General features: G+C 62.1%; 110 protein-coding genes and 4 pseudogenes (1 of these 114 cut by a window edge). 44 read left to right on the forward strand and 70 right to left on the reverse strand.

Features of this window, described 5'->3' with window-relative positions; translation table 11 throughout:
* The 12 genes from GGI60_RS10050 to GGI60_RS10105 all read right to left on the reverse strand — a co-directional run.
* Window positions 1-2284, reverse strand: the 5' portion of a protein-coding gene (locus GGI60_RS10050) for a bifunctional [glutamine synthetase] adenylyltransferase/[glutamine synthetase]-adenylyl-L-tyrosine phosphorylase (RefSeq protein WP_183915272.1). The gene continues 674 nt to the left of window position 1, outside the view; 2284 of the gene's 2958 nt are visible here — the first part of the coding sequence; its start codon is at window positions 2282-2284; its stop codon lies off the left edge, out of view.
* Window positions 2285-2420: 136 nt separating this feature from the next.
* Window positions 2421-3833 carry a sensor histidine kinase gene (locus GGI60_RS10055; RefSeq protein ID WP_183915274.1) on the reverse strand — a complete coding sequence of 471 codons (1413 nt, stop codon included), beginning with the start codon at window positions 3831-3833 and terminating at the stop codon, window positions 2421-2423.
* On the reverse strand, window positions 3830-4585 hold the full coding sequence (locus GGI60_RS10060) for a response regulator transcription factor (RefSeq protein WP_409527254.1): 756 nt from the start codon (window positions 4583-4585) through the stop codon (window positions 3830-3832). The genes GGI60_RS10055 and GGI60_RS10060 overlap by 4 nt, the downstream gene beginning before the upstream one ends.
* Window positions 4586-4651: 66 nt before the next feature.
* On the reverse strand, window positions 4652-6238 hold the full coding sequence (locus GGI60_RS10065) for a Do family serine endopeptidase (RefSeq protein WP_183915278.1): 1587 nt from the start codon (window positions 6236-6238) through the stop codon (window positions 4652-4654).
* 207 nt (window positions 6239-6445) lie between these two features.
* The gene (locus GGI60_RS10070) at window positions 6446-6943 is read right to left on the reverse strand and encodes a cytochrome c-type biogenesis protein CcmH (protein WP_183915281.1); all 498 of its coding nucleotides are present in this window, start codon (window positions 6941-6943) and stop codon (window positions 6446-6448) included.
* Window positions 6944-7131: 188 nt separating this feature from the next.
* Complete coding sequence (locus GGI60_RS10075) at window positions 7132-9126, reverse strand: heme lyase CcmF/NrfE family subunit (RefSeq protein ID WP_183915282.1); 1995 nt, start codon at window positions 9124-9126, stop codon at window positions 7132-7134.
* Complete coding sequence (gene ccmE, locus GGI60_RS10080) at window positions 9123-9584, reverse strand: cytochrome c maturation protein CcmE (RefSeq protein WP_183915284.1); 462 nt, start codon at window positions 9582-9584, stop codon at window positions 9123-9125. The genes GGI60_RS10075 and ccmE overlap by 4 nt, the downstream gene beginning before the upstream one ends.
* Window positions 9581-10711, reverse strand: coding sequence for a c-type cytochrome biogenesis protein CcmI (ccmI, locus tag GGI60_RS10085; RefSeq protein ID WP_183915286.1), 1131 nt, complete (start codon window positions 10709-10711; stop codon window positions 9581-9583). Before ccmI ends, ccmE begins: the two co-directional genes overlap by 4 nt.
* Before the next feature lie 201 nt (window positions 10712-10912).
* Window positions 10913-11338 carry a hypothetical protein gene (locus tag GGI60_RS10090; protein WP_183915288.1) on the reverse strand — a complete coding sequence of 142 codons (426 nt, stop codon included), beginning with the start codon at window positions 11336-11338 and terminating at the stop codon, window positions 10913-10915.
* Between the two features lie 118 nt (window positions 11339-11456).
* Window positions 11457-12860 (reverse strand): sensor histidine kinase, encoded by a 1404-nt coding sequence (locus GGI60_RS10095; RefSeq protein WP_012483204.1) that lies wholly within the window; start codon window positions 12858-12860, stop codon window positions 11457-11459.
* A complete protein-coding gene (locus tag GGI60_RS10100; RefSeq protein WP_064682001.1) occupies window positions 12850-13521 on the reverse strand; it encodes a response regulator transcription factor in 672 nt (223 codons plus the stop codon). Before GGI60_RS10100 ends, GGI60_RS10095 begins: the two co-directional genes overlap by 11 nt.
* Before the next feature lie 54 nt (window positions 13522-13575).
* Entirely contained in the window at window positions 13576-13824 is a 249-nt protein-coding gene (locus tag GGI60_RS10105) for a hypothetical protein (protein ID WP_004670343.1), read from the reverse strand.
* A 337-nt stretch (window positions 13825-14161) separates the two neighbouring features.
* Here GGI60_RS10105 and GGI60_RS10110 point away from each other — a divergent pair, with 337 nt between their 5' ends.
* On the forward strand, window positions 14162-15385 hold the full coding sequence (locus tag GGI60_RS10110) for an MFS transporter (protein ID WP_183915290.1): 1224 nt from the start codon (window positions 14162-14164) through the stop codon (window positions 15383-15385).
* Between the two features lie 199 nt (window positions 15386-15584).
* Here GGI60_RS10110 and GGI60_RS10115 read toward each other — a convergent pair whose 3' ends face one another.
* Both GGI60_RS10115 and GGI60_RS10120 read right to left on the reverse strand, forming a co-directional pair.
* On the reverse strand, window positions 15585-15890 hold the full coding sequence (locus tag GGI60_RS10115) for a Dabb family protein (RefSeq protein WP_183915292.1): 306 nt from the start codon (window positions 15888-15890) through the stop codon (window positions 15585-15587).
* Window positions 15891-15923: 33 nt separating this feature from the next.
* Window positions 15924-16597, reverse strand: a pseudogene (locus GGI60_RS10120) (hypothetical protein); the annotation flags it as partial.
* A 156-nt stretch (window positions 16598-16753) separates the two neighbouring features.
* Between GGI60_RS10120 and GGI60_RS10125 the strand changes: the two are divergent.
* Window positions 16754-16915: a hypothetical protein gene (locus GGI60_RS10125; protein ID WP_183915498.1), complete on the forward strand. Its 162-nt coding sequence runs from the start codon at window positions 16754-16756 to the stop codon at window positions 16913-16915.
* 9 nt (window positions 16916-16924) lie between these two features.
* Here the strand turns inward: GGI60_RS10125 and GGI60_RS10130 are convergent, their stop codons facing one another.
* The 4 genes from GGI60_RS10130 to GGI60_RS10145 form a co-directional block, all read right to left on the reverse strand.
* Window positions 16925-17485, reverse strand: coding sequence for a TetR/AcrR family transcriptional regulator (locus tag GGI60_RS10130; RefSeq protein ID WP_183915296.1), 561 nt, complete (start codon window positions 17483-17485; stop codon window positions 16925-16927).
* Window positions 17486-17505: 20 nt separating this feature from the next.
* Window positions 17506-17967: a DUF1348 family protein gene (locus tag GGI60_RS10135; protein ID WP_183915298.1), complete on the reverse strand. Its 462-nt coding sequence runs from the start codon at window positions 17965-17967 to the stop codon at window positions 17506-17508.
* 79 nt (window positions 17968-18046) lie between these two features.
* Window positions 18047-18973 (reverse strand): pyridoxamine 5'-phosphate oxidase family protein, encoded by a 927-nt coding sequence (locus tag GGI60_RS10140; RefSeq protein ID WP_183915300.1) that lies wholly within the window; start codon window positions 18971-18973, stop codon window positions 18047-18049.
* A gap of 43 nt (window positions 18974-19016) precedes the next feature.
* On the reverse strand, window positions 19017-19628 hold the full coding sequence (locus GGI60_RS10145) for a glutathione S-transferase family protein (protein WP_183915302.1): 612 nt from the start codon (window positions 19626-19628) through the stop codon (window positions 19017-19019).
* 152 nt (window positions 19629-19780) lie between these two features.
* Between GGI60_RS10145 and GGI60_RS10150 the strand changes: the two genes are divergently transcribed.
* Complete coding sequence (locus GGI60_RS10150) at window positions 19781-20674, forward strand: LysR family transcriptional regulator (protein ID WP_183915304.1); 894 nt, start codon at window positions 19781-19783, stop codon at window positions 20672-20674.
* A gap of 3 nt (window positions 20675-20677) precedes the next feature.
* Here the strand turns inward: GGI60_RS10150 and GGI60_RS10155 are convergent, their stop codons facing one another.
* Both GGI60_RS10155 and GGI60_RS10160 read right to left on the reverse strand, forming a co-directional pair.
* Window positions 20678-21046 carry a DUF983 domain-containing protein gene (locus GGI60_RS10155; RefSeq protein WP_183915306.1) on the reverse strand — a complete coding sequence of 123 codons (369 nt, stop codon included), beginning with the start codon at window positions 21044-21046 and terminating at the stop codon, window positions 20678-20680.
* A 212-nt stretch (window positions 21047-21258) separates the two neighbouring features.
* Complete coding sequence (locus GGI60_RS10160) at window positions 21259-22662, reverse strand: PLP-dependent aminotransferase family protein (RefSeq protein WP_183934458.1); 1404 nt, start codon at window positions 22660-22662, stop codon at window positions 21259-21261.
* Window positions 22663-22881: 219 nt separating this feature from the next.
* Between GGI60_RS10160 and GGI60_RS10165 the strand changes: the two genes are divergently transcribed.
* The gene (locus GGI60_RS10165; protein WP_183915310.1) at window positions 22882-23787 is read left to right on the forward strand and encodes a S1C family serine protease; all 906 of its coding nucleotides are present in this window, start codon (window positions 22882-22884) and stop codon (window positions 23785-23787) included.
* 103 nt (window positions 23788-23890) lie between these two features.
* On the opposite strand, the gene GGI60_RS10170 is transcribed toward GGI60_RS10165, so the two are convergent.
* The 4 genes from GGI60_RS10170 to groES (GGI60_RS10185) are packed head-to-tail and all read right to left on the reverse strand — an operon-like array spanning window position 23891 to window position 26517.
* Window positions 23891-24055 carry a hypothetical protein gene (locus GGI60_RS10170; RefSeq protein WP_183915312.1) on the reverse strand — a complete coding sequence of 55 codons (165 nt, stop codon included), beginning with the start codon at window positions 24053-24055 and terminating at the stop codon, window positions 23891-23893.
* 3 nt (window positions 24056-24058) lie between these two features.
* Window positions 24059-24457 carry a hypothetical protein gene (locus tag GGI60_RS10175; protein ID WP_183915314.1) on the reverse strand — a complete coding sequence of 133 codons (399 nt, stop codon included), beginning with the start codon at window positions 24455-24457 and terminating at the stop codon, window positions 24059-24061.
* Between the two features lie 60 nt (window positions 24458-24517).
* Window positions 24518-26152: a chaperonin GroEL gene (gene groL / locus GGI60_RS10180; protein WP_183915316.1), complete on the reverse strand. Its 1635-nt coding sequence runs from the start codon at window positions 26150-26152 to the stop codon at window positions 24518-24520.
* 47 nt (window positions 26153-26199) lie between these two features.
* Entirely contained in the window at window positions 26200-26517 is a 318-nt protein-coding gene (gene groES / locus GGI60_RS10185; RefSeq protein WP_183915318.1) for a co-chaperone GroES, read from the reverse strand.
* 501 nt (window positions 26518-27018) lie between these two features.
* Here groES (GGI60_RS10185) and GGI60_RS10190 point away from each other — a divergent pair.
* From GGI60_RS10190 to GGI60_RS10225, 9 genes and pseudogenes are all read left to right on the forward strand, one after another.
* Window positions 27019-27282, forward strand: coding sequence for a hypothetical protein (locus GGI60_RS10190; RefSeq protein ID WP_183915320.1), 264 nt, complete (start codon window positions 27019-27021; stop codon window positions 27280-27282).
* On the forward strand, window positions 27279-27617 hold the full coding sequence (locus GGI60_RS31930; RefSeq protein ID WP_183942376.1) for a hypothetical protein: 339 nt from the start codon (window positions 27279-27281) through the stop codon (window positions 27615-27617). Before GGI60_RS10190 ends, GGI60_RS31930 begins: the two co-directional genes overlap by 4 nt.
* Before the next feature lie 313 nt (window positions 27618-27930).
* Entirely contained in the window at window positions 27931-28206 is a 276-nt protein-coding gene (locus GGI60_RS10195) for a DUF1488 domain-containing protein (protein WP_183915321.1), read from the forward strand.
* A gap of 28 nt (window positions 28207-28234) precedes the next feature.
* Window positions 28235-29077 (forward strand): transglutaminase family protein, encoded by an 843-nt coding sequence (locus GGI60_RS10200; RefSeq protein ID WP_183915323.1) that lies wholly within the window; start codon window positions 28235-28237, stop codon window positions 29075-29077.
* A 354-nt stretch (window positions 29078-29431) separates the two neighbouring features.
* Window positions 29432-29812 (forward strand): VOC family protein, encoded by a 381-nt coding sequence (locus GGI60_RS10205; RefSeq protein WP_183915325.1) that lies wholly within the window; start codon window positions 29432-29434, stop codon window positions 29810-29812.
* A 39-nt stretch (window positions 29813-29851) separates the two neighbouring features.
* Window positions 29852-30013, forward strand: a pseudogene (locus tag GGI60_RS10210) (MFS transporter); the annotation flags it as partial.
* A 75-nt stretch (window positions 30014-30088) separates the two neighbouring features.
* Window positions 30089-30506, forward strand: a pseudogene (locus tag GGI60_RS10215) (hypothetical protein).
* A 38-nt stretch (window positions 30507-30544) separates the two neighbouring features.
* The gene (locus tag GGI60_RS10220) at window positions 30545-30691 is read left to right on the forward strand and encodes a hypothetical protein (RefSeq protein WP_170961464.1); all 147 of its coding nucleotides are present in this window, start codon (window positions 30545-30547) and stop codon (window positions 30689-30691) included.
* Window positions 30692-30981: 290 nt separating this feature from the next.
* On the forward strand, window positions 30982-32034 hold the full coding sequence (locus GGI60_RS10225) for a fatty acid desaturase (protein ID WP_183915484.1): 1053 nt from the start codon (window positions 30982-30984) through the stop codon (window positions 32032-32034).
* Window positions 32035-32187: 153 nt separating this feature from the next.
* Here GGI60_RS10225 and GGI60_RS10230 read toward each other — a convergent pair whose 3' ends face one another.
* Entirely contained in the window at window positions 32188-33102 is a 915-nt protein-coding gene (locus GGI60_RS10230) for an SDR family oxidoreductase (RefSeq protein WP_183915329.1), read from the reverse strand.
* 90 nt (window positions 33103-33192) lie between these two features.
* Here GGI60_RS10230 and GGI60_RS10235 point away from each other — a divergent pair, with 90 nt between their 5' ends.
* Window positions 33193-33753 carry a TetR family transcriptional regulator gene (locus GGI60_RS10235; RefSeq protein ID WP_183915331.1) on the forward strand — a complete coding sequence of 187 codons (561 nt, stop codon included), beginning with the start codon at window positions 33193-33195 and terminating at the stop codon, window positions 33751-33753.
* Window positions 33754-33759: 6 nt separating this feature from the next.
* Here GGI60_RS10235 and GGI60_RS10240 read toward each other — a convergent pair whose 3' ends face one another.
* The gene (locus GGI60_RS10240; RefSeq protein WP_183915333.1) at window positions 33760-34236 is read right to left on the reverse strand and encodes a YcgN family cysteine cluster protein; all 477 of its coding nucleotides are present in this window, start codon (window positions 34234-34236) and stop codon (window positions 33760-33762) included.
* Window positions 34237-34451: 215 nt separating this feature from the next.
* On the opposite strand from GGI60_RS10240, the gene GGI60_RS10245 reads away from it, so the two are divergent.
* The 3 genes from GGI60_RS10245 (at window position 34452) to GGI60_RS10255 (ending at window position 37923) form a co-directional block, all read left to right on the forward strand.
* Window positions 34452-36635 (forward strand): transglycosylase domain-containing protein, encoded by a 2184-nt coding sequence (locus GGI60_RS10245; protein WP_183915335.1) that lies wholly within the window; start codon window positions 34452-34454, stop codon window positions 36633-36635.
* A 159-nt stretch (window positions 36636-36794) separates the two neighbouring features.
* Window positions 36795-37382 carry a DUF1214 domain-containing protein gene (locus GGI60_RS10250; RefSeq protein ID WP_183915337.1) on the forward strand — a complete coding sequence of 196 codons (588 nt, stop codon included), beginning with the start codon at window positions 36795-36797 and terminating at the stop codon, window positions 37380-37382.
* Complete coding sequence (locus tag GGI60_RS10255) at window positions 37375-37923, forward strand: DUF1254 domain-containing protein (RefSeq protein ID WP_183915339.1); 549 nt, start codon at window positions 37375-37377, stop codon at window positions 37921-37923. Before GGI60_RS10250 ends, GGI60_RS10255 begins: the two co-directional genes overlap by 8 nt.
* Window positions 37924-37936: 13 nt before the next feature.
* Here the strand turns inward: GGI60_RS10255 and GGI60_RS10260 are convergent, their stop codons facing one another.
* Window positions 37937-38104, reverse strand: coding sequence for a hypothetical protein (locus tag GGI60_RS10260; protein ID WP_170964763.1), 168 nt, complete (start codon window positions 38102-38104; stop codon window positions 37937-37939).
* A gap of 982 nt (window positions 38105-39086) precedes the next feature.
* On the opposite strand from GGI60_RS10260, the gene GGI60_RS10265 reads away from it, so the two are divergent.
* Window positions 39087-40133: a DUF2336 domain-containing protein gene (locus tag GGI60_RS10265; protein ID WP_183915341.1), complete on the forward strand. Its 1047-nt coding sequence runs from the start codon at window positions 39087-39089 to the stop codon at window positions 40131-40133.
* Here the strand turns inward: GGI60_RS10265 and GGI60_RS10270 are convergent.
* From GGI60_RS10270 to GGI60_RS10285, 4 genes are all read right to left on the reverse strand, one after another.
* A complete protein-coding gene (locus GGI60_RS10270; RefSeq protein ID WP_010033104.1) occupies window positions 40125-40475 on the reverse strand; it encodes a DUF1491 family protein in 351 nt (116 codons plus the stop codon). The genes GGI60_RS10265 and GGI60_RS10270 overlap by 9 nt on opposite strands.
* 60 nt (window positions 40476-40535) lie before the next feature.
* Entirely contained in the window at window positions 40536-41984 is a 1449-nt protein-coding gene (locus tag GGI60_RS10275; protein WP_183915343.1) for a methyl-accepting chemotaxis protein, read from the reverse strand.
* A 132-nt stretch (window positions 41985-42116) separates the two neighbouring features.
* The gene (locus GGI60_RS10280) at window positions 42117-43070 is read right to left on the reverse strand and encodes a peptidoglycan-binding protein (RefSeq protein ID WP_183915345.1); all 954 of its coding nucleotides are present in this window, start codon (window positions 43068-43070) and stop codon (window positions 42117-42119) included.
* Window positions 43042-44583, reverse strand: coding sequence for a sensor histidine kinase (locus GGI60_RS10285; RefSeq protein WP_183915347.1), 1542 nt, complete (start codon window positions 44581-44583; stop codon window positions 43042-43044). The genes GGI60_RS10280 and GGI60_RS10285 overlap by 29 nt, the downstream gene beginning before the upstream one ends.
* Before the next feature lie 452 nt (window positions 44584-45035).
* Between GGI60_RS10285 and GGI60_RS10290 the strand changes: the two genes are divergently transcribed.
* Both GGI60_RS10290 and GGI60_RS10295 read left to right on the forward strand, forming a co-directional pair.
* On the forward strand, window positions 45036-45530 hold the full coding sequence (locus GGI60_RS10290) for a DUF5330 domain-containing protein (RefSeq protein WP_183915349.1): 495 nt from the start codon (window positions 45036-45038) through the stop codon (window positions 45528-45530).
* 419 nt (window positions 45531-45949) lie between these two features.
* Complete coding sequence (locus GGI60_RS10295) at window positions 45950-46372, forward strand: SufE family protein (RefSeq protein WP_064682317.1); 423 nt, start codon at window positions 45950-45952, stop codon at window positions 46370-46372.
* A gap of 366 nt (window positions 46373-46738) precedes the next feature.
* On the opposite strand, the gene GGI60_RS10300 is transcribed toward GGI60_RS10295, so the two are convergent.
* The 9 genes from GGI60_RS10300 to GGI60_RS10340 form a co-directional block, all read right to left on the reverse strand.
* A complete protein-coding gene (locus GGI60_RS10300) occupies window positions 46739-47170 on the reverse strand; it encodes a MucR family transcriptional regulator (RefSeq protein WP_010060045.1) in 432 nt (143 codons plus the stop codon).
* Window positions 47171-47610: 440 nt separating this feature from the next.
* Entirely contained in the window at window positions 47611-47943 is a 333-nt protein-coding gene (gene mnhG, locus GGI60_RS10305) for a monovalent cation/H(+) antiporter subunit G (protein WP_183915351.1), read from the reverse strand.
* Complete coding sequence (locus tag GGI60_RS10310) at window positions 47940-48293, reverse strand: cation:proton antiporter (RefSeq protein ID WP_183915353.1); 354 nt, start codon at window positions 48291-48293, stop codon at window positions 47940-47942. The genes mnhG and GGI60_RS10310 overlap by 4 nt, the downstream gene beginning before the upstream one ends.
* Window positions 48290-48763 carry a Na+/H+ antiporter subunit E gene (locus GGI60_RS10315; RefSeq protein WP_183915355.1) on the reverse strand — a complete coding sequence of 158 codons (474 nt, stop codon included), beginning with the start codon at window positions 48761-48763 and terminating at the stop codon, window positions 48290-48292. The genes GGI60_RS10310 and GGI60_RS10315 overlap by 4 nt, the downstream gene beginning before the upstream one ends.
* Window positions 48760-50310 (reverse strand): Na+/H+ antiporter subunit D, encoded by a 1551-nt coding sequence (locus GGI60_RS10320; RefSeq protein WP_183915356.1) that lies wholly within the window; start codon window positions 50308-50310, stop codon window positions 48760-48762. Before GGI60_RS10320 ends, GGI60_RS10315 begins: the two co-directional genes overlap by 4 nt.
* 264 nt (window positions 50311-50574) lie before the next feature.
* Window positions 50575-50952: a Na+/H+ antiporter subunit C gene (locus GGI60_RS10325; protein WP_183915358.1), complete on the reverse strand. Its 378-nt coding sequence runs from the start codon at window positions 50950-50952 to the stop codon at window positions 50575-50577.
* Window positions 50952-51392: a Na+/H+ antiporter subunit B gene (locus GGI60_RS10330; protein WP_183915360.1), complete on the reverse strand. Its 441-nt coding sequence runs from the start codon at window positions 51390-51392 to the stop codon at window positions 50952-50954. The genes GGI60_RS10325 and GGI60_RS10330 overlap by 1 nt, the downstream gene beginning before the upstream one ends.
* A 4-nt stretch (window positions 51393-51396) precedes the next feature.
* On the reverse strand, window positions 51397-53763 hold the full coding sequence (locus tag GGI60_RS10335) for a putative monovalent cation/H+ antiporter subunit A (protein ID WP_183915362.1): 2367 nt from the start codon (window positions 53761-53763) through the stop codon (window positions 51397-51399).
* Between the two features lie 127 nt (window positions 53764-53890).
* Window positions 53891-54106, reverse strand: coding sequence for a hypothetical protein (locus GGI60_RS10340; protein ID WP_183915364.1), 216 nt, complete (start codon window positions 54104-54106; stop codon window positions 53891-53893).
* Window positions 54107-54292: 186 nt separating this feature from the next.
* Here GGI60_RS10340 and msrB point away from each other — a divergent pair, with 186 nt between their 5' ends.
* From msrB to GGI60_RS10355, 3 genes and pseudogenes are all read left to right on the forward strand, one after another.
* Window positions 54293-54706 (forward strand): peptide-methionine (R)-S-oxide reductase MsrB, encoded by a 414-nt coding sequence (msrB, locus tag GGI60_RS10345; RefSeq protein ID WP_183915366.1) that lies wholly within the window; start codon window positions 54293-54295, stop codon window positions 54704-54706.
* Window positions 54707-54759: 53 nt separating this feature from the next.
* Window positions 54760-55292: pseudogene (locus tag GGI60_RS10350) on the forward strand (GNAT family N-acetyltransferase).
* A 403-nt stretch (window positions 55293-55695) separates the two neighbouring features.
* Window positions 55696-55995, forward strand: a complete 300-nt coding sequence (locus GGI60_RS10355) for a DUF982 domain-containing protein (protein ID WP_183915486.1) — start codon at window positions 55696-55698, stop codon at window positions 55993-55995.
* A gap of 53 nt (window positions 55996-56048) precedes the next feature.
* Here the strand turns inward: GGI60_RS10355 and GGI60_RS10360 are convergent, their stop codons facing one another.
* The 8 genes from GGI60_RS10360 to GGI60_RS10395 form a co-directional block, all read right to left on the reverse strand.
* A complete protein-coding gene (locus GGI60_RS10360; protein WP_246720353.1) occupies window positions 56049-56276 on the reverse strand; it encodes an SPW repeat protein in 228 nt (75 codons plus the stop codon).
* Between the two features lie 695 nt (window positions 56277-56971).
* Window positions 56972-58807 (reverse strand): ATP-dependent zinc metalloprotease FtsH, encoded by a 1836-nt coding sequence (ftsH, locus tag GGI60_RS10365; RefSeq protein ID WP_183915368.1) that lies wholly within the window; start codon window positions 58805-58807, stop codon window positions 56972-56974.
* Window positions 58808-58821: 14 nt separating this feature from the next.
* Complete coding sequence (locus tag GGI60_RS10370; RefSeq protein WP_183915370.1) at window positions 58822-60207, reverse strand: DegQ family serine endoprotease; 1386 nt, start codon at window positions 60205-60207, stop codon at window positions 58822-58824.
* Between the two features lie 87 nt (window positions 60208-60294).
* Window positions 60295-60660 carry an SPW repeat protein gene (locus tag GGI60_RS10375; protein WP_183915488.1) on the reverse strand — a complete coding sequence of 122 codons (366 nt, stop codon included), beginning with the start codon at window positions 60658-60660 and terminating at the stop codon, window positions 60295-60297.
* Between the two features lie 31 nt (window positions 60661-60691).
* The gene (locus GGI60_RS10380) at window positions 60692-60877 is read right to left on the reverse strand and encodes a hypothetical protein (RefSeq protein ID WP_246720354.1); all 186 of its coding nucleotides are present in this window, start codon (window positions 60875-60877) and stop codon (window positions 60692-60694) included.
* Between the two features lie 112 nt (window positions 60878-60989).
* On the reverse strand, window positions 60990-61736 hold the full coding sequence (locus GGI60_RS10385) for an NADH dehydrogenase ubiquinone Fe-S protein 4 (RefSeq protein WP_183915372.1): 747 nt from the start codon (window positions 61734-61736) through the stop codon (window positions 60990-60992).
* A 70-nt stretch (window positions 61737-61806) separates the two neighbouring features.
* The gene (locus GGI60_RS10390; protein ID WP_183915374.1) at window positions 61807-62316 is read right to left on the reverse strand and encodes an Hsp20/alpha crystallin family protein; all 510 of its coding nucleotides are present in this window, start codon (window positions 62314-62316) and stop codon (window positions 61807-61809) included.
* A 90-nt stretch (window positions 62317-62406) separates the two neighbouring features.
* Window positions 62407-62880 (reverse strand): Hsp20 family protein, encoded by a 474-nt coding sequence (locus GGI60_RS10395; RefSeq protein ID WP_183915492.1) that lies wholly within the window; start codon window positions 62878-62880, stop codon window positions 62407-62409.
* Between the two features lie 215 nt (window positions 62881-63095).
* Between GGI60_RS10395 and GGI60_RS10400 the strand changes: the two genes are divergently transcribed.
* Window positions 63096-63317: a hypothetical protein gene (locus tag GGI60_RS10400; protein ID WP_183915376.1), complete on the forward strand. Its 222-nt coding sequence runs from the start codon at window positions 63096-63098 to the stop codon at window positions 63315-63317.
* Between the two features lie 38 nt (window positions 63318-63355).
* Here the strand turns inward: GGI60_RS10400 and GGI60_RS10405 are convergent, their stop codons facing one another.
* The 5 genes from GGI60_RS10405 to groES (GGI60_RS10425) form a co-directional block, all read right to left on the reverse strand.
* Complete coding sequence (locus GGI60_RS10405) at window positions 63356-65566, reverse strand: amylo-alpha-1,6-glucosidase (RefSeq protein WP_183915378.1); 2211 nt, start codon at window positions 65564-65566, stop codon at window positions 63356-63358.
* A gap of 15 nt (window positions 65567-65581) precedes the next feature.
* Window positions 65582-66676: a glycosyltransferase family 4 protein gene (locus tag GGI60_RS10410; protein WP_183915380.1), complete on the reverse strand. Its 1095-nt coding sequence runs from the start codon at window positions 66674-66676 to the stop codon at window positions 65582-65584.
* 84 nt (window positions 66677-66760) lie between these two features.
* On the reverse strand, window positions 66761-67180 hold the full coding sequence (locus tag GGI60_RS10415; RefSeq protein ID WP_183934459.1) for a hypothetical protein: 420 nt from the start codon (window positions 67178-67180) through the stop codon (window positions 66761-66763).
* A 94-nt stretch (window positions 67181-67274) separates the two neighbouring features.
* Window positions 67275-68903: a chaperonin GroEL gene (gene groL / locus GGI60_RS10420; RefSeq protein WP_183915382.1), complete on the reverse strand. Its 1629-nt coding sequence runs from the start codon at window positions 68901-68903 to the stop codon at window positions 67275-67277.
* Window positions 68904-68955: 52 nt separating this feature from the next.
* Window positions 68956-69270, reverse strand: coding sequence for a co-chaperone GroES (groES, locus tag GGI60_RS10425; RefSeq protein WP_064706626.1), 315 nt, complete (start codon window positions 69268-69270; stop codon window positions 68956-68958).
* A gap of 279 nt (window positions 69271-69549) precedes the next feature.
* Between groES (GGI60_RS10425) and GGI60_RS10430 the strand changes: the two genes are divergently transcribed.
* Complete coding sequence (locus GGI60_RS10430; protein WP_183915384.1) at window positions 69550-69822, forward strand: usg protein; 273 nt, start codon at window positions 69550-69552, stop codon at window positions 69820-69822.
* A gap of 50 nt (window positions 69823-69872) precedes the next feature.
* On the opposite strand, the gene GGI60_RS10435 is transcribed toward GGI60_RS10430, so the two are convergent.
* The 4 genes from GGI60_RS10435 to GGI60_RS10450 all read right to left on the reverse strand — a co-directional run bounded on the left by GGI60_RS10435 (window position 69873) and on the right by GGI60_RS10450 (window position 72648).
* Window positions 69873-70571, reverse strand: a complete 699-nt coding sequence (locus GGI60_RS10435) for a pentapeptide repeat-containing protein (RefSeq protein WP_183915385.1) — start codon at window positions 70569-70571, stop codon at window positions 69873-69875.
* A 183-nt stretch (window positions 70572-70754) separates the two neighbouring features.
* Entirely contained in the window at window positions 70755-71291 is a 537-nt protein-coding gene (locus tag GGI60_RS10440) for a GNAT family N-acetyltransferase (RefSeq protein ID WP_183915387.1), read from the reverse strand.
* A 112-nt stretch (window positions 71292-71403) separates the two neighbouring features.
* A complete protein-coding gene (gene trhA / locus GGI60_RS10445; protein WP_183915389.1) occupies window positions 71404-72072 on the reverse strand; it encodes a PAQR family membrane homeostasis protein TrhA in 669 nt (222 codons plus the stop codon).
* 156 nt (window positions 72073-72228) lie between these two features.
* Window positions 72229-72648: a universal stress protein gene (locus GGI60_RS10450; protein ID WP_183915392.1), complete on the reverse strand. Its 420-nt coding sequence runs from the start codon at window positions 72646-72648 to the stop codon at window positions 72229-72231.
* A 216-nt stretch (window positions 72649-72864) separates the two neighbouring features.
* On the opposite strand from GGI60_RS10450, the gene GGI60_RS10455 reads away from it, so the two are divergent.
* On the forward strand, window positions 72865-73818 hold the full coding sequence (locus GGI60_RS10455; protein WP_183915394.1) for a VOC family protein: 954 nt from the start codon (window positions 72865-72867) through the stop codon (window positions 73816-73818).
* A gap of 7 nt (window positions 73819-73825) precedes the next feature.
* Here GGI60_RS10455 and GGI60_RS10460 read toward each other — a convergent pair whose 3' ends face one another.
* The gene (locus GGI60_RS10460; RefSeq protein ID WP_183915396.1) at window positions 73826-74209 is read right to left on the reverse strand and encodes a hypothetical protein; all 384 of its coding nucleotides are present in this window, start codon (window positions 74207-74209) and stop codon (window positions 73826-73828) included.
* 216 nt (window positions 74210-74425) lie between these two features.
* Here GGI60_RS10460 and GGI60_RS10465 point away from each other — a divergent pair, with 216 nt between their 5' ends.
* Window positions 74426-75592, forward strand: a complete 1167-nt coding sequence (locus GGI60_RS10465) for an AI-2E family transporter (protein ID WP_183915398.1) — start codon at window positions 74426-74428, stop codon at window positions 75590-75592.
* An 18-nt stretch (window positions 75593-75610) separates the two neighbouring features.
* The gene (locus GGI60_RS10470; RefSeq protein WP_183915400.1) at window positions 75611-76903 is read left to right on the forward strand and encodes an NAD(P)/FAD-dependent oxidoreductase; all 1293 of its coding nucleotides are present in this window, start codon (window positions 75611-75613) and stop codon (window positions 76901-76903) included.
* A 76-nt stretch (window positions 76904-76979) separates the two neighbouring features.
* Here GGI60_RS10470 and GGI60_RS10475 read toward each other — a convergent pair whose 3' ends face one another.
* Both GGI60_RS10475 and GGI60_RS10480 read right to left on the reverse strand, forming a co-directional pair.
* Window positions 76980-77768 (reverse strand): polysaccharide deacetylase family protein, encoded by a 789-nt coding sequence (locus GGI60_RS10475; RefSeq protein WP_183915402.1) that lies wholly within the window; start codon window positions 77766-77768, stop codon window positions 76980-76982.
* 91 nt (window positions 77769-77859) lie between these two features.
* On the reverse strand, window positions 77860-78249 hold the full coding sequence (locus GGI60_RS10480) for a DUF930 domain-containing protein (RefSeq protein ID WP_183915405.1): 390 nt from the start codon (window positions 78247-78249) through the stop codon (window positions 77860-77862).
* 235 nt (window positions 78250-78484) lie between these two features.
* Here GGI60_RS10480 and GGI60_RS10485 point away from each other — a divergent pair, with 235 nt between their 5' ends.
* Window positions 78485-80593, forward strand: a complete 2109-nt coding sequence (locus GGI60_RS10485; RefSeq protein WP_183915407.1) for a S9 family peptidase — start codon at window positions 78485-78487, stop codon at window positions 80591-80593.
* A gap of 43 nt (window positions 80594-80636) precedes the next feature.
* Complete coding sequence (locus GGI60_RS10490; RefSeq protein ID WP_183915408.1) at window positions 80637-81158, forward strand: DUF1697 domain-containing protein; 522 nt, start codon at window positions 80637-80639, stop codon at window positions 81156-81158.
* Here the strand turns inward: GGI60_RS10490 and GGI60_RS10495 are convergent.
* Entirely contained in the window at window positions 81155-81832 is a 678-nt protein-coding gene (locus GGI60_RS10495; protein WP_183915410.1) for a TetR/AcrR family transcriptional regulator, read from the reverse strand. The genes GGI60_RS10490 and GGI60_RS10495 overlap by 4 nt on opposite strands.
* 222 nt (window positions 81833-82054) lie before the next feature.
* On the opposite strand from GGI60_RS10495, the gene GGI60_RS10500 reads away from it, so the two are divergent.
* Window positions 82055-83002, forward strand: coding sequence for a homocysteine S-methyltransferase family protein (locus GGI60_RS10500; protein WP_183915412.1), 948 nt, complete (start codon window positions 82055-82057; stop codon window positions 83000-83002).
* 264 nt (window positions 83003-83266) lie between these two features.
* Here the strand turns inward: GGI60_RS10500 and GGI60_RS10505 are convergent, their stop codons facing one another.
* On the reverse strand, window positions 83267-84721 hold the full coding sequence (locus GGI60_RS10505; RefSeq protein ID WP_183915414.1) for an MFS transporter: 1455 nt from the start codon (window positions 84719-84721) through the stop codon (window positions 83267-83269).
* A gap of 236 nt (window positions 84722-84957) precedes the next feature.
* On the opposite strand from GGI60_RS10505, the gene GGI60_RS10510 reads away from it, so the two are divergent.
* Together GGI60_RS10510 and GGI60_RS10515 are read left to right on the forward strand one after the other, a co-directional pair.
* A complete protein-coding gene (locus GGI60_RS10510) occupies window positions 84958-86460 on the forward strand; it encodes a YdiU family protein (protein ID WP_183915494.1) in 1503 nt (500 codons plus the stop codon).
* A 176-nt stretch (window positions 86461-86636) separates the two neighbouring features.
* Window positions 86637-88976 (forward strand): glucose/quinate/shikimate family membrane-bound PQQ-dependent dehydrogenase, encoded by a 2340-nt coding sequence (locus tag GGI60_RS10515; protein ID WP_183915416.1) that lies wholly within the window; start codon window positions 86637-86639, stop codon window positions 88974-88976.
* A gap of 463 nt (window positions 88977-89439) precedes the next feature.
* Here the strand turns inward: GGI60_RS10515 and bla are convergent, their stop codons facing one another.
* The 3 genes from bla to dmeR all read right to left on the reverse strand — a co-directional run bounded on the left by bla (window position 89440) and on the right by dmeR (window position 91713).
* Window positions 89440-90330: a class A beta-lactamase gene (bla, locus tag GGI60_RS10520; protein ID WP_183915418.1), complete on the reverse strand. Its 891-nt coding sequence runs from the start codon at window positions 90328-90330 to the stop codon at window positions 89440-89442.
* Window positions 90331-90418: 88 nt separating this feature from the next.
* Window positions 90419-91423: a CDF family Co(II)/Ni(II) efflux transporter DmeF gene (gene dmeF / locus GGI60_RS10525; protein ID WP_183915420.1), complete on the reverse strand. Its 1005-nt coding sequence runs from the start codon at window positions 91421-91423 to the stop codon at window positions 90419-90421.
* A gap of 17 nt (window positions 91424-91440) precedes the next feature.
* On the reverse strand, window positions 91441-91713 hold the full coding sequence (gene dmeR / locus GGI60_RS10530; RefSeq protein WP_183915422.1) for a Ni(II)/Co(II)-sensing transcriptional repressor DmeR: 273 nt from the start codon (window positions 91711-91713) through the stop codon (window positions 91441-91443).
* Window positions 91714-91992: 279 nt separating this feature from the next.
* Here dmeR and GGI60_RS10535 point away from each other — a divergent pair, with 279 nt between their 5' ends.
* Both GGI60_RS10535 and GGI60_RS10540 read left to right on the forward strand, forming a co-directional pair.
* Window positions 91993-92487, forward strand: a complete 495-nt coding sequence (locus GGI60_RS10535; RefSeq protein ID WP_183915424.1) for a GNAT family N-acetyltransferase — start codon at window positions 91993-91995, stop codon at window positions 92485-92487.
* A gap of 167 nt (window positions 92488-92654) precedes the next feature.
* A complete protein-coding gene (locus tag GGI60_RS10540; protein ID WP_183915426.1) occupies window positions 92655-93284 on the forward strand; it encodes a glutathione S-transferase family protein in 630 nt (209 codons plus the stop codon).
* Window positions 93285-93354: 70 nt separating this feature from the next.
* On the opposite strand, the gene GGI60_RS10545 is transcribed toward GGI60_RS10540, so the two are convergent.
* The 3 genes from GGI60_RS10545 to GGI60_RS10555 all read right to left on the reverse strand — a co-directional run bounded on the left by GGI60_RS10545 (window position 93355) and on the right by GGI60_RS10555 (window position 96010).
* The gene (locus GGI60_RS10545) at window positions 93355-94269 is read right to left on the reverse strand and encodes a c-type cytochrome (RefSeq protein ID WP_183915428.1); all 915 of its coding nucleotides are present in this window, start codon (window positions 94267-94269) and stop codon (window positions 93355-93357) included.
* A 222-nt stretch (window positions 94270-94491) separates the two neighbouring features.
* Window positions 94492-94932 (reverse strand): c-type cytochrome, encoded by a 441-nt coding sequence (locus GGI60_RS10550; protein ID WP_183915430.1) that lies wholly within the window; start codon window positions 94930-94932, stop codon window positions 94492-94494.
* A gap of 196 nt (window positions 94933-95128) precedes the next feature.
* Window positions 95129-96010: a LysR family transcriptional regulator gene (locus GGI60_RS10555; RefSeq protein WP_183915432.1), complete on the reverse strand. Its 882-nt coding sequence runs from the start codon at window positions 96008-96010 to the stop codon at window positions 95129-95131.
* 96 nt (window positions 96011-96106) lie between these two features.
* On the opposite strand from GGI60_RS10555, the gene GGI60_RS10560 reads away from it, so the two are divergent.
* A complete protein-coding gene (locus tag GGI60_RS10560) occupies window positions 96107-96775 on the forward strand; it encodes a DsbA family protein (protein WP_183915434.1) in 669 nt (222 codons plus the stop codon).
* 247 nt (window positions 96776-97022) lie between these two features.
* Window positions 97023-97928 (forward strand): MBL fold metallo-hydrolase, encoded by a 906-nt coding sequence (locus GGI60_RS10565; protein ID WP_183915436.1) that lies wholly within the window; start codon window positions 97023-97025, stop codon window positions 97926-97928.
* An 83-nt stretch (window positions 97929-98011) separates the two neighbouring features.
* On the opposite strand, the gene GGI60_RS10570 is transcribed toward GGI60_RS10565, so the two are convergent.
* The gene (locus GGI60_RS10570) at window positions 98012-99046 is read right to left on the reverse strand and encodes a LacI family DNA-binding transcriptional regulator (protein ID WP_183915437.1); all 1035 of its coding nucleotides are present in this window, start codon (window positions 99044-99046) and stop codon (window positions 98012-98014) included.
* Between the two features lie 160 nt (window positions 99047-99206).
* Here GGI60_RS10570 and GGI60_RS10575 point away from each other — a divergent pair, with 160 nt between their 5' ends.
* From GGI60_RS10575 to GGI60_RS10600, 6 genes are all read left to right on the forward strand, one after another.
* Window positions 99207-100781 carry a sugar ABC transporter ATP-binding protein gene (locus GGI60_RS10575; RefSeq protein WP_183915439.1) on the forward strand — a complete coding sequence of 525 codons (1575 nt, stop codon included), beginning with the start codon at window positions 99207-99209 and terminating at the stop codon, window positions 100779-100781.
* Window positions 100781-101791: an ABC transporter permease gene (locus tag GGI60_RS10580; protein ID WP_183915441.1), complete on the forward strand. Its 1011-nt coding sequence runs from the start codon at window positions 100781-100783 to the stop codon at window positions 101789-101791. The genes GGI60_RS10575 and GGI60_RS10580 overlap by 1 nt, the downstream gene beginning before the upstream one ends.
* A 101-nt stretch (window positions 101792-101892) precedes the next feature.
* Window positions 101893-102816 (forward strand): sugar ABC transporter substrate-binding protein, encoded by a 924-nt coding sequence (locus tag GGI60_RS10585; protein WP_183915443.1) that lies wholly within the window; start codon window positions 101893-101895, stop codon window positions 102814-102816.
* Between the two features lie 107 nt (window positions 102817-102923).
* A complete protein-coding gene (locus tag GGI60_RS10590; protein WP_183915446.1) occupies window positions 102924-103928 on the forward strand; it encodes a Gfo/Idh/MocA family oxidoreductase in 1005 nt (334 codons plus the stop codon).
* Window positions 103925-104884, forward strand: coding sequence for a sugar phosphate isomerase/epimerase family protein (locus tag GGI60_RS10595; protein WP_183915448.1), 960 nt, complete (start codon window positions 103925-103927; stop codon window positions 104882-104884). The genes GGI60_RS10590 and GGI60_RS10595 overlap by 4 nt, the downstream gene beginning before the upstream one ends.
* A gap of 103 nt (window positions 104885-104987) precedes the next feature.
* On the forward strand, window positions 104988-105272 hold the full coding sequence (locus GGI60_RS10600; protein WP_183915496.1) for a MurR/RpiR family transcriptional regulator: 285 nt from the start codon (window positions 104988-104990) through the stop codon (window positions 105270-105272).
* Between the two features lie 52 nt (window positions 105273-105324).
* Here the strand turns inward: GGI60_RS10600 and GGI60_RS10605 are convergent, their stop codons facing one another.
* On the reverse strand, window positions 105325-105960 hold the full coding sequence (locus tag GGI60_RS10605; protein WP_183915450.1) for a LysE family translocator: 636 nt from the start codon (window positions 105958-105960) through the stop codon (window positions 105325-105327).
* 130 nt (window positions 105961-106090) lie between these two features.
* On the opposite strand from GGI60_RS10605, the gene GGI60_RS10610 reads away from it, so the two are divergent.
* Window positions 106091-106783, forward strand: a complete 693-nt coding sequence (locus tag GGI60_RS10610; protein WP_183915452.1) for a YafY family protein — start codon at window positions 106091-106093, stop codon at window positions 106781-106783.
* Window positions 106784-107115: the final 332 nt, after the last annotated feature.

The raw sequence follows: 107115 nt of genomic DNA on the forward strand, positions 1-107115 counted from the left end.
TCGGCGCCGACAAGGCGGCGATCAGCCTCTGGGTAATGCGGGTGAAGTAGCGCGTCGCGTCGAGCGGCTTCGGCCCGTCGGATTCGGAGGCGGCGTCGTCATAATCATAGAGCAGGATCAGATCGATATCGGAACCCGCTGTCAGCTCGAAGCTGCCGAGCTTGCCCATGCCTGCGATGGCGATGCGGCCGCCGGGATAGTCGCCGTGCGCGGCCCGCATCTCGGTTGTCACGGCATCGAGTGCGGCGGCGATGATCAGATCGGCGAGATGGGTGAAGGCGCGGGCGGCCATTGCGCCATTGATGGCGCCGGTGAGCAGGCGGATGCCGATCAGGAAGCGCTGTTCGGCGGCAAAGATGCGCAGCCGGTCGAGCACCTCCTCGTAATGGCGTGCCTGGACGAGCGAGCCCTGCAGCCGCTCGCCGAGATAATCGCGCGTCGGCAGCTCGGCCATCAGGGCGGGATCGAGCATGCCGTCGAAGACATGCGGCTTGGCGGCGATCACCTCGGCCAGCCGCGGTGCCGAGGACATGATGTTGACGATCAGCGACAGGAGCGCCGGATTGCTGCCGAGCAGCGAGAAGAGCTGAATGCCGGCGGGAAGGCCGGAGATGAAACTGTCGAAACGCAGCAGCGCCTCGTCGGCGCGCCTGCTTTCGCCGAAGACGCGCAGGAGCTCCGGCGCCAGCTCCGTCAGTCTCTCCCGCGCTTCCACCGATTGCGTCGCGCGGTAGCGGCCGTAATGCCAAGTGCGGATGATGCGGGAAATGTCGGACGGTCTGGTGAAACCGAGCTTCTTCAAGGTCTTGAGCGTATCCGGGTCATCGCCCTGGCCGGTGAAGACGAGGTTTCCGGTTTCGGCGGAAAGCCTGCTCTCCTGCTCGAAGAGGCGGGCATAGCGCCGCTCCACCGTCTTCAGCACGCCGACCAACCGTTCGGAAAAGCTCGGCGTGTCGGTAAAGCCCATCATGAAGGCGATGCGCTTGAGGTCGGCGTCGGTCTCCGGCAGCAGGTGGGTCTGCTCGTCGCGCACCATCTGGATGCGATGCTCGACGTCACGCAGGAACCAATAGGCCTCCGTCAATTCGTCGCGGGTCTCGGCGTCGATCCACTTCGCCTTGGTGAGCTCGCCGAGCGTCTCCTCCGTCGACCGGCCGCGCAGCGCCGGCATGCGGCCGCCGGCTATCAGCTGCTGGGTCTGTACGAAGAATTCGATCTCGCGGATGCCGCCGCGCCCGAGCTTGACATTATGGCCCTTGACCGCGATGGCGCCATGCCCCTTGTGCGCGTGGATCTGCCGCTTGATCGAATGGATATCGGCGATCGCCGCGTAATCGAGATACTTGCGGAAGACGAAAGGCGAAAGCCCGCGCAGGAACTCGCCGCCGGCCACAAGGTCGCCGGCCACGGCGCGCGCCTTGATGAAGGCCGCCCGCTCCCAGTTCTGGCCCCTGCCCTCATAATAGATCATCGCCGCGTCGACCGGAATCGCCAGCGGCGTCGAGCCGGGATCGGGGCGCAATCGCAAATCGCTGCGGAAGACGTAACCATCGGCCGTGCGCTCCTGCAGGATGCGCACCAGCCGGCGCATCATCCTCGGGAACACCTCGATGGCGTCATCGGGGTCGGGCACGATGCCGGCCTGTTCGTCGAAAAAGACGACGAGATCGATGTCGGAGGAATAGTTGAGCTCGCAAGCGCCGAGTTTGCCCATGCCGAGCACGATCAGCCCCGAGCCCTCGCTCGGCTTCGCCGGATCCCGCAGCCTGACCTTTCCGCCCTCATGCGCTGCCAGCAGCAGATGGTCGATTGCAGCGGCGACAGAGGCTTCGGCGAGCTCGCTTAGCCAGGCGGTCGTGGCCCGGCCGTCGACGATGCGCGAGAGATCGGCGAGCGCTACGAGAAAGGCGGCCTTGCGCTTGATGATGCGCAGCCTGCTCATCACCGCCGATTCCGCCGGCGCGGCCCCTTCGCCGTCCGGCCGCCAGCAGTCCCGCGCCTCGGCGATCAACGCTTCGATCTGTGGCTCCAGGGGTTGGGTGATGGCGCCGGCGAGGATGGCCGGGTCGAGATTGACGATTTCGCGCAGGTAGGGCGACAGCGTCAGCACGGCGGAGATGAAATCGCGCAGTGGCCCTTCGCCCTTCAGCATCGCAGCGACCGACGGCTCGCTTTTGCCGGCCTGCTGAAGATCGCTCAGCGCCAGCTTCAACTCCGTCTGGCTCAACGGACGCAGCAGCCCTTCGGCGACGTCCTTGAGGCCATGCGTCGATTTCGTCAGCATACGCTCTCCCTGGCATTGGAGCGGACGGAAAGGCCGGCAGAATCGCAGGCCCGCCTCCTCGATCGGGATTAAACTAGGGTCTCGGCGCCAAACCGCCAATATGCGATTCAACCGATCGTGTTTACACACGGGCCGTTCAGGCAGCCTTGGCCGGGAAGATCATGCTGACGGTCAGTCCGCGCTGTTCCGGCTTGTCGGGATTGGTATCGGAGAGTTCCAGCCGGCCGTTGTGCAGTTCCATCACCGCCTCCACCAGTGAAAGCCCCAGCCCCGTGCCCGGTTTCGAGCGGCTTTCGTCGAGGCGAACGAAGCGCTTTACCACGTCGTCGCGCCGATCGGCCGGCACGCCCGGCCCGTGGTCGGCCACCGACAGGCAGACGCCGTCCGGGCGGCGGGCAAGCTTCAGCGATACCTCACCCGCCCCTTCCGTATCGGAGGAATATTTGATCGCATTGTCGAGCAGATTGAAAATCGCCTGGCCAATCAGCTCGCGATTTCCCTGCACCTCGATCCCGGGTTCGACGCTGGCGCTCAAGCCAAGCCCGGCCTCTTCCGCCGCCGGCTCGTAAAGTTCGGCGCTGTCGGAAACGATGGCCGACAGCTCGACCGGCGACATCTCGGCTGCGACCGAGCCCGCCTCGACGCGGGAGATCATCAGCAGCGCGTTGAAGGTGCGGATCAGTTGGTCGGATTCGGAAATGATGCCTTCGAGGGCGACGCGCCGCGTATCGACATCGCTCATGTCGAGTGCATCGGCCGCCTTGTTGCGCAGCCGTGTCAGCGGAGTCTTGAGATCGTGGGCGATGTTGTCAGAGACCTGCCGCAGGCCTTCGTTCAGCTTCTCGATGCGCTCCAGCATGGTATTTAATGACATCGAAAGCCTGTCGAACTCATCGCCGGAGCCGCCGACCGGCAGACGCTGCGACAGGTCGCCGGCCATGATCTTCTTGCTCGCATCCGACATGCGGTCGATGCGCTTCAGCGCATTGCGGCCGATGGCGAACCAGATGATGATCGCGCCGAGCCCCATGATCGCCAGCGCCACCATCAGCGCCTGACGCACCAGCAGGCGGAAACGTTCGGGATCGCCGAGGTCGCGGCCGATCAGGATCCGCAAGCCGTTGTCGAGAACGAAGATATTGGCGATCGCCCGATGACGGCGCTCGACACCACCGCCGTCGGTATAACGCTGATAGGCGAAGGGCGCGGAGGTCCAGCCGACCTCCTCGAAGACGCCCGGTTGCACCGAGGCGACATTGCCGGCGAGAATATCGCCCGAGGGGCCGGCGATGATATAGAGATTGGCGCCCGGCTGGCGGGCGCGCCGCTCCATCGTGCGCAGCAGAAGGTTCATGCCGCCGGTGTCATAAGCGCGCTGCACCTGCTCCACCTCCTGCTTGACGGCATCGCGGATCTGGCCGGTCAGCAGTCGTTCCGACATCGCCGTCACATAGAAGACGAGGGTCGCGGCGCAGATGGCGAAAAGCAGGATATAGAGTGCCGAGAGGCGGACTGCTGTGGACTTGAAGAGAACCCTGAAGCGGCTCATCCCTCGTCCTTGATCATATACCCCGCACCCCGGATGGTTTTCAGGAGCGGCTGGCTGAAGTCCTTCTCGATCTTCGAGCGCAGGCGTGAGACATGGACGTCGATGACGTTGGTCTGCGGGTCGAAGTGATAGTCCCAGACGTTTTCGAGCAGCATGGTGCGGGTCACCACCTGGCCGGCATTCTTCATCAAATATTCGAGCAGGCGGAATTCGCGCGGCTGCAGCGGGATTTCCTTGCCGCCGCGGCGCACTTCGTGGGAAAGCCGGTCGAGTTCGAGATCGCCGACGCGATAGATAACGTCCTGCTCCGGTGTGCCCTTGCGGCGGCCGAGCACCTCGACACGCGCCAGCAATTCGCTGAAGGCATAAGGCTTCGGCAGGTAATCGTCGCCGCCGGCACGAAGGCCGGTCACCCGGTCGTCGACCTGGCCGAGAGCGGAGAGGATGAGCACCGGCGTATGAATGCCCTTGCGGCGCAGCTCGCTGATGACGGAGAGCCCGTCGCGGCGCGGCAGCATGCGGTCGATGACGATGACGTCATAGGTATTTTCCGATCCCATGAACAGGCCGCTCTCGCCGTCGCTGGCGTGGTCGGCGACAATGCCCGCCTCGCGAAAGGCTTTCGTGAGGTAGGCCGCGGCTTCGAGATCATCTTCGATGATGAGAATCTTCATGCGGCCGACATTACCCGCCGGCTGCGTTTCGGCAAGGCTCAAAGCATCTGGCTGCGGAGCGGCGCTCATCGCGATCATCCTTCAAAGATCAGAACAATCGAGCCGTGCGGAGTTTCCTCCGCACGGCTCCCGTTTTTTCGAGGATCAGCCCTGGCCGTTGATCGGCAGGGCGACGAAACGGCTTCCTTCGCTCGACTGGATCTGGAAGAGCGCCCGAGTGCGGCCGTCCTTCTTGGCCTGGTTCAGAACCTTGACGACATCAGCAGGGGTGGAGACTTCCTGGTTGTTGACCGAGGTGATCTTCTCGCCTTCCTTGATGCCCTTGTCGGCGGCGTCGGAGTCCGGGTCGATGCCGGTGATCGCCAGGCCCTTGCCGTCATCCGACGGACCGACCGTCAGGCCGAGATCGGCGAGCGCCTTCTCGGACGCCGGCGCCTCGGGCTGCTGCGGCTGGTTGTTGTCATCGGCGGACGCATCCTTCTGGTCGGCCGGCAGCGTGCCGAGTTCGACGGTCAGGGACTGCGCCTTGCCGGCGCGCCAGACCGAAAGCTCGGCCTTGCTGCCCGGCTGCATCGCACCGATGCGGCGGCTGAGGTCACGCGCATCCTTGATCGTTTCACCGTTCAGGGCGGTGACGACGTCGCCGGCCTTCATGCCGGCCTTGTCGCCCGGCGATCCGGCCTGCGGGGCGACGACCAGGGCGCCGCTCGGCTCGGAAAGGCCGATGGATTCGGCGATATCCTTGGTCACCGGCTGGATCTGGACACCCAGCCAGCCGCGCGATACCTGGCCGTCCTTCATCAGATCGGCAACGACATCCTTGGCGGTCGAAGCCGGAATGGCGAAGGCGATGCCGACGCTGCCGCCGGACGGCGAGAAAATCGCGGTATTGATGCCGACGACTTCGCCGCTGAGGTTGAAGGTCGGACCGCCTGAGTTGCCGCGGTTCACGGCGGCATCCACCTGCAGGTAATCGTCATAGGGACCGGAGCCGATATCGCGGCCGCGGGCCGAGACGATGCCGGCGGTGACCGTGCCGCCGAGGCCGAAGGGGTTGCCGACGGCGACGACCCAGTCGCCGACGCGGACATTGTTGTCGTCGGCCCAGTTGACATAGGTGAACTTCTTGCCCTTGCCGTCGACCTTCAGGACAGCGAGGTCGGTGCGCGGATCCTTGCCGATCAGCTTGGCATCGAGTTCGGTGCCGTCATTCATAACGGCGACGAAGGCCTGCCCGTCGGAAACGACGTGGTTGTTGGTGACGATGTAGCCGTCCTCGGAAATGAAGAAACCGGAGCCCTGAGCGACCGGACGCAGACGGCCCTTGCCGGGACCATTCGGATTGCCCGGACCGTTCTGGCCGAAGCGCCGCTGGTGGCCCTGCTGGTCGTTCGGATCCTGGCCGAACTGACGGAAGAAGCGCTTCAGCGGATGATCATCAGGCAGGTCGTCAAAGCCGCGGCCATTGAAATCGAAGGCGAAGCCGTCATTGTTGTCGGCGACGGGATTGACGCGGTTTTCGACGCGAACAGACACGACGGCGGGCGAAACGGCATCGACGACATTGGCGAAGCTCGGAACAGCAGGCGCCTGAACTTTGACGGCTTCGGCATAAGACCGGGTGATTTCGAGCGGAACGCCGGTTGCGAGCACAGCGGCTGCGATACCGGCAACGGTAGAAGCCTTGAGCACGGTGGCGAGGGACGGACGTCCGTTGAAATTCTTCAGCATTGGAGCACCTTCTCTTGTTCTTAAATCTTCAGTCCGGCAGCGCCGGATCAGTCGATGCATCAAGATATAGGATGGCGCACCTTACTGCGAACTGTCCGGCCAATGAAAAATTCGTAATGATTGGAATGTTTCTGTCGGTTACTGCGCCCGGCGGTTCCCTGGAGTGTCCAAAGGATGCGGAATTATTCATCCCGGCTCGACGGGTTGTTAATTCTTCATAAGCTCGTTCAGCCTCGCCTGTTCTTCCGCCGTCAGCTTGCTTCCCGTCGGCTTGCCAGCCCACCGGCGCGCAAAGACCAGCAGCGACAGTCCGCCGGCGAGCACCAGCAGCGCCGGGGCGCCCCAGAGCAATACGGTCTTCATGCTGAACCGCGGCTTCAGTAGCACGAATTCGCCGTAGCGCGAGACGATATAGTTCAGCACTTCCTCGTCGCTGTCGCCGTCCTTGATGCGCTCGCGCACCAAGAGGCGCAGGTCTTTGGCCAGTTCGGCATTGGAATCATCAATCGACTGGTTCTGGCAGACCATGCAGCGCAGTTCGGCCGAAAGAGTGCGGGCACGCGCCTCAAGCGCCGGATCGGCCAGCACTTCGTCGGGATTGACGGCGAAGGCGGAGAAGGGCGTGAAGAGGATGAAGAGAATGATGAGGAGTCGTGAGAGAACGGACGATATATTGGGTGTACGCCAAGCTTCTCTTCCCCTCATTCCTGTGTCCTCAGGGCTTCGCCCGAGGGATGTCACAGGAATCCAGCCACGGCGCGTCCGCGCCGTGAATGAAAGTATACCGCCACTCAACGAGTCTCCTGCGCCCAAGTCCCTGGACGCGCTGGATTCCTGTGACGATCCTCGGGTCAAGCCCGAGGACAGGAATGAGGAGAAGGAGGAGGCGCCCGTCATTCTGCCGGCTCCATCGCAGGCTGCGCGGGTTTTGCCTTCGCCTTCCTGCGCGGGGCGCCGACGCGCAGGCGGCGGTCGGAGAGCGAGACGAGGCCGCCGGCGGCCATGATCAGGGCGCCGCCCCAGATGCACAGGATGAACGGTTTCCACCAGATGCGCACGACAATGCCGCCGTCCGTCGTGGTGTCCCCCAAGGAAACATAGAGCTGGCTGAGGCCGAAGGTCAGGATGCCGGCCTCGGTCGTCGGCATCTGCCGGGCTGTATAGAGGCGCTTGGCCGACCAGGTGTCGGCAACCGCAACCCCGGCGCGCCGGATGGTGAAGTGGCCGCGCTCCTCGCTATAGTTGGGCCCCCTCGCCGGCCGCATGCCGTCGAACGCAAGGCTGTAACCACCGGCATCGACCGTCTGGCCCGGCTTCATCTCGACGACATGCTCGCTCTGGAAGGTGGTGACGGCGACGATGCCGAGCACGCTGACGCCGAGCCCGGCATGGGCAAGGGCGGTACCGAAGGCCGAGCGCGGCAGACCGGCAAGCCTGCGCCAGGCGATGCTTCCGGCTACTTTGCCGATGCCGGCGCGATACCAGAGATCGGCAATGGCGCCGAAGATGAGGAACAACCCGGCCGCCAGCCCGAGCACCGAGAGCACCGGCCCGCCATGCTGGATATAGAACAGGATTACTGCGGCGGCGAAAGCCAGAGCTGCGACGATGTAGAGCCGCTGCAGGGCGCCGAGCAGATCGCCGCGCTTCCAGGCAAGCTGCGGCCCGAACGGCACGATGACGAGCAGCGGCGCCATCAGCAGGCTGAAGGTCAGGTTGAAGAAGGGCGGCCCGACCGAGATCTTGTCTCCGGTCAGCGTCTCCAGCAGCAGCGGATAGAGCGTGCCGGTCAGCACCGTGCCGCAGGCGACCGTCAGGATCAGATTGTTGAGGACGAGCGCGCCCTCGCGCGAGATCGGCGCAAACAGCCCGCCGGCCGAGAGCTTCGGCGCGCGGAAGGCAAACAGCGACAGCGCGCCGCCGATGAAGATCAGCAGGATGCAGAGGATGAAGACGCCGCGGGAGGGATCGCTGGCAAAGGCATGCACCGAGGTCAGCACGCCGGAGCGCACCAGGAAGGTGCCCATCAGAGACAGCGAAAAGGTCAAGATGGCGAGCAGCACCGTCCAGATCTTCAGCGCCTCGCGCTTTTCCATGACCAGCGCCGAATGCAGAAGCGCGGTGCCGGCGAGCCACGGCATGAAGGAGGCGTTCTCGACCGGGTCCCAGAACCACCAGCCGCCCCAGCCGAGCTCGTAATAGGCCCAGTAGGAGCCCATGGCGATGCCGAGCGTCAGACAGGTCCAAGCAGCCAGCGTCCACGGTCGGACCCAGCGCGCCCAGGCGGCGTCGATCCTGCCTTCAAGCAGGGCTGCGACGGCAAAGGAGAAGCAGACGGAAAAGCCGACATAGCCGAGATAGAGCAGCGGCGGGTGGATCGCGAGACCCATATCCTGCAGCACCGGATTGAGATCGCGGCCTTCGGCCGGCGCCGGATCGAGCCGCAGGAAGGGATTGGAGGTCAAAAGGATGAACAGGGTGAAGGCGAGCGAGATCCAGGCCTGTACGGCAAGCACATTGGCCTTCAGCGTCTCCGGCAGGTTGCCGCCGAAGATCGCGACCAGTGCGCTGAACAGCGCCAGGATCAACAGCCAGAGCATCATCGATCCCTCGTGATTGCCCCAGACGCCGGAATATTTGTAGATCAGCGGCACCAGCGAATGCGAATTCTCCCAGACGTTCTCGACCGAGAAGTCGGAGACGACATGGGCATAGGTCAGCACGGCGAAGGCAAAGGCGACAAGCGCAAACATCGCCAGCGAGCCTGATGTCGCCACATCCATCATCGCCCGGTCATGGCGGCGGGCACCGATGACAGGCACGATCGAGACGATCAGCGCCGTCGCCAGCGCCAGCACCAGGGCGTAATGACCGATCTCGATGATCATGGCGTCCCCTTCGCTTCCTGGCCTTCCTGCCACAGGCCCTGCGCCTTCAGCTTGTCGGCCACTTCCCTCGGCATATAGGTCTCGTCATGCTTGGCGAGCACGGTGTCGGCGACAAAGACGTTGCCGCCTGAGGCAAACATGCCTTCGGTGACGACCCCCTGCCCTTCGCGGAAGAGATCGGGAAGGATGCCGGTATATTTGACCTTCACGGCATTGGCGCTCCCGTCGGTGACGGAAAATTCCACCGTCGAGCCGGCACCACGCACGACGCTGCCTGCGCCCACCAAGCCGCCGAGCCGGATGCGGGTCTCCGGCGCCACCGGGGTCTTCGCCAGATCCGCCGGCATGTAGAAATAGGCGACCGACTGGCTGAAGGCAAACATCACCAACAGCACCGCCGCGATGATGAAACCCATCCCGCCCGCGATCACCGCAAGGCGCTTCTGCTTGCGCGTCATTGCGTCATTCCCTCCGTGGCTATGCCAAGTTCCCTGGCAAGAGCCAGCAAATGACGGCCCTGTTCACCCGCCGGCGGAAAAGCCGCAAGCCCGCGCTTCAGGGCGTCGGCTGCGCGATCCTTATCGTTCAATACGGCGTAGGAGCGGACGAGCCGCATCCATCCCTCGAAATTGTTGGGATCGGCATTCAGCTTGGCGTCGAGGCTTTCGACCATGCCGCGGATCATCTGCTGCCGATCGCCGGCGCTCATGTTTTCGGCCGCCGCCATGTCTTCCGACGTTGGGCCGCCAGACGCCGAAGGCTGGGCAGCCGCGCCGCCGTTCTTGGCGATATGTTCATTGACCAGCGGCAGCCAGGGCGCATCGGCAGGCGATTGCTGCGCCAGCGCTTCGAAGGCTCGGCGCGCCTCGTCGGCCCGTCCCGCCTGCTCCATGCTGAGGGCGACATAGAAACGGGCACGCGGATTGTCGGGTTCCAGCGTCAGCGACTGTTCCAGCGCCTGGCGTGCCTCGTCGGTCACCACGCCGTCGGAGACCGCCATCAGCGTCTCGGCAAGCCCGTCGAGCCTGATCGGGCTCGGGCCGAGAAGCCGGATCGCATTGCGGTAGGCGACCAGCGCATCATTGACCCGCATCGTGCGGACATAGATCGGCGCCAGCACATCCCAGCCCTTGCCGTCATCGGGATTCTCGGCCAGATGCCGTTCCGCCTTGGCAATCAGCATCGCCACGTCATTGCCGGGGTTTTCCAGCCGCGCTTCCAGCGGCTGCGCGGGCAGATCCGGCCTGCCCGTCGTCAAGTAAAGACAGAGCCCGAGGACCGGCAGGATCAGAAGAACGAAGGCTTCGGTGACACGGTGATGTCGTGCGGGTTTCGGCATCGTCTCCGGTTCACCGGCAGCAACGGCGATCAGCCGCCGGCCGATTTCGGCCCTGGCGTAATCGGCCTCTTCCGGTGTGATCAGCCCGCCGGCAAGATCGCGGTCGAGTTCGCGCAGCTGGTCGCGATAGACCGCCGCCTCGCCGGCGCGGCTGTTCCCCGCCGCCTTCGCGCCACGCAGAAGAGGGTAAAGCAGAATGACGGCGACGGCTGCCGTCAGAACGGCAACGAGAATCCAGAACAGCATAGCGGCCCAAATACGTGAAGCGCGCGCCCATTCCAACTGCCAAAGCCGGAATGACGAAGATTTGAGGCTATTCGCCACAATTCAGCAGGCTTAAAGCGCGTCGCATCCAATTTAATCCATGCGACGCGCTTTCGCTCTTTGTTTTTATGCCTGTCGTTGTCCGGGAACCGCTGCACACTTCCGGGCGACATGCATCAGACCTTAACCGAGCGGCGACCAGCTGCCGTCGTCATTGCGGCAGGCAGCGCCTCGCGCCACGGTGTCCTTGCCGTCGACCGTCAGCGTATGGGTATATTGCCGGCAATTCTGCGAGCCGACCTGGTAGGGTGCTGCCGCCACCACCTTGCCGGTGACCGCCTTGCCGCTCCAGACGACGGGCTGGCCGGCGGCTGTCCCTTCCAGCGCCCGGTATTCCGCCTCGAGCGCCCTTTGCTTGTCGCTGTCGCTCAAGCTGACGCCGCTACGGCCGACAATCCCGCCCTGCAGCGCGGTGATGAAGGCGGCCGATGCCGACGGTTTGCTGGAAAAAATGCCGCGCGAAGCAGCGCTCTTCGTCGTCGTGCAGCCGGTGAGCGCGACGGTAAGAAGCAAAATGGAAACGATCATGCCTTGCGAGCGTAGAATCATTGCGTCGAACCACGATCAGAGGTCAATTTCAGCCGATCGAAGTGCAGCGTCCCCGTGTCAGCATTAAGGCAAAGCATGCTATACATTTGCCACTATCCTTGTGACATCAAGCAGTTGGTCATGCAACATCCTTTGTGACGCCAGGCAGGATAAGCTTCGCCTTCAGCCCGCCCCATTCACCCCGGGACAGCTCCAGCCGGCCCTGGTATTCGTTGGAAATCTCGGTGACGATCGACAGGCCGAGCCCGGTTCCGGGCTTGCTTTCGTCGAGCCTGCGGCCGCGCTTCAGCGCCTCGCGGATCTGGTCGGGCTCCAATCCCGGCCCGTCGTCCTCGACGGCGAGCTCCACCCAATGACGGCGCGCGCTCGCCTCTGCACCCTTGACGTCCTCGCCGGCCTCGACGGCCGAAAGCCGGACCCTGCTCTTGGCGAATCGCGCCGCATTTTCCAGGAGATTGCCGACCGTCTCCTCGAGATCCTGCTGCTCCATGGCGACGGCGAGATGCGGCGGCGAGACGACGAGATCGAATTCGGTGTCGACATTCAGGCGGCGCATGACGCGCACCAGCCGTTCGAGTGCCGGCTCGGCATCGGTGCGGGCGAGCACGGATTCGCGCTGCGCGGCGATGCGGGCCCGGTTGAGATAGGACTGCACCTGCCCCTGCATCGATTCCGCCTGGCTGCGCACCAATTCGCCATGGGATTTTTCCAGCACACGCGCCTCGTTCAAAAGCACGGCGATCGGCGTCTTCAGCGAATGGGCGAGATTGCCGACCTGCATGCGCGCCCGCTCGACGATGCGGCGGTTGCTGTCGATCAGTGCGTTGACCTCGTTGGCAAGCGGCAAGATCTCGCGCGGGAAGTCACCCTTCAGCTGCTCGCTCTCGCCGGCGCGGATGCGCTCCAGGGCGGCGCGCGCCTTGTCGAGCGGCTTCAGGCCGTAGAGAATCGCCAGCGCATTGACGATCAGGCTGCCGACGCCGAAACCGGCGAGCGCCAGATAAAGACTATGGGAAAAGGTGCGCACATCGTCCTCGACGACGTCGACATTGCCGGTGACGCGGAAGCGCGCCGCCCGTCCGTCGGTATCGAGCACCACTTCGGTTTCGGCGACCTGCACGCGGTTTCCGGAGGCATCCGTCACCTGATAATAACGCTCGTAATTCTTGTCGAAGGGCGCCTCGACGACGGAGGGAACCGGAATGAGCGCCGAGCCGAGCGAAGGCGAGACCAGCGGCGCTGTCGTATAGGTGCCGAGCGGCTCCACCACCCAGTACCAGCCGGTCTTCGGCTGGGCAAAGCGCAGGTCGCCGAGCTGCGGACTGCCGCTCAACGCCCCCTGATCGCCGATCGTCACCGAATTGATGACGTTATAGAGCTGCGCCCGCAAGAGATCCTGGAAGCCACGTTCGGCGCTCTTGCGGTAAAGCGTCGAGATCAGCAGGCCGATCACCACCAGCGCCACCGTCGACCAGACCGTGGTCAGCAGCAGCACACGTGCAGTGAGCGACTTAATTCGCATGTTTCGGCGCTTGGATGCGGTAGCCGAGACCGCGCACTGTTTCGATCAAGTCGACGCCCATCTTCTTGCGCAGACGGCCGACGAAAACCTCGATCGTATTGGAATCGCGGTCGAAATCCTGATCGTACATGTGCTCGACCAGTTCGGTGCGCGAGACGACCTCTCCCATGTGATGCATGAGATAGGCGAGCAGGCGATATTCGTGCGAGGTCAGCTTCAGCGCCGTGCCGTTGACCGTCGCCTTGGAGGATTTGGTGTCGAGCCGGACCGGCCCGCAGACAATCTCGGAGGAAGCATGCCCGGCAGCGCGCCGGATCAGCGCCCGGATGCGCGCCAGAACTTCCTCGACATGGAAAGGCTTGGTGACGTAATCGTCGGCGCCGGCGTCGATGCCGGCGACCTTGTCGCTCCAGCGGTCGCGCGCCGTCAGGATCAAAACCGGCATGCCGCGGCCGGCACCGCGCCATTTTTCGAGCACGGTGACGCCGTCCATCTCCGGCAGGCCGATATCGAGGATGATGGCGTCATAGGGTTCGGTATCGCCGAGGAAATGTCCCTCCTCGCCGTCGAACGCCTGGTCGACGACATAACCGGCCTCCTTCAGCGTGTCGGTTAGCTGCCGGTTCAGGTTGACGTCGTCTTCGATTACCAGGATGCGCATCGGTCCGCCTTCGTCCGCTTCAAATCGATCATGTTCTGAATAGACCGATTCCGCCTACATCGGAACCTTTACCGTCACCTTGCGTGGACGTTGGCCGTTGCCCGACACCAGAACGGTGATGATGCAACTATCGCCCACCGGTTGCACCGACAGGAGCTGGCCGCCTGTCTGCTCGACGACCTGGGCTGCGGCTGCGCTGCAATCGCCTGCCACGCGCAGGACGAGGGTGCCCGCGCCGTCCGATGAGGGCGCCGATGCCACCAGCCCGGCGGCCACTACTGCGACGCTCAGAGGAAAGGCCATGTGTTATGCTTTCAAGGGTAGTTCCAACTTGCTGCGACTATGTACTCACGTGACCTGAATGGCAAATGAATGCGCTGTAATACAGGGTGTTTAGAACCGTTCTCGACTGCTGGCGACAGCCGGTGTCAGCTGCCGAAAACCGATGCCGCAGCGGCCTTCGGCGGCCTTCTGCACACGGAATAGAAGTCTTCGGCCCAGACACACACGGCAGGCTGGGCGGGGACGCTCGGGTCAAGCCACGCGCGGCGGGCTGCCGGAAATTACAATCGCAGCTTTTACCGGCAGATTGAAACTGTTATGTGCTTGCGGCTCCCGCATTCAGGCCATTTCAGCACCAATGCCAAACTCCCTCCGCTTCCGCTCGGCGCAGACGGTCTTCGTGCTCGCCATCACCCAGCTGATCGGCTGGGGTACGACCTTCGACATGCTCGGAGTGATGGGCCGCATCGTGGCGCCCGATCTTGGCATGGCGAACGAGATGGCGTTTGCCGGCCTGACGATCATGATGTTGGTCAGCGCCATCGTCGGCCCGGCGACCGGCCGCTGGCTTGGCCGTTACGGCGCCGCCCGGGTGCTTTCGGCGGCTTCCCTGACCTTTGCCCTCGGCCTCTGCCTGCTGGCAGTCGCCAACGGCATCATCCTCTACGCCGCCGCCTGGATCGTGATCGGCATCGGCGGCGCGCTCGGCCTGTCGGCGCCCGCCTATACCGCCGTCGTCGAGCGCGAAGGGATGAACGGCAAGCGCGTCATCGCCGCCCTGATGCTGTTCACCGGGCTTTCGAGCGCCATCTTCTGGCCGGTCCTCAGCCTGCTCAACGAAGCCGTCGGCTGGCGCCTCACCTTCCTCATCTGCGCAGGCCTGCAATTTTTCATCTGCCTGCCGCTCCATCTTTTCGCCCTGCCGAAGCCGATCGCGGCCCATGTCGACGGCGGCGCGGCCGAAATTGCGCCGGTGCCACTGTCGAAGGCGGCCGGGCGCAAGGCCTTCCTGCTGATCGCCGCGACGACGACCATCACCACCTTCATCACCTTCGGCATCTCGCCCTCGCTGCTCGAGATCTTCCGCCAGTCCGGCGCCGCGCCGGCCTTGGCGCTGCAGCTCGGCTCGGCCCGCGGCGTCCTCGGCATTTCGGCGCGCTTCCTCGACATGCTGCTCGGCCGGCGCGGCAACCCCATCCTCAGCGCCGCCATGGGCATCGGCCTGATGCTGATAAGCTTCCTGATGATGCTGGCCGCCGGTCCGTCGACGCCGTTGCTCGTCACCTTCGTTGTGCTCTACGGCTTCGGCTCCGGCGTCATGACCGTCGCCCGCGCGCTTCTGCCGCTCGCTTTGTTTTCGCCGCGCGAGTTCGGCCTGCAATCGGCCCGGCTGTCGCTGCCGCAGAACCTCGCCAATGCGATCGCCCCGGTCGTCTTCACCGCCATCCTCGACCGCGCCGGCACCGGCCCGGCGCTTTTCGCCGCCGCCGCTCTCGCGGCCTTGTCGCTGACCTTCGTGCTGATGCTGATGGCGCTGCTGCGCGGCGCGCGGGCAGCGCAGCCGAGCCCGGCCGTTTCATGAGGTCTGGAAAGGACGCCGCCTGGCGCTGACGAGTGAACTGTCGCGTTTGACGAATCTTTTAAATCGTTTGCCGCCGATTTTTCGAAAGTTGGGTCCGGTGGCTCACGGCTGAATTCAACATCCGGCGCCGCGAGTCCGGAAAGCTGCTTATCCCTTTGAAATTTTAGCGAACATTGGCCGGCAGCCGACGCCTGCCGATTCAGAGCGGCCGCGTCACCGCTGCGCGGCTGTCGTAGTCCGCAGCGATGCGTTTTTCCCGCAGCGGCCGCACACGCTCGATCGAGCGCTGATAATCGGGATGCGCCTTGTAGGCGGCGAGAGCCGCTTCATCGTCGAATTCACCGTAGACGACAAGATCAATCTCGGTTCCCAGCTGATCGGTCTTTACATTGGTGCCGATTTCCAAAAGCCGCGCGTGCGGAATGGCGGTCAGGATCGAAAGCCCGGCCCTCACCTCCTCCAGATGTTCCTTCTGCACGGTGAAGAAGACGATATGGCGGATCACGCGGAAGCTCCTGTCTGATTTCAGAGGGTCGGCCCGCGCGATAACACGCGGCCCCTCGGCCTTCAACCGCGCGACCTGCCCTGCGCGGCATCCGGACGCATCGCCGCATGGAAGGCCTTGGCATAGGCCGCGAGCCTCTCCGCCCGGTCGGTGCCGTTGACGATGCGGCGCGCATTGACCCAGTCCTCGGTCGTCGCGTTCAAGTGATCGGCAAGTTTGTGGCCGGTAAAGCTGCCCTGCAGCATGCCTTCGATCAGGATCGTCACCGCCGCATCCATTTCCATCGCCCGATCAGGATCGGCAACGAGGTCGATGCCCGTCAGCATGCTCATCGCCTCGTAATTCCGCTTGTGGGTGAGCTGCACCAGTCCACGGCCGAGCCAGCAGCGGCCATTCTCGTCCGGCCGCCAGTAGGGCGCCTTTACCCAGGAAAGCCTGCCTGCGGCAAAGGCTGCCTCCAGGATCTCGACGGCGCGGGTATCGCTTTGCGCCAGCGTCTCGCGGACCGGCTGCATCGTATAGGCGGTCTCGTGGTAAGCGGTTGCGAGGATATAAGCGAGCCATCGGCGATCGGCCTGCGCAAATCGCCTTTCCCAGGCGTCGAGAATCGCCGCAATGCCCTCTACCTGAGGCTGAGTTAGCTCTCCTTTAAAGAGCTCCTGGCGCACCGCATCAAAAAAGAACATCCGATCTATGTGAACAACCATACCGCGCGCCTCGGGAGTCTCGTGGTTAAAACCGTCTTAATCGATTAAAATCTACTTAATCGTTTGAAGTGCCTAAGCCCCTGATTTACACGGCTTTTATCTTGTGCAATTCATTTCGGTGCCCTGAAGCCTTACCACCGCAAGAGGAGACTTCCGATGCAGGCGCCCGCCAATACCCAGACCACCATTCCCCAGCACCTTGTCGACCAGATGGAGAATGAGTGGCGCCAGATTCGCCTTGAGCGCGAGAACAGCCCGCCCGCCCCGGCAGCCTCAACCGCAGCGCCGAGAGATACAGGCAAAGCGGCGCGGATGTAAGGGCTGCCGTCATCGCGTCGCAGCCTCAAGCCGCTTCGCCAACGTTTCCAGCGACCGGGTGAAGACCGCTTCATCTTTGAGCGCCCGCGACAGTACCAGCGCCCCCTGAATGCCGCAGACGCCCTCCTCGGCAAGCGTCTGCGCCTCCCGCTCGGCACACTCCGCCCGCATCAACGCCGAACGCAACGCCTCAATCCAACGGATAAAATAGTCGCCGATCGCCGCCGAAAACCGTTCGCGGGTGCCGTCGAGCGCGAAAGCGCCGACAAGGCAGATGCGGCCGCCGGAGCGGAAATAATCAGCCACGTTGAGCCACATCGCCGCGATCGCCTGACGGGCATCGTCATTTCGCAGCGGCCGATAGACCGCTTCTTCAAACCAGCCATCGATATCGGCGAGCACGGCGCCAGCCATCTCCTCCTTACCGCCCGGGAAGAAGTGATAAAGGCTGCCCTTGCCGATGCCGGTGCGCTCGGTGATGCGGCTGAGCGTGGCGCCCTCATAGCCGAGCTCGCGGAAGATTTCCGCAAGCAGCGGCACGATGTCGGCGCGTTCATAAACGGTCTTCACCGGCTTGAATTCTTCCTGCTCTAGAGGCCGAGCTCAGTCAGACCGGGATGATCGTCCGGACGTCGGCCGAGCGGCCAGTGGTATTTGCGCTCCTTTTCCCGGATGGGCAGATCGTTGATGCAGGCAAAACGGCGCTGCATCAAGCCAGCCGCATCGAATTCCCAATTCTCGTTGCCGTAGGAGCGGAACCAGTTGCCGCTGTCATCGTGCCATTCATAGGCAAAGCGCACGGCAATACGGTTGTCGGTGAAGGCCCAGATCTCCTTGATCAGCCGGTAGTCCAGCTCCTTGGCCCATTTGCGCGTGAGAAAAGCGACGATCTCGGCGCGGCCGGCAATGAATTCGGCGCGGTTCCGCCACCGGCTGTCCGGCGTATAGACGAGCGAGACGCGCTCGGGGTCGCGGCTGTTCCAGCCGTCCTCGGCGAGGCGGACTTTCTGTGTGGCGGTATCGAGGGTGAAAGGCGGAACAAGGCTGGACATGGTGTCTCCTGTACTGGATGGTTATCAGTTTACTGATCGGTACAAGATTTCGCAAGGCTGCATCTGGCGGCGCTCGAGCTTAGACGTCGGAGGTCCACCGCAGCGGCAGCGCATCCGGGCGAAACACGATGTTTTCGGGCGTGAAGTGCCACAGCCTTTCCGCCTTGGGAAAGGCGGCGATCTCAGGCGAATCGAGCAGCACTTCGACTTTGCCGGTCATCTGCAGCATGTCGCCGGTTTCGAAATCGATGAAGACCAGCCCGGCCTTCGGATTGACCAGGAAATTGCCGAGCGTGTTGAAGAAACGATTGCCGGCAAAGTCGGGAACGATCAGCGCGCCGTCGGCGCCGAGATGCACGAAGCCGGCATAGCCGCCGCGATGGGAGACGTCGACCTGCCGCTCGCCATTCTCCCGGTCGACATAGGAGGCGACGAAAAACGTATCGGCGCTCTCGACCATCCGCCTTGCGCGATCGTCGAGGACGTGGGAACGAAGCGGCGGCTGCGCTGTCGGCACATCGGGATCGCGGACGAAGGCGGCGGCGCGCGGCTGGATATATTGCGGACAATTGCCGAAGCTCTGGCCGACGCGCAGGCGGAAGGCGCCGGGATCCGTCCTGCGGATTACGCCATTCAGCCGGTTGCGCCGCCGGGTCTCGAGCTGAATGCCGAGCATCGCGACGGCAGCGCCATCCTCCATGCCGTCATCGGCGGGATCGGCGGGCTCTCGCGGCAGGCTGACTTCAAGCGTCTCCGGCTCCGGCGAGGACATGAAACCCGGCTGCGCGGCCCGCACCGTCGCCCAGACGTCGCCCTTCGCATCGACCGTGCCAAGCACGACGAAAGGCAGCATCGGAAAGAAGGCGCGGTGCTGCTCGGGCATCACCTCGCGGACAAAATTCCGCCCCGGCCCGTCCATGCGCTCGACGACGCCGAGGCTGCGCTGCATGGCAAGTTCACCCCGATGCCAGGGCGATGCGGTTTCTTCTCCTGAGTGCTCCAGCATTACGGCCTCCTTTCGGGCACGATTTTCGATCGGGGATGGATCTCTATGCGGCCAAGCCGATCTTGGTCTTGCGGAAGCCGACGAAACCCGGCAGCGCCTCAATGCGGGCAAGCCAGGCGCGCACGGCCTGATAGGGCGCGGTGTCGACATTGCCCTCCGGCGCATTGGCGATGTAGCTGTAAAGCGCGATATCGGCGATCGTCGGATTGTCGCCGAGCAGGAAGCTGCGGCCGGAGAGCTCCGCCTCAACCAGGGTGAGAACGCGGTGCGCCCGGGCAATCACCTCGTCGGCACGAAAATTGGCGCCGAAGACGGTGACGAGACGGGCGGCGCAAGGTCCGTAGGCGATCTCGCCCGCGGCGACCGAGAGCCATTTCTGGGTCCGCGCCGTTGTCAATATATCCTCCGGCAGCCAGTCGGTGCGGCCATATTTGCGCGCGAGATAGACGAGGATGGCGGCGGAATCGGAAATGACCGCTCCGTCGTCGTCGAGCACCGGCACCTGGCCAAAGGCATTGAGTTTCAGGAATTCCGGAGCCTTATGAGCGCCGGCGGCCAGGTCGACCTCAGCCAGTTCGTAAGGCACGCCGAGCAGCGATAGGAACAGGTGAACCCGGTGCGAATGGCCGGACAGCGGATGATGGTAGAGTTTCATGACGGTTCCTCTGGTGTCTGATGGGCGGGAACAAGGCCACGGCCTTGCGGCGATGGCAGCTTCGAACCATCTGCACGGAATTTACTGCCTTCCAATGAACAGCAGTAGGATGCTATTTCGGAAGGCATGTTCCCAATTGCCGGAAGGATAAAATGGACCGCCTCGACGCAATGAGCGTGCTTCTTGCCGTCGTCGAGCAAGGCAGCCTGTCGGCCGCCTCGCGGCATCTGCGTTCACCGCTTGCAACCGTCAGCCGCAAGGTCTCCGAGCTCGAGGCCCGTCTCGGCGCCAAGCTGCTGCAGAGAAGCAATCGGAAGATCACATTGACCGAGGCCGGACGCTCCTATGTGGAGGCGGCGCGGGAAATTCTTAACCGGGTGGAAGAAGCGGAACGGACGGCCGCCGGCGAATACAGCGCGCCGAAGGGCGAGCTGACGATGACCGCGCCGATCGTTTTCGGGCGGCTGCACGTCCTGCCTGTCGTGGTGGATTTCCTGAAGGCCTATCCCGAGATCAATCTGCGGCTGATGCTCGGCGACCGGCTGTCGAACCTCGTCGAGGATCACATCGACCTGGCGCTGAGGATCGGCACCCTGGCCGACAGCAACCTGATCGCCACGCGGCTCGGCGCGATCCGCCGCACCGTCTATGCCAGCCCGGATTATCTCGCGCGGCACTCGGCACCCCGGCAGCCGGGCGATCTTTCCGCACATGACTGCATCACCTTCGAGAACATGGCCTCGATACGGAGCTGGACCTTCACGGAGGGGAAGCGGGACCTCGCGGTGCCGATCCGCTCACGGCTTGCGGTCAACACCGCCGAGGCCGCCGTCGATGCGGCCGTCGCCGGTCTCGGCATTACGCGCGTGCTCTCCTATCAGGCGGCGCGCGCCGCAGCGGCGGGCCTGCTGGTGCCGCTGCTCCAGGATTTCGAACCGCCGCCGGCACCGGTGCAGCTCGTCTACCCCTCGCAGGGGCTGGTGCCGCTGAAACTGCGGGCGCTCATCGATTTCGCCGCGCCGCGCCTGCGCTCGACGCTGAAATAGACTTCAGGCGAGTTTACCCTCTTCCGCCTTGTAAAAATACTGGCTGGCCACCAGCCAGCCCTTCAGCGGCCTCAGCGGCGGAATGCAGGTAGCGAGCATGAAGGGGCCGGTGACCAGAAGCTGCACCCAGATCGGCGCCGAAAACGCCACCTCCAGCCAGACGCCGAGCAGCACGCTGGGGATGCAGGCGAAGCAAATGACGAAGAAGGCCGGGCCGTCCGCCGGATCGGCGAAGGCATAATCGAGGCCACAGACCTCGCATTGCGGCTGCAGCGTCAAGAAGCCGTTGAACATATGACCCCGGCCGCAACGCGGGCAGCGTCCTCTGACGCCGGTCTGCATTGGAGCAAGTGGGGGATAGTCGGTATCCATGATAACCTCGTCTTCTCTGGCGTGCAGATCAATGCCAATCAATGCCACCCAGATGGATGCATTCAATATAAATACATTACACCTCAATTACCAGTCAACTTGCCAGAATGCCGCAGATCCCGCCGGCTGCCGACCGGGCATCCGCAGGTCTCATATCATCGAAGGGGACGAGACCCGCAGCGGGCCTGAGGCCAAGTTGAAAACTGTCGGGATCAGAAGAACGACGCCGCCATCTCCGGCGGGCCTTCCAGCGCATGGGCCATGAATTCCAGTGCGCCGTGCAGTCTCTCCCGGGTGATCGGGCCGCCCAGGCAGACCCGCACCGCTTCCGGGGCGGCGCCCTCGACGGTGAAGGCATCGCTTGCCACGACGCCGATGCCCGAGGAACGCATATGGCTGCCGAAGGTGGAACGGGTCCAGCCATTGGCGAGCGGCAGCCAGATGTTGAAGCTGATCGGATCGGCGCGGTAGCTGCCGGGCGGCAGGATGGCGGCAACCATCTGCTGGCGGGCGGCGGCCTCGGTGCGGACGAAGCGCAGGATCGCATCGGCCGTGCCGTCCTCGATCCAGCGCGTGGCGAGCGCCATGGTCAAAGGTGAAGCCATGACGTTGTTGGCGCGCATGGCGCTGACGAAAGGCCATCCGGCCTTGCTGTCGGGTGCCACGACATAGGCAAGGCGCAGGCCCGCGCCGAGGCATTTCGCCAGGCCGCCAATATGCCACGTGAGATCCGGCGCCATTGCCGCAAGCGGCGCCGGACCTTGCGATGGAATGAAGCCATAGGCATCGTCCTCGACGACCGGCAGCTGATATCTGCGGGCGACGGCCGCGATTTCCGCGCGCCGGCCGGTTGAAATCGTCAGCGTCATCGGGTTCTGCAGCGTCGGATTGAGATAGAGCGCCTTCGGCTTCAACCGCTCGCAGGCGCTGGCAAGGGCCTCCGGCAGGACCCCGTCCTCGTCCATCGGCAGGCCGGCGAGATTGAGCCGCAGTTGGGCGGCGATCGAGCGCATGCCAGGATAGGTGATGATTTCCGACAGCACGGTTTCGCCCGGCTTTGCCAGCAGGCCGAAGATCGCCAGCAGGGCCGGATGGGCGCCCGGCGTGACGAAGATCCGCTCCTGCGACGGCGTGAGCCCACGGCGGCCGAGCCAGGCGGCGGCGGCGTCCTTGTCCATGCCGGAGCCGCCGAAGCCCTGGTAACGCAGAAGCGGAACGAGATTTGCGGCCACCGCCGACATGCCCTCGCGCATGCCGGCGATCAGTTCCGGATCATCCGGTTCCGGCGGCATGTTCATCGAGAAGTCGACAATCGATGCGCGGCGCGGATCGGGTACGGCGTCAGGCGCGAAGTCCGGCCGCGCCTTGCCAGCGCGGCCGGTGACGAAGGTGCCCCGGCCGACATGCGACTCGACAAGCCCGCGCTTCTGCGCCTCGACATAACCTCTGGCCACGGTGGTGAAATCGACATTCAGCCGCTTGGCGAGGTCGCGCTGCGGCGGCAGCCGGTCTCCAACCGCCAGATGGCCGTTTCGCAGATCCATTTCGATCAGATCGGCAATCGCCATGTAACGCGGGCTGCTGCTGCGGCTGAGATCGGGATGCCAGTCCTTCATGTCATGATCCGTGCCCGTCTGATTCCTGATGGGATTGACTGTATATTGTTGCGCAGCGGCGCTGTCACCCCCGGATATTCCCCGGAATACCTACGCGTGCGGCATGCGTGTGCGGAAATTCCCGTCACGCCAGCCTTGCCGCCACGCCCTCATCTTCTTAACTATTAACAAGGCCCGCCGGCTTTTGGTCTTGCGCGGCGGCGCCCTCGGGATAAAAGCATGAATATCGATCCGATCCTGCGGTCAGTCGTGGCCGTCCGCTCCTCCATACCGGAAGATGCCTTCACGGCGGAGACGCTGGGCACCGTCCGGGAGGGCAGTGGCGTCGTCATTCGCGACAACGGTCTGGTGCTGACCATCGGTTATCTCATCACCGAGGCCGAGGAAGTCTGGCTGACGACCCAGGACGGCCGGGTGGTTCCCGCCCATCCCCTTGCCTATGATCAGGAAAGCGGCTTCGGTCTGGTGCAGGCGCTCGGCGTTCTGAACGCCCCGGCGGTGGATTTCGGCGATGCGGCCGCCGCCAGGCCCGGCGATCCCGTCGTGCTTGCCGATGGAATCGGCGAGTTCGTCCAGGCAAACATCGTCGCCCGGCAGGAGTTCGCCGGCTACTGGGAATACCTGCTGGATGAGGCGATTTTTACCGCACCGGCCCATCCCGCATGGGGCGGGGCAGCGCTGATCGGCGCTGACGGCAAGCTTCTCGGCATCGGTTCGCTTCGCCTGCAGATGAGCCAGGATGGCGAGGTCGCCGATATCAATATGGTCGTGCCGATCGATCTTTTGCCGCCGATCCTCGACGACCTCCTGAACCGCGGTCAGGTCAACAAGCCGCCACGGCCCTGGCTCGGTGCGTTCTCCGCCGAGAGCAATAGCGGCGTGGTGGTGATGAGTGTGGCCGAAGGCGGTCCGGCCGCCCAGGCCGGCCTGCGTCAGGGCGATATCATCTCCGAGATCCGTGACGAAGAGGTCGATGGCCTGGCCGATTTCTACCGCAAGCTCTGGAGCAGTGGCCCGGCCGGCGCCGAGATTCCGATGCGTATCCTGCGCAACGGCCGCGAAGCCTGGCTGCGCGTCAAATCCGCCGACCGCAACAGCTTTCTCAGAAAGCCGCAGCTGCAGTAGGGCCGCACCAGAATCGAAAAAGCCGTTGCGCGAGTATGATCGTCGAGAGGCGCACCGCCTTCCGCCCCCCATTCCGATAAGCGTCAGCTCGTTAAAACAGACCTCAGATCAGCCGGCCATCGTCCGGCGCGCTCGCCGTCCGGCGGCGCGCGGGGGCGTTGTTTGCTTTTCCATGCCGATCGGCCGCCGCCTGAATTTCCTTGCAGCCGTTGCCACCAGCTTCTTCTGCGGGCGGCTGCGGGCCGGCCTTGTTCACGAAACGAATCATTGGTCAGGTCCCGACAGCAAGCGCCGTGGTGCAGCCTTGAACACTTCGGCTGTCGGCAGAAGTCTGCCCGGGCATGGTCGCCCAACCGCCGGCTTCAATGAACTGACGCTGCTTGTAGCCTTCGGTAATCGCCTTGAACTCGATCAATTTAGCGCTTGCGTCCGGCGCCGCATTAAAGCGCTCGACGCAAATTGCGGACGCCAGTTCGCCGCGTGCAATGTCACCGGCGGCTGCTGCCGCTTTGCTCGATGTGCCACCTGTTACCCAACCTCCCCAACTGAACCCGATGACCATCGTGGCGATTGCCGTGACGAGGCAGGCCCAGACGAGAAGCGTCTTGGATGGCTGGTAACTGTCGAAACGCTGGCTGATTGATGTCTTGCTGCTGCTCTGCACGGACATTGGAACTCTCCTTGTCTACTTCGGGTTTGCCGTCCGGCGACGCCGGATCGGTTCGGGCTTTCAGTATCCCATGTCGCCCATGCCGCCATTTCCGACTGCGGGCGCAGAATTTCTTGCTGGAATGTCGGCGATCATCACCTCGGCGGTGATCAACAGCGCCGCGATCGAGCCGGCGTCCTGCAGAGCAGTGCGCACGACCTTGGCGGGATCGACGATGCCGGCCTCGACCATATCGACATAGGTCTCGGTCTGTGCGTCGAAGCCCTGATTGTGATCATTGCTGCCGGCGAGTCTTCCGACGATGATCGAGCCCTCGAACCCGGCATTCTCGGCGATCTGCCGGATCGGGGCTTCGAGCGCTCTGAGCACGATCGACATGCCGGCCGTCACGTCGGCGTTCTCCCCAACCATTCCCGTCAGCGCCGACTTCGCGCGCAATAGAGCCACGCCGCCGCCGGGCACGATGCCCTCTTCGACCGCCGCACGGGTGGCGTTCAGCGCGTCGTCGATGCGGTCCTTCTTTTCCTTGACCTCCGTCTCGGTTGCGCCGCCGACGCGGATGACCGCGACGCCGCCGGCGAGTTTCGCCAGGCGCTCCTGCAGCTTTTCCTTGTCGTAATCGGAAGTGGTCTCCTCAATCTGCGCCTTGATCTGCTGAATGCGCGCCTGGATGGCCGCTTTCTCGCCGGAGCCGTCGATGATCGTGGTGCTGTCCTTTTCGACCAGCACGCGCTTGGCGCGGCCGAGCATATCGAGCGTGACGTTCTCGAGCTTGATGCCGAGATCCTCGGAGATCATCTGGCCTGATGTGAGCACGGCAATGTCTTCCAGCATGGCCTTACGGCGGTCCCCGAAGCCCGGCGCCTTGACGGCCGCGACCTTCAGGCCGCCGCGCAGCTTGTTGACAACCAGAGTCGCCAGTGCCTCGCCTTCGACGTCCTCCGAGATGAGCAGAAGCGGCTTGCCGGTCTGCACAACGGCCTCCAGAATGGGCAGCAGCGCCTGCAGACTACCAAGCTTTTTCTCGTGCAGGAGGATGTAAGGGTCCTCCAATTCCACGCGCATCTTCTCAGTATTGGTGACGAAATAGGGCGAGAGGTACCCACGGTCGAACTGCATACCCTCGACGACGTCGAGTTCGGTCTCGGCGGTCCGCGCCTCTTCCACGGTGATGACGCCCTCATTGCCGACCTTGTCCATCGCCATGGCGATCATCTCGCCAACGGCGGCGTCGCCATTGGCGGCAATGGTGCCGACCTGCGCGATCTCACCTGATGATTTGACCTTCCTCGCCCGCGCCTGAATCTCCTTGACGATAGCGGTAACACCGAGATCGATGCCGCGCCTGAGATCCATAGGATTCATGCCGGCCGCGACGAGCTTTGCGCCCTCACGAAAAATGGAGGCGGCGAGCACCGTCGCCGTCGTCGTGCCGTCGCCGGCAAGATCATTGGTCTTCGAAGCTACCTCGCGCACCATTTGCGCGCCCATGTTCTCGAACTTGTCGGCGAGCTCGATCTCCTTGGCGACGGTGACGCCGTCCTTGGTAATGCGCGGCGCGCCATAGGCCTTGTCGATGACAACGTTGCGGCCCTTCGGACCAAGCGTCACCTTGACGGCATTGTTGAGTAATTCGACGCCACGCAGCAAATGATCGCGTGCATCGGTGGAGAATCTGATTTCCTTGGCAGACATGAGTTCTATCCAGTTCGGTCTTGAGATGAGGGTCGGAAATCCGACCGTCACGCGGCTTTGTCGGCGGCCGCCTCGGTCTTTTCCACGATGCCCATGATGAAGGCCTCCTTCATGATCAGGAGGGTCTGGCCATTGATCGTGACCTCCGTCCCCGACCATTTTCCAAACAGGATCAGATCACCGACCTTGACATCGAGCGGGGCTAGATTGCCGCTTTGGTCACGCAGGCCAGGGCCGACTGCAACCACTTCGCCTTCCTGCGGCTTTTCCTTGGCGGCGTCTGCAATGATAATCCCGCCCTTGGATGTGACATCGCCTTCTGCACGCCGAATGACGACGCGGTCGTGATGGGAACGGAATTTCATTGAGGTCTTTCTGCTGCCGGCGCGTATGGCGGCCGCAATCCATAAATAGCACTCGTGGCACTCGATTGATAGGAGTGCCAAGAAATATTGTTCATGGCAGGAAATTTTTCGAAAAAATCCCGAAATCAATCCAACCTGATATTTTGTAAAAAACAGAAATTACGCGCCATCACGCTCCATTTTTATTCGCCATAGCAGAGAATTAATTCAGTGTTTTTCATAAGAAATCCGAATTTAACTTGATTTAAACTCCATCAAGGCGTAACGATAGGCCTCGTCGATTTGGCCGACTTGGCTTCGCGGCGTCAGAGACCTACGACCCGCCATACACCACCGAATTCTCGATAGCGAATATGTGACGTCGTTCCGGCGTGCATTCGCTTGTTCCGATCCGGATGAACCTGGCGTTAACCGCGGATGTACCGGCAGCGTCGCGTTCGTCCGGTTCGGATTTCAACGCTAGAGGAAACGCATCGGCGTATTCCTGGGAAGGCCTCAGCCATGACAAGTCGCACCACACAAACCGTCGTCCGTTTTTCATCTCCATTCCGCCTGCCGGGTTTCGATAAGGCACAGCCAGCCGGAGAATACCGCATCGATTACGATGAGGAATTGATCGAAGGCGTCTCCAGGCTCGCCTGGATGCGGGTCGGCGCCTTCATCCACCTGCCGGCGATCGCCGCGCAGAGTTCGACGCAGCAGATGATGCCCATCCAACCATCAGATCTCGAAACGGCACTCGAAAAGGACCACCAGCAATTATGACCGCAACGCGCATCCCGCAACGCACTGGACGCTCGATCCGACGCGAGGCAGCAACACACATCCTCAAGGTGGGGCAGACCGTCCGGTTGAAGGACGGGTTCTTGGTAGTAGTTCACTCCAAGCTTCCCGAAGTCTACCGCATTACCGCAACGCTGCCTCTGAGAGGCAATGTGCCGCAATACCGCATGCGCAGTGACGACGAGCGTCATGAGCGGGTTGCGACGGAAGATAGCCTGGAGCCGGTATATCTATCGCCCGCCGGGAGCGGCGCAACACTGATCGAGAGGACGTTTGGCCATGGCCACGGCCCGAAAGATGGAAGGTTGACATCGTGAAGAGCCATGGTGACGAAACTGAACGACGAAATGCCTCTGCACTCGGGGAATGGGAAAACAAGGGTGGCGCCCCCGGCCGCTACTCCATGGACATCGAACGCGACCGCCGGATCGTGCGCATCCGTTCTTCGACCGTCTATCATGCCTCTGCGAGCCTCCCGGCACACGCGGACCACGACGCAATCAGCGGGAGCCGAGCGGAGGCCGGCAACGAGATGGTGGCCTTCAATCTTCTCAACATAAGGTACCGGAGGGAGTGGATCAGACTGTCGAACGCTGCCGGGAGTGCTCTTGAGAACTCGCCGGTTCAACCATGGCGCTAGCCTTTCTCAATCCAAGCCGCAGCTTCGATACGGCCAGAAATGCCGTGCGCTTCGTCGGCCATGATGGAATGTTCGAGGTGTTGTTCTTTGTCGAGGTTGGCGCTCTGGGGAAATCCGACACCGCATTGCAAAGCAGCGGGGTCTCGGAAACGAGGTGGCTTTCGTCTTTCGACGCCCTGCGCACCTCCATTCATGACGCAGCACACAAAGCCTACTCCCACCGCCGCCGCCCCACCTATACTCTGACTGCGGCGGATTTCCGCTAGGCGGATCCGGACACGCGAGGAACCCTCCATGCTGATCCGTTACGGCTATGAAATTACCTTGACCTGCCCGCAGCCGACTGCCTTGGTATGTTTGTTGTCGGTCCATGAGGATCGTGCAGCCGACATCAGAATTCCGGAAACGGTGTTCACCACGCCCGATGTTCCCACGTCGACTTATCGCGACCTTTTCGGCAACCGCTGCCTTCGGCTGGTTGCCCCGACGGGCGATCTGACGCTATGGGGCGATGCGACCATCGAAGACGACGGCGAGCTGGACAGATCGCTGCCGGAGGCGAGGGAACTCCCGGTTTCGGAGTTGCCGGATGATTGCCTCGTCTATCTGATGGGCAGCCGCTATTGCGAGACGGATCGGCTCAGTCAAATCGCCTGGGACATGTTCGGCACCATCTCCCCGGGCTGGGGCCGCGTTCAAGCGATTTGCGACTTCGTTGAAGGCCATATCCAGTTCGACTACATGCAGGCGCGATCGACGCGGACAGCCTTCGAGGCGTTCCACGAACGCGTCGGCGTCTGTCGCGACTTTGCGCATCTCGCGGTGGCCTTGTGCCGTTGCCTCAACATTCCTGCCCGATATATCAATGGCCATCTCGGTGACATCGGAATTCCCGTCTTCGACCCGATGGACTTCAGCGCCTGGATGGAAGTCTTCCTTGACGGTGCATGGCATACATTCGATCCGCGCAACAACACGCCGCGGATCGGTCGTATCATCGTCGCGCGTGGACGCGACGCTGCCGACATCCCGCTCATCAACTCGTTCGGACCACATGTACTGAAGGCGTTTCGAGTCTGGACCTACGAGGTGACAAACCTGCAGCAGATGCCAGGCGCCGCTGAGGGAGCTCTTTAGCCGGGCCTGGGCGGATGCGGCGCGATGTCCAGCGCGGCTTTGCCGCTGGCGACAGCAGTGCCAGCACTGCCTCCCATATGGCCCTGACCCGAACTCCGCCCCGAAAATCGCGTGACAGCGTCGCTCGCCTTGTCTTAACTAGGGCATTGCCGGTACAGGCCAGACTTGCACTGGGAGCAGGCGTTGATATCTTCGGGTGAGGACCGCGTGAGATGAAAACATTGGTCATAGGCGTAGCCGGAATGGCCGGCGATCCTGTGACACATGCCTCAGAACAGCTGCTGAAAAATCTTGGCGTCGAGCCATCTTTAATGTGAGCAGTCCTTCGGGACCGAATTAGGGAGTTCGCAGTTCATGTTCGATCATGTCTCCATCGGCGTCAAAGACCTCGAAAGAGCCCGCCGTTTCTATGATGCGGCGCTGGAGCCGCTCGGGTACGAGCGTCTGTCCAATTCCGATGGCGTGATCGGCTACGGCCCGGAGGAGGTCGGCCTTTGGGTGATACAGGCCGAGCATCCCGTTGTCGCCGACATGCAGTCCGGGCTGCATTTCTGCTTCGTCGCCCCGAACGAGGCCGCTGTCGACGCCTTTCACGCGGCGGCTATCGCTTCCGGCGGCACCGACAATGGCGAACCGGGCATCCGGCCGGATTACGGCCGCTTCTATTACGCCGCCTTCGTCATCGATCCCGATGGCTACCGCCTCGAAGCATATTTCCACAAGGGTGAGATATAGCGGGCTTCGAATTTCGAGCAATTCCGAACGAAAAACCGCTTCGCCTCCTTCCAGATCGGCGGCGGCATCGTCCTTGCGGCCGCTTCGGCGGTGTTCGGCACCGCGCCGAATTTCGGCTGGGAGATCGCCATCACCCTGCTTGCAGACGCAGCTCCGAGGACATCGGCTGTCCGGAGGCCCACCTATCAGGCGGCGGAATGACCGTTGCGCCCGCACCTTATCGGTGCGGGCTCTTCATAAGAAAAAACGAATATTCACAGCAAAAATCCCATTGCCTTGCCCCGGCGAAAGGCGCATGGTTTCGCCTCGGCAGGCATTGAACGGGCGCTGCCGACTGAGGGATATGAATACCTTTGCCCCGACGAAAGGAGGACCGATGTCTTCCACTTGCAAGAAGCCATACCTGACCTCGTCCGATCTCGACATGCTTCAGTCCGTACTCGACAATGCGGGCTACGAGGCCAGGATCGCGACCGACGACGGCAAGAGCTGTAATGTCGCAGCGATGCTGCTCATCAAGCTGTTTCAGGAGGGCGTAACGTCGCCCGCCATGCTTTCGCAGGCGCTCGAACACTACTTCGGCAAGCTGAAAACGCCGCCGAAACCAGTCACTCCGGTTTACGACCGTTATGCGATCCAGGGATTGCCCAGCGACAGGCGCAAGACAAACCTCAAACCCGGCGCGCGAACCTGAAAACGCGCGTAAGATTCGTCTGAACAGGAGATCGATCGATGGCAAAAGGTCAGCTGAGAAGCAATCGCGAGGCTCGCAAACCGAAGAAGGACAAGCTGGCGCCGAAGATGGCAGGCACCTTCGCCGGCCAAATGAAGGCCGCGACCCAGGCCGCCCCGCACGGAAGCAGCGCGCCGAAGAAATAAGCTCGCATAGGGCCCTCGGGTGAATCGCCCCTCGCCGCCTCCATGACAAACGCAAGTCGGGATCGATTTGCGTAATGGGTGATGTATGGGTAAAAGCGGCAGGCGTCCTGCGGGGACGCGCGATCAGCGATGATCGTGTTTTGGAAAAGCCGGAAGGTGCCACAGAGCATGAATCCTCTTCAAATAATCAACCGCCTCGGCGATCCGTCGAGCGTCGCAGCATTTTGCGACGATATTTCGTGATCGAACGCGCGCACCGCTTCGAGAGCGAGGAAATCCGGCTTGCCGTCTTGGACGAGCCTTGTGAAAATCCGCAGAAACCTGCGGCACCGTCGGCACCTTTCGCCGAAAAAGCCTGGTTGAAGATCCTCGCAGGATATCGCCAGCCGAGGGCCACACGCAGTGCCTTTGAACTGGCCGTCACAGCTATTCCCTTTGCGCTGTTCTGGGCCGCCGCATGGGCGGCCGTTCGTTACGGCTTTTTGCCGGGCCTGATCCTCGTCGTTCCGGCGGCCGCTTTCCTGCTCAGGCTGTTCATGATCCAGCATGATTGCGGCCACGGCTCATTTTTCGCCCGCCGCCGCCTCGACGACTGGGTCGGGCGCACGATCGGCATATTGACGCTGACGCCTTACGACTACTGGCGTCGGGCGCATGCGGAACATCACGCCTCGGCCGGAAACCTCGACGAGCGCGGCGTTGGCGACATTGAGACACTGACGATCGCCGAATATAACGCGCTGTCCCGCCGGGGGCGGCTTGCCTACCGGCTTTACCGGCACCCAGCCGTCATGTTCGGGATCGGGCCGGCATGGCTGTTCATCTTCAAGCAGCGCCTGCCCTTCGGCATGATGCGCTCCGGCCCCCTGCCCTGGATCTCGACCATGGCGACCAACCTTGCCATCGCTCTGGCCGCCGCCCTCTTGATCTGGGCGGGTGGGATCGTTCCCTTCCTGCTGGTCCACCTGCCGATCGTGCTTCTGGCAGGAGCCGCTGGCGTCTGGCTGTTCTATGTCCAGCACCAGTTCGAGGAAACGCACTGGTCGAAGAAACCTGACTGGCAGTTCCAGCATGCGGCGCTTCACGGTGCTTCGCATTACGACCTGCCGCCGATTCTACGCTGGGTCACCGGCAATATCGGCATCCACCATGTGCATCATCTGGCGAGCCGGGTGCCTTATTATCGGCTGCCGGAGGTGCTGAGGGACCATCCCGAGCTGGCAGATATCGGCCGCATCACGCTCATGGAAAGCCTGCGCTGCGTCAAGCTCGTGCTCTGGGACGAACAGACGAAGCGGCTGGTGTCTTTTCGTGACGTGGCGCGGCTCAAAGCCGCCAGCTAGAGCATGACGCCGAAGCGCTTCGCATCAAATTTGATTCATGCGACGCGCTTTAGCCCATTGTTTTGATGCATGTCGTTGTCCCGGAACCGCCGCGCACTGCCGGGCGACCTGCATCAGGCCGTCCGGGCCTAAGTCACCCTGTTCTGAAGGCGCTCATCGATAGCCGGTCACATCCGCCGGCTTGCCCGGTTCCTGCACTTCCACCAGGTAGCGCCAGCAATCCGGCCGGGAACCGTCGATGTCGTCGAAGTCGTAGATCTTGGCCAGCCCGCCGCTCGACAGCGACTGACCGTTCCAGCGGGCGCGATCGGGATCGGCGGCGATGGCCGCCACCGCGCGGCCGACGAAGCGCGGCGTTTCGGAAATGGCGAAATGCGGCTGGACCTTGGTCGCGTCGCGCCAGTTCGCCTCGCTGACGCCATAGGCATCCAGCATCATTTCGGAGCGCAGCCAGCCGGGGGTGATCGAGACGGCGGTGGCGCCGTGTTTCGCCAGGTCTTGGGCATGCGCCCAGGCCATGCGAATAACGCTTGTTTTGACCAGGTCGTAAAAGGGCGACAGTCGGTAATGCGCGGCGTTGTATTCTGCCGTGCCGTCGGTCACCTCGACCAAGAGCCCGCCCGGCCGTTCGATCATTAGCGCCAGCGCGTAGTGGGCGGTGATCAGATGAGTCTCGATGCCGAGTTGCAGCATGCGCAACCCCTTGTCCAGCGAATGCTCCCAGACGGGTTTGTCCCATTCGAACAGCTTCTCGCAGCCCCAGATGTCGTTGACGAGAATATCGAGCCTTCCGGTTTCCCCCCGGATGCGCGCGACCAGCGCCTCGACTTCATGGGCGACCAGATGATCGACCTGCACGGCAATGCCCCTGCCGCCCGCCGCCGTCACCAGCTCGGCCGCCTCCTCGATCGTTTCCGGCCTGGCATATTCGGATTGACGGGCGCGTGTCGTGCGCCCAGTCACATAAACCGTTGCGCCGGCGGCGCCGAGTTCCACCGCAATACCGCGGCCCGCGCCGCGCGTCGCACCCGCCACCAACGCCACTTTCTCCCGCAAGTCCGCTGTCATTTCGCTTTCCTCCGCGTTAGAACCCAAAAATCGCCTATTGTATATAAACGAATGCTCGTTCATAAACAGACTGAATGCAAGGGGAATTTCATGCCGCGTCGCCGCACGCTGTCCGATGAGCAGCTTCTCGCCATGGTGCTGGCGCTGATCCAAGCTGAAGGGCCGGATGCCGCGACTTTTGCAGCAGTGGCGAAGGCGAGCGGCCTGTCCGGCTCGACGCTGGTGCAGCGTTTTGCGACGAAGGCCGCGATGCTGCGTTCTGCGCTGCTATATGCCTGGGATCGGCTGGATGCGGAGACGGCAAGGCTTGCCGAAAGCGTACCGAAAACTTCTGAAGGCGCCGTCGCCCTCCTCGTCGGCCTGTCGAAGGATTACGGCGACAATGCCGCCGCCTATGGCGAGGGACTGCTGCTGCTGCGCGAAGACTTCCGCGATCCGGTGCTACGCGCCCGGGGCGCGGCCTGGGGAAAGGCACTGACGGCGGCGATCGCAGGCTGTTTTGCATCGGCGCAAGCGCCGGAGACGATCGCCCGGCTGATGCTGGCGCAATGGCAGGGCTCGCTGACCTGGTGGGGCTTCAGCGCAGGCGGGCCGGTGGCCGCCTATGTGGAGACGGAACTGCGGCGTTTTCTCGCCGCAGTGAAAGCCTGAACCCGCTTACGCCTCTTTCTCGTCCTCCGCCTCGCCGACGGTCAGCGGCCAGTCGACGACGTAATCCTCGAGATCCTCGATATCGATCTCAGTTTCGCTGATCGTGCGGCCGCGGGCGGAAATGCCGGCGGCATGTACCGTTTCGGGGTCACCGGAGACGAGCGGATGCCACCAGTAGAGATCGCGGCCCTCGTTGATCAGCCGGTAGCCGCAGGTCGGCGGCAGCCAGGCGATTTCGGGCACGTTCTCCTTGGTCAGCTGCACGCAGTCCGGCACGAAATCCCAGCGGTTCTCATAGCTCGAGCAGCGACAGCTCTGCCTGTCGAGCAGCTTGCAGCTGACCGAGGTGAAATAGATATCGCCGCTGTCCCATTCCTCGATCTTGTTGAGACAACAGAGGCCGCAGCCGTCGCAAAGGCTTTCCCATTCGGCGGCGGTCATTTCGGCCAGCGTCTTGGTCTTCCAGAAGGGCAGATCGTTCATCGTTCGTTTCTTGCAACGGCGGCCGCAAATTCGCGTGACCGCCGCTCTACTCTCTTGTTATCCGCCACAAAATCAATCAATTCTTCAGCATGCTCCTGGTACCAGAGAACTTTCTCCTGGTATCGGAGAGCTTTTCGAGCCCATCGGGCCTCGCGCTTTCGCCGCTTTCCGGCTGCCGGACATGAGGCAGGCGCGATCAGACGGGAATACAGGACGTGCAGGATCCGGACAACCCTGAAAAAGGGCCTGAAAAAGAGACAGAAAAGCAGGCCGCTGACCCCGGCAGGCCGCCGGCGAAGAGCCGTCACATTCTGCTGCGCATCGATTCATGGATCGATTCGACCGTCTGGAACGCCGGCTTCCGCGCCGCCGAGATCTGGGAAGATACCACTATCTTCTTTCGCCGTTTCCGCGTGCGCGGCTGGAAGCGCGTGGTCTTCGAACTGGCTGGCGAAGGGCTGACCCTCGGCACCGTCGGCGCGGTGCTGATGCTGGTGCTTGCCCAGCCGGCCTTCGAAGCGACCAAGGAGGACTGGCGCAACCGAGGCGATTTCGCCGTCACCTTCACCGACCGCTACGGCAACGTCATCGGCCATCGCGGCGTCATCCATCAGAATTCCGTGCCGATCGACGAACTACCGGATTCGCTGATCAAATCGGTGCTCGCCACCGAAGACCGGCGCTTCTTCGACCATTTCGGCATCGACGCCATCGGTCTCTTCCGCGCCATGGTCACCAACGCTCAGGCCGGTGAAGTCGTGCAGGGTGGCTCGACGCTGACCCAGCAGCTCGCCAAGAACCTCTTCCTCTCCAACGAGCGCTCGATCGACCGCAAGGTCACCGAAGCCTTCCTGGCGCTCTGGCTCGAGGCCAACCTTTCCAAGAAGGAAATCCTCTCCACCTATCTCGACCGCGCCTATATGGGCGGCGGCACCTTCGGCGCGGCGGCAGCGGCGCAATTCTATTTCGGGAAGAACATCACCGACGTGAACCTCGCCGAATCCGCCATGCTGGCCGGCCTGTTCAAGGCGCCGGCCAAATATGCGCCGCATGTCAACCTGCCGGCAGCACGCGCTCGCGCCAACGAGGTGCTGACCAATCTCGTGCAGAGCGGGCTGATGACCGAGGGCCAGGTGATCGCCGCCCGGCGCAATCCGGCCACCGTCGTCGACCGCAACGAGGTGGAATCGCCGGATTTCTTCCTCGACTGGGCTTTCGACGAAGTGCAGCGGCTTTCGCCGCGCTTCCACCAGCACTCGCTGATCGTGCGCACGACGATCGACATGGGCATCCAGAAGGCGGCCGAAGATTCGGTCGAGACGTCACTGCGCGAATATGGCGAGGCCTACCACGCCAAGCAGGGCGCCATGGTAATGATCGAGAATGGCGGCGCCGTGCGCGCCATGGTCGGCGGCCGTGATTACGGGGAAAGTCAGTTCAACCGCGCCACCAAGGCGCTGCGCCAGCCGGGCTCCTCCTTCAAGGTCTATACCTATGCCTTGGCGATGGAGAGCGGGATGACGCCGCAGACGACGATCGTCGACGCGCCGATCTACTGGGGCAACTGGAGCCCCCACAATTACGCCAACCGCTATGTCGGCCGCATCACGCTCGAGACCGCGATCGCCCAGTCGATCAACACTGTGCCGGTGCGGCTCGCCAAGGAGAAGCTCGGCATCCAGCCGATCCGGGCGATGGCGAAAAACCTCGGTGTCGAAACGCCGATCCGCGACGATGTCACCATCCCGATTGGCACCTCCGAGGTGACCGTGCTCGACCAGGCGACAGCCTATGCCACCTTCCCGGCCGGCGGCTACCAGTCGCGCCGCCACGGCATCAGCCAGATCCTCGATTACGAAGGCAATGTGCTCTACGACTTCGACCGCGACGAGCCGGCGCCCAAACGCGTGCTGTCGGAACAGGCCGATGCCTATATGAACCAGATGCTGTCGCGCGTTCCCTATGTCGGCACCGCGCGCAAGGCGGCTCTCGACAACGGCGTTTTGACCGCCGGCAAGACCGGCACGACCCAGGCCTATCGCGACGCCTGGTTCGTCGGTTTCACCGGCAACTACACCTGCGCCGTCTGGTTCGGCAATGACGACTACACCTCGACCAACAACATGACCGGCGGCTCGCTGCCGGCGATGACCTTCAAGCGGGCCATGGACTATGCCCATCAGGGCGTGACGCTGCGCGCCATCCCCGGCGTCGAAAACCCCCTGCCCTCCGAAAAGGATGTCGCCAAGACCGCCGCCGCCAAGCCGCAGGACGGATTGCCGCAGCTCATCCGGCCGCGCATGCTGTCGGTACAATCGACAAATATTCTGAAAGACCTCGGCAAAAAGCTGAAGGACGCCGCCCCGCTCACCCCGCAGAAGGTGGCGAGCGCGGAGTAGAACCTGCATGGATATCGCTTTTGTTCGGGTCTGCACCAAAATCGCAGACACTCATGTCCTGCGACCCAGGCAGATCGGCGCCCATGTCGTCGCATGGCTTTCCACCCTGCCAGAATCAGTGGTAACCCTTTCACCCGATATGGTTTCCAAGGTCATGACGTGTTTCGATTCCCCCTTTTCATCCTGATCACGCTCATCGTCGCCTTTGGCGGCGGGATCATGATTTCGCTGTATGCGCTGGATGCGACGCAGGGTTTCGGGGCAATCAAGCTCGGCGCCTGGGAGGCCTTTCCGGCGCTGCAGACGGTTGATGCCGATCCTTATGCCAAATCGCACCGGGCTCGCGCCGGCAAGCTGCTTTACGGCAGTGCGGAGGGGCTGACCTTCACAGCGAGCGTCGATGACGACGGCGCGCGGCTGAATGCCGGTTGCCGCTACCGCATCAGCGGGCAGACCCCGCCCGCCCGGCTGTGGACGCTTTTTACCGCCGACAATGGCGGCAATCCGGCGGCGGTGAAGTCCGGACTTCCCTCAGCGCTGAACTCCTGGACAGTGCTGCGCCAGCCTGACAGCAGCTTCTCGATCGAGATCTCCGCCGTCGCCCAGCCGGGTAATTGGCTGGCCCTGCCGCAGGCCGGCACCTTCCGGCTGGTGCTGACCTTGTTCGATACGCCAACGGCCGGCAGTTCCGGCGTGATCGACCTCGCCATGCCCAAGCTCACAAAGACCGGATGCGGCAATGCTTAGGATCATTTTCGCCATCCTGACCGGCCTTTTCGGCGCGGCGCTTCTGCACCTGGTCATTATCCTTTCGCTGCCGCATTTCACCGGCAGGGACGCGGCGACCCGGGTGGAGGCGGAAGGTGACCTCAACAATTTCTACTTGCTGAACGACCAGTATGACGAGGCGGGGCTTGCCAATGGCGATCCCTTCGTGCGCACCGCCGTCTGCTCCTTCGATGTCGAGGATGGTCCGGTGCATTTCACCGCCAAGGGCAATGTGCCCTTCTGGTCGATCGCCATCTACGACAGCGCCTCCAACGAGGTGTTCAGCATGAATGACAGGACTTCGGTCGGCGGCGCGCTCGATGTGCTGGCGGGCGGTCCGATTCAGCTGACGGACCTGCGCAAGAACCTGCCGCCGGAGTTGGAACAGGCGATCCTGGTGGAAATGGCACGGCCGGATGGTTACGCCGTGCTGCGGACGCTGGCGCCGCAGGCGAGCTTCGATGAGGCGGCGCGGAACTTCCTGACGGAAGCCGGCTGCGAGCAGTTTAGCGCCCGCTGAGGTTGAACGGACGTTACTTCTTGCTGGCGCGCGGCGCAGGTGCCGGGCCATGTCGGGGGCTCTCGGCCAGCCGCTCATAGCGGACACCGGTGAACCAGAGGATCTTGGCTTCGCGGGGTTCCTTGTCCTGAGGACGCGGCGCCCGCGGTCGCCGATCCGCCAATGCGACTACTATTGCCATTCTCGTCTCCATGCACTGCCCGAGACGGATGAACTTGCGATGGATTTCACCCTGCCCGCCAATCTGCGGGCCGGCGCGTCCTGCGGTGTCGGCATCACCGAACCGAGGGCATTCGCGCCTTTCCCGCGGCACCTGACTGAAATACCGTGATGCGGAGTTTCAACGATCCAAACACTCAAATCGCGTCGTTCCTGTCCGAATTGAGACACATGACAGTTAACAGTTTACTAATATTCGGCGGTTGCCAAACACAGTTCCCGTGACTTCCCTTCAACGCGCGAAGCGCCAATTTGGTTTCATCCCGACTGCGCGCGGGTCCGGACACCCGCCGAAGGATAAAATTAGAGATAATTCATAGAGTTGACAATGCTGCGGCGACCCGGGGGCCGGCAGGATTACAAGTGTTGCAAATATGCGGCAGGCCGACATTCGTTGCGTCGCAGCCCGCATCGACCTCAATCCACCCTCAATCGGATCGCGGTTTGCAGTCATCGCCGACCGCGAATCTTCCCGGCTCGACTGGTAGCGAAGGGCAGCAGGCCTCGACGTTGATTCCCCTTTCTTGTCCGACGACCCCGACATCACGGGTTCCAGATGGCTGCAGCGCTCGACGGCATATCAGCAGCGAGGGCCTGAAGACGCCGCCTGCGGCACCCAGCACGATCTGCACCGGACCGATGAAGACGGCCGCGCAAAAGCTGCTTCACGCCGCGCACCACGACAGCAAGCTAACTGTCGCGGCGGTCAAAACAGCGATCGGACACCACCGCATCAGCCTTTCAAGAGCGAGGGGATTCTTGGTGCCGGCTAATGATCAGGCAACACGCTAAACGTGTATATTTCTGTTGCATTTTAATAAAATCTTCAGCATGCATTAACCGTACCGGTGTAGGATTTGTTCATATCCGTGCGGTCCGACAGGCGTCCCGCCAGCGCTATCGGCCCACGGTTTCCCTTGGTTCTGCGTTTTCAGGGTGTGCATGTGCGTGACCGGTTTCGAGACCTCGAGGGCCCGTTGGCCGTCAGGAAAAAGGACGTGGTGTTAATGGCGACTGTCAGCAGTTTCGAGAGCCTGTCTCATCCGACGCGATCCGAACTGCGCCAATTCGCCGAGCTTTTCACACCGCTGTTCCAGGCCTCCTCCGACGAGGCCAAGCGCCAGGCGGTCGCCGCCCTTTCCCAATGCCCGACAATGCCGGCAGCCGTGGCGCTGTTTATCGGCAATCAGCCGATCGAGATCGCCGCACCCTTTCTTGCCGCCTCCAAGGCCATTGCCGACGACACGCTGATCACCATTGCGCGCATGCAGGGCGCAGCCCATGTCAAGGCGATCGTCAGCCGCGACTCACTGTCGCCGAAGGTCATCGACGCGCTGGTGGCGTTGCGCCAAACCCAGCCTCGACCCGCGGTCCCCGCAGTACCGATCACGGAATCGGAGGCCGTGCCGCTGTCGCCGGCCTCGGCGGAGAGCGAGGCCGAAGCGCTGGAGGAACAGCGCATCGCCAATGAAGAGGCGTTGCGCGAGCGCATTCTCGACCTTGCCGGCCATCTCGGCCGCAAGGACGAAGACCGGCTCGGCCTGCGCACGCTGACCGACATTCAGGAGGCGCTGCTGGTGCGCTTTGCCCGCTCGCGCGAGGCAAACCATTTCGCAACCGCGCTCGCCGACGCGCTTTCCGCCAGCCGCTGGCTTGCCGAACGCATCATGCTCGACCTATCGGGCCAGCAGCTCGCCACGACGTTGACGAGCCTCGGTATGGGTTTTCTCGACGCCGTCTTCGTGCTGGAACGGTTCTATCCGCACCTCGCCGAACAGCAGCACAACGCCACGCGCGCCTGGATGGTGCTCGATGCGCTCGATCCGGAAGAATGCCACGAAAGGGTAGAGGCTTGGCGGCGCGCCGACCGCTACACCTACAAGCCGGAGGCGGCCGTGACGACTGCGCTTGCGGAAACGGAAAGCCACCGCTTCGTCCGCCAGGCGCCGGTGCAGCGCGACATGCGCGTGCTCGGACGACGGTCACGCTGAGCCATCCCGCGCGAGGGGGATCATGTCGCCCAGTTCCTCCGCCTCCAGCTCGACGATCCAGAGATCGGGGTCGAAGCGGCGTTCGCGCTCCAGCATTGCCCGCACCGCTTCCGGCTCGCTACGCGCAAGACGGATTTCGAACAGGCGATCGCGGATCTCGTCTTCGCCGAAGGCGGTCTGCGGTGCCGGCGCATAGAGTGTTTCCAGGCCGTCGCGGAAGTGCTGGCGGATGAAGATCGCACCGGCCTCCTCGGCCCCCTTCTTCTCGACGGCGGCGAAATCGCCGCTGGCGAAGACGCGGCGCAGCAGGGATGAAACGAAGATGTCGGCGCGTAATCTCATCGGCGCGGTATAGACCGGCGCGTCGGCATCGGCAATCCCCAGGCAAATGATGACGATGCGTCAGACCTTGACCGCCAGCCGCAATCCGCCCCAATGGCGGCCCCCCACGGTGATCGGCGCGGAAATATCCTTCATCATTGCGAAATTGCCGCCGCCCATGTCGCGCCGATAGGTCTGAACAAGGAAAGGCGCGGTGCTGCGACCAGCGGCAAGGCCGACACGATCGGCGAAGATGCGGCGATTGCGGCAATTGGCGGTGTTCCAGACGGCGTCGCCCGGCCGCTGCGGCTGCGAGAATTTCCGGTTATGGGTCGGCAGGTAGCCGTTTTCGTCAACTGCGGCGCAGAAGGCGACGCGCTCGTCAAGGGCAACGACGGGCTCCTGAATCGGCGGCAGCAGGCGGTCGGTGAGTTCGGTGAAGGCGGCCATCATCTGCGCCGGATCGGTGCCCGGTATCGGCCGATAGCGTCGGTCGAAGAGCGCGTCGAGACCGATCTGCCCCTCGGCGACGGCCCGTTCGAATGCGCCTGATATCTGCCTTGCCACCGACTGCGCCTCCTCGATCCAGCGGCTGTCAGCGGTCTTCACCCCGGCGCTCGCCGTCAGCTGGACCAGGATTTCGGAGAGACCGACGACGCTGTCGACCCGTTTTGCCGCCTGCTGCAGCCTGATATTCGAACCGGCGACCTCGCCCGACACCTCGCTGAGCTTCTCGACGAAAGCGGCGCATTGCTGGTCGACGGCCTCAGTCGTGTTGGCCATGACGGTCGAACTGTCGAGGATGCGGGTGATGACATGCTCCATGCTTTCGAAGGCGCCGCGCATCGCCTCCGACTTGTCGCGCACACCAGCGGCACTCTCACGCGCATCGCCGCCAACCGCCGACAGCCGGTCGATCTTCACCCGCAATTCGTCCAGCGTGTCCTGGATCGAGCCGGTCGCCTTCGACGTCTGCAGCGAAAGCGCCCGGACCTCGGCGGCGACGACGGCAAAACCCTTGCCCGCATCGCCGGCGCGCGCTGCCTCGATCGCGGCGTTCAGCGCCAGGAGGTTGGTCTGGCGGGCAATGGTGCTGATCTCGTCGGCGATCTTGTCGACATCGGCCAGCGACTTCGAAAAGCCGGTGATTTCGGCACCGATGACGTTGGAGGACTGAACCATGTGGCCGATCTCGGCAACGGAGCCGGACAGGCGGTCGGCCGATTCCTTCAGCATCTGGCGCGCTTCGGCCGCAGTGCGGTCGGTCTCGCGCAGCGACAAGGCGACCGAACGGTTGGTTTCGGCAATCGAAAGCGCGGTGCTGGTGACATGATCGAAGGCGGAGGCATGGCGGGCCGACATCGCCGCCATGTCCTGAATGGCGCCGGCGATATCGACGAGATCGATGCCGAGCGTCGAGGCCTCCTCGGCAAGGCGCTGCAGGATGTGGTGCAACGCCGTGCGATCCGGGCCTTCCGCTTCGACTACCGGTTCTGCGGCCAGATCGTCTATTGCCTTCAGTGCATGCATGACCGACGCTCCCCCCTCAATCGGCAAAGCTTCGATCAACATGGTTAATAAGTTGCAAACGGCAACAACCTCTTAGACTTAGGTTGTAGCCGTCTCGAGCAAAGCTTGCTGCCGCAGGCGGCGCGCCATGCTTCAGATCGCGCCGATTTCCTTGAGTTTCTTCAGCACCGCCTCGTTCGGCTCGCCGTTCTCAGGCAAGTTGTAGTGCTTCTGGAAGTGACGGATGGCGGCGCGGGTCTGCTCACCGGCAACACCGTCGACGCCAACATTGGCATAGGCCATGTTGGAAAGACCCTTCTGGATCTTCAGCACCAGGTCGACAGCGGTGAGTTCGCTTGAAGGAAGCTGCTTTGCGGCTGGTGGCGCCGTCTTGACCGTCTTTTCGGCGCTGCGGATGGCGGCGGCCACCGGGTCTTCCGCCGCCGCCTTCGAGCTCACGTCCTCACGCGGTTTTTCCACCGGCACGGTCGAAGGGCCGGCAGCGTCGGTTTTTAGTGCCGCCAGCACTTCCGGTGTCGCTTCCCCGGTCTGCGCCATGCCGACGGTCTCCTGGAAGAAGAGGATGGCGGCGCTGGTGCGGGGGCCGATGATGCCGTCAGGGACACCGTTATAGAGACCGCGGCGCACCAGTTGCTGCTGGATACCCATGACCAGTTCGCTCGGCTGCTGAGTTGGTGCGGCCGGCGCCGGCGTCGCGCTGGTGGTGGCGGCATCCTCAGGCCGTTCGATCCGGAAGGTGGTAACGTCGCCCTGCTGCTCTTCGGCAGGGCGACGGGCGCCGAGCACACTTGGAGACTGCGGATCGCGGGTGCGGAAAATCGGATGCGGATGCAGGCCGGGCTGATACCAGAGCGCATTGGCCGCGACGAATGAGAAGATGACGAAGAAGGCGATGGTGCCGCCGGCAACCGACGGATTGCGGCCGATGACGCCGCCGAGCACCGATGCGCCCTGCAGGCCGAGACCACCCAGCGCAGATGCTCCCTGCAGGCCGAGGCTGCCGAGAGCGGCTGCACCCGACACGACAAGGCCCGGCTGCTGCCGTCGGTTTTTTCCCTTAGGCGATTTTCGCTTGCGCGCGGCCATCGAAAAGCCCCTCTTCCAATTCTACCCCTGTTTTGACCGCGTCCTTCAGCCGCGGCGGAAACTCGACGGTCGCGCCATGGCCGGCATCTTCGGCCCGCCTGGCGCCCGAACCGTCCACCGCGATCTCGATGGTGATGATCGTACCCTCGCCCGGCTGGCTGGCGATAGCAAAATTTCCGCCATGCAGCGCCACCAGCCCCTTGACCAGCGAAAGGCCGAGGCCAGTGCCTTCGAAGCGGCGAGTGTAATCGTTCTGGATCTGGACGAAGGGCTGGCCGAGCATTGCCAGCTTGTCGGCCGCAATGCCGATGCCGGTATCGCTGACAGTCAATTTCAGGATGCCGTCGCGGGCCGCCGCGTCGACGGAGACGACGCCGCCGGCCTCGGTGAACTTTACCGCATTGCCGACGAGATTGATGAGAATCTGCTGGATGGCGCGCTGATCGGCGACGATCTCGCCGAGGCCGCGCTGAATCCGGCTCGTCAGGGTGACGCCCTTGCTCTTGGCCTGCAAGGCCAGCATCGATTCGCAGGATCTGACGGAGGCCGATATATCGAAGGCTTCGAGGATCAGCTCGTAGCGGCCGGCTTCGATCTTGCTCATGTCGAGCATGGTGTTGACGACGGAAAGCAGATGCGCGCCGGATTCTCTGACGAGGCCGACATATTCCCGCTGGCGGTCGTTTTCGAACTTGCCGAAATATTCGCCGATCAGAATGTCGGAAAAACCGAGAATGGCGTTGAGCGGCGTGCGCAACTCATGGCTGACGGCGGCGAGGAACCGCGATTTGGCATCGTTTGCCGATTCGGCGTCGGCCGCGCGGCTCTGCGCCTCGGCCCGCAGCTGCTGCTCGACCGAGACATCGCGCAGCTGAGCGATGACGGAGGCAAGCTCGCCATCGGCATCGTGCCGGGCGGTCATATCCATTCTGAGGTGAGCGAACTGGCGCTGATCGCGCGAAACGGACGGCCGGTCGAGACGCAGATCGACGCTTGCGGCATCCTCGCCGCGGCGCAGGCCATCGAGCGCCTGCAGGAACAGGATCCGATCGGAGACATGCACCTGCTCAAGAAAGCCCCTGCCCTTAGGATCGCGCATCCAGGCGAGGAAATCGCGCCGGTCGCGGCCGCCGATGGTGGCGACGCTGCCGTGCGGATCGAGGAACAGGACGAGGCCGGGCGTGACGGTCAGGAAGAAATCCTCGGCCGTCTGCGTGGCGATGCCGGCGGATGAGCCCTGGCGGGCGAGCGCAATGCTGCCGACGGCGGAAAAGAGGAAGGCGGCGCAGACCATGGCGACGCCGGCCGGCAAGGCGACGGCGGGGCTGGTGACTGCCGAAAGAGCGATGGGCGCGGCAACGAGAGCGGCCGAGGAGAGCAGCACGAGGCGCCGCAGAATCGCAAGCTCGCGCTGGCGCACGGCTTCGCCGCCGCCGGTCCGGGAAAGCCAGCTTGTCGCCGCCCGGTCTACGAGCGCCGTCACCCAGCCGCCAATGTCACTCAATACTCGCACGCAATACCCGCCCGAAAAGGCTGTCTGTCGATGCGGACAATAGGCCCCCGCGACTTAAGGAAAGGATAAGGCAAAAGCGCTGTTCACAGCCAGAAAGCGCAGAAAATCCCGTTTTGAAGCATCCGAGAGCCCCTTTGCTTTTTGTGGTTAATAGCCGGTAAGCAACGGAATTCCTTCATATTTCAGCTCAACGTTAACTCCTGTGGCAAGGCGAGCGGCCAAAAGCCCTGCAATTGCAAGCAGGTGCTGCCCTGATACTTAACGGTAATCGCTCGCATTCGACTTAAATGCAGCTCAAATCCGCTTCGCTAAAATTTGAATTAAATTTGCCGCAAATGCGCGCGAGTTTCGAAAAGCGGCATTCGCAACTTATCGATAGGGTGAAAGCCACACCGGACAACCGGCCTGATTCGGCGAAAAGAACCGGACGGGAAACAGGATGGGCAACGACAATGTGGTTTCTGATCAAAGGATCCTTCTGGTTTGGCCTTGTGCTCGTGCTTCTTTCCGTCTTCAGCACGGAGGGTTCCGACAAGCTCGCCAGCGCCCCGCAATTGCAGCTTTCCGACGCCTTTGCGGCGGCGAGCGGCGCCTATGACTATCTGACCGGCATGTGCTCGGAAAAGCCCGAGGTCTGCGCCAAGGGCGCCGAGACCCTGACGGCGCTCGGCTACCGGGCCCGCGAGGGCGCTCACGTCGCTTATGAACTGCTCGACAGCCAGTTCAGCGACGAGCCGGCAACAACCGCAAGGCTTGCCGAAACGGCAAAGCGGCCAGCACCCGCCCTGCCCTCCCTCGCCGCCCCTTCCGTCCAGGAGAAGGTGCGCGAGGCAAAGGCTGCACTCAACCAGCCGATGCCCTACCGTCCGCCGGTCGACGATGAAACGGCACCCGAGACGGTGGTAACCGGCGCGATCCCGCTGCCGACGCCGAAACCGGCGAGCTGACGACAGTGCGCGGGCGCCCGCCCGCAGCGCATTCCGACTTCTCCATTCTGTTGACGCAATTCCGGACAGAAAACAGCTTCGCCGCCGGAATTGCCTGAGCTTGCATCGGTGGTCCGTATGACGCGGAAATGGCCCATGCCTGACGTGCCTGCCCTGTTTAATTCAGCATCTTGCTGCGCCGTGAGGATGCCCATCCCTCACGGCGTTTCTTTTCAGAACGTATCACGCACAGAATGCAGCGGGGTCCGGCGCGACATGCGCAAACAGAAAAAAACAGAAGCACGGGCAAATACGAGAGGCCGCGACGCGCTTTAACGGTTCAAATCTGTCGGTCTTTCACCTATATGCATTACTAGAGCATGTCCGGAGGCAAAATTGCCGTGCAGCTTTGCCGGCATGCCAATGGTGAAAGGCTTTCCATGGCATCCCTCGACCAGATCATCGACGACTTTGCCTTCCTGGACGATTGGGAAGACCGCTACCGCTATGTCATCGAACTCGGCAAGGCGTTGCCCGAGCTGGCCGAGGAAAAGCGCACCTCCGAAAACAAGGTGATGGGCTGCGCCAGCCAGGTGTGGCTGGTGACGCACACGTCGGGCGATCCGGACAATCCGATCATGAGCTTCGAGGGCGATTCCGATGCCCATATCGTGCGCGGTCTCGTCGCCATCGTGCTTGCCACCTATTCCGGCAAGCCGGCATCGGAGATCGCCGCGCTCGATGCCTTCGAAATCTTCTCGAAGATCGGACTGGTGGAGAACCTGTCGTCGCAGCGCTCGAACGGGCTGCGCTCGATGGTGAGGAGAATCCGGGAAGAGGCGAACGTCCGCGCCGCGGCGTGAACGCGATTCGATTCGCCCCAACGCGGCGTGGCAGCGCCGTGTAATTTAGTATATTAACACTTACTTATAGTATAGGAATACATTCTATGCTTCACCCCGAAGCATAAGATGCGGCTCCTCGTTATATCCGGCCTTCACCTGCTTCATTTCCGATCGGCGCGAAATAGTCTGGAAGATCATTTTCCTCGCCTGGAGGAGGATGATTTCAGACCTCCCCGGACTAAAGTCTGATTCCCGCTGTCAATTATGAGTCGGAACAGAATGCCTCCCGAAAACGGCTCGCGTTTTTCGGAATCTCAGTCGCGTTACAGACAGAAAAGCCGGGCGCAAGACCCGGCTTTTGTCGTTGATTGCTTTCGAGAAAGCTCAGCCGCGGCCGCGCTTGCGGCGCTGACCCAGGCCCATTTCCTTTGCCAGGCGCGAACGCGCTTCGGCATAGGCGGGCGCCACCATCGGGTAGTCGGTCGGCAGGTCCCACTTCTCGCGGTATTCTTCCGGCGAGAGAGAGTGATGCGTCATCAGGTGACGCTTGAGGGACTTGAAGTTGCCGCCGCATTCCAAACACGTAATCTGCTCGTCCTGTACGGACTTGCGGACAGAGACTGCAGGCTTCTGCTTTTCGACGACGGCCGCAGCGGGCTGCGGTACGGACGTGTTGCTCAGTGCCGAATGCACGTCGGAAATCAGATTCGCCAGGTCGCTGACCGGGACAACATGGTTGCTGACATAAGCCGCCACGATGTCGGCCGTCAGCTCCACAAGCAGCTCCGGCCCATTGCCGGTCGCCATATCCGTCATATTTCTTCTCCTGTTAGCATGCTCAAACGATCTTTGACTGTCACGCCAAAGACCCGCCTCGTAGAAGCGAACAGCAAAAGCACAGGAAGCAATCTTCTGTTTCGAAAAACGTGAAATCCACCCCTAGATTCCGAAGTTCGAGACCTGTTCTTATACTGCCTGATTGAAAACCACTACGTCCGGCCCCAGGCGATGGCCTCAGTTTAGACATTGAAAAATCAACACTGAGGGACTTGGAAGCAGTACGATTGTAATTCACAATCAGAATTCTACTTACATTTTCAAATACCATCGTTTGGCCGAAAGGCCAATTATTATTTGTCGTTTTTCTTGAGAAAAAATGGCCGACGAAGAATTATAGGACTTTAGGCCAAGCTTTACTCACAGCTTCCTGTGCATAAGTCAGACATAAAACAGGTTAAGATGGCAATCGCAACCCCTCAGCGTTCACGCATATCATCGCATACCGAGATGGCGCCGAGATCGTGTCCCGAATGATGGGCCGCCCTGGCCAGCAGATGGGCGGAAACCGGCGCCGTCAGCAGGAAGAAGACGAAACCGGCAAGGGCGCGGGCGATAACCGCCGGGTCCTGCGAATAAAGGCCGGCGGCAAAGAGCAGCAGGCCGGAGCCGACGGTGCCGGCCTTCGAGGCCGAGTGCATGCGCGTGTAGAGATCGGGCAGCCGGACCAGGCCGATGGCCGCCGCAAGGGCAAAGAGCGCGCCGGCAATCAGCAGCAGCGCGGTGACGACTGCGACGAGATAAGCCATCATCGTCCCTTCCTCCTTGCCCGGCGCGACTTTGCGCCGCCCTTGGCTGCGGATGCCGGCGACGGCGATTGGATGTTGCCGCGCGACAGCACGAACCGGGCGAAGGCAACGGTTGCCAAAAAGCCGACGAGGCCGAGCGAGATGGCGATATCGATATAGAGGGAAAACCCTGTTTTGACCGCGATCACCGCGATGAAACCGATGGCGATGCCGGTCAGCATGTCGAGGGCGAGGATGCGATCCGGCAATGTCGGACCGGCAACGACGCGCCAGACGGTCAAAAGCAGCGCCAGGCCGAGGATGACGAGGGCAGCCGCGGATGCGACGGCGACGATGGCGGCAGGCGTGATCACCGGCAGGCCTCCATGATCTTGCGTTCGAAACCAGTGGCAATGCCGCGTTTTGTCGCCTCCGGATCGGAGCAATCGAGCGCGTGGACATAGAGCGTGCGGCGATCCGACGAGACATCGACGGAAAGCGTGCCCGGTGTCAGCGTGATGAGATTTGCGAGCAGGGTGATCTCGAAATCGCTCGTCACCGTCAGAGGAAAGGCGAAGATACCTGGCTTCAGTTTCATATCCGGCGAGAGAACGGTGAGCGTGACCTTCCAGGCCGATAGCGACAGTTCCTTGACGAAGAGGGCCATGAGCGACAGCACCAGGCGGGTGCGACGCAGATACCCCCTGCCGCCGAAAGGTTCGCGGATGACGGCCAGCGCCAGGGCGGCAAGCAGGAAGCCGAAGACGAAATTATGCAGCGAGGCGCTGCCGGTGACAGTGACCCAGGCGATGGCGAGCAGCAGGTTGAAGACGAAAGCGATCACCGCTGAGCTCCTTGCGGAAAGACCGAATGGAGATAGGCCTGGGGATCGGCAAGGCCGGCGGCGGCCGCTTGCGACAGCGCCAGCAGCCGTTCCGGCAGGATGCCGAAGCCGATGGTGAGCGCCGTTAGCGCGGCGAGCGGCAGGCCGGTGCGCCAGGAGGGTTTCGACGGCGCGAGCACCATCGGCGCAGGGCGCCAATAGGCAAGGAGGAAGAGGCGGCCGAAGGCGATCATCGTCAGGAAGCCGCCGGCGAGGATTGCCGCCGCCAGCCACCAGGTACCGCTATCGAGCGCGGCCTTGACGAGCATAACCTTCGGCCAGAAGCCGGAAAAGGGCGGTAGGCCACAGGCGGCAAGGAAGAGCACGAGCGACAGCCAGGTGAAGCCGCCGCTTTGCCGGTAGAGCCCGCCGAGATCCGACAGGCAAAAGCCGCCGCCGCGCCGGCCGATCTCGCCGGCGGCAAGATAAAGCGCCGTCATCAGCACCATGGAATGGAGCGCGTAAAAGATTGCGCCGCCGATGCCGCCGGGATTGCCGAGCGCGATGCCGGCAAGCATGTTGCCGATGCCAGATATGACGACATGGCCGATCAGCCTGCGGATGTCGTTTTCGGCCAGAGCGCCGAGCGCGCCGACGAGGATGGTCGCGGCCGCCGCGAGCGCGATCACAAGGCTGAGTTCGGCGCGTTCGGCCGGCAGCAGCATGACCATCACCCTGACCAGCGCGTAGATGCCGACCTTGGTCAGCAGGCCGGCAAACAGCGCCGAGACGGTGATGCGCGGCGTATGATAGGCGGCAGGCAGCCAGAAATTGACCGGGAAGGCAGCCGCCTTCATCGCGAAAGCAAGCAGGAAGAGGCTAGCCAGCGACATCAGCGGCGCCGTGCCGCCGATGTCCCTCGCCTTCCCGGCGATATCGGCCATATTGAGCGTGCCGAAGACGGCATAGAGAATGCCGACGCCGGCCAGGAAAAGGGTCGTGGCGATCAGATTGAGCACCGCATATTTCAGTGCGCCATCGATCTGCTGCCGTTCCGAGCCGAGGATAATCAGCCCGAAGGACGAGATCAGCAGCACCTCGAACCACACATAGAGATTGAAGACGTCGCCGGTGAGAAAGGCGCCGGTGACACCGGCCATCAGCAGCATGAGGAGCGGAAAGAAACCGTATCGGCGGCCGCTCTCGCCGATGTCGGCCAGCGCAAAGATCCCGCCGGCGAGCCCCGCAAGGGCTGCGGCGAAGGCCATCAACGCACCGAAGAGATCGACGGTGAAAGCGATGCCGAAGGGCGGCAGCCAGCGCCCCATGACCATGGTCAGCGGCCCTCCAGCCGTAACCTTGGCAAGCAGCGCCGCATCCATCAGCGCCAGGCCCGCAAGGCCCGAGATGGCCAGGCAGGCCTGCAGCCGGGGATAGGCGCGCACCATCAGCAGCACAGCACCGAGCGTGATGCAATGGGCGACCGGCAGGATGGCGAGCCAATGACCGATGGGTACCGGGGCGGTGACCAGGGCGGCGGCGAGATCGATGGTGGTTGGGGCGGCCATGCGATCAGTTTTCCTTTCCGGTCGGCGAGGCTTGCTCCCTCTTCTCCCCAGCGGGGAGAAGGTGGCCCGAAGGGTCGGATGAGGGGGGCCGCACGGTATAGGCTATCCTTCGTTGTGCCGAAAATACTGCCCTTCGCTTGCGGTTCGGACGCTCGTCACTATTGCTCCTCACCCCCCTCATCCGCCCTGACGGGCACCCTCTCCCCGCTGGGGAGAAGAGGGAAGCAGCCGACAGCGCTTCGACCAAGCTCCGCACCTCCATCCTCAATACCCCAATGGCGGCAGCGGCCGGTCGTCGGGCTCGGCGGCGCGCATCTCGCTGGTGTCGTCGGTGCCGAGATCCTGATAGGCGCGGTAGGTCAGCACCAGCAGGAAGGCGAGAAAAGAGAAAGAAATGACGATCGCCGTCAGGATGAGCGCCTGCGGCAGCGGGTTGGCGGTGCCGGCGGGCAAGGCGTCGAGACCCGCCGGGATGATCGGCGGCACCTCACGTGTCAGCCGGCCTGATGTAAAGAGCAGCAGGTTGACCGCATTGCCGAGGATGGCGATGCCGAGCATGATGCTGATCGAGAATCTCGACAGCATCAGATAGATGGCAGCGGCAAAGAACAGGCCGACGAGGATCGCAAGAAGCGGCTCCATCACTCCATCTCCTTTTCTTCCAATGCCACTTCCTTTTCTTCCAACGTTACGGCGATCGAGGTGATGGCGCCGAGCACGACGAGATAGACGCCGACATCGAAGAGCATGACGCTCGACAGCGGCACCTCGAGGCCGAGAAGGTTCGGATAGATCCAAAGGCCGGTCATGAAGGGAACGCCGAAGAGGATGGAGAGAAGACCGGCCGCGGTCGACAGTAAGAGGCCGCAGCCGGCAACCGACAGCGGATGGAAGAACAGGGCGCGGCGAACGGCGGCGACGCCGCGGGCAATGCCGTAGATCGCCAGCCCCGAGGCGGCGATCAACCCGCCGATGAAGCCGCCGCCCGGCTCGTTATGGCCGCGCAGCAGCACGAAGACGGAAAAAAGCAGCATCAGCGCGGTGAGGAACGGGGCGACGGTGCGGAAGATCAGGGTGTTCACGCGATCACTCCCCTGCTCCGACCGCATCCGGATCATTGGCGGCAAGCTTGCGCTCGCTGCCGGCGCGGATGCGGATCAGCGCCAGGATGGCAAGGCCGGTCACAGCGACGACGGCGATTTCGCCGAGCGTGTCGGTGCCGCGGAAATCGACGATGATGACGTTGACGACATTGGCGCCGTGGGCGATCGATTTGGAATAGGCGTTGAAGAATTGTGTCAGCGCGTCGTTGAACGGTCCCTGTGTTGCCCGCAGCAGCAAAAGCGAAAAACCGAGACCGCAGGCAAGCGCCAGCGCACCGTGCAGGAGCCTGCGGCCGGGCGAGCGCCGATCGTCGGGAGAGAGCCGAAGCCTGGTCATGACGAGGGCGAGGATGACCACCGAAAGCGTTTCGACCATGAACTGAGTGAAGGACAGGTCCGGCGCACCGAACAGCAGAAAGATGACGGCGACGGCAAAGCCCTGGATGCCGAGCGAGACGATCGCCGTCAGCCGGTCGCGGGCGACGAGCACGGCGGCAAGGCCGAACGCGGCGATCAGAAACACCGCCCATTCATACAGCCTGACATCTGTCGGCCAGGCGGGAAGGTGCGGCAGTTCGCCATAGAGGATCGGGGGAATGATGAGGATGGCGGCGAGGCAGAGGAAGGTGCAGGCGACATAGATCTCCAGTCGCCCCGGCTGGACAAAGCGGATGAGGCGGCCGGCGAAACGGACAAGGCCCACCATGGCGAGGTCGAAACCATGGTCCGGCCCGCCCCCGGCCGCGCGCAGAAAAACCGCTATCCAGAAACGTGCCCGATCGAGCTGCCAGTAGACGCCGATGCCGAGCAGCACGGTCAGCAGCGAAAGGGCCAAGGGCAGGCCGATATGCGGCGCCAACGAAATGGAAATCTCAACCGGGGTCCCGCGGATCGCGGCTGCGATCGGCGAGGACAGAGCGGCATGGGTGAAGCTCGCGAAAATCGCCGACAGCAGGCCGAGGATGGCGAGAACGGCTGGGCCGAGCCAGAGCAGGACGGGCGCCTCGTGCACGGCTTTCGGCATCTGCTCCGGACGGCCGAGGAAGGGTTTCAGCGCCACGGCAAAGGCGACGGCGAGCATCAGCGCGTTGCCGAAGACGGCGATCGCCGTGAAGGTGATGGCGCGGATGTCGCCGCCGGCGAGCGCCGTATAGATCTCCTCCTTGGCAAGAAAGCCAAAGAAGGGCGGCAGGCCGGCCATGGAAAAGGCCGCGGCAAGGGCGATGATCCATGTCAGCGGCATCGCCCGCCTGAGGCCGCCGAGCCGGGTGATGTCACGCGTGCCGGTTTCGTGATCGATGATGCCGGCGACCATGAAGAGCGCCCCCTTGAACAGGGAATGCGCTACCAGATAGAGCGTCGCCGCCTCCACCGCATGGTCGGAACCGAAGCCGATCAGCATGACGAGCAGGCCGAGCGAGGAGACGGTGGTATAGGCGAGCTTGAGCTTCAGGTCGGTCTGGCGGATAGCGAGCGCGGTGCCGACCACCAGCGTCAGCCCGCCGAAGAAAGGCAGAAGGATTTCCCAAGCGGACGTTGCGCCCATGACCGGATTGAGCCGCATCAGCAGATAGACGCCGGCTTTCACCATGGTGGCCGAGTGCAGGTAGGCCGAAACCGGCGTCGGCGCCTCCATGGCGTTTGGCAGCCAGAAATGAAAGGGAAACTGCGCCGACTTGGTGAAGGCGCCGCCGAGCACCAGAATGAGGGCCGCGAGATAGAACGGGCTTTCGCGCAGCATATCGCCCAATCCGATCAGCTGCGACATCTGCGTGACGCCCGACATGTTCCAGAGTATGAGCAGGCCGGCAAGCAGGCAGAGCCCTCCTCCGCCGGTGACGACAAGCGCCTGCAAGGCAGCGCGACGGGCCGCCTCGCGCTCGTGATCGAAGCCGATCAGCAGGAAGGAGGTAATCGACGTCAGCTCCCAGAAGATGAAGAACATCAGGAAGCTGTCGGCCACCACGATGCCGAGCATCGCGCCCATGAACAGAAAGATGAAAGAGAAGAAGCGGCCCTGATCCTTATGTCCCCGGAGATAGGCGCCGGCATAGAGCACGATCAGCGTGCCGATTCCGGTGATCAGCAGCGCGAAAGCCAGCGACAGCCCGTCGAGGAACCAGGAAAAGGAGAGCTGGTAGCTCGGCACCCAGGCATAACCGCCGGTTACGATCTGACCGCGCGCGATCTGCGGAAGCAGGCGCAGAAAATGCAGGAAGGCAAACAGCGGAGCAGCCGCCAGCAGCCAGGCGCCATTTGCGCCGAGGATGCGGATGACGAAGGGAGCGGCAAGAGCGCCGGCGAGCGGCAGACACAGGGCCAGAAATGTCAGAGCCGTGACATCGGCCATGTCTCCTCCTCTACCAGCCAGACGGAAAGCCGATCTCAAATCGGCTCGTCTTCTGACTTAGGCGAAACGGCAGGGCGTCTCAAGCGATTTCGGTCGCAGCAAAGGCGCGCTGTAATTTTCCAAGCCCTCAGGCCATCGATCGGGAAAGACGCGTCAGCAGCCGGACGGCGCAGCCGTGCAGGACGAAGGCCAGAAGCGTCAGCGGCCACAGCAGGCAAGCGATCAGCCCGGCGAGACGATGGAACGTCAGGCCGTCATGATTGGCCCAGCCTTCCAGCATCGTGATCGCGATGGCGACCGCGGCCACGAGACCGTAGAGCAGGACGATTGCCGCTTCAAACACGAATGTTTCCTCAATGCACGTAACATTAACCCTAACAGAAAACCCTTAATAGATATAAAAGAAACGTCTTCCCTGAATTGCTGCATGTCGCGATTCTAGTGGCGCGGCGCCGGAGGCTTGATGAAGCAAGGCCGGCGCCCCACATTTTCTCACAAACGGAACGCCCCTCGCCGAAAGGAGCACGTCATGTCCGAAACTGCAACCACCGCCAAGATCAATAAAACCGATGCCGAATGGAAAGAGCAGCTGACGCCGGAGCAATACCGCATCACCCGCCAGCACGGCACGGAACGCGCCTTCACCGGCCCCTACTGGGATTCCTTCGAAATCGGGCTTTACCGCTGCGTCGGCTGCAACGCGCCGCTCTTCCGCTCCGACACGAAATTTGATGCCGGCTGCGGCTGGCCGAGCTATTTCGAAGCCGTGTCGCCCGATGCGGTGACCGAGCATCGCGACACGACCTACGGCATGGTGCGCACCGAAATCCGCTGCGGCACCTGCGACGCCCATCTCGGCCACGTCTTCCCCGACGGCCCGCCACCGACCGGCCTGCGCTATTGCATCAACGGCCACGCCATGGTGTTCGAGCCGGGGAAATAGGCGCTCGCTTCCGGAAATCGGCGAGCATGCGATCCCGCAGGCAGGAGAGGCAGATGGCGCCCGACATCATCCTTCATGCCGACCGGCTGATCCTGCGGGAAATCACGCCTGCCGATCTGCCCTATCTCCACCGCATTTTCGGCGATGCCGAATGCATGCGTTATTACCCTGGGGGATAAAAAGCTACGACAAACCGCGCGCTGGTTTCAGCGTCTCGCCTTCGACAGCTATAGCAGCCACGGTTTCGGCCTCTGGGCGGTGACCGACCGGCAGAACGGCACATTGCTCGGCGATTGCGGCATCACGCTGCAGGAAACGTCCCGAGGGCTGGAGCCCGAGCTCGGGCTATCATCTACGGCGCGATTATTGGGGCAAGGGCTATGCAGCCGAGGCGGCGAGCGCCTGCCGCGACCACGCGCTCAATACGCTGGACCTGGAACGCATCGTCTCGATCGTCAGGCCGGATCACATCCGCTCGCAGCGGGTCGCTGAGCGAGTGCATCAGCGGCGGGAAACATTCTTCAAAGCTGCTGGCCCCGATGACGGCAAGGTGGAATTCCACCTCCATATTACGGAGAAGGCGTAGGGCGTAGCAGACAAGGCCGATCTGCGCCTGTTCGAACGGGGGGACAAGGAGACACCGATCCCTAGAATTGGCTCGCCCGGCAAGAAAGGAAAGTGCGTCATCAGTTGAGCATCGTTCAACTCGACCGCGACGTTTGCAGCCGATGTCATTGCACGACCTTGCGCAAGGATCAACGCGATGTCGCTTCAGATCCAGTTGGGTTGCACGACCTCGGTGCGCGCTTCTGGTTGGAAAATCCGCCAATTTTCCCTTCATTCCTATTGAATTGAAAGCCTGCAAAGACCAATTAATCTACCGCCAGCCGAGCACCGCCTAAGAGGCCGCCGCCTCATCGCTGATCGCAGCTTGGAGGCCGCTTGGCACAGATTGCTCGTTCAACATCGCGGTAGGGAAGGAGCGAATGATGAAACCCGATGTGTTCAAACAGCCTGTCACAATTTTTGTCGGCCTTGGATTTCCAGCAGAAGTCCGAACAGTCATGGAAGCGTATCGGCATCTTGCCGAATGGCCGGCGACATTCAGAGATGCGGCCCATTCGATTGCCCTCAAGGCCTGTACCGCCGCACTCCGCGGCGAAATCGAGGCGGAAACCGCCCGTGGTCTGTTCGTCGCGTTTGCTGAGAAACACGATTTGCTGGCGCCGGAAAGCGCAGCCTCGATGACGTCGCTTTCGCAGCGGAACAAGGAACCGCACGTCCGTTGAAACCTTCAGGGCATGAGCTCCCGGCTGGCCGATTGGCCCGCGGTGTAGAAACACTACACCCAGCGGGACGGCAGCGCGTTAACATCACGAGCGGGCGTGTTACTCCTGAATGTCGCCCCGGCCGGGCAAAAAAGAACGGGCTCGGACACCCGAGCCTGTTCACACTGGACAAATGCGCTGAAGCAGGTGCTGCCTTCGGCGAGGACAGCGACCACAATGCCGCCAATCGCATGCGCCCACATGGCTGCCGTCACGGCCGAGAAGCCGAGAATGATGACCAATGCAACTTGCGGAGCGCGCAGGCCCCGCGACCCGTCCGACTCCGTTTCGGGCGGTCCGCCTCTTTTTATTTGACCACACCAGGCCTTCCACGATTGGCGACCCACTATGGCGTGGGCAAACCTTAAAACCCGACGCGAGGATTATTTCCTGCACATCAGGCCGGTGAGCCTAAGAGACCCCGACGCGCGAGTGACGCTCCGCGTGTCGGGGAATAGCAAGGGGGGTGTTTTCTAGGGCAACCAACATCGGATCGCCTTGTGATAGATCTATGACAACACACGTTATTTTGCAATTCATATTATTTTTGAAGTATAGTTTCCTCTCTGCGCCAAGGCTCAGGCGGCTGCTTTCGAAAGTGTGCGGTTTAAGACAAAAGCTCTGACGCGAATAATAAAAGTAAAACTGTCTCTTGTTCTTTGGTATTGAAGACAAGGCCGCTCAACGCTCTGTTGCCATCACCCCATGCATCCAATTCTCCTGTGCGTTGAGCGGCCGCTTGATCTGTCGTGCGTAATAAAAGCGTACGTACCCGCAGTGCTGCAATGGTTTATACTTATCTCTGAGGCTAGACCTGCGTTAGCTCAAACACCTCCGAGCTCATTTTTACCTCACTGAAAACGGTGGTGATCAACAAGGATGGGCAAGTCGAAGGTCCACGACGGAAACACAATACCAAAACAGATCCGTTTGTCATTCAAGCGAGCTGATCAGCAGGTTCGGCCGGAACCAGAAGCGACTTCAAGTCGGTCTCGCTGAAAGTCTCTTTTTCGAGAAGAAGCCGCGCCGCCCGCTCCAGTGTCTTCTTTCGCGCTTCAAGCAATCCGACCGTTCTATCGAAAGCCTCATCGACAATTCTGCGGATCTCTTCGTCAATCGTTGCTGCGGTCTCGTCGGAATATTCGTGTTCCTGTGGGCCGTAGAAAGGCTGGTCGGTGGAGAGTAAGGAGCGTCGGTCCTTCTCCAACGCCACATTGCCAAGCTTTTCGGTCATGCCATAGCGAGTGACCATCGCGCGAGCGATGTCGGTCACCTTGACCAGATCGTCCGCGGCGCCGGTTGAAAGATGACCATAGATGATCCACTCCGCCGCGCGGCCGCCAAGCAGGACCGCCATCTTATTCTCGAGCTCCTCGCGGGTCATGAGAAAACGATCCTCGGTGGGGCGTTGGATCGTGTAGCCGAGCGCGCCGATTCCGCGCGGAATGATGGAAACCTTGTGGACTTGATCGACGCCTGGCAGCGCCATGGCAACGAGCGCATGTCCCATCTCGTGATGAGCGACGATTTCGCGCTCTTTCGGATTGAGCAGCCGGTTTCGCTTTTCGAGGCCGGCTATGATGCGCTCAACCGCGTTGTTGAAATCTTCCATGGCAACCGCATCTGCCTTGCGCCGGGTGGCCAATAGCGTCGCCTCGTTGACAAGATTGGCGAGATCGGCGCCCGTGAAGCCCGGTGTCAGCGCGGCGATCTTCTCTACTTCGACTTCCGGTTCCAGCTTCGTCTTCGTCAGATGCACCTTGAGGATCTGGATACGGCCCGCCTTGTCGGGGCGGTCCACCAATACCTGGCGATCGAAACGCCCCGCCCGAAGGAGGGCGGGATCGAGGATTTCCGGCCGATTGGTCGCCGCGAGCAGCACGAGACCGGTAGAAGAATCGAAGCCATCGAGCTCCACCAGAAGCTGGTTCAGCGTCTGCTCCTTCTCATCATGTCCGCCCGCCATCGGGCCAATCCCGCGAGCACGCCCGAGGGCATCAAGTTCATCGATGAAGATGATGGCCGGCGCCTTGGCACGCGCCTGTTCGAAAAGATCGCGGACGCGAGCGGCACCGACGCCCACGAACATTTCGACGAATTCAGAGCCGGAGATCGAAAAGAAAGGTACGCCAGCCTCACCGGCGACCGCTTTCGCCAGCAGGGTCTTGCCGGTGCCGGGTGGGCCGACCAGCAAAACACCCTTCGGCATGCGACCGCCAAGCCTGCCATAGCCTGCCGGGTCCTTGAGGAAATCGACGATTTCCTTGAGTTCTTCCTTTGCCTCATCGACGCCGGCTACGTCATTGAAGGTCACGCCGGTGTCGGATTGGACGTAGATCCTCGCTTTGCTCTTGCCAATCTGCATAAGGCCGCCGCCGATCCCGCCGCCCATGCGCCTCAGCATGAACATCCAGACGCTGGCGAAGAGAGCCACCGGGATGAGCCAGGACAGGAGATCACGCAAAAAGGTGCTTTCGATCTGGCCGGCTACGACCACGCCGTGTTGTTGAAGCTGCTGAGCGAGATCCGGCTCCACACGGGTCGTCACGAAATATGCGTTGTCGTTCTGCGGCTGCTTGTAACGCCCCTGGATAAATCTGTCAGAGACGGCAACTTCGGCGATTTTGCCGTCACGGAGGTCCGCTTCGAACTGGCTGTAGGGAATGCGCGCCACCTGCGTCGCCGTTGCGAAGAAATACTGGATCGCCATCAGGATGAAGAAGGCGGCGATCCAATACCAGATGTTGAATTGCGTTTTCTTGTTCATCTCCATGCCGCCGCTCCCCGTCACCGGATGACCAACAGTAAGCGGCTGCCATCGCGGATGAATTCAAGCGCCACGGTGGCTGGTTTCTTGGCAATGGTCCGTCGTAGGTCGGCGACCGAGGCAACCGGAACCCTGTTCACCGCGACGATTATATCGCCACTTCGAAGGCCGGCGCGCGCGGCCGCGCTGCCAGACGCCACGCTCTCGATCACCACCCCGGAGCCGCCAAACTGAGATCCAGCCTCGGATGCATCTCTCATTTTGGCGCCTTCGAGCGGCGTTCCGGAGACGTCTGCCACGACCTTGTCCTCGGCCGCGATCGTGACGGCGATCACCTGCTCGTCATCGCCACGCTTCACCGTCAGACCGACCTTGCTGCCCGCGGGCGTGAGCCCGATGCGGTTCCTAAGGTCGGTCGAGCCATGGATGGGACGCCCGTCGATTGCAGTCACGACGTCTCCGGTCTTCAGTCCGGCGCGTTCGGCCGCGGAACCCGGTTCGATATTCGCGATAAGCGCGCCTCGCAGGTCGCCGAGTCTGAGAGCTTCAGCCAAGTCCGGCGTAAGATCCTGGATGCCGATGCCGAGTCTACCGCGCTGGACCTCGCCATGGGCGATCAGCTGGTTCATCACCGTTGCGGCCATGCTGCTGGGAACCGCAAAACCGATACCGACGTTGGCGCCGGCGGGGCTGAGGATCGCCGTATTGACCCCGACCAGCTTGCCGTCGAGCGTCACCAGCGCGCCGCCGGAATTGCCCGGATTGATCGAGGCGTCGGTCTGGATGAAATCCTCATAGCCCTCGATGTTCAAACCGCTACGTCCAAGTGCGCTGACGATGCCGGAAGTCACCGTCTGGCCGAGCCCAAATGGGTTGCCGATGGCGACGACATAGTCCCCAACCTTTAGCGCATCGGAATCTCCGATCTGGATCGCCGTGAGGTTTTTTGCGTCGATCTGGAGCAACGCGATGTCGGTATCCTTGTCACTGCCGATGAGTTTTGCGGGCAACCGGCGTCCGTCTTTCAGCGTGACGGAAATTTCAGTCCCGCCATCGACGACATGATGGTTGGTGAGTACATATCCTTTCGAGGCGTCGACGATCACTCCGGAGCCGGCACTCATCCTGGCCCTCTCCTGCTGCTCCGGCAGATCGAAGAAGGGGCGGAAACTCGGATCGTTATAAAGAGGGTTGTCTTCAGTCGTTTTCTTTGAGACGACTGCTATATTGACCACGGCCGGGGTGACTTGTTCAAGCATGGGAGCCAGCGTCGGCAAGCGGGAGGAAGAAGCTGCCGATGATCCCGCCGTCTCCGGGGTGGCCGGCGTGACCGTTATCAACATGGCGCCAAGGGCAAAAGCAATTGAGGTTACAGTCCCGCGGATCCTCGGGGCGAGATCTGACATGGTTTGCTCCTTGAAATGGTTTCACCATTCAACGGGCTGTTTAACAAAGAAGCGGGCCGGGGGTTCCCCGACCCGCTTTCGGTTGGGTTAAGCGGTCGACAGCGGATGGTTATGGCTAAACCAGATGCTGCCGGCGGCAAGTACCGCGACGACTATGCCGGCCACCACATGCACCCACATGGCTGCGGTGACGGCTGTAAAGCCAAGCGCCCATGGTGCGACCACCGCCCATATGCCGAGCACAAGATTGAGCCACTCCTCTGCCTCATAAAAGGCGTAGAGGGCCGCGGCGGCGATCAAGACGATGGCCGCACCGACGATCCAGGCGTTCCAGGCGGCGTAGGTTTCACCCGTGAAACCGAGCAGCCAGGGCGAGATCAAGAGTCCAAGACCGGCAACGATATTGACGATATCGAAAGCCGTCCGGTTTTCGCTGGACGTAGACTTCAGCATCATTCATTCCTCCTTTCCTTGGTTGGCATCATCAGTGAACCGCCTCCGGCGGATCGGAGGCGGGTGCGGCCGCGGCATGCCTGCCACCGCCGCGAAGCTGGATTGAGGGTTCGCGCGGAGGATGCGGCTTTGCCTCTTGTGGTTCGATCACAAGCCGGGCGAGTTCACCCGGCGCAAAACCGCTCTGCGCGATTTCCTTCAGTGCGAGTTCGCTCACGGCTACGCCCGACACATCGAGCCTTGGCTCCGCTCCTCGTTTAAATGAACGGCTGCGGGCCGCGGCCAGAATTTTCTCGCGTCGAGTACATCAAGGGATCCATGGCTGTACCTCACGCGGCGTTTTTGACAGGCGTGAGCCGAGGATCTCGACGCTGGACGTCCCGTTCGAGCGCCAGCAGTGCCTGCTCCACGTCTTCGAGGCGGGACGGCCGATTGTCCGGCACACCCTCGTTGGTCGGCTGATCGATCAGGTACTCGGTCCAGGCCCAGTTCATCAGGAGCGAACGCTTCTCCTCAAGCGACAGCGTTGGATCCCGAACGACCCCCATGGGCGCCGACCCTGTCGCGGGGCGAGGAGCATCGTTGCGATTCGCCGCCTCGTCCAACGCCTGTTCATAACTCTCCTGAAGCTGGGTAAGGCCAAGCCGCTCAAGCGTCGCGTCGGAGAAGGCGTGAGACGCCCGGTCCGATCGCGCACAGGTTTTCCGCTTCGACGGAACGGCCGCCTTGCTCGCCAGACGCTCAACGATGTATGTCAGGCCCTGGCGTTCGGCGTAGCGGATTGCGGATTGAAGCGTCGGAAATTCCAGCTCCACCTGGGGGAGTGTGTCAGTACTACCCGTGTAGCCCATCAGCGGCTCGATGAACGGCGCTTTGCGGCGTTCAAAAGCAAGCCGCCAACCTGTCGTTCGCGCATGGCCCGATGTCATTGGGGAGCGCGATGGCTTGAAGATGCGGGCAATGGCATCCTCGGGAAATACGGAGCGCCCGAAGCTCAGAGATTTCCGCCGGTTATCATTCGAGGGCCGTATATCGGCCGTACCTGAATGATGCATCTCCCTAATAAACTCGGTCATTTTATCCCTCCTTGTTGGCGAGGAATGCCGGCGGCCGCCTCAAGGCCGACCGCCGGGTGGTGTGGACCCATTAGCTCTTTATGGCGATCCGTTTGACCTGTGACTGAGCCTTTTCGGTCTTAGGCAAGCTTACGGTCAGGACACCGTTCTTGAAGGTGGCGTCGACCTGGTCTTCCTTGACCTCGGTGCCGAGCGGGATGCGCCGCTCGAAGCGGCCGTAGTAGCGCTCGGAGAACTGCTTCTCCTTGTCTTCCGTTTCCGAACGCTTCTCACCCTTCAGCGTCAGCACGCCGTCATTGAGGAAGACCTCGATGTCCTTTTCCTCAAGACCGGGTACTTCGGCCGTCACCTTAATTTGCTTGTCGGTGTCGGAGATTTCGACACTCGGCCAGCCGGCGCCAAAGCTGCTGGCGCCTCGCATTGACGGCAGCCCGGAGCCGAAGCCACGGAAAACATCGTCGAACAGCCGATTGACTTCGCGATGGAGTGACAGGAAGGGATCGCGGTCATCATCGCGAAAGAGAGTCTGAACCTGGTTGCCGTTGTTGCGACCCCAGGGAATCAAATCACGGACACTCATGGTTTTACTCCTTTCTGGTAGTTCTTGGGCAAGCTCTGCGTATGGCGCCAGGCTGTTCCTGGCGCCACGTTCGCCTGCTGCCGGCGAAGCTCAGGCCGCATGCTTCCCGGCCTCGATCTGTTTCGGCTGCGCCTTCGCCATTGCCTGACCCGTTTCGATTCCGATCTGGCGTGGCTTCATCTCTTCAGGGATTTCGCGCTTGAGATCGATGGTCAGCAGACCGTCGACAAGCCGGGCATCCGCGACCTTCATGTAGTCGGCGAGGTCGAACCTACGCTGGAACCGTCCGGCAATACCGCGATGCAGGTATTGAACATCTTCGCCGTTGGCCTTCTGCCCCGCGACGATGAGCATGTTCTGCTCTTGGGTGATCGCCAGCTCCTCCCGCGAGAAGCCCGCTACTGCCATGGCAATACGGTAATCATCCTCGCCGGTTTTGACGATGTCGTAAGGCGGCCAATTGTCGATTGTGTCGGCGCGGCTTGCAGCCTCCAGCGCGTTCAACATCCGCTCGAAGCCGATGCTCGACCGAAACAGGGGAGCGAAATCGAGGTTTGTCCTCATAGCCATATCCTCCTTGCAAGCAACATGGATACAAGGAGACGCCAAGAGCGACCGGCGTCTCCTGGACCTTTGTGTCGATCCCTATTTGGCAATCGACAATAGTTATATAATTCAGTGTCTTACCAATTCAAGAGGATCGAATTCCTCAACCAGAAAATTGATTTTTTAGAAGGCGCCACCATATCTGGGCGAAGCTTGAGCGAGGAGCAATAGCTATGACAATGACTTCAGAAGATGTCATCGCTGTCCTGGGGCCGGCCGACAAAATGTTTGTGGCCGAGGTCATCGCGACAGGTGCGACGCGGGCCGAACTTGCCGAGGCATTTGCATGGGCCAACAACGACGAGGCCTTGATGGGTGAGGGCCGGCATCTGCCGACAGGCAGGGTTGCCGTGCTTGTTGATCTGCTGAGATCGGATGAAGAGGAACTGGAATAGGAAAGGCGGATCACCCGCCTTCCCTAAACTACGCTTCATCAGGCGGTGGTGAGCACGCGGACATCGCCCTGTCGATTGATCACATCGACCACGACCTGGTGTCTCGACCGGCGGATGGCGACATCAGCGGAGCCATTACCGATCACCAGCCGTCGCAGGGTCACCTCGTCGAGGAAAGAAGGAAGTCGCGGCACGTTGAAGCTGATTTGCGAGTTGTTCGGGTCGAAATCCAGGCCCAGGCAGGATTGCAGCAGAGACACAGGTGCTGCTGCCGCCCATGCTTGAGGCGAGCAGGCGACCGGATAAGAGGTCGGTCCCCGTGCGCGCTGACGTGGCAGGCCGCAGAGAAGTTCGGGGAGCCGCCGCAGGTCGATATAAGTGGCGGCGGCAAACAGGCCCTCGAAGATTTGCGCCGCCTCGGCGCGATAGCCGTAGCGGGCGAGGCCACTGGCTATCAATGCATTGTCATGGGGCCAGATCGAGCCATTATGGTAGCTCATAGGATTGTAGCGGGCTTCGGTGGAGGGAATAGTTCGGATCCCCCAGCCACAGAAGGACGAGGCACTCATCAGGGTGCGGGTCACCGGTGCGACCCGTTCAGGATAAGCAATACCGGTGTACAGCGCATGGCCGGCATTGGAGGATCGGACCCGGCACGGCCGTTTATCCCCGTCGAGAGCCAACACATAGGTGGCAAGTTCCTCATCGAAGAAGCTCATGTCAAAGGCGCGACGCAGCCCCTCCGCCCGTGCGAGAAAGCTCACCGCGCGTTCCGGCTTGCCCGTCCGCCGGAAGATTTCGGCAGCACTTTGCCAAGCGCCATAGACATAGGCTTGGACTTCGGCAATTGCGATCGGCCCCCTGGCCAATGTGCCGTCGGCATGGAAGACTGAATCGTGGCTATCCTTCCACGCCTGATTGATCAGTCCTTCTTGCGTCAGCCTCCCATATTCGACGAAGCCGTCGCCATCGCGATCTCCATGTTCGTCGATCCATGTCAGTGCCGCTTCGAGATTCGGCAGGAGACGGTCGATGGTCGCGAGATCACCGGTTCGCTGGAGATAGGCGCCAGCCAGCATCACGAACAGCGGCGTCGAGTCGATGCTGCCGTAGTAGCGCCGGAATGGAACCTCGCCGAGTTCGGCCATTTCGCCGCAACGCACTTCGTGCAGGATCTTGCCCGGCTCGGCGTCTGAGGCAGGGTCAATGTTCGTCGCCTGGTTGGCCGCCAGGTGGCCGAGAACCCCGCGCGCGATCTCCGGATCCAGCCAAAGTGTCTGAAGCGCCGTGATCAAGGCGTCGCGGCCGAAGACGGTGCTGAACCAGGGAATGCCGGCATAAGGATAGGGGCCTTCCGGCTTGTCGGTGATCAGCATGTAGAGGTCCGAAGCGCTGCGCCGCGCGACTTCGTTGAAGATCTCGTTGGAGGTTGTAATCGACGCCGCGCGCGAGGTAGAGGCGCGCAACGCACGGCGCGCATCCCGCAATGCCAGGAAGAAGGAAAGTCGGCTCAGTCGGTCGGCGGAGGTCCCGTCGCAGCCGATCTGAATGAATAGCGATTTGGTCTCGTGCGGCTCTAGATGGAGATCGAAGGTGACAAGATCGCTCCGAATCTCGGCCGGTTCCGGCATGAAGGAAAGTCGTGTCGACCGCTTGCGATCGTCCAGACCAATATAGGAAAGCAGGATCCAATCCTGTTCCACGACGGCGGGGAGATGGTGCCCTCGCCTTGCCCTTGCGGTTCCGCGGACTTCGAAAAGATCCGCGAAATCGGCGCTGAACGCAATCTGGATTCGGACATGTTGCCGCCGCTCGTCATAGTTCCTCACGGCCAGCCGTTCATAACAACAGGCATTCCAGAGAAAGCGCGACCTGCGCAGATGTATGAGGTCATGCCCGAGAACCAGCTTTCCCTTCTCATCGAACTGATCCGGATTGGTGAGATCGCAAGTCAGCGTGGCGTTGTCATCCCGCAGAGTCGACGACAGAAGCATCGGCCGCTGTCCGTTGATCGTCAGATAGAGATGCGAGAGATAACGGGTATCCCGGTGGAAAAAACCTTCCGGGCTGCCGGGACCGGAAAGGGCATCGCCGTTGTGATCGAAGAGGGCGAAACAGTCGCCGTGCTTCAAGGTACGCGGCCGGCGCTCCTGCAGCGAAGCGGCGGCCGGAATGAAGAACTGAGCGACCGGCGCTGTCAGTCCTGGAGATGCTGTGGCGGAACTGCTCTCCGCAGACACGTTCGACATGTCTCCTCCCTAACGTCAGGCGACAGCCTGCAGGTCGAGCGCCTGCCCGTTGGACCGGCGTATCGGCGTGGCTTTGATACGAACGCCCGGCAAGTTGCGATAGATGTCGAGATAGTCGCAAGCCATCCGTTTCGCGGTGAAGCGCTTTTCGAATGCAGCCCGCACCTTGCGGCGATCAAGCCGGAGCGCCCATTCGACATTTTCAACCGCCTCGGTGACACTGTCGACGAGGATGCCGGAGATGCCATTGTCAATGACCTCGGGAACCGAGCCACAGCCGAAAGCGATCACCGGCGTGCCGCAGGCCATGGCCTCGATCATTACCAGCCCGAATGGCTCCGGCCAGTCGATCGGGAACAACAGAGCGCCTGCATTTCCAAGGAAGTCAGCCTTCTCAAGCTCATCGATCTCGCCGATAAATTCCACATGCGGATGACTCTTCACCATCGGCTCGATCACGGATTCCCAATATGCCTTGTCGACATTGTCGATCTTTGCAGCGATCTTCAGCGGCATTCCGACCTTTGCCGCGATCTGGATCGCGCGGTCGGGGCGCTTCTCCGGAGAGATACGACCAAGGAAGGCGAGATAGTCGCCTTTCGGGTTCTCCGTGAAAGGAAGAAGGTTGCTAGGCAGGCCGTGATAGACCGTTCCGCGCCAGTCGACCGGCGGCATCGGGCGGCGCTGGTCATTGGAGATCGACACCAGCGGAATTCCCGGGAACGCCGTGTAGAACGGCTTCAGATCCGGCAGGTCGAGTCGCCCGTGCAGCGTCGTCACCGTGCGGTCGGCGAAATCGCGGATCAGCGGGAAATGCAGCAGATCGATGTGGAAATGCAGCACGTCGAACTCATGCGCCCGCCGACGGATCTCCTCGAGCATCACGACCTGATGCGGCAGATGGTCCCTGACTGTCGGGCTGAGCCGCAGCGCGACGTCCGCACATCGCACCAATCTCGCGTGGGTGACGGAATCGCCGCTGGCAAAGAGCGTAACCTCGTGTCCCTGAGCGACGAGTTCCTCGGTAAGGTAGGAAACGATCCGCTCGGTCCCCCCGTAGAGCTTCGGCGGAACGCTTTCGGCGAGCGGTGCAATCTGAGCGATCTTCATCGGCAAAACCTCCTCAGTTGAGCAAAGAGCCGTCGGCAAGAATCCCTGCGTCCTCGAGAGGCACAGGGCGGGCCAGACGGAGGGTCAGGTTTCGAACAGCGGTCGACGCCGTCCTCCGTTCCAGTAGCTGCACAAGCCAAGGCCGGGAAGCCGGCGCGCGGGCGGTTTTCGACGGCGGACCCTATGGCGATCCGGGGAAGCGGACGTATCCTGCCTCGCGGATGGTCGATCGCCATTATCCAAAGCCTTCAGCGCTTCAAGGATCTCGTCATAGGATACAGCTCTTTCCGCCCCGGGGCAAAGGCGGAGGGCTGGTGCGGATTCGACTGCGAAGATATCGGATGCCCATGAAGCGAGAATGGCCCGCTTCTCGTCGTTGTCGATCTCGGCGGCAAGCACGTCACGCGGGTGACCGAAATGCTTCGCCGGATGGAGCAGATGCGCCGCGCTTATGGCTGCCACGGCATTCTGCTGTATGGAATTGCTGATGTTTTCCTTTCTCATAGCTTGGCTCCATTGATGTCGACCGATGGAACTTGTTTAATTCGATAGTGCGTAGAACGGCCCGCCCCGATGGCAGAGCGGGCCAAGCGACCGCTTAGAAGTCCATGCCGGCACCAGCCGGCATTGCCGGAGCGGCGTCTTTCTTCGTCTTCTCGGCGATCATGGCTTCCGTCGTGACAAGCAGGCCGGCCACGGAGGCGGCATCCTGTAGCGCCGTACGCACCACCTTCGCCGGGTCGATGACGCCCTGCGCATATAGGTCGCCATATTCGCCGGTCTGGGCATTCCAGCCGTAGGAGAACTCGCTCTTCTCCCGCAGCTTGCCGACGATGATCGAGCCTTCCGCGCCGGCGTTTTCGGCGATCTGGCGAACCGGTGCCTCAATTGCCCGGCGAACGATGTCGACACCGACGCGCTGGTCGGCATTGGCAGTCTTGATAGCGTCGAGCGCCTTGACAGCACGCAGCAGCGCCACGCCGCCGCCGGGCAGAATGCCTTCCTCGACCGCGGCGCGGGTTGCGTGCAGCGCATCGTCGACGCGATCCTTCTTTTCCTTCACTTCGACTTCCGTCGAGCCCCCGACGCGGATGACGGCAACGCCGCCGGCGAGCTTGGCAAGCCGTTCCTGCAGCTTCTCGCGATCGTAGTCCGAGGTGGTCTCTTCGATCTGGGCGCGGATCTGAGCGGTGCGACCGTCGAGTTCCGCCTTCGAACCGGCACCGTCGATGATGGTGGTGTTTTCCTTTTCGATTGCCACCTTCTTGGCGCGGCCGAGCATATTCAGCGACACATTCTCGAGCTTGATGCCGAGATCTTCGGAGATGACGGTGCCGCCGGTCAGGATGGCGATATCTTCCAGCATGGCCTTGCGGCGGTCGCCGAAGCCCGGCGCCTTGACGGCAGCGATCTTCAGGCCGCCGCGCAGCTTGTTGACGACGAGCGTTGCGAGCGCTTCGCCTTCGACGTCTTCAGCAATGATGAGGAGCGGCTTGCCGGACTGGACGACGGCTTCGAGAACCGGCAGCATTGATTGCAGATTCGACAGCTTCTTCTCATGGATCAGGATATAGGGATCCTCGAGCTCGACCCGCATCTTGTCCTGGTTGGTGACGAAATAGGGGCTCAAATAGCCGCGGTCGAACTGCATGCCTTCGACGACTTCGAGTTCGGTTTCCGCTGTCTTGGCCTCTTCGACCGTGATGACGCCTTCGTTGCCGACCTTTTCCATCGCTTCGGCCAGGTAGCGGCCGATCTCGGAATCGCCGTTGGCTGAAATGGTACCGACTTGCGCAATTTCGGAATTGTTGGAAATCTTACGGGCGTTGGCCTTCAGTTCCCCGACGACGGCTTCGACGGCAAGATCAATGCCGCGCTTCAGGTCCATGGGGTTCATGCCAGAGGCAACCGCCTTGGCGCCTTCCTTGACGATTGCCTGGGCTAGAACGGTCGCCGTCGTGGTGCCGTCGCCGGCGAGATCATTCGTCTTGGATGCAACTTCACGCAGCATCTGGGCGCCCATGTTTTCGAACTTGTCTTCGAGTTCGATTTCCTTGGCGACGGAAACGCCGTCCTTGGTGATGCGCGGCGCGCCGAAGGACTTGTCGATCACGACGTTGCGGCCCTTCGGGCCGAGCGTTACTTTCACCGCGTTGGCTAGCACATCGACCCCACGCAGCATGCGTTCACGGGCATCGCTATGAAATTTGACTTCTTTCGCAGCCATTCTGTCACTCCTTCAATAGGCAGCTTTTTTTGACTAGTGCGCGGAATTCGCCTCAGGCGGCGATCTTTTCGGCGGCCTGGGCTTCGATGATGCCCATGACATCGCTTTCCTTCATGATCAGCAGGTCCTCGCCGTTGATCTTGATCTCCGTGCCGGACCATTTGCCGAACAGGATTCGATCGCCGACCTTCACGTCGAGCGCCTGGATCTGGCCGGCATCGTTGCGCGCGCCGGGGCCGACGGCGATGACCTCGCCTTCCTGTGGTTTTTCCTTGGCAGTGTCGGGGATGATGATGCCGCCTTTGGTCTTTTCCTCGGAATCGACCCTGCGGACGAGAATGCGATCATGAAGCGGTCGGAACGACATGTTTTCCTCCAATGGACAAACAATAACGATATTGTTCCCCTGGCCGGACCGGATGACCAGTCCGGGCGGGTGCAAAACCCCGATTGAGCGTTCTGCGCGCAATGATCTGGTTTTGCGGTTTTTCCATTTCAAGAGGGCGTCATAAAAAAATCAGCACTCGTTCGAAGTGGCTGCTAACATACTGGAAAGGAACAATAAACAGGGCAGTCGCGTTGAGAATCCGTTGATGGCCGCAAAATTTTGCGCCACTTTTCGAGCGTCATGAAACGGAGATGAAGCATGCCATTTTCATCAGATCTGGAACGTCAGCTGGACGGCTACGGGCTGACCACCGCGCATATCCTCTATCGCATTCCCGATTTTGAATCCGTGCTGCAAACCTATATCTGGCAGGATTACGACCTCGCCCCGGATTTTCCGGAGATGCATAAGTTTCTCGATTTCTGGCGGTCCACCCTCGACGGGCCGCTACACTCTGTTCGCTACACCCACCAGCGGCTGATCGGACCTAACGAATGGCGCCGGGTCATGGGCGAGTTCAAACTCCACTAGTTCGATGCCGGCATCCAGCGCAGCCGACATGAGCCTGCGATCCGGAGCGCTCACTCGTGTTCGGCAGGGCATGGCCAGGTTGCCGGCGCCGAGAGGCCGGGCGGCAGCTTGGTCGAGGTATCGCCACAGGCGAGCTCGATCTGCGCCTGTTCGAGTCCGGCGGCAGCCGAGAGGTCCAGACCTTCGATGCGGGTCAGGAACATGAAGGCGCGGTCGAACATTGCCGGACCTTCGATAGTGGCGTTGGAGAGATCGGCGCGGGAGAGATTGGCGAAAGAGAATTTCACCCCCGTCAGCACCGCCTTGTCGAAATCTGCGCGGCCGAGTTCGGCCTTTTCGAAGCTCGCACCAGAGAGCCGGGCGCCGGCGAAATTGGCGCGCTGCAGCTCGGCGCCGGCAAAGGAAGCGCCTTCGGCGGCAATATTGGCGAAGCTGGCGCGATAGGCTTCGACCTTGGCGAAGTTGGCCCCTTCGGCATGTGAACCCTCGAGCGAGGCGCGCACCAAAGTCGCCTTCTCCAGATTGGCGGATTTGAAATTTCCGCCGCTGAGATCGGTCAGCGAGAAATCGGTGCTGAAGAGATTGGCGCCTTCGAGATCACTGCCCTGCAGCATCAGGTTCTTCTTCGAGCATTCCTGCCAGTCGAGTTTCGGTGAGGCCGTGCTGCCGCAATCGGCGGCACGCGTGGAGATCGGAGCGGAGGCGAGAAGAAGCAAGGCAAGGAGGCCGAGCGGCGTATGCATTACCATTGAACTGTTGATCTCCATGACGCTTCACGCCGCCTCTCGCGAAGCAGGCGGCCTCTCATTTCTACACAGCTCAGAATACAATAAAAAGATGGCGAACGCGCTGGCAATGATTTGCCGTTTCACTCCGTCCGAAGCGCTCATCCGTGCCCAGGCAGGCAGCCAGACTCTGCCCAGCCAAGCCGATCAGTCGCCGGGCAAGCCGGTCAAATCCGCCTTGCCGGGCAGGCGAAGCTCCATGCAGGTGAGATCCAGCCAGCGGCCGAACTTCGTGCCGACCTCGGAAAATCTGCCGGCGATGCGGAATCCGAGCTTCTCGTGCAGGCGGATCGAGGCGGCGTTCTCAGCCTCGATGCCGGCGATCATCACGTGGATATCGGCGGCAGCGGCACGCGCGATCAGCGCCCGCATCAAGGCCTCGCCGATACCGGCGCCGCGGCAATCCTTGTCGACATAGACGGAATGTTCGACCGTATGGCGGTAGCCCTCGAAGGCGCGCCAGTCGCCATAGGAGGCGTAGCCTGCGACCTTGCCCGACATCTCGGCGACGATGACGGGAAAGCCGCGCGCCTGGCGCGCGCTCAACCATTCCTGCCGGTTTTCGAGATCCACGAGTGTCTCGTTCCAAATCGCCGTCGTGTGCTCGACGGCGTGATTGTAGATCTCGCGGATGGCGGGAAGATCGGCTTCGGTGGCGTCGCGAAGGAGGACGGCGTCTGTCATTGTTGGTCCCGGTTCGATTGGCTGTCAGGGGTGGCATACGCTGCGGTGCAAAAGATGTAAACGGCAGATGGCGGAGACGCCGCTTGCGGGATAGCTGCGCCCAGGCAGCTGCTCAGAAACCCTGCGCCGGCAGGCTGAAACAGGTGAAGACGGCCGAATAGTGCACGGCGGCGGCGATGACGACGAAACCGTGCCAGATGGCGTTCTGGAAGCGCAGCTTCTCCCAGACATGAAAGATGACGCCGAGCGAATAGAGGACGCCGCCGATGACGATCAGCAGCATCGAGGCGGACGGGATGCGCGCGGCGACAGGCCCGGCCACCAGCACGCCGCTCCAACCCATGGCGAGGTAAAGCAGGATGGCGAGACGGTCGTAACGGCCGGGAAAGACGCATTTCAGGACGATGCCGACGGCGGCGAACAGCCAGATCGCCACCAGCATGAACAAGAGCAGCGGATCGTCGGCGCCGCGTTGGAGGAAGGGCGTATAGGTGGCGGCGATCAGGACGAAGATCGCCGAATGATCGAAGCGGCGCAGGAACCATTTGGTGCGCGAGACCGGCCAGATATTGTAGGAAAAGGAAATGGCAAGCGTCAGCACCAGTCCGACGCCATAGATCCAGGCGGCGGCGAGCGCGCCGTAGGAACTCCAGACCGTGGCGTAGAAGATCAGCACCGTGGCGCCGATCAGCGCCAGCACGAGGCCGACGCCGTGGACGATGCCATCGGCGATCAGTTCATACCTGTCGTAAGCCCAGCGAATGCCGTTGAACTCAGCCATGCGCGCCAATCCATTTCGTCCCCGGCCTCGATGGTCGCACCGAACGGATGGCGGCGCAACAGCGGCACATCGCGGGCGCGGTAAATCTTCGTAACAGGTCACTCGGCACCTGCTGTTCTTTAAGCGCGGCGAGCGGAGAAATGGGAAAGCGCGCGCTTAGATCTTGTGCCGTTCGACCAGCACCGAGCACTTGGCATGGCGCACGACGCGGTCGGCCGTGGCGCCGATGAAGTAGTTGGAAAAATCCGGCACATGCGAGGCGAGGATGATGAGGTCGGCGCGATGGCTTTCGGCGGCCGCAATGATGGCCTTGGCCGGCGGGCCATTGCGGATTTCGACCGTTGCCGCGACTCCGGTTGCGGTGACCAGCGCCTGCAGCCTGTCGCGGCCGTCCTTCATGGCGTCCTCGAGCATATCGGCCGGCAGTTCGATCGCGACATAGGTCGGCACATCCTCGACGACGTTAAGCGCGACGATCTCGCCACCCTCGTCGAGCAGCGATGCGGCCTTGCGGAGGATATCTTCTCCCCTGTCGGGACCGCCGAGCGCGATCGCCACGATGATCTTCCTGTACATGGCTTCCCTCCATGACTGAGATGCATAAGCTTCTTCTTAAGAAGATATGGACGCATTGACCTTGATCAAGTCGGCGGGACACGTCAGCGAAAGCAAATCAGCGCAAGCGATTGTCAACGCTTGCTCAACGCTTCATCCTCAAAAACGAGGCTTCTGTGAACAATGGCGATGGGCCATATAGGGATCAAGTACGGCAGCCGAGAGGATATCAGGCGCATGAACCGGCGACACTTTCTCGGGCTTGCCACGGGCGGCATGGTTGCCGCCACCGCCGGTGCGCCTTCGATTTCTGAGGCAGGAGAATTATCCATGACGACCGAAACATCCTATGCGCTGACGCGGCCTGCCTATATCGACCAATCGCATCTCGTCGTCAGCGACCTTGCTCTCGTGTCCGGCTTCTATCAGGCGATGCTCGGCCTCAAGGTTATCGAAAAGAGCCCAAGCGGCGAAGTTCTCGGGGTCGGCGCTCTGCCGCTGCTGACGCTGACGACCGCTGGGAATGCCGCAATCGCGCCGCGCAACGCCGCCGGGCTGTTTCACACCGCCTTCCTGATGCCCGACCGCACCGAACTGGCGCGCTGGCTGCGCCATGCGGCGCATAACAACGTCGTTCTCGACGGTGCTTCCGACCATCTCGTCAGCGAGGCGATCTATCTTTCAGACCCGGAAGGCAACGGCATCGAAATCTATGCCGACCGGCCGCACGAAGGATGGAAATTTCATCAGGACGGCATGGTGGAGATGGCGACGCTGCGCCTCGACCTGCAGGCGCTTTACGACAGCGCGCCCGAGGATCGCTGGGACGGCATGGCTGAGGGTACGGCGATCGGCCATCTGCATCTGCAGGTCGGCGATATCCCGCAGGCCGACAGCTTCTACCGCGACGTGCTCGGCCTCAAGCTGATGGCCCGTTATCCCGGCGCAAGCTTCTTTGCCACCGGCGGCTATCATCACCATCTCGCCGCCAATATCTGGAACAGCCGGGGTGCGGCCCCGCGCGCCGTCAATATGACCGGGCTTTCGGATTACAAAATCCGTTTCAACGACAAGGCGACCCTCGATGCGGCGGTCTCGAAGCTCGATGCGCTGGAGATCGACAGCGAGAAGCGAGACGGCGGCGTCTTCCTCAGGGATCCCTGGGGCATCGGCCTGACGCTGTCGGCCTGAACTCCATCTATTGAACCTTTTCGGTTCCGGATGGCGTCGTCACCCCGGTCGGTCCGCCACCGCTTCCGCTCGGCGTCGGGTCACGGTCCGTCGCTTCGGGCGGCCGTGAAGGGCCGGAGGCCGGGTCATCGTTGAAGGTGCCGGGGCCGGACGGCTGCGCATTGATCGGATCCGGCTTCGTCGATGCTGTCGCCGTCGGATCGTTATTGGTGGGATCGGGCCAAATTGCCACGCTTACGCCGGCAATGATGAGGACCGCCGCACCCGCCAAAAGGGCGGTCCAACCCCACCATCGCCTGCGATCGGCGGCTTTGAGCTTCGTTTCGTCCGCATAAGGGGGATTGGTCGAAAAGCTCTCGGTGACCTTCGTCTGATCGCGATCTGCAGTCATGAGCTATCTCCTTCAGAGATCGAACGTCCGCGACTGCGAGGTTGTTCCGGCGGCCGGATCAAATCCAAGCGGTCGCCTATGAAGGCGGAGATCTCCTGCTGATCGCCACTGCGGCAAGCCGAGGGACATCTTTCGACGTCGCATGACCCAAGCGGAACCGGAACCGCATCAGTGCGTTTTCGTGGCGAAGCAATGGGGCTTCGGGGACCTCACCGCATGGGCATCGCCAACGGCATCCGCAAACAAGCAAGGAAGATCGCCATCGGCGAACGCCGCACCAGCGCCTGGGCGCAGTCATTGCGCGAGACGGCGGAGGAATTGCCTCCCCCGCCGGTGCATCGGCTTGAAAAGGACGGGCTTGATATCAGCATGGCTTGGGCGATCATCGGCATCTTCGTCATACTCGGCCTTGCCGCCGTCTACATGATGTCGTTGATCCTCATCCCCATCACCCTTGCCGTCGTCGTCGGCATGATCCTCGGCCTGGCCGCGGAAAATCTCGGCAAAATGGGCGTGCCCCGACTCGCCAACGCTTTTCTTTTGTCGAGCGGCGTTGCCCTTGTCATCGCACTGCTGGCCAACTCGCTTGCGGGTCCGCTGGCGACACTTGCCAATGAAGCGCCGGCCTTCGTCGAGCGGACGATCAGCCGCATTATGCCCTACCTGGAGCGCATCGAATGGTTGCACATCACGCCGGCGACATTCGAAAGCGGGCCGATGTCGATCGGCGCGCTGCTCGAGAACACCGGCAATGTGCTGCATTTGGTGACCACAAGCCTGACGCCGGCGCTGGTGCAGGGGCTGATCTTCTTCGCCGCGCTGCTGCTGTTCCTCGCCAGCCGGGTCAATCTGCGCAAGACGATCATCATGACCTTCCGCACCCGCACGCAGCGGCTGGCGGCGATCCGCGTCATCAATGCCGTCGAGCAGGTGCTCGGCTTCTATTTCGCCACAGCCTCGCTGATCTATGTCGGGCTCGGCGTCGTCATGACGGTCATCGCCTATGCGAGCGGATTGTCGGCACCGGTGCTGTGGGGCTTCTTCGCCTTCCTGTCGAGCTTCATTCCCTATCTTGGCATCACGCTGATGACGCTTTCCGTCGCCATCGCCGGCATCATCACCTATGACGGCTTCATCGTCGGCCTGATGCCGGCCGCCGCCTTTTTCACCGTGCACCTCGTCATGGAAAACCTGATCTTTCCGGCGGTGATGGGACGGCGACTGGAAATCAACCCCTTTGTCGTCTTCATCGCCATCCTGTTCTGGACCTGGATGTGGGGCGCCGTCGGTGCAATGCTGGCTTTGCCGCTGTCGCTGATCGTCATGACTATTATCGAGGAATTGCTGATCGAGGAAAGATCGCAGCCGCAATTGCCGAAGTGATCAAGCGAGGAGACATCCGTGGCATCCGATCTCGCACTCGACGAGTCCGACCATGAGCAGATGGTCAGCGGCCGTTCGTTCTGGGGACGAACCGGCATCCGGCCGGCATGGCAAGCGATCGGTGATAGCTTTTCCACCGATGTCGCGGTGATTGGCGGCGGCATCACCGGCGCGCTGGTCGCAGAGCACCTTGCAGCGCGCGGCTTCTCGGTTGTCATCATCGACCGGCAGGAGCCGGGTTTCGGCAGCACCGTCGCCAGCACGGCGATGCTGCAATGGGAAATCGACAGTACGCTCAGCGAGCTGGAGACCTGGTACGGCTTCGAGCGCGCCGCCGGCATCTATCGCCGCAGCGCCGCTGCCGTCGCAGGTCTTGCCAAGCTGATTGCCGCAAACGACATCGCCTGCGGCTTCCGGCCGCGCAACACGCTTTATCTCGCTGCCAACCAGGAAGGCGCCCGCGACCTGCTGGAAGAGCGCCAGCTGCGGCGCCGCGCCGGCCTTCCAGGTGTCTATCTCGAACATCCCGATCTCTTCACCCAGTTCGAGCTCGATCGCGATGGGGCAATTTATTCGCCGGGTTCGGCGGAGGCCGATCCGCTGCTGCTCACCTGGGCGGTGATCGCGATGGCCCTTCGGCGCGGCGCGCAGCTGGTCAAGGCTTCGGTGACCGCTCTGCACAGCGAAGGCGATCACGTCACGGCCGAAACCGACGGCGGCCCGGTGATCGAAGCGCGGCATGTCGTGCTGGCCACCGGCTATTCGATGCCGGGTCTCGACATGCCGAAGCTGCACCGGACAAGCTCGAGCTGGGCAGTCGCCACCGTGCCGCAGGACCCCGCGACGTTCTGGCGCGACAGGGCGTTGATCTGGGAGGATAGCCATCCCTATCTCTACATGCGCACGACCGCCGACAACCGCATCGTCGCCGGTGGTGAAGACGACGGCACTGTCGATGCCGCGGTGCGCGAGCGGAAGCTGGCGGCCAAGACCCGGGCAATCCAGGAAAAAATGAAGCGGCTCTGGCCGAGAGCGGACGCCCGCATCGCCCATGCCTGGGGCGGAACCTTCGGCGAAACCGCCGACGGCCTGCCGCTGATCGGCCCCGTGCCCGGAATGCCCCATGTGCTTGCCGCCTATGGCTACGGCGGCAACGGCATTACTTTTTCCTATCTTGCCGCGCAGATGATCGGCGCGATCATTGCCGGGATTCACCGCGACTGGTTCGAGGATTTCGCGCTCGATCGGGATAGACCGGGGCTGCGGCGATTTGGGGAGGATCGGCTGCGGGTTGGGAGTGAGTTGAGGTAGAGGCTTTGTATTGGCTGCTGTGCCGAGCAAGCCCCCGGCAGGGCAGAGGGACTTGCACAGCATAACCCTCGCGGAACTACTCCGTCGTCTTGTCGTCGCCCATATCCTCCACATCATCCAGCCGGACGAATTCCGTGCCCCTCATCTTCAGATCGACCAGCGCCTTCGCCACCCCCTCGCCGGCAGCATGGGTCGGCTGGTTGATGTGGGAGATGACGACATCGCCGTCTTTGGCCGAGGCGATGCGCTTTTCGGTGATCACGGCGCCGAGCAGCGAGCCGCCGTCGCCGTTCACCGAATAACCGGCGATGCGATAGCCGAGGGCGCGGATTTCGCCGATGGCGGAAAGGTCATATTTGGCGGTCGAGCCGCGGAACCAGTGCGGTGCGGGAATGCCGGCTGCGAGCATGGCGGCAGCGCCGCCTTCGACTTCCTGTCGGACGGCCTGCGGCGAGCCGGCGGACGCGATGCCATAGACCAGCGTAGGCGTATCGACGGCGGGAATGTGGTTCTCGCCGTGATTTTCGAGTTCGAACAAGTCGGGGTTCTGCAGGAAGACGGCGAGCGCAGCGGGGTTGCGCTTCAGCCAGCGGGCGGTGACGAAGATCGTCGCCGGGATGCGCTCGCGCACCAGGGTCGACAGGATGCGCTCGTCCGCCTGGCCCATGCAGGCGTCGAAGGTGAGCGCAATGCGGGCATGGCCTGATATATTGGAGCGGGCAATATGCAGATGCGGCTCGACGAGCTCGACCGCCAGGTTCTTCACGACCGGAGCGGCGGCCGCCGGCAGCGGCGGCGTTTCGGCCGCGCAAAGCGTGGAGAGGCCGGCCAGAAGAAACGCCGAAACAAGAAAGATACGGTTCATGGAAGGACTTCTATGATTCCATCGGCCGAGTTTAGCGACGGCACTCGTCCACCGCCATGCGGCCGGTCAGCGCAGCCAACGGGACAGGCGATCAATCGTAGAGATAATATTTATCCCACTTCTCGCGCGGCACCTTGTCGCCGATCTGGTAATCGAGCTGGCGCACGTTGATATGCTGCGGACCGGTGATGCAGGTGTAGGAGAGATGGTACCAGTCGCCCTTGCTGCGGAAGACCGCGCCTGGCGCCTGCAGCGAATTGTCGCCGGCGATCGGGTCCTTGAAGGTGTAGGCGATCACCTTGTCGGGCTTGAAGCCGGTGCTGTCCTGGTTGATGCGGCTCATCGCCTCGGTGTCGCAGCTCTGCTCCAGACGGGTCGAGGGATCAAGTTTTTCCAGCTGCTTCTTGATGGCGGGGTCGACCGCAAAGGCGGGGGCAGCAAGGCCGAGGAGGGATACAAACAGGAGCAGATGTTTCGGCATTGAAGAAAAATCCCTTGCTGTTGTCCACCCTGCCGCAGGCAGCTTGCCGGGGGCTTGGCACGTGTAAATTTCGATCTGCGATAGCGGACATTCTTAAATATTGTGGTGACATCAAGGCAGGGCGGACCGAGCCGCCCCATCGCCTGTGGAAGGTCACCTCGCCCCTTGGCGCTTGATCCGGAACCGGTGCGCCTCTATCTCTTGCCAACCCGACATTCCCACCGGAGCCAATTCCTTGTCCGTTTTCAAGAACCTGCCGACCCCGCCCGCCGCGCCGAAGAAGCCCGTCTCCGATACGCGCCACGGCATTACCCGCACGGACGATTACGCCTGGCTGCGCGCCGACAACTGGCAGGCGATGTTCAAGGATCCATCGATCCTCGATCCCGAGATCCGCCGGCATCTCGAAGCTGAGAACGCCTATATGAATGCGGCGATGGAGGACACCAAGCCGCTGCAGAAGGTGCTGTTTTCCGAAATGCGCGGCCGCATCAAGGAGGACGACAGCTCAGTGCCGGTCAAGGACGGCGCCTATGCCTACGGCACGTCCTACGTGACCGGCGGCGAACAGCCGCGCTATTTTCGCATTCCTCGCGATGGCAATGTCGCCGATGAGACGATCCGCACGGTGCTGCTCGACGGCGACAAGGAAGCATCAGGCAAGGCCTATTTCCGCCTCGCCGGCCTCGACCATTCCACCGACCACGGCCGCGGCATCTGGGGCTATGACGACAAGGGGTCGGAATTCTTCACGCTGAAGGTGCGCGACCTTTCGACCGGCCAGGATCTCGACGACGTGATCGAGAATACCGGCGGCGGCGGCGTCTGGGCGCCCGACGGCAAGAGCTTCTTCTATTCGGCGCTCGACGAGAACCACCGGCCCTCCAAGGTGTTCCACCATATTGTCGGCCGGCCGCAATCGGAGGACCGGCTGGTCTACGAGGAGGCCGATGCCGGCTTCTTCATGGGCGTCGGCGGCTCGCTGCTGGATGACTTCATCTATATCGACATCCACGATCACGAGACCAGCGAATACCGGCTGCTGTCGACCAAGGATCTGACTGCCGAGCCGAAGCTGGTGGCGGCCCGCCAGGAAGGCATCGAATATTCGCTGACCGAGGGCGGCGACGTCTTCTACATTCTGACGAATGACGGCGGCGCCAAGGATTTCAAGATCATGGAAGCGCCGGTTGATAAGCCGGGCAAGGAAAACTGGCGCGAGGTCGTGCCGCATAAGCCCGGCACGCTGATCATCAGCCACATGGCCTATGCCCGCCATCTCCTGTGGCTGGAGCGCAAGGACGGGCTGCCGCGGATCATGATCCGCGATCGGGCGACCGGCGAGGAACATGCGATCGCCTTTGCCGAAGAAGCCTATTCGCTGGGGCTTTCGGGTGCTGCGGAATACGACACCGATGTCATCCGCTTCTCCTATTCCTCGATGACGACGCCTTCGCAGCTCTACGACTACAACATGGTGACGCGCGAGCGCACGCTCTTGAAGACGCAGGAAGTGCCGTCGGGCCACAATCCCGAAGACTACGTCACCCGCCGGGTCTTCGCCCCCGCCTGGGATGGCGAGACCGTGCCGGTCACCCTGCTCTACCGCAAGGACACGCCGCTCGATGGCAGCGCCCCCTGCCTGCTCTATGGCTACGGCGCCTACGGCATCACCATTCCGGCCGGCTTCAACACCAATTGCCTGTCGCTCGCCGACCGCGGCTTCGTCTATGCCATCGCCCATATCCGCGGCGGCAAGGACAAGGGCTTTGCCTGGTACGAAGAGGGCAAGATGGACAAGAAAACGAACACCTTCAAGGACTTCGTCGCCGCGGCCGACTATCTGAATCAACAGAAGTTCACCTCTTACGCGAAGATCATCGCCGAGGGCGGCTCGGCAGGCGGCATGTTGATGGGCGCTGTCGCCAACATGGCGCCGGGAAAATTTGCCGGCATCATCGCCGCCGTCCCCTTCGTCGACGTGCTCAACACCATGCTCGACGACACCTTGCCGCTGACGCCGCCGGAATGGCCGGAATGGGGCAACCCGATCGACAGCCGCGAAGAATACGAGCAGATCGCCGCCTATTCGCCCTATGACAATGTCGGCGCCAAAGCCTATCCGCCGATCCTGGCGCTCGGCGGCCTGACCGACCCGCGCGTCACCTATTGGGAGCCGGCCAAATGGGTGGCGAAGCTGCGCGACACGACCACCGGCGCGGCGCCGATCCTGCTCAAGACCAACATGGACGCCGGCCATGGCGGCGCCTCGGGGCGTTTCCAGCGGCTGGAGGAGATTGCGTTTGAGTATGCGTTTGCGATCAAGGTGGCGGGGAAGATGTAAAATCTTCAGGGCCGGCACGGTACAGCGGCCAAGGGAGAAAAAAATGTACGTCTACGTCGCTCTCCTCCGCGCCGTGAACGTCGGCGGCACCGGTTCGCTGCCGATGGCCGAGCTGAAGGTGATCTGCGAAGGCCTCGGCTTTGCCGATGTGAAGACCTACATCCAGAGCGGCAACGTGCTTTTCCGCTCGGATGAATCCGAAAAAGCGGTCGAGGCGAAGCTCGACGAAGCCCTCGGGCAAAAGATGGGCAAGCGGCCGGGCGTGATGGTGCGTAGCTTGAAGGAACTTAGCGACATCATCGCCAACGCTCCCTTCCCCCATGCCAAGCCGAACTTCCTGCTTGTCTACTTCCTGCCCGAAAAGACGCCCGGCGATGCGCTGGACAAGATGGTGGCGCCCGACGGCGAGGAGGCGAAGCTTGCCGGGCGGGAAATCTATGTGCATTATCCGAACGGCTCCGGCCGGTCGAAGCTGAAGCTGCCGGCGCTGAAGCCCGGAACGTCCCGCAACCTCAACACCGTGCGCAAGCTCGCCGAAATGGCGGCCGACATGGAGGCCGGCTAAGGCTGGCCGCCGCCGGCGGCGCCAAAGGCCTGCGCAGGCCTCACGACGGCAAGGGGCTGCTCGACAGCCGGCTGGAAGAGCAGGCGTACGAAGGTCCTCAGCATCAGCACCTGCTCGGCCAGCGTGTTCGGCTCCTTCAGTGTCTTCGACAGCACGATGCCGCCTTCGAGGACGGAGGAAACCATGTCGGCGAGCTGATCGACATCGACGGGCTCGCGCGGCGGATAGACATCCATGATTTCCCTCAACATACGGCCGAAGCGGCGACGCCAGGCAAGCACCGCATTCCGGTTCGTTTCCTGTATCTCCCGGTCGAACAGCCGCTCATAGTAGCAGACGGTCGCCACGAGGCAGCCGGGGTGGCCGTTGGGCAGGTCGGAGAGAAGTTCGGAAAGCAGCTTCAGGCCGAGCAGGAAGGATTGCAGAGGATCGTCCATGAGGTCGCGCGCACGGCTGAATATCTCGTCATAGATGCGCTCGTCGTTTTCGATGTAACGGTTGAGCAGCGCCTTGGCGAGTTCGTTCTTGTCCTTGAAGTGATAGAAGAAGCCGCTCTTGGTAATGCCGGTTTCGGCGATCAGCTCCTCGATGGAGGTGCCGCCGAAGCCCTTCTGCAATACCGCCGCTTCGGCCACATCGAGAATGCGGGTCCGCGTTTCCTCTCCCTTTCGCATTTCCCCCTCCTGTACCCGCGGTACAGTTTCGAGCGCCGAAGGTTCGCATCCGCTTCGGTTCCGGGCAGCATCGGCTGATGCCAAGCGATTGATTTCAATCCGCTAAAATCGAAATTTCCGCCAGTATACCTCAAGTCGCCTAGTTTGGCAGCCGATTAAGCGGCAGAACTTTACTCATCGACGGCCGCCATTTCAGGCGCCGCGACGGGAGAGACCACAACAATGGCAAAGTACAGACATAGTTTACCGCAACTCAAAGGCGGCACCTTCCTGACCGATGGCGGCATGGAGACGACGATGATCTTCCAGGAAGGGATCGCGCTTCCGCATTTCGCCGCCTTCGTATTGCTGGCTTCCGAAGATGGCCGGAACCGCACGCGGAACTACTATCGCCGCTACCTCGACATCGCACGGCGGCACGGTACCGGCTTCGTGCTCGACACCGCCACGTGGCGGGCCAATCCCGACTGGGGGCGAAAGCTCGGTTACACCAGCGAAGCGCTGAAGGCGGCGAACGAAGAAGCCGTCGAACTGCTGGCCGGCTTGCGCAGCACCTATGAGCAGCCGGGGCAGCCGATCGTCATCAGCGGCGCCATCGGCCCGCGCGGTGACGGCTACAAGGCGGGCATGATGAGCGCCAACGAAGCGGAGGACTACCACGCCTTCCAGATCGAAGCCTTCGCCGGCACGGAAGCGGACATGGTGAGCGCCTTCACGTTGACGAATATCGACGAGGCGATCGGCGTGGCGCGTGCGGCAAAGTCGTTCGCCATGCCCTGCGCCATATCCTTCACGCTGGAGACGGACGGCAGGCTGGTGACGGGCCGCAGCATTCAGGACGCCATCGAGACGACCGACATGGCGACTGGCGGAGCACCGGTCTACTACATGATCAATTGCGCGCATCCGACGCATTTCGAAGGCGCTCTCGATCATGGCAGCGCATGGGTAAAGCGCATTTCCGGCATCCGCGCCAATGCTTCGACCATGAGCCACGAGCAGCTTGATAACAGCGAGACACTCGATGCCGGCGATCCCGAAGATCTCGGGCGGCGATACCGCAAGCTTCTCGATCGCATGCCCGAGCTGCGCGTGCTCGGCGGCTGCTGCGGCACGGATCATAGCCATGTGGCGGCCATCTGCGAGGCATGCCTGCCGCAGGCGGCGTGAGCCCAAGAGGGAGGACAGGAGGATGACGATGGTGGGAGCGGAGTCGCGCCGGCGAGGCTGGCGCGGGCTGTGGCTTAGAATCACGGGGCGGCGCGGGCGCGCCGAGCCCGAGGCGATGGTGGAGGTCGCGTTGCGGGATATCGATCTCGCAGCCTTTGGCGGGCCGAGCGCCTACGGGCTCGAGGCCGACCGACGTGAGGGCCGGCGCATGCGGCGCAAGCCACCGCGGGGGACCGTCTGCTTCTGATGAGAGAAAAGGCGGCGTCAGCCTTCGGCGGCGGCGCCTTCCGTCCGTTTCGCCTTATAGCCGCTGATTTCCTCGCCGGCGGTCGGCGAGAAGCGCAGGTTCCAGAAGGTCGCGGTGATCGAGATGAGGGTGACGACGATGAAGGCGGTGGAGAAATCGCCGAGCGACGGCGTTTCGACCTCGTTGAAGGCCATCGAGCCATGCAGCGCCAAGGCGCCGATGCAGATGCCGAGCGACAGCATCAGTTGCTGGAAGGTGGTGTAGAAGCTGGTGGCCGAGCTCATCCGCTCCCTGTCGATCTCGTCATAGGCAATGGTGTTGTAGGCGGTGAACTGGAACGACAGGAAGAAGGCGCTGAGCACCAGCACAATGAAGATCAGCGGCATCGGCCAGTCCGGCCGGAAGGCGGCGCAGAGGCCATAGCCGATCGTGCCGAGAATGCCGTTGAGCACGAGGCTGCGGCGGAAACCGAGCCGGCTGAACACGAACTTCGCCATCGGCTTCATGGCGAGCGCGCCGAGCGCGGTGGCGATGACGATCTGGCCGGCGGCGGCGGCCGACAGGCCGAAGCCGATCTGGAAGAGCAGCGGCAGCAGGAAGGGCTGCGCGCCCTGGGTGATGCGCGTCAGCGAACCGGCGATGACCGAGGTGCCGAAGCTCGGCACCTTCATCAGCGAGAAGTCCATGATCGGCGACGGATGCCGGCGGGCATGCCTCAAATAGGCGGTGCCGAAGATGAGGCCGATGGCGATCAGGAAGATGGAAAAGGCGCCCTCGCCTTCGTGGCTCGACATTTCGAAGCCGAAGAGCAGCGAGCCGAGCGAGATGCCGGAGAGCACGAAGCCGATCGTATCGAACGGGCCGCTCGCCTTGCCCTTCACTTCATCGATATAGATCGACACGAAGGTCATGCCTATGATGCCGATCGGCACGTTGATGTAGAAGATCCAGCGCCAGTCGAGATAGGTGACGAAGAAGCCGCCGAGCGGCGGCCCGACGATCGGGCCGATCAGCGCCGGCACCAGCAGCCAGGACATGGCGCTGACCATATCCTTGCGGGCGACGCTGCGCATCAGCACCAGGCGCCCGACCGGCATCATCATCGCGCCGCCGAGGCCCTGCAGCAGCCGCGCCAGCACCAGGAACGACAGCGTTGGCGCCAGCGCGCAGAGGATGGAGCCGATGACGAAGACGGCGATGGCCGCGCGGAAGACGGTGCGGGAGCCGAAACTGTCGGCCATGCGGCCGCTCGCCGGAATGAAGATCGCCAGGCTGAGGAGATAGGAAGTGAGCGCAATCGACATGGCCGGCGCGCTGACGGCAAAATCGCGCGCCATGGTCGGCAGCGCCGTCGCCAGCACGGTCGCATCGATATTTTCCATCAGCATCGCACTCGCGACGATCATCGCGATCACCCGGAAATTGGGCGCGGCGCGCCGAACCATCGGCGCCTGGTAAATCTGATCCGACATCGTCCGGGATCACTCGCGGTGGCGCGGCGGAGCACAGGAAGCAGCAAGGCCGCGGGGGATGACATGGCTAACGCCAAGGGGAGACGATCTGCTATACGCCTGTGATCATGGCGGCGCTATGTCCTTTATGGCAAAGCAGCTTTGACGAGCGGGAAAAGCAGATCACGTTTGCTTGCATCGGCCTCATGCTTCGTGAAGAGCTTGCGCCGCAGGCCACCCGGCCCTACCTATCGATTATGACCTCCGCCCTCGAGAAAAACCGGCCCAGCGCGGCCTTCGCCTTCGATAACAGCTATGCCGGCCTGCCGCAGCGCTTCTTTGCGGCGCAGATGCCGACGGCGGTGGCGGAGCCTTGGCTGATCAAGCTCAACGAGCCGCTGGCCGCCGAGCTCGGGCTCGACGTCGAGGCGCTGCGGCGCGACGGCGCGGCGATCTTTTCCGGCAACCTCGTTCCGGAAGGCGCACAACCGCTGGCGATGGCCTATGCCGGCCATCAGTTCGGCGGCTTCTCGCCGCAGCTCGGCGACGGCCGGGCGATTCTGCTCGGCGAGGTGATCGATCGCAGCGGCAGGCGCTTCGATATCCAGCTGAAGGGCGCCGGACCGACGCCCTTCTCGCGGCGCGGGGACGGGCGGGCAGCCCTCGGGCCGGTGCTGCGCGAATATATCGTCAGCGAGGCGATGTTTGCGCTCGGCATTCCGGCGACGCGGGCGCTGGCGGCGGTGACGACGGGCGAGCCGGTTTACCGGGAAGAGGTGCTGCCGGGCGCCGTCTTCACCCGGGTCGCGGCCAGCCACATCAGGGTAGGCACCTTCCAGTTTTTTGCGGCGCGGGGCGATACAGACGGTGTGCGGGCACTCGCCGATTATGTGATCGACCGGCATTATCCCGCGCTGAAAGAGGCGGAGGAGCCTTATCTGCGCTTGTTCGAAGCCGTCTCAGAGCGGCAGGCCGCCCTGATCGCCCGCTGGCTGCATGTCGGCTTCATCCACGGTGTGATGAACACGGACAATATGACGATCTCCGGCGAGACGATCGATTTCGGCCCCTGCGCTTTCATGGATACTTACGACCCGGCGACCGTTTTCTCGTCGATCGACCAACATGGCCGTTATGCCTATGCCAACCAGCCCGCCATTGGCCAGTGGAACCTTGCACGGCTCGGCGAAACGCTGCTGCCGCTGATCGACGCCGACCCCGACGGGGCGGTCGACAAGGCGAATGCAGTGATCCGGGCCTATGGCGAACGGTTCCAGGCGCATTGGCTGGCTGGCATGCGGGCGAAGATCGGCCTTGCCGGCGAAGAGGAAGGTGATCTCGATCTGGTGCAGGCGCTACTGTCGCTGATGCAGGCGCAGGGGGCTGATTTCACCCTGACCTTCCGCCGACTGTCGGACCTTGCCGGCGACGAAACCGCAGAGCCCGCCTTTGCCGCAAGTTTCCGCGAGGCGGAGGCCGGCCGTACCTGGCTCACACGGTGGCGCGAGCGACTGTCGCGCGATCCGCAGACGGCCAGCGAGCGCGCCACCGCCATGCGCGGCGTCAATCCGGCCTTCATTCCGCGCAATCACCGCGTCGAACAGGCGATCGACGCGGCGGTCGAAAACGGCGATTTCTCGCCGTTCGAGGCGCTGCTGACGGTGCTCGCCAGACCCTATGACGACCAGCCGGATTTTGCCGCCTATAGTGAGCCGCCGAAGCCGCATGAACGGGTGCTGGCAACCTTCTGCGGGACGTGAGCGACGTTAAAGCCTGCGTCCGTTCGAGCCGGCTGCCGTCATTACTACAACCGCGCCGTGATTTTACCCTGCGGCAATGCGGCCGTTGAAAGGCATCTCTCTCGCGCTATCTGGCTGATCGGCGGGGCTCTTCCGCCCTTCCTTCACCCCAGCGAACCTCTGCGGGAGACAGCCTAATGGCGATCGTCATCACCTCCATCCTCTTCATCATCATCGGGCTGGCGCTCGGTGGTGGCGGGCTCTGGCTCGTCACGCTCGGTGGCAGCGTCTTCTATCTGTTCGCCGGGCTGATGTTCCTCATCACCGCCGGGCTGCTTCTGATGCGCAAGGCGGTGGCGCTCTGGGTCTATGCGGTGCTCGTTGTTGCGGCGCTCGCCTGGGCGATCTGGGAGGTCGGTTTCGACTGGTGGCAGCTCGGACCGCGCGGAGGCATCATCATCCTGCTCGGGCTCTGGCTGCTGACGCCGTGGATCCGCCGGCCGCTCGGCTTTCGCAGCCCGACGGGCATCACCTACGGCGCCAATCCCTGGCCGCTCGCCCTACCGGTCATTCTCGCCATCCTCGTCGCCCTCTATTCAATGACGACGGATCCGCATGATCTCGCCGGCGACCTGCCGAAGGATCAGGTCGCTGCCAGCCCAGCCTTCGGCGGCAGCGTGCCGGATGGAGAATGGCATCAGTACGGCCGCACGCCGTTCGGCCAGCGTTATTCGCCGCTCGACCAGATCACCACGGAGAATGTCGCCACGCTCAAGGAGGCGTGGCGATACCAGACCGGCGACGTCAAACGGCCGGAGGATATCAGCGAGACCACCTATCAGGTGACGCCGCTCAAAGTGAAGGACACGCTCTATCTCTGCACGCCGCACAATTGGGCGATCGCGCTCGACGCCAAGACCGGCAAGGAGAAATGGAAATATGACGCCAATTCCGGCATGAACCCGAACCGGCAGCATCAGACCTGCCGCGGCGTCACCTATTATGCCGATCCCGATGTCGCCGCCGGCCAGCCCTGCGCCGAGCGCGTCTACCTGCCGACCTCCGATGCCCGGCTGATCGCGCTCGACGCGGCGGGCGGCAAGGTCTGCACCGGCTTTGCCGATCAGGGCGTGCTGCATCTCGAAACCGGCATGCGCTTCAATCCGGCCGGCTATTATTATTCCACCTCGCCGCCGGTCGCCGTGGCCGGCAAGATCATCATCGGCGGGGCAGTCAACGACAATTATTCCACCGAGGAGCAGTCCGGCGTCATCCGCGCCTTCGACATCAAGACCGGCGCGCTGGTGTGGAACTGGGATTCCGGCAACCCTGATGTGACGACACCAATCGCTGCCGGCCAGACCTATACGACCAACTCGCCGAACAGCTGGTCGGTCTTCAGCGTCGACGAGGCGCTCGGCATGGTTTACATCCCGCTCGGCAATCAGGTGCCCGATCAGCTCGGCATCAACCGCAGCGACAATGTCGAGAAATTCTCCTCCTCGATCGTCGCGCTCGACATCGCCACCGGTCAGCTGCGCTGGGTGCGCCAGACCGTGCATCACGATCTCTGGGATATGGACGTGCCGGCCCAGCCGGCGCTGATCGACCTGACCAAAGAAGACGGCAGCGTCGTTCCCGCCCTCGTCGGCCCGACCAAGCAGGGCGACCTCTATGTGCTCGACCGGCGCAGCGGTGAGCCGATCATCCCGGTCAAGGAGATCCCGGCGCCGGATGGAGCGATCTCCGGCGATCATACCGCGCCGACGCAGCCAATCTCCGACCTCACCTTCTCGCCCGAGCCGCTGAAGGAAAAGGACATGTGGGGCGTGTCGCTGTTTGACCAGCTCGCCTGCCGCATCGAGTTCCACCGCTACCGCTATGAGGGCCGCTACACGCCGCCGTCGCTTCAAGGCACGATCGTCTATCCCGGCAATTTCGGCACGTTCAACTGGGGCAGCGTCGCGGTGGATCCGGAACGCCAAATCATGTTCGGCATGCCGACCTATCTCGCCTTCACCTCACGCCTGGTGCCGGCGGCCGACATTCCACCACGCGGCCAGGATGAAAAGGGCAGCGAGCAGGGGCTCAACCGCAACGACGGCGCCCCCTATGGCGTGTTCATGGGGCCCTTCCTCGGGCCGCTGCAGATCCCCTGCCAGGCGCCGCCATGGGGCTACGTCGCCGGCGTCGACCTGCGTACCGGCAAGATCGCCTATATGCATAAGAACGGCACCGTGCACGACATGACGCCACTGCCCCTGCCCTTCAAGGTCGGCGTGCCCGGCATCGGCGGACCGATGCTGACCAAAGGCGGCGTCGCCTTCCTCGGGGCCGCGGTCGACAACTACCTGCGCGCCTATGACGTGACGAGCGGCCGGGAACTCTGGCAGGCGCGGCTTCCGGCGGGCGGCCAGGCGACGCCGATGACCTATACAGCTGACGACAACAAGCAATATGTCGTCATGGTGGCCGGCGGCCACGGCTCGGTCGGCACCAAGCCCGGCGATTATGTGATCGCCTATACGCTGCCGTGATGGAGGAGGAACCGCACCCTGGTTTCGGAAGGACCTGCGGCCGTGGGTCCTCGGGTCAAACCCGAGGACGACGGAGGGTGGCGGAGCGTATGCGGCAAGGATCGCAAGTGGTTTTGAAGGAACCGCAGTCTTTGTTTGCGTAACTCCCACTCAGCCGCCCGCGCATTTTGCTGGAACTCCTCGGAACGTCCCGCTTCCTGCTAATCGCATCCCCCACCCTCCGTCATACTCGGGCTTGACCCGAGTATCCATGCCGCCCGCTCGAGTTGCTCGGCTACGGTTGCCTTTGTCATCGTGAACACCAGCGCAGTGCTTGCGGCCGTGGATCCTCGGGTCAAGCCCGAGGACGACGGAGGTGGAGGGACCCGATTGGCAAGGGGCGGAGCCGCCTGGAGCAATCCTCATTCCCTATGCAACCAACTAGTAAGCCCCCCACAGCGAACCGGACAGATTCGAATTCCGCTCAAACCATCTCGACAATCATCCGCCCAACCTCGGCAAAGACCGGCTTGAGGTCCTTCACTGGCGCGGTCGCTTCGGCCACATAGACGGCGGCGACGATCGGGCCGCGGTCGGGGGGCCAGATGACGGCGATGTCGCCGAGCGAGCCGTTCGGACCGGTGCCGGTCTTGTCGCCGACTTTCCAATCCGCCGGCAGGCCGGCCCTCAGCCGATCCTTGCCGGTCGTGCTTGCGACCAGCCAGGCGATCAGCCTATCCGAGGACGCCTCGGTCAGCACCGAGCCGAGGGTCAGATTGCCGAGCGTGTCGAGCATCGCATCCGGCGTCGTCGTGTCGCGCGGGTCGTCCTTCCGGCCTTCGTTCAGCGTCGGTTCGGTGCGGTCGAGACGCGTCGTGCCGTCGCCAATTGAGCGCAGCCAGTCGGTCAGCCCGGCCGGCCCGCCGAAGCTTTCGAGCAGCAGGTTGCCGGCGGTATTGTCGCTGAGCGTCACCGCCGCATCGCAGAGTTCGGCGATCGTCATGCCGTCGGCGCCGGCGTGTTTTTCGCTGATCGGCGAATAGTCGACAAGCTTGTCCTTGGCGAAGGTCACCCGCCGCTCGAGTTTTTCCTCACCCTTGTCGACCCGGGCCAGCACGAAGCCAGCGGCCAGGGCCTTGAAGGTGCTGCACATCGGAAAGGCTTCGCTGCCGCGGTAGCCGAAGGAGATGCTGGTCTGGGTGTCGAGCACCGAGACGCCAAGGCGCCCGCCGGTGCGTTTTTCCAGCTCGGCCAGGCGGCGCTCGACATTGTCGTCGCCCTCCTCGCTCTTCTCCTCGGCCCTGGCGGGAAATGTGAGCGCAGGCAGGCACAAAGCCGAGCCGATCAGCATGCGGCGGGTAAGACTGAGATCCATGAAAATCCTCCGGCGGTGAGGAGGACAGAGTTAAGGCGCGATTGCGGCGGCATCTCGTCATCGCGGCAACGAAGTGGTCCGCACCGGATCATGCGGCGCGTCGCGTCACCTCGACCGTCACATGCGACAATTCCGAGAGCGCCGAAAGCCGGGCCTTGTAAAAGGCCGGCTCGCGCGGGCTCGGCGTGACGACGGCGACGATCGCGGCGTGATGGCCGGGTCCGACCTGCCAGACATGCAGGTCGGTGATCCGGTCCTCCTCCGTCTCGATCGCCTCGCGGATTTCGGCCGGCAGCGTCTCGCCTTGGGGCACGACGTCGAGAAGCACGCCGCCCGAGGATTTCATCAGGCTCCAGGACCAGTTGGCAATGACCAGGCCGCCGACAATGCCCATGATCGGATCGAGCCATAGCCAGCCATAGAGGCTGCCGAGCGACAGCGCAGCGATGGCGAGAACGGAGGTCATGGCATCGGCGACGACATGCAGATAGGCGGCGCGAATATTGTTGTCGCCGTGCTTTGCGTGATTACCGTGGGCGTGGTGATCGCGGGCGTGGTGATCATGGGTATGATGGCCATGGTGATGGTGGTGATGATGATGCGCGTGATGACCGTGCTCGTGGCCGCCGCCGGCCAGCAGCCAGGCGCTGGCCAGATTGACGGCAAGGCCGACCACCGCCACGGCGATCGCCTGGGCAAAGCCGATCGGCACCGGATTTGCAAGACGCAGCCAGCTTTCCCAGGCCATCAGCAGCGCGATCAGCGCAAGAATGATGGCGCTGGCAAAACCGGCGAGATCGCCGAGCTTGCCGGTGCCGAAGGTGAAGCGCGGATTGCGTGCCTGCCGGCGGGCAAAGAGATAGGCGAGCGCCGAGATCAGAAGAGCGCTGGCATGGGTGGACATGTGCCAGCCATCAGCCACAAGGGCCATGGAGCCGTAGACCGTGCCGGCGGCGATTTCGGCCACCATCATCACCGCGGTCAGGCCGATCACCAGCCAGATCCGCAACTCGTTGCGCTGATGATCGGCGCCGAGGAAGACATGATCGTGTTCGAGGGCGGTCATTTGGGCTTTCCCGATCCCGGCATTCATTCAGGCTCCTTCCCTCATCAGCGGATATAGGTTCGCAACACTTCCGAAATTTCCTCGACTGCCTCGGCCCTTGCCGCGTCACCGGCGGCATTAAGCACATGCTCGCGCAGATGATCGTCCAGCACCTCGCCGGTCAGACCGGTCAAAGCACCGCGGATCGAGGCGAGCAATTGCAGGATTTCGCCGCAGGGGCGTTCAGCCTCAAGCGCCCGCTCCACCGCCTCCATCTGCCCCTTCAAGCGGCCAATGCGGGCGATGAGCTTCTTTTTCTGCAGGGTGGTATGGGACATAATCGGCCTTTTATAACATAGGGGGGTATCCTATCAAGGACACCGGGCAACATCAATGACCGTGGCAGCGTTTAAGCGCCACGCTCCAACGCCATTGACAAATGCACGGTTTGCGGCGATTGATGCGCCATGATCAAAAACGCGCACCAGAGCCGCTCGTATTTTTGGCTGTACCTGTAAAGGGCGGCCGGACAGATCATATTGTCAACAAGCCGCCGTCAGGCGGCTTTGTTGTATCGGCAGCGTCCTGACGGCAGATCATTAAAGGACGCGAAGACCATGACCGAAATCGAAGACAGCGAAATTTCACTGATGCGGCCATCGGTGGTGACCATCCGCACCGCCAAGCCGCGCGACCTGCCCGAGCTCAACGAAATGATCGCCCTGCTTGCCGCCCATCACGGCGATGCTTCCGGCACCACGCCGGAGCAGCTGGAGCGCGACCTGTTCGGCCCCCTGCCCTGGATTACCGCACTCGTCGCCGAAACCGGCGAAGGGCTCATCGGTTACGCCATCCTCGTGCCCCTCTACAGGGCGCAGGAGGGAAAACGCGGCATGGACCTGCATCACCTCTTCGTGCGCGACGGCCATCGTGGCCATGGCACCGGCCAGTTGCTGGTCGACCGGGCCCGCGAGACAGCGCGCAATGCCGGCTGCGGCTACCTCTCCGTCAGCGCTGCGACCGGCAACGTGCTGGCTCATCGCTTCTACGAACAGATGGATTTCACCGCGCGGCCGGTAACCGGCATGCGCTACATGCAGTCGATCGCCTAGGTTGGCCAGATCGAAGGTCCACATTCCTGGCTCGGCGGGCGGGAGCGGGTCAAGCTTGCCAGTTGGAGCGGCGTGCATCTATTCAGATCAGGATGGGGCTCGAATCGAGTCGGACGGGCCCCGCTTCAATACTGCTGATACTTTATCGAATCGCGTTAGGAGCTTTCATGGCTGATTTCAAACTTCATTGCTTCGCTCTCTCCGGAAACTGCTACAAGGCCGCACTCTTCTTCGCGCTTGCCGGCATCGAATGGGAAAGCATTTTCGTTGATTATCTGGGCGGTGAAACGCGTACTGAAGAATGGCGAAAGACGATCAACGAACAGGGCGAAGCGCCTGTGCTCGAACATGGGCATACGAAGATCAGCCAATCGGGGATCATTCTGGACTACCTGTCGGAAGTGACAGGCCATTATGGAGCCAAGACGGCCGAAGAACGGCGCGACATCATGCGCTGGATCCTCTTCGACAACCATAAATTCACCAGCTATTACGCGACGCTGCGGTTCATCTACGGCCTCCAGAAGAGCGGCGAGACGCCGGTCGTCGAGTTCTTAAGGCTGAGGGCTAAAGCTGCCTATGCGATTGTCGACGAACACCTGGCCCACCGGGCATTCATGGTCGGCGAGCGGCTGACGATCGCAGACCTTTCTTTGGCGGGCTACGTCTTCATGCCGGAGGATACCGGAATCGATCACAGCGCCTTTCCGGCTATCGCGGCATGGAAGGACCGTATCAGCAGCATGCCAGGCTGGCGCCACCCCTATGATCTCATGCCAGGTCCCACTTCCCTATAAACAGAGGAAGATCGACTTTTCGGATGCAGCGGCCGCAAAAAAAGCCGCTGCACACTTTGCGCGACATGCTTCAGCGCCCCGGCAGTGCCTTCAGATAGGCGGCGATCGCTTCCCGGTCGCCGGCCGGCAGGCGGGCGATGTTCTTCTGGACATCGACCATCGAACCGCCGACAGAATCGAAATCGGGCGTGAACCCGGTTTCGAGGTAGTTGGCGATATCGGCCTCGCTCCAGCTGCCGATGCTCTTCGAGGCCGGGGTAATGTCGGGTATGCGCCCCTTGCCTTCCGGATTGGGCGCGCCGGCGAGCCACTGATCGGCTTGGAACCCGCCGAGCGCATCGCGCGGCGTATGGCATTCTCCGCAATGGCCGGGGCCTTCGACAAGATACTGCCCGCGCTTCACCTTGTCGTCGCTCTTGGCGAGCGCCACTCGCGGCTGATCGTTGAAATAGAGGAATTTCCAGCCGCCGAGCGCAAGCCGGATGTTGTAGGGGAACGGCAGCTCATGTGGGGGCGTGACGTTGGCGCTCTTCGGCAGCGTCTTCAGGAAGGCGAAGAGATCGTTGACGTCCTTGTCGCTCATGCGCGCATAGGAACCATAGGGAAAGGACGGGTAGAGATGCTCCCCGCCCGGGCCGACGCCGCGTTTCATCGCATTGCCGAACTGGGCGAGCGTCCAGCCGCCGATGCCAGCCTTCTCATCGGGCGAAATGTTCGGCACGTGGAAGGTGCCGAAAGGACTCCTCAGCGCCAGACCGCCCGACAGCGTCAGTTTCGCATCGCCTTCGGAACCGGGGGCTGAATGGCAGCTGACGCAGCCGCCCGCCCAGAACACCATCTCACCGTTAGCCGGGTCCGGCGCGCGGAGCCCTGCCCAATGGCTTTCCGGCAGCGGATCGGGCGCGGTGATGAGATAGAAGGCGCCGCCACCGAGGACGGCAACGCCGATCAAACAGAGCAATAACCGGATGAACCCGCGGACCATGCGCCGCCTCCCCTTTTGCCGATGCTTCCGCCGTCGGTCCCACATAAGGCGATCCGCGCCGACGGCAAGCCGGGCACGGATCGCGGATTCAGAGCGTTCCATTTCCGGCGCGCCACGCGGCACCAGGCCGCGCGCACCTTTGCTGGAATTGCGGTCTCTTCCTTCGCTATCCCAGACGCCAAACCGCTTTACAATTTTGCTGGAATTGCTGTGGGCGGCCTATCAATCCTTGATACGATAGGCCTTGTGACAGCCGCCGCAATTGGCGCCGAGCGTATTGACAGTGGCGCCGACGGCTGCGGCGTCGGCCGGAAGCTGAGCGAGCGCAGTTTCGGCGTCAGTGGATAGCTTTGCGGCGCGCGCTTTGAAGTCATCCATGTTCTCCCAGACCTTGGGGCTGACCTCGGGATCGTTCATATCGCTACCCGGCTTGAACTGATCGGGGAAAACTTTCGCGGTGGCGGCAATCGTCGTCAGCGCCGTCTTTACCGTCTCGGCATCGTAGGGTTTCTCGCCCTTGGCGACAGCGGCCAAGGCGCCCGCCGAACCGCCGATCTTCTTCATCAGCGCAATGCGCGAATCATGTGTACCGTCGGCGGCGGTCACCGAACCGAAGGCTATTCCCGCCATCGCTGCGGCGGCAGCTACTGCTTTCCAATTCATATGTTCCTCTCCAATTTCTGAAGGCCAAGGCGGCCGCTGGCCAATCTGCACCGGCAGCATGACAAAATCCATGCGTCGGGGCAGTCACGTTTTGCCGTACCATCATAAAAACAATGTGATAAACGGCGAACAGACCCAGGGCGAGCCGGGTGCTGGTTCGGCCGACACGTTACGGGTTATCCCAAACTTGACGGCCCTATACATCCGCCAGTCTTGTTGCCAGAAAGTCGATGAGGACTCGTGCAGCCATTGGCAGGTGCTTTCGCGAAACATAAAGAGCGTGGATGCCAAGTGTGCTTGGCTTCCACTCCGGCAAGACGACAACCAGCTGACCTGTCCTAACCTCCTGATCGGCGGCAAAACGCGGCAGCATTGCGATGCCGAGACCGGACAGAGCGGCACGGCGCAGGGCGACAGCGTCATTGGTCTGGAAGGTTCCGTCCACCGACATGACGATCTGACATTCGAAACTCTTCAGTGACCATTCCGTCCCCCCAAGGTGGGTATAAGTGAGGCACCTGTGGTCGTCGAGATCCTCTGGTGTTGAGGGAATTCCGTATTCCTGGAGATAGCGCGGCGAGGCGTAGAGCAGCGACGAGCACTGTCCCAGCCGTTTCGCGATCAAGGATGGGTCCAGGCGATTGGCGATCCTTATCGCCAGATCGATGCGGTCCTGCACGAGGTCGATCGTCCGATCGGAAATCTGTAAATCGACCTTGATGCGCGGATAGACGTCGGCAAAATCTGATAGAAGCGGAATGAGCTGCGCTTCTGCGAGGATGCTGGGTGCCGTCACCCTGAGAAGACCGTGCGGAGTCTCCGCGTGATCTGCGACTTCCGTCACTGCGTCGGCAACACGGACGATTTCCCGACACATATCAAGAACGCGTTCGCCCGCCGATGTCAGGCTGAGCTGTCGCGTCGTGCGGTGGAGGAGCCGCGTTCCCGACCAGTCTTCCATGGCCGCGATGTAGCGCGAGGCCATCGCGCGGGACATGCCCAATTCTTCGGCTGCAGCCGAAGCGCTGCCGCGCTCGACAGTCTTCAAGAGCACTTTCGCCGCAATGATCCGATCCATCTATTCGCTCGATTTATGCAACATTCTGTCGATCATCGTGACGTTTATCTTTGATATGCGCAACATTATATCTCTCTCAAACACAGGGAGACCGTAGTGACCACCGAGATTGAACTTCAGTATTTCTTCGATCCCTTCTGCGGCTGGTGTTACGCAAGCGCTCCAGCGCTGGCGGGCCTTGCCGACCAATTTCCAGATCGTTTGAGGATGCTTCCCTCCGGCCTTTTCGTCGGAGGAAGGCCGATCTCGTCGATCGCCGATCACGCATGGCGCAACGACCAGAGGATCCAGGCTCTGACCGGACAACGCTTCTCAAAGGAATACCATCAGAACGTCCTGCTGGCACCGAACGGCATTTTCGACTCGGGACCCGCGACGCTTGCGCTCACCGCACTTGGAGAGCACGCCGCGACGCTTGAGCCTCGTTTCCTGCATGCCATCCAAATCGCCCGCTATGTCGAAGGGCGCGACACTTCCAACGTTCACGAGGTGGCGACGGTCGCCGTTCAGGTGGCTGCCGGGCATGCCATCGATCTGACTGCCGAGATCTTCGCCGAGAGGCTCCGGAACGACTCCGATCTTCGTGCCCGTGCTCTGGAGCGGGTGGAGGATGCGCAGCGCCGGATGGACACGCTCGGCATTCGCGGCGTTCCGCAGCTCGTCGCCCTCATCAACGGTCAGGCCCACGTGCTCAGCAGCGAGGCGCTCTATCAAGGTCCGGCTCGGCTCGTTGCGGCGCTCGATGAGCTCTCTGCAGACGCATGAAACCCCAATCCCAACCAGGAGTATCATCATGAAAATTGCTCTTATTGGAGCCTCCGGCCAGGCCGGCTCCCGCATCCTGTCCGAGTTTGCCCACGTCAGACAACGGTTGACCGTCGGCTACTAACCCGATCTTCCAAATTTCAACCGCCCACTGCAGCGTGGCCGACATCGTCAGGGTGTCGACCGCCGCCGGACCCTCCTGCCTTTGAGGACAGGACGGTTCGCCCCACAACCAGGTGAAGAGAATATGATGAACAGACGCACCACCCTCAAGACGATCGCCGCAGCCGCGGCTCTCATGATCCCGCTAACTACGTCCGGTGTCGCGCAGGAGAAGTCTCTCCTATCGTGGAAGGCGTTCAGGGCCACCGAAGCGGGCTTTCTACGCGCTCCGGTCCTTGTCACCGGGAAGACGGAGGCCGTACTCATCGACTCGAGCTTCAGCTATTCGGACGGCAAGGTCGTCGCCGATGCCATCAAGGCCAGCGGCAAAAACCTGACCACGATCTATATCACCACCAACGATCCCGACTACTATTTCGGTCTCGCACCCGTCCATCAGGCCTTCCCTGATGCCCGCATCCTCGCAGCGCACGATACCGTCGACCTGATGCGGGAGAAGGCCGAAGGCAAGATCAAGGCTTGGTCGCCTGTTCTGGGCGACAACGGTCCCAAGTCGGTCTCCGATCTCATTTTCCCGGAACCGAGCGACATTGACACGCTGACAGTCGATGGCGAGAAGCTCGAAATTGTCACCGCGCCAGGGCTCAAGGATCGCGGCCGCTATATCTGGGTGCCATCGCTCCGCGCCGTGTTCGGAGGCGTCCCTGTCTTCGGCGGCATGTATCCCTGGGTCGCCGATCTTCCGACAGTCGAGGAACGGCAGGCCTGGCGCGCAGCTCTTGACGACATCCTCGCCCGCAGACCCGAGATCGTCGTACCAGGTCACGGCACCTCCACCTGGCCGACGGATGCGTCCGCCGTCAGCTACACGCGCGATTACCTGATCGCATTTGACGCCGAGGCAGCCAAGGCCGCAGACTCCAAGGCATTGATCGCAGCTATGAAGAAAATCTATCCCAACGCTGCCATGCCGATTTCGCTGGAATTGGGGGCGAAAGTCGCCAAGGGCGAAATGACCTGGGGTCAGTGACAACAGCGGAGAACTCGCGGCTAAAGCGCGTCGTACCCAATTGATTCGTTCGACGCGCTTTAACTCCTATTTTCATCGAAACTTCAAATATTGGTGGCAGTGTAAAATTCAAACGGGACAATATGCTGCGACACGGTTGGCGATCGGCCGGCATCGAGAGCCTCCGCCATTGCCCGCACCAGGGTCTCTCCCAGCAGCTTCGCCGGATGAGACAGGACGACCCTGATCAGCCCCTCGGCAAGACCGGCTCTCGTTTCATTGGTGAGCTCGTGTGCTATGACCACCAGGCGTTTGGCTGCCGGCCCACCATCCTCCCGCAACGCTCGCATTACCCCCGTGATGCCGCCGCCGGCCACGTAGAGGCCGACCCAGTTTGGCTCGGTCTGCAGAAGGCGGCGCGTGGCCTCATAGGCAATATCGGGCTCTTCAAGGGTTGCAACCGTCTCCAGCATCTGGAAGCCCGGCGCGCTCTCCCGGAAGTATGATCGAAAGCCCATTTCGTTCAGCTCTTGGGCGAGATATCGGTGATTCCCGACGAAGACAGAAACCTTCCCGCCGTCCTTATTCAGCCCGGCTATGAACCACGCGGCCGTGCGGCCTTTTTTTATGCAGTCGTTGCCGACATATCCTGCGCGAGAGGCGGTGGATATGTCGGAAATCATGGTCACAACAGGAATGTTTTCTGCTGCAAGACCATCGACGGCGTGGTTCACCTGCGGGTGGTCGGAGGTGATCATTCCAATGACGTCGGCTTCGCGACTGAGAGCGTAGATCGCCTCGGCAGCCTTGTCGGGCGCAAGATCGTCCATGAATCTGACGATGGCCCTTCCATGGGCGTCGGGAAACGCTTCGGTCGCCGCAACGAGAATGTCGCTCCACATTTGATAAAGCTTGCGATGAGACTGCTTGAGAAGAAAACCAAATTTGATCACCGGCTTGTCATGCTCGAGTCGGCGAGCGATGGCCGTCACCCCGTGAAAGCCGATCTGCCGGGCGGCGTTCAGAACCCGCTCCGCCGTCTGCGGACGCACGGGATCGCGACCGTTCAGCACGCGATCGACGGTTGAAATGCTCACATTCGCGGCTTTTGCCAAGTCAGGGATCGTTGGGCGAGACATACCGAACCTTTCAAATATTGATGTTATCTATGAGAGTTTTTGGGAGAAAAATCCACCGGTTCGTTGACACTTTGCGGAATTTTCGCGATTTCATCTTCCAGCATAAGCCAGTTTGGCAGGAGGGCTTGGGAGAGCTCTCTCATCTGGAGGAAATACTCTCATGTCTGCGACCTTGCAAAAGGCGGCGCCGCTTTCGGGCGGCGAAGGCCATCGCACGCCTCCCGATAACGGAGCCGGCTTCGTTCTTGAAATGCGCTCAATCACCAAGGCCTTCCCTGGTGTTCTCGCGCTCGATGGCATGAGCCTGAAGGTTCGCGCCGGTACCGTCCATGTCCTCGTCGGGGAGAATGGCGCGGGCAAGTCGACGCTCATGAAGATCCTGAGCGGCATCTACGCGATCGATGGCGGAGAGATCTTTTTCAGGGGCGAAAAGCTTGATCATCAGAGCGCTGCGTCCGCGCTGGAGCGAGGGATCTCGATGATCCATCAGGAACTCAGCCCGGTGCTCGACATGACCATCGCCGAAAACATCTTTCTCGGCCGCGAACCCACTTATAGCGGGACGGGTGTTTTGTCCCGATTCGTCGATTTCGATCGCATGAACTCGGACACCCAGGCGCTCCTTGATCGCCTGGGCCTGACATACAGCCCCCAAACCAAGATGCGCGATCTGTCCATCGCTGCGATGCAACTGATCGAGATCGTCAAGGCGATTTCGCGCGAGGCCTCTCTGGTGATCATGGACGAACCGACGTCGGCGATCAGCGACACGGAAGTCGCGATGCTCTTCAGGCAGATCGCAGACTTGAAAGTGGCAGGCGTCGCGATCATCTACATCACCCACAAGATGGACGAGATCTTCCAGATCGCCGACGACATTACGGTGATGCGTGATGGCCAGTTCGTCGCTGCCGCCCCGGCGAGCGAATACGAGCCGGCAAAGCTGATTTCGCAGATGGTCGGCCGCACGATCTCCAGTATCTTTCCGAAAGAAGAAGTGCCGATCGGCGATATCGTCCTTTCCGTCGAGAACCTCTCTCGTGACGGCTGCTTCGAAGATGTCAGCTTCGAGGTGCGTGCCGGCGAGATCATCGGCCTTTCCGGGCTGATCGGCGCCGGGCGGACGGAGGTGGCCCGGGTGATCTTCGGCCTGGACGCGGCGGACGCGGGCGTCGTCCGCCTGAACGGAAAACCGCTAAAGCTCAGGTCGCCAAAGGACGCCATTGCCGCCGGTATCGCCATGGTCTCGGAAGACCGAAAGGCGGAAGGCCTGGTGCTTTGCCGGTCCGTCGGCGAGAACATCTCGCTCGCGAACCTCAAAAAATTCGCATCCAACCTCTTCATCAGCGAGCGGCAGGAAGAGACAGCCGCCCAGCGCATGATCAAGATGCTCCAGATCAAGACGCCCGACACGGCAATGATCGTGGAGAACCTCAGCGGCGGCAATCAACAGAAAATCGTTCTCGCCAAGTGGCTGCTGGGTGATCTGAAGCTGCTCATTCTCGATGAACCCACACGCGGCATCGACGTCGGGTCCAAATCCGAAATTCACCGACTGATGACCGAGTTCGCTCGTCAGGGGCTCGCGATCATCATGATCTCATCCGAGCTGCCCGAGATCCTCGGCATGAGCGATCGCGTGGTGGTGATGAGCGAAGGCCGGGTCACCGGCGAACTGACAAGAGACGAGGCCACTCAGGAAAACATCATGCGCCTCGCCACGGGAGGACATTGATGAGTATCGAACGCGCAGACGCGGCCGTTAAACGAGAAGGCCACGGCATTCCAGGCTCTCGGAACATGAGCTTTTCCCAGATCTACCGGAAGTACGGCACGCTCCTCATCTTCGCCGGAATCTGCATCCTCGCCTCGATTTTGAGCCCGACGTTCCTGACGGAAGCCAACCTGACCAATGTCTTGCGTCAGGTCGTCGTGGTGAGCCTTCTCGCATGCGGCGTCACCTTTATCATCATTCTGGGACATATCGACGTATCGCTGGGATCTGTTCTCGCGCTCTGTGGTGTCATCGCCGCGAGCGTGATGGCAATCACCGGCAGCGTCATCGTCGCGGTCGTCGCCGGCGTAGCAGTCGGCATGGTGACCGGCATCATCAATGGCTTCGTCATCACCTTTTTCCGTATCCCGTCGTTCATCATGACATTGGCAATGACGACGGTCGCACGCGGCGCAGTGCTGCTTTATACGGGTGGCTCGCCCGTGACGGGCTTGGGCGAGTTCAGAGTGATCGGGCAAGGCTCGCTTGGGCCAGTACCGATCTCCGTGCTCATCCTCGCGATCGTCATCGTCCTCTCCTGGATTCTGCTCAACAAGACCAAGTTCGGCCGGTACGTCTATGCGGTCGGCGGCAATGTGCGTGCCGCTCGCGCGTCCGGCATCAATCCGGACAGCATCGTGGTGAAGGCCTTCATCTTCAACGGCATTCTGTGCGCCGTCGCAGGCATCGTCCTCATGTCTCGCATCAATTCCGGTCAGCCGGCCGGCGGCGTCGGCTATGAGTTCGACGCGATCACCGCGGTGGTCGTCGGCGGCACCAGCCTGATGGGTGGCACCGGAACCATCACCGGCACAATCATCGGATCGATGATCATCGGCGTCATCAACAACATGCTCAATCTCATGAATGTCAGCTCGTACTGGCAGCAGATCATCAAGGGTCTGATCATCGCGATCGCCGTGATCCTCGATGTCTGGACCAAGTCTGCCCGCAGCAAAAAGAAGGCATGACCGATGTTCTTCGGCGGGCTAGCGCCTGCTTCCGAACCACCTCTTTGTCGGCGGGGATTTCCCGCATCCGGAATGAACCTGAAACTCAATGGGAGGACCCTATGAAAGCCATTTCCAAACTCGCTCTCGCCTGCGCCATATCCCTTGCCGCCGTCTCCACCGGCGCCGCATTTGCCGCAGACAAATTCGTCGTCGGTTACGCCAACATGGCGGATACGGATGTCTTCGTCATGGCGCGCAAGAATGCCTTCATCGAAGCGTCGAAATCCGATCCGGCAGTCGAAGTAAACTTCTCCGACGCCAACAACGACGTCAGCAAGCAACTCGATCAGATCGACAACTTCATAGCGCAGAAAGTCAATGCGATCGTCGTCGTGCCGGTTGACTATCAGGGCATCGTACCGGGCGTCGAAAAGGCGAACCAGGCCGGCATTCCCGTCATCGCTCTCGGCATCCAATCGGCAGGCGGCAAATACACGTTCGTCGGCTCGAAGAACATTGATGCCGGCCGTCTTCAGGGCGAATTCATGAAAGAACACCTGCCCAAGGGCGCCAAGATCCTCTACCTCGAAGGCACGCCCGGGCTTTCACACACGCAGGAGCGCAAGAAGGGATTCGAGGATGCGCTCGGCCGCTCCGACGTAACCACCCTCGCCAGTCTCTCGGCAAACTACGACCGGGCTGAAGGCATGAAGGTTACGGAAGATTGGATCCAGAGCTTTCCGAAGTTCGATGCAATTGTCGCGGCCAACGACCAGATGGCGCTCGGCGCGCTGGAAGCACTCCAGGGTGCCGACCGCCTCAAGGGTGTGATGATCTCCGGTGTCGATGGCACGGCCGATGCTCTGAATGCGATTAAGGCGGGCACCATGTCGCAGACCATCTTCCAGGACGCCGCAGGCCAGGCGAAGGCCGCCTTCGAGGTCGTGGAAGGCCTGAAGAAGGGGGAGGATGCGCCAGCCGAAAAGCTGGTGCCGTTCGCTTCGATCACCAAGGACAATGTTAATCAATACGCAAAGAAGTAAGCCCTCCCAAGGGTGCGTGCCGGGTGGGGTTCCCGGCACGCATTTCACACGAGGAGGCGCAATGCTTGCCGCAAATCGCTGGTTCTCTAACGACAGGAAATATCGAAATGACAGTAAGGATCGCCATCATCGGGGCAGGACTGATGGGAGCCGATCATGCGAAGATCGTCGCGGAAGATCTGCCGGGGGCGAGCCTCCAGGTCATTTGCGACATGGATGCGGACCGCGCCCGGAAGGTGGCGGACGCCTACAGCGCTCACGATGTCGATTCTGGCCCCGACCGGGTCGCCGCTCGTCCTGATGTGGACGCAGTGATCATCGCAAGCCCCGATTTCACGCATGCACCCCTGTCGCTGTCCTGCATAAGAGCCGGCAAACGGGCGCTTTGTGAGAAGCCGCTGTCGCAGTCCTCGAACGAATGCCTGCAGATCATGAAGGCGGAAGAAGCCGCGGGATCGAAGTTCATAATGCTCGGCTTCATGCGCCGCTTCGATCAATCCTATGTCGAAATGAAGCGGGCTCTGGCGCATGGGGCAATTGGCCGCCCCCTGATGATGCACAACTTTCATCGCAATGTCGCGACACCCGCGTCGGACTTCACCGGAGCGATGGCGATCACCAATTCCGCCCCGCACGAATTCGATGTCGTCCGACATGTCCTCGACACCGAATACGTCTCGATCTCCGCCTTCCAGCCGAAGCGCTCCGACGCGCTGGTCGCACCGGTCTATATGGTGCTCGAAACCGCCGATGATCAATTGGTCAATATCGAGATCAACAACAACGCGGCCTACGGATACGACGTCCGCGCGGAATTGGTGGGCGAGAAGGCGACCATCGCCATGAACGCCGTCAACTACACCCGCGTCGACCGGGAGCTCGGCCAGAGCACAAGCTACGAAGCGGATTGGCGCGGCCGCTACGCCGAAGCCTATCGCCGCCAGAACCGCGCGTTCGTTCGGTTCGTCGAAACCGGGGTGTTCCCGCACATCGCGTCGAGCAGTTGGGACGGATACTGCGCCGCAAGGGTCGCCGAAGCCGGCGTCAGAGCCTTGAACGACGGCCGCAAAATCCCCGTCGAAATGATTGCCAAACCGGAGTTTTACGCATGAAGCTTGGATTCGTATCAGACAGCCTCGGCAGCCTGTCCTTCGAAGCGATGCTGGATCACGCTCAAAGGCTGGGCGTCTCGGGCGTCGAGGTCAATACCTGCGGCTGGTCTACGGCGCCGCATTTCACTCTGTCGACAATCCTTCGGGATAAGAGCGCGCAAAAATCGTTCCTGGGAGCCTTCGCCGACCGCGAACTGGAAGTGATCAGCCTGAACGCCAACGGAAATCCCCTGCATCCGACCGATCTTGCCCAGGGGCAGGGTCTTGAGGATACGATCCGTGCAGCGGGCGCGCTGGGCATCAAGACCGTCTGCGCGATGTCGGGACTTCCAGCCGGGAATGCCACCGATACGATGCCGAACTGGGTGGTCTCCTCGTGGCCGCCGGAGACGCAGGCGATCCTTCGCTACCAGTGGGAGGAGAAGCTCCTCCCATACTGGACCAAGATCGTGGCGCTGGCGAAAGATCACGGTGTGGAACACATCGCGCTGGAACTGCACGGCAATCAGTGCGTCTACAATGTCCCTTCGCTGCTGAAGCTGCGCGAAGCGGTTGGCCCGGTCGTCGGCGCTAACCTGGACCCGTCGCATCTCTTCTGGATGGGTGCCGATCCTCTTGTCGCCGCAGAAGCGCTCGGCGAGGCCCTATACCACGTTCATGCCAAGGATACCCTCCTCAATACGGCGAAACAGGCCGTCACAAGCCTTTTGGAAAACGGCAGCCTGATGAACATCCCGGCGCGCAGCTGGTCCTACATAACGCTGGGATTTGGCCATGGCGAAGAATGGTGGCGACAGTTCTGCTACAGGCTGAAGATGGCCGGTTACGACGGCTGGCTGTCGATAGAGCATGAGGATGTGCTTCTGAACAGCCTCGAAGGGCTGGAGAAGTCCGTCTCCCTTCTACAAGGCGTAATGCCGGTCGCTGCCAGCGATTTCAGGCCGCAAGCGATTTAGTCGGAACGAAACGCGTCTACTTCGCGCATCTCATGTGAGGCGCCACCTCTGGGCAGGCTTCGATCGAGATTGCGTGAAGGTGGCTCTTTTGAAGGCGTTTGCAATGCTAAAGGATCGGAACTCTCCTCCCTCAACACTGCAAGAACTGAAGCACCAGATCGCCCGCAGGCACCTGGTGTTTCCCGTCAGCCTTGAACGGGTCGCAAGGGAGATCCTGGAAACACCTGACATAACGGCCTTTGAAAGTGCTGCCGCGGTTGCGCGCAGGTGCCGCGTTTCTCCTGCAACGGTCCATCGGCTTGTACGGCACATCGGGTTCGAGACATTCTGTGAGTTTCGCGCAATGATCAGACAACATCTCTGCAGCACTGCCGCAAGCCATCGCTGAAGATCCAGCGACGGTGCTCGGCGATCGGGCTGAAGTGGCAGGACTTCAAGGCTCAGGCGCTTTTCCAACCCTGCCAGAGGCTAAGCGCTGATACCGCGACCAGGAGCAGCCCGGCGCAGCGGCCGACAAAGGCCGTGGCGTCGGGATTGGCGACGAGAAGATCGCGGCTGCGGCCGGCGGTCATCGCCAGCGTGCCGTATATGGCGAACTGGGTCGCGATCGTCATGGCGCCCATGATCAGGCCCTGCATCCAGACCGGGCCATATTCCGGTTTCAGGAACTGCGGATAGACGGCGAACATGAAGATATAGGCCTTGGGATTGACCAGACAGGTGACGGCGCCCTGGCGGAAGGCGCGCCAGCCGGAGCGCGCCGTGCTCGGCCCCACCGCCTCGACGGTGATCGAGCTGCGCATCAGCGAAATGCCGATCCAGATCATATAAGCAACACCGGCAAAGAGCAGCACATTGAACAGCTGCGGGAGCATGGTGACGAGCAGACCGACGCCGGCCGCACCATAGGCCGAATGCACGGCGCCGCCGGCCATGATGCCGCCGGTCGCGGCCAGTCCACGCCTGATGCCGCCGGTCAGCGAATTGGCGAGCACGAAGAGCATGTCCATGCCCGGCACGATGATGATGCCGAAGAGAAGCGTGAAGAAGAGCCAGAGATTTTCATGGTAGTTCATGTCAGTTGTCGCCTTGTCGCTGCATGGGTCACTTTGAAAGACCCTCATTGATTTCAATCCGATAGGCGGCTCTATACGCAAACCCAACTGACAGTGTATTGTCAGGAGCGTAAGGGATGGGAGAGGCAAAATGCGCAAGGCCTCGCGGCTTTTCGAGATCATTCAGATCCTGCGGCTCGCCAGAAAACCGATGACGGCGGCTGCGATGGCCGAGACGCTCGAAGTGACGGTGCGATCGATCTATCGCGACATCGCCGCCCTCCAGGCGATGCGCGTGCCGATCGAGGGCGGGCGCGGCATCGGCTATATCATGCGGCCCGGCTTCGACCTGCCGCCGCTGATGTTTTCGATCGAGGAGATGGAGGCGATCGTACTGTCTCTGGCGCTGCTCGAACGCACCGCCGACGAGGAGCTGAAGAAGGCGGCGCGCCGGGTCAACCAGAAGATCGCCGGGGCCGTGCCGGCACCGCTGCGCCAGGCAATGGACACCAAGGCGCTTTATGCCTGGGGCTCGACCGCGCAACCGGCCGGCTTCGATCTTGCAATCGTGCGCCGGGCGATCCGCGACGAACGCAAGCTGATGCTCGCCTACCGCGACGAACTCGGCCGCGGAAGCGAGCGGACGATCCAGCCGATCGCGCTGATCTACTATTCGCAGACCGCCAATATCGTCGCCTGGTGCGAGTTGCGCCAGGCGATCCGCAATTTCCGCAGCGACCGGGTGGAGCACTGCACGGCAGCCGAGGATTTCTTCAAGGGTGACGGCGACAGGCTGCGGGAGCTTTGGACGAGTGGCTGGGCGGAGAAGGCTGTGGCGGGGTGATGGACAGGCGTTTGTGCGAACAGGCCTGACAGCGCTTGAGGCACGAGCAGGAGGTCAATGTTGTGCGACTCCAGAGAGTGTCTTTCACAGGCTTCAGCACCAGGCTCCTGACACGCCGAACCCAGCGGACTGCCGACCGTTGCCCCAGCCTCCGTCATCCTCGGGCTTGACCCTGGGCTTGACCCGAGGATCCACGCCGACCTCCAGCAGCAGCAGGCATGGATCCTCGGCCTTGAGCCACAGCTGTCCGGTTTAAATTTAGTGGACATGGCGCACGGTGTTGATTCTACTCATGTTCGAGCGTTTGGCGACGTTCCCGGACATGGAAAGAG

Source organism: Rhizobium lentis, assembly GCF_014200175.1.
GTDB classification, from domain to species: domain Bacteria; phylum Pseudomonadota; class Alphaproteobacteria; order Rhizobiales; family Rhizobiaceae; genus Rhizobium; species Rhizobium mulingense.

Coding starts and splice junctions, on each gene's coding strand:
- GGI60_RS10055 (WP_183915274.1), bottom strand. CDS start 3,833: ATGAGCCGCTTCAGGGTTCTCTTCAAGTCCACAGCAGTCCGCCTCTCG.
- GGI60_RS10060 (WP_409527254.1), bottom strand. CDS start 4,585: ATGATCGCGATGAGCGCCGCTCCGCAGCCAGATGCTTTGAGCCTTGCC.
- GGI60_RS10065 (WP_183915278.1), bottom strand. CDS start 6,238: ATGCTGAAGAATTTCAACGGACGTCCGTCCCTCGCCACCGTGCTCAAG.
- GGI60_RS10070 (WP_183915281.1), bottom strand. CDS start 6,943: ATGAGGGGAAGAGAAGCTTGGCGTACACCCAATATATCGTCCGTTCTC.
- GGI60_RS10075 (WP_183915282.1), bottom strand. CDS start 9,126: ATGATCATCGAGATCGGTCATTACGCCCTGGTGCTGGCGCTGGCGACG.
- ccmE (WP_183915284.1), bottom strand. CDS start 9,584: ATGACGCGCAAGCAGAAGCGCCTTGCGGTGATCGCGGGCGGGATGGGT.
- ccmI (WP_183915286.1), bottom strand. CDS start 10,711: ATGCTGTTCTGGATTCTCGTTGCCGTTCTGACGGCAGCCGTCGCCGTC.
- GGI60_RS10090 (WP_183915288.1), bottom strand. CDS start 11,338: ATGATTCTACGCTCGCAAGGCATGATCGTTTCCATTTTGCTTCTTACC.
- GGI60_RS10095 (WP_012483204.1), bottom strand. CDS start 12,860: ATGCGAATTAAGTCGCTCACTGCACGTGTGCTGCTGCTGACCACGGTC.
- GGI60_RS10100 (WP_064682001.1), bottom strand. CDS start 13,521: ATGCGCATCCTGGTAATCGAAGACGACGTCAACCTGAACCGGCAGCTA.
- GGI60_RS10105 (WP_004670343.1), bottom strand. CDS start 13,824: ATGGCCTTTCCTCTGAGCGTCGCAGTAGTGGCCGCCGGGCTGGTGGCA.
- GGI60_RS10110 (WP_183915290.1), top strand. CDS start 14,162: ATGCCAAACTCCCTCCGCTTCCGCTCGGCGCAGACGGTCTTCGTGCTC.
- GGI60_RS10125 (WP_183915498.1), top strand. CDS start 16,754: ATGCAGGCGCCCGCCAATACCCAGACCACCATTCCCCAGCACCTTGTC.
- GGI60_RS10135 (WP_183915298.1), bottom strand. CDS start 17,967: ATGTCCAGCCTTGTTCCGCCTTTCACCCTCGATACCGCCACACAGAAA.
- GGI60_RS10140 (WP_183915300.1), bottom strand. CDS start 18,973: ATGCTGGAGCACTCAGGAGAAGAAACCGCATCGCCCTGGCATCGGGGT.
- GGI60_RS10145 (WP_183915302.1), bottom strand. CDS start 19,628: ATGAAACTCTACCATCATCCGCTGTCCGGCCATTCGCACCGGGTTCAC.
- GGI60_RS10150 (WP_183915304.1), top strand. CDS start 19,781: ATGGACCGCCTCGACGCAATGAGCGTGCTTCTTGCCGTCGTCGAGCAA.
- GGI60_RS10155 (WP_183915306.1), bottom strand. CDS start 21,046: ATGGATACCGACTATCCCCCACTTGCTCCAATGCAGACCGGCGTCAGA.
- GGI60_RS10160 (WP_183934458.1), bottom strand. CDS start 22,662: ATGAAGGACTGGCATCCCGATCTCAGCCGCAGCAGCAGCCCGCGTTAC.
- GGI60_RS10165 (WP_183915310.1), top strand. CDS start 22,882: ATGAATATCGATCCGATCCTGCGGTCAGTCGTGGCCGTCCGCTCCTCC.
- GGI60_RS10170 (WP_183915312.1), bottom strand. CDS start 24,055: ATGATTCGTTTCGTGAACAAGGCCGGCCCGCAGCCGCCCGCAGAAGAA.
- GGI60_RS10175 (WP_183915314.1), bottom strand. CDS start 24,457: ATGTCCGTGCAGAGCAGCAGCAAGACATCAATCAGCCAGCGTTTCGAC.
- groL (WP_183915316.1), bottom strand. CDS start 26,152: ATGTCTGCCAAGGAAATCAGATTCTCCACCGATGCACGCGATCATTTG.
- groES (WP_183915318.1), bottom strand. CDS start 26,517: ATGAAATTCCGTTCCCATCACGACCGCGTCGTCATTCGGCGTGCAGAA.
- GGI60_RS10190 (WP_183915320.1), top strand. CDS start 27,019: ATGACAAGTCGCACCACACAAACCGTCGTCCGTTTTTCATCTCCATTC.
- GGI60_RS31930 (WP_183942376.1), top strand. CDS start 27,279: ATGACCGCAACGCGCATCCCGCAACGCACTGGACGCTCGATCCGACGC.
- GGI60_RS10195 (WP_183915321.1), top strand. CDS start 27,931: ATGGCGCTAGCCTTTCTCAATCCAAGCCGCAGCTTCGATACGGCCAGA.
- GGI60_RS10200 (WP_183915323.1), top strand. CDS start 28,235: ATGCTGATCCGTTACGGCTATGAAATTACCTTGACCTGCCCGCAGCCG.
- GGI60_RS10205 (WP_183915325.1), top strand. CDS start 29,432: ATGTTCGATCATGTCTCCATCGGCGTCAAAGACCTCGAAAGAGCCCGC.
- GGI60_RS10220 (WP_170961464.1), top strand. CDS start 30,545: ATGGCAAAAGGTCAGCTGAGAAGCAATCGCGAGGCTCGCAAACCGAAG.
- GGI60_RS10230 (WP_183915329.1), bottom strand. CDS start 33,102: ATGACAGCGGACTTGCGGGAGAAAGTGGCGTTGGTGGCGGGTGCGACG.
- GGI60_RS10235 (WP_183915331.1), top strand. CDS start 33,193: ATGCCGCGTCGCCGCACGCTGTCCGATGAGCAGCTTCTCGCCATGGTG.
- GGI60_RS10240 (WP_183915333.1), bottom strand. CDS start 34,236: ATGAACGATCTGCCCTTCTGGAAGACCAAGACGCTGGCCGAAATGACC.
- GGI60_RS10255 (WP_183915339.1), top strand. CDS start 37,375: ATGCTTAGGATCATTTTCGCCATCCTGACCGGCCTTTTCGGCGCGGCG.
- GGI60_RS10260 (WP_170964763.1), bottom strand. CDS start 38,104: ATGGCAATAGTAGTCGCATTGGCGGATCGGCGACCGCGGGCGCCGCGT.
- GGI60_RS10270 (WP_010033104.1), bottom strand. CDS start 40,475: ATGAGATTACGCGCCGACATCTTCGTTTCATCCCTGCTGCGCCGCGTC.
- GGI60_RS10275 (WP_183915343.1), bottom strand. CDS start 41,984: ATGCATGCACTGAAGGCAATAGACGATCTGGCCGCAGAACCGGTAGTC.
- GGI60_RS10280 (WP_183915345.1), bottom strand. CDS start 43,070: ATGGCCGCGCGCAAGCGAAAATCGCCTAAGGGAAAAAACCGACGGCAG.
- GGI60_RS10290 (WP_183915349.1), top strand. CDS start 45,036: ATGTGGTTTCTGATCAAAGGATCCTTCTGGTTTGGCCTTGTGCTCGTG.
- GGI60_RS10295 (WP_064682317.1), top strand. CDS start 45,950: ATGGCATCCCTCGACCAGATCATCGACGACTTTGCCTTCCTGGACGAT.
- GGI60_RS10300 (WP_010060045.1), bottom strand. CDS start 47,170: ATGACGGATATGGCGACCGGCAATGGGCCGGAGCTGCTTGTGGAGCTG.
- mnhG (WP_183915351.1), bottom strand. CDS start 47,943: ATGATGGCTTATCTCGTCGCAGTCGTCACCGCGCTGCTGCTGATTGCC.
- GGI60_RS10320 (WP_183915356.1), bottom strand. CDS start 50,310: ATGGCCGCCCCAACCACCATCGATCTCGCCGCCGCCCTGGTCACCGCC.
- GGI60_RS10325 (WP_183915358.1), bottom strand. CDS start 50,952: ATGGAGCCGCTTCTTGCGATCCTCGTCGGCCTGTTCTTTGCCGCTGCC.
- GGI60_RS10335 (WP_183915362.1), bottom strand. CDS start 53,763: ATGGCCGATGTCACGGCTCTGACATTTCTGGCCCTGTGTCTGCCGCTC.
- msrB (WP_183915366.1), top strand. CDS start 54,293: ATGTCCGAAACTGCAACCACCGCCAAGATCAATAAAACCGATGCCGAA.
- GGI60_RS10355 (WP_183915486.1), top strand. CDS start 55,696: ATGAAACCCGATGTGTTCAAACAGCCTGTCACAATTTTTGTCGGCCTT.
- ftsH (WP_183915368.1), bottom strand. CDS start 58,807: ATGGAGATGAACAAGAAAACGCAATTCAACATCTGGTATTGGATCGCC.
- GGI60_RS10370 (WP_183915370.1), bottom strand. CDS start 60,207: ATGTCAGATCTCGCCCCGAGGATCCGCGGGACTGTAACCTCAATTGCT.
- GGI60_RS10375 (WP_183915488.1), bottom strand. CDS start 60,660: ATGCTGAAGTCTACGTCCAGCGAAAACCGGACGGCTTTCGATATCGTC.
- GGI60_RS10385 (WP_183915372.1), bottom strand. CDS start 61,736: ATGACCGAGTTTATTAGGGAGATGCATCATTCAGGTACGGCCGATATA.
- GGI60_RS10390 (WP_183915374.1), bottom strand. CDS start 62,316: ATGAGTGTCCGTGATTTGATTCCCTGGGGTCGCAACAACGGCAACCAG.
- GGI60_RS10395 (WP_183915492.1), bottom strand. CDS start 62,880: ATGAGGACAAACCTCGATTTCGCTCCCCTGTTTCGGTCGAGCATCGGC.
- GGI60_RS10400 (WP_183915376.1), top strand. CDS start 63,096: ATGACAATGACTTCAGAAGATGTCATCGCTGTCCTGGGGCCGGCCGAC.
- GGI60_RS10405 (WP_183915378.1), bottom strand. CDS start 65,566: ATGTCGAACGTGTCTGCGGAGAGCAGTTCCGCCACAGCATCTCCAGGA.
- GGI60_RS10410 (WP_183915380.1), bottom strand. CDS start 66,676: ATGAAGATCGCTCAGATTGCACCGCTCGCCGAAAGCGTTCCGCCGAAG.
- GGI60_RS10415 (WP_183934459.1), bottom strand. CDS start 67,180: ATGAGAAAGGAAAACATCAGCAATTCCATACAGCAGAATGCCGTGGCA.
- groL (WP_183915382.1), bottom strand. CDS start 68,903: ATGGCTGCGAAAGAAGTCAAATTTCATAGCGATGCCCGTGAACGCATG.
- groES (WP_064706626.1), bottom strand. CDS start 69,270: ATGTCGTTCCGACCGCTTCATGATCGCATTCTCGTCCGCAGGGTCGAT.
- GGI60_RS10430 (WP_183915384.1), top strand. CDS start 69,550: ATGCCATTTTCATCAGATCTGGAACGTCAGCTGGACGGCTACGGGCTG.
- GGI60_RS10435 (WP_183915385.1), bottom strand. CDS start 70,571: ATGGTAATGCATACGCCGCTCGGCCTCCTTGCCTTGCTTCTTCTCGCC.
- GGI60_RS10440 (WP_183915387.1), bottom strand. CDS start 71,291: ATGACAGACGCCGTCCTCCTTCGCGACGCCACCGAAGCCGATCTTCCC.
- trhA (WP_183915389.1), bottom strand. CDS start 72,072: ATGGCTGAGTTCAACGGCATTCGCTGGGCTTACGACAGGTATGAACTG.
- GGI60_RS10450 (WP_183915392.1), bottom strand. CDS start 72,648: ATGTACAGGAAGATCATCGTGGCGATCGCGCTCGGCGGTCCCGACAGG.
- GGI60_RS10455 (WP_183915394.1), top strand. CDS start 72,865: ATGAACCGGCGACACTTTCTCGGGCTTGCCACGGGCGGCATGGTTGCC.
- GGI60_RS10460 (WP_183915396.1), bottom strand. CDS start 74,209: ATGACTGCAGATCGCGATCAGACGAAGGTCACCGAGAGCTTTTCGACC.
- GGI60_RS10465 (WP_183915398.1), top strand. CDS start 74,426: ATGGGCATCGCCAACGGCATCCGCAAACAAGCAAGGAAGATCGCCATC.
- GGI60_RS10475 (WP_183915402.1), bottom strand. CDS start 77,768: ATGAACCGTATCTTTCTTGTTTCGGCGTTTCTTCTGGCCGGCCTCTCC.
- GGI60_RS10480 (WP_183915405.1), bottom strand. CDS start 78,249: ATGCCGAAACATCTGCTCCTGTTTGTATCCCTCCTCGGCCTTGCTGCC.
- GGI60_RS10490 (WP_183915408.1), top strand. CDS start 80,637: ATGTACGTCTACGTCGCTCTCCTCCGCGCCGTGAACGTCGGCGGCACC.
- GGI60_RS10495 (WP_183915410.1), bottom strand. CDS start 81,832: ATGCGAAAGGGAGAGGAAACGCGGACCCGCATTCTCGATGTGGCCGAA.
- GGI60_RS10500 (WP_183915412.1), top strand. CDS start 82,055: ATGGCAAAGTACAGACATAGTTTACCGCAACTCAAAGGCGGCACCTTC.
- GGI60_RS10505 (WP_183915414.1), bottom strand. CDS start 84,721: ATGTCGGATCAGATTTACCAGGCGCCGATGGTTCGGCGCGCCGCGCCC.
- GGI60_RS10510 (WP_183915494.1), top strand. CDS start 84,958: ATGACCTCCGCCCTCGAGAAAAACCGGCCCAGCGCGGCCTTCGCCTTC.
- GGI60_RS10515 (WP_183915416.1), top strand. CDS start 86,637: ATGGCGATCGTCATCACCTCCATCCTCTTCATCATCATCGGGCTGGCG.
- bla (WP_183915418.1), bottom strand. CDS start 90,330: ATGGATCTCAGTCTTACCCGCCGCATGCTGATCGGCTCGGCTTTGTGC.
- dmeF (WP_183915420.1), bottom strand. CDS start 91,423: ATGAATGCCGGGATCGGGAAAGCCCAAATGACCGCCCTCGAACACGAT.
- dmeR (WP_183915422.1), bottom strand. CDS start 91,713: ATGTCCCATACCACCCTGCAGAAAAAGAAGCTCATCGCCCGCATTGGC.
- GGI60_RS10535 (WP_183915424.1), top strand. CDS start 91,993: ATGACCGAAATCGAAGACAGCGAAATTTCACTGATGCGGCCATCGGTG.
- GGI60_RS10540 (WP_183915426.1), top strand. CDS start 92,655: ATGGCTGATTTCAAACTTCATTGCTTCGCTCTCTCCGGAAACTGCTAC.
- GGI60_RS10545 (WP_183915428.1), bottom strand. CDS start 94,269: ATGGTCCGCGGGTTCATCCGGTTATTGCTCTGTTTGATCGGCGTTGCC.
- GGI60_RS10550 (WP_183915430.1), bottom strand. CDS start 94,932: ATGAATTGGAAAGCAGTAGCTGCCGCCGCAGCGATGGCGGGAATAGCC.
- GGI60_RS10555 (WP_183915432.1), bottom strand. CDS start 96,010: ATGGATCGGATCATTGCGGCGAAAGTGCTCTTGAAGACTGTCGAGCGC.
- GGI60_RS10565 (WP_183915436.1), top strand. CDS start 97,023: ATGATGAACAGACGCACCACCCTCAAGACGATCGCCGCAGCCGCGGCT.
- GGI60_RS10570 (WP_183915437.1), bottom strand. CDS start 99,046: ATGTCTCGCCCAACGATCCCTGACTTGGCAAAAGCCGCGAATGTGAGC.
- GGI60_RS10575 (WP_183915439.1), top strand. CDS start 99,207: ATGTCTGCGACCTTGCAAAAGGCGGCGCCGCTTTCGGGCGGCGAAGGC.
- GGI60_RS10580 (WP_183915441.1), top strand. CDS start 100,781: ATGAGTATCGAACGCGCAGACGCGGCCGTTAAACGAGAAGGCCACGGC.
- GGI60_RS10585 (WP_183915443.1), top strand. CDS start 101,893: ATGAAAGCCATTTCCAAACTCGCTCTCGCCTGCGCCATATCCCTTGCC.
- GGI60_RS10590 (WP_183915446.1), top strand. CDS start 102,924: ATGACAGTAAGGATCGCCATCATCGGGGCAGGACTGATGGGAGCCGAT.
- GGI60_RS10595 (WP_183915448.1), top strand. CDS start 103,925: ATGAAGCTTGGATTCGTATCAGACAGCCTCGGCAGCCTGTCCTTCGAA.
- GGI60_RS10600 (WP_183915496.1), top strand. CDS start 104,988: ATGCTAAAGGATCGGAACTCTCCTCCCTCAACACTGCAAGAACTGAAG.
- GGI60_RS10605 (WP_183915450.1), bottom strand. CDS start 105,960: ATGAACTACCATGAAAATCTCTGGCTCTTCTTCACGCTTCTCTTCGGC.
- GGI60_RS10610 (WP_183915452.1), top strand. CDS start 106,091: ATGCGCAAGGCCTCGCGGCTTTTCGAGATCATTCAGATCCTGCGGCTC.